The 111,991-nt window shown below is 65.8% G+C and carries 103 protein-coding genes and 1 tRNA gene (2 of these 104 running past the window's edge); 44 read left to right on the top strand and 60 right to left on the bottom strand.

All coding sequences use genetic code 11. The annotated features are described in order from the left end of the window. Positions 1-734, bottom strand: partial view of a calcium:proton antiporter gene (locus tag ACE191_RS16165; RefSeq protein WP_400193277.1) — the 5' portion only. The gene continues 343 nt to the left of window position 1, outside the view; the window shows 734 of its 1,077 coding nt (coding positions 1-734); it begins with the start codon at positions 732-734; the stop codon falls past the left edge of the window. Positions 735-979: 245 nt separating this feature from the next. Between ACE191_RS16165 and ACE191_RS16160 the strand changes: the two genes are divergently transcribed. Beyond that, positions 980-1,933 carry a VOC family protein gene (locus tag ACE191_RS16160; protein WP_400193276.1) on the top strand — a complete coding sequence of 318 codons (954 nt, stop codon included), beginning with the start codon at positions 980-982 and terminating at the stop codon, positions 1,931-1,933. Positions 1,934-1,972: 39 nt separating this feature from the next. Here ACE191_RS16160 and ACE191_RS16155 read toward each other — a convergent pair whose 3' ends face one another. The 9 genes from ACE191_RS16155 to galK all read right to left on the bottom strand — a co-directional run bounded on the left by ACE191_RS16155 (position 1,973) and on the right by galK (position 12,180). Beyond that, the gene (locus ACE191_RS16155) at positions 1,973-3,661 is read right to left on the bottom strand and encodes a PepSY-associated TM helix domain-containing protein (protein ID WP_400193275.1); all 1,689 of its coding nucleotides are present in this window, start codon (positions 3,659-3,661) and stop codon (positions 1,973-1,975) included. Between the two features lie 15 nt (positions 3,662-3,676). Next, positions 3,677-3,955, bottom strand: coding sequence for a hypothetical protein (locus ACE191_RS16150; RefSeq protein ID WP_400193274.1), 279 nt, complete (start codon positions 3,953-3,955; stop codon positions 3,677-3,679). Positions 3,956-3,960: 5 nt separating this feature from the next. Next, positions 3,961-4,284 (bottom strand): hypothetical protein, encoded by a 324-nt coding sequence (locus tag ACE191_RS16145; RefSeq protein WP_400193273.1) that lies wholly within the window; start codon positions 4,282-4,284, stop codon positions 3,961-3,963. A gap of 27 nt (positions 4,285-4,311) precedes the next feature. Continuing rightward, positions 4,312-5,025: a DUF4198 domain-containing protein gene (locus tag ACE191_RS16140; protein ID WP_400193272.1), complete on the bottom strand. Its 714-nt coding sequence runs from the start codon at positions 5,023-5,025 to the stop codon at positions 4,312-4,314. An 84-nt stretch (positions 5,026-5,109) separates the two neighbouring features. Further along, positions 5,110-6,336: a DUF4374 domain-containing protein gene (locus tag ACE191_RS16135; RefSeq protein WP_400193271.1), complete on the bottom strand. Its 1,227-nt coding sequence runs from the start codon at positions 6,334-6,336 to the stop codon at positions 5,110-5,112. An 8-nt stretch (positions 6,337-6,344) separates the two neighbouring features. Beyond that, positions 6,345-8,696 (bottom strand): TonB-dependent receptor domain-containing protein, encoded by a 2,352-nt coding sequence (locus ACE191_RS16130; RefSeq protein WP_400193270.1) that lies wholly within the window; start codon positions 8,694-8,696, stop codon positions 6,345-6,347. A 292-nt stretch (positions 8,697-8,988) separates the two neighbouring features. Continuing rightward, positions 8,989-9,798: a PA2169 family four-helix-bundle protein gene (locus tag ACE191_RS16125; protein WP_400193269.1), complete on the bottom strand. Its 810-nt coding sequence runs from the start codon at positions 9,796-9,798 to the stop codon at positions 8,989-8,991. Between the two features lie 110 nt (positions 9,799-9,908). After that, complete coding sequence (locus ACE191_RS16120; protein WP_400193268.1) at positions 9,909-10,970, bottom strand: UDP-glucose--hexose-1-phosphate uridylyltransferase; 1,062 nt, start codon at positions 10,968-10,970, stop codon at positions 9,909-9,911. A gap of 49 nt (positions 10,971-11,019) precedes the next feature. Continuing rightward, positions 11,020-12,180 (bottom strand): galactokinase, encoded by a 1,161-nt coding sequence (gene galK / locus ACE191_RS16115; protein WP_400193267.1) that lies wholly within the window; start codon positions 12,178-12,180, stop codon positions 11,020-11,022. Positions 12,181-12,810: 630 nt separating this feature from the next. On the opposite strand from galK, the gene ACE191_RS16110 reads away from it, so the two are divergent. The 7 genes from ACE191_RS16110 to ACE191_RS16080 all read left to right on the top strand — a co-directional run bounded on the left by ACE191_RS16110 (position 12,811) and on the right by ACE191_RS16080 (position 18,780). Beyond that, a complete protein-coding gene (locus tag ACE191_RS16110; protein WP_400193266.1) occupies positions 12,811-14,385 on the top strand; it encodes a family 43 glycosylhydrolase in 1,575 nt (524 codons plus the stop codon). Positions 14,386-14,506: 121 nt separating this feature from the next. Next, positions 14,507-15,580: an aldose epimerase family protein gene (locus tag ACE191_RS16105; RefSeq protein ID WP_400193265.1), complete on the top strand. Its 1,074-nt coding sequence runs from the start codon at positions 14,507-14,509 to the stop codon at positions 15,578-15,580. A gap of 116 nt (positions 15,581-15,696) precedes the next feature. Beyond that, positions 15,697-16,563, top strand: coding sequence for a hypothetical protein (locus ACE191_RS16100; protein WP_400193264.1), 867 nt, complete (start codon positions 15,697-15,699; stop codon positions 16,561-16,563). A 191-nt stretch (positions 16,564-16,754) separates the two neighbouring features. Continuing rightward, positions 16,755-16,967, top strand: coding sequence for a hypothetical protein (locus tag ACE191_RS16095; protein ID WP_400193263.1), 213 nt, complete (start codon positions 16,755-16,757; stop codon positions 16,965-16,967). Positions 16,968-17,147: 180 nt separating this feature from the next. Next, entirely contained in the window at positions 17,148-17,540 is a 393-nt protein-coding gene (locus ACE191_RS16090; protein ID WP_400193262.1) for a hypothetical protein, read from the top strand. A 175-nt stretch (positions 17,541-17,715) separates the two neighbouring features. Next, complete coding sequence (locus ACE191_RS16085) at positions 17,716-18,285, top strand: Crp/Fnr family transcriptional regulator (protein WP_400193261.1); 570 nt, start codon at positions 17,716-17,718, stop codon at positions 18,283-18,285. 48 nt (positions 18,286-18,333) lie between these two features. Then, the gene (locus tag ACE191_RS16080) at positions 18,334-18,780 is read left to right on the top strand and encodes a hypothetical protein (RefSeq protein WP_400193260.1); all 447 of its coding nucleotides are present in this window, start codon (positions 18,334-18,336) and stop codon (positions 18,778-18,780) included. On the opposite strand, the gene ACE191_RS16075 is transcribed toward ACE191_RS16080, so the two are convergent. From ACE191_RS16075 to ACE191_RS16045, 7 genes are all read right to left on the bottom strand, one after another. Beyond that, positions 18,777-20,096, bottom strand: coding sequence for a sensor histidine kinase (locus tag ACE191_RS16075; RefSeq protein WP_400193259.1), 1,320 nt, complete (start codon positions 20,094-20,096; stop codon positions 18,777-18,779). The two genes, ACE191_RS16080 and ACE191_RS16075, sit on opposite strands and share 4 nt — an antisense overlap. Positions 20,097-20,282: 186 nt before the next feature. After that, positions 20,283-21,665, bottom strand: a complete 1,383-nt coding sequence (locus tag ACE191_RS16070; RefSeq protein ID WP_400193258.1) for a sigma-54-dependent transcriptional regulator — start codon at positions 21,663-21,665, stop codon at positions 20,283-20,285. Positions 21,666-21,840: 175 nt separating this feature from the next. After that, the gene (locus ACE191_RS16065; RefSeq protein ID WP_400193257.1) at positions 21,841-23,034 is read right to left on the bottom strand and encodes an ABC transporter permease; all 1,194 of its coding nucleotides are present in this window, start codon (positions 23,032-23,034) and stop codon (positions 21,841-21,843) included. Then, a complete protein-coding gene (locus ACE191_RS16060; RefSeq protein WP_400193256.1) occupies positions 23,031-24,284 on the bottom strand; it encodes an ABC transporter permease in 1,254 nt (417 codons plus the stop codon). Before ACE191_RS16060 ends, ACE191_RS16065 begins: the two co-directional genes overlap by 4 nt. A gap of 97 nt (positions 24,285-24,381) precedes the next feature. Then, positions 24,382-25,755, bottom strand: a complete 1,374-nt coding sequence (locus ACE191_RS16055) for a serine hydrolase domain-containing protein (RefSeq protein WP_400193255.1) — start codon at positions 25,753-25,755, stop codon at positions 24,382-24,384. Positions 25,756-25,870: 115 nt separating this feature from the next. Further along, complete coding sequence (locus tag ACE191_RS16050) at positions 25,871-26,539, bottom strand: ABC transporter ATP-binding protein (RefSeq protein ID WP_400193420.1); 669 nt, start codon at positions 26,537-26,539, stop codon at positions 25,871-25,873. A gap of 367 nt (positions 26,540-26,906) precedes the next feature. After that, the gene (locus ACE191_RS16045) at positions 26,907-28,052 is read right to left on the bottom strand and encodes a hypothetical protein (RefSeq protein WP_400193254.1); all 1,146 of its coding nucleotides are present in this window, start codon (positions 28,050-28,052) and stop codon (positions 26,907-26,909) included. A 349-nt stretch (positions 28,053-28,401) separates the two neighbouring features. On the opposite strand from ACE191_RS16045, the gene ACE191_RS16040 reads away from it, so the two are divergent. Both ACE191_RS16040 and ACE191_RS16035 read left to right on the top strand, forming a co-directional pair. After that, positions 28,402-28,827: a BLUF domain-containing protein gene (locus tag ACE191_RS16040; RefSeq protein WP_400193253.1), complete on the top strand. Its 426-nt coding sequence runs from the start codon at positions 28,402-28,404 to the stop codon at positions 28,825-28,827. A 105-nt stretch (positions 28,828-28,932) separates the two neighbouring features. Continuing rightward, positions 28,933-31,971: a PAS domain-containing protein gene (locus ACE191_RS16035; protein ID WP_400193252.1), complete on the top strand. Its 3,039-nt coding sequence runs from the start codon at positions 28,933-28,935 to the stop codon at positions 31,969-31,971. Positions 31,972-32,095: 124 nt separating this feature from the next. On the opposite strand, the gene ACE191_RS16030 is transcribed toward ACE191_RS16035, so the two are convergent. Together ACE191_RS16030 and ACE191_RS16025 are read right to left on the bottom strand one after the other, a co-directional pair. Then, positions 32,096-33,619 carry a TolC family protein gene (locus ACE191_RS16030; protein ID WP_400193251.1) on the bottom strand — a complete coding sequence of 508 codons (1,524 nt, stop codon included), beginning with the start codon at positions 33,617-33,619 and terminating at the stop codon, positions 32,096-32,098. Positions 33,620-33,645: 26 nt separating this feature from the next. Beyond that, positions 33,646-34,893, bottom strand: coding sequence for an efflux RND transporter periplasmic adaptor subunit (locus tag ACE191_RS16025; protein WP_400193250.1), 1,248 nt, complete (start codon positions 34,891-34,893; stop codon positions 33,646-33,648). Positions 34,894-35,159: 266 nt separating this feature from the next. Between ACE191_RS16025 and ACE191_RS16020 the strand changes: the two genes are divergently transcribed. Then, complete coding sequence (locus ACE191_RS16020; RefSeq protein ID WP_400193249.1) at positions 35,160-35,555, top strand: hypothetical protein; 396 nt, start codon at positions 35,160-35,162, stop codon at positions 35,553-35,555. Between the two features lie 13 nt (positions 35,556-35,568). After that, positions 35,569-38,235 (top strand): DUF4132 domain-containing protein, encoded by a 2,667-nt coding sequence (locus tag ACE191_RS16015; protein ID WP_400193248.1) that lies wholly within the window; start codon positions 35,569-35,571, stop codon positions 38,233-38,235. 266 nt (positions 38,236-38,501) lie between these two features. Here ACE191_RS16015 and ACE191_RS16010 read toward each other — a convergent pair whose 3' ends face one another. The 4 genes from ACE191_RS16010 to ACE191_RS15995 form a co-directional block, all read right to left on the bottom strand. Then, positions 38,502-39,848 carry a M20/M25/M40 family metallo-hydrolase gene (locus tag ACE191_RS16010; RefSeq protein WP_400193247.1) on the bottom strand — a complete coding sequence of 449 codons (1,347 nt, stop codon included), beginning with the start codon at positions 39,846-39,848 and terminating at the stop codon, positions 38,502-38,504. A gap of 149 nt (positions 39,849-39,997) precedes the next feature. Continuing rightward, entirely contained in the window at positions 39,998-40,198 is a 201-nt protein-coding gene (locus ACE191_RS16005) for a PID-CTERM protein-sorting domain-containing protein (protein ID WP_400193246.1), read from the bottom strand. A 245-nt stretch (positions 40,199-40,443) separates the two neighbouring features. Beyond that, a complete protein-coding gene (locus ACE191_RS16000) occupies positions 40,444-40,620 on the bottom strand; it encodes a hypothetical protein (RefSeq protein ID WP_400193245.1) in 177 nt (58 codons plus the stop codon). Further along, positions 40,568-41,131: a class I SAM-dependent methyltransferase gene (locus tag ACE191_RS15995; RefSeq protein WP_400193244.1), complete on the bottom strand. Its 564-nt coding sequence runs from the start codon at positions 41,129-41,131 to the stop codon at positions 40,568-40,570. The genes ACE191_RS16000 and ACE191_RS15995 overlap by 53 nt, the downstream gene beginning before the upstream one ends. Before the next feature lie 166 nt (positions 41,132-41,297). Here ACE191_RS15995 and ACE191_RS15990 point away from each other — a divergent pair, with 166 nt between their 5' ends. Continuing rightward, positions 41,298-42,785 carry a nicotinate phosphoribosyltransferase gene (locus ACE191_RS15990; RefSeq protein WP_400193243.1) on the top strand — a complete coding sequence of 496 codons (1,488 nt, stop codon included), beginning with the start codon at positions 41,298-41,300 and terminating at the stop codon, positions 42,783-42,785. Between the two features lie 328 nt (positions 42,786-43,113). On the opposite strand, the gene ACE191_RS15985 is transcribed toward ACE191_RS15990, so the two are convergent. The 14 genes from ACE191_RS15985 to ACE191_RS15920 all read right to left on the bottom strand — a co-directional run bounded on the left by ACE191_RS15985 (position 43,114) and on the right by ACE191_RS15920 (position 59,012). After that, entirely contained in the window at positions 43,114-43,584 is a 471-nt protein-coding gene (locus ACE191_RS15985; protein ID WP_400193242.1) for a hypothetical protein, read from the bottom strand. A gap of 253 nt (positions 43,585-43,837) precedes the next feature. Next, positions 43,838-44,980 (bottom strand): AIR synthase-related protein, encoded by a 1,143-nt coding sequence (locus tag ACE191_RS15980; RefSeq protein WP_400193241.1) that lies wholly within the window; start codon positions 44,978-44,980, stop codon positions 43,838-43,840. 148 nt (positions 44,981-45,128) lie between these two features. After that, positions 45,129-46,634: an amidophosphoribosyltransferase gene (purF, locus tag ACE191_RS15975; protein WP_400193240.1), complete on the bottom strand. Its 1,506-nt coding sequence runs from the start codon at positions 46,632-46,634 to the stop codon at positions 45,129-45,131. 76 nt (positions 46,635-46,710) lie between these two features. Continuing rightward, positions 46,711-47,418, bottom strand: a complete 708-nt coding sequence (gene purN / locus ACE191_RS15970) for a phosphoribosylglycinamide formyltransferase (protein ID WP_400193239.1) — start codon at positions 47,416-47,418, stop codon at positions 46,711-46,713. Continuing rightward, positions 47,418-48,716, bottom strand: coding sequence for a phosphoribosylamine--glycine ligase (gene purD, locus ACE191_RS15965; RefSeq protein ID WP_400193238.1), 1,299 nt, complete (start codon positions 48,714-48,716; stop codon positions 47,418-47,420). Before purD ends, purN begins: the two co-directional genes overlap by 1 nt. 24 nt (positions 48,717-48,740) lie before the next feature. Beyond that, complete coding sequence (locus ACE191_RS15960) at positions 48,741-49,598, bottom strand: GNAT family N-acetyltransferase (protein WP_400193237.1); 858 nt, start codon at positions 49,596-49,598, stop codon at positions 48,741-48,743. Positions 49,599-49,716: 118 nt separating this feature from the next. Further along, entirely contained in the window at positions 49,717-51,144 is a 1,428-nt protein-coding gene (locus ACE191_RS15955) for a phosphoribosylaminoimidazolesuccinocarboxamide synthase (protein WP_400193236.1), read from the bottom strand. A 26-nt stretch (positions 51,145-51,170) separates the two neighbouring features. After that, complete coding sequence (locus tag ACE191_RS15950; RefSeq protein ID WP_400193235.1) at positions 51,171-52,103, bottom strand: phosphoribosylformylglycinamidine synthase subunit PurQ; 933 nt, start codon at positions 52,101-52,103, stop codon at positions 51,171-51,173. A 15-nt stretch (positions 52,104-52,118) separates the two neighbouring features. Continuing rightward, a complete protein-coding gene (locus ACE191_RS15945; RefSeq protein WP_400193234.1) occupies positions 52,119-55,160 on the bottom strand; it encodes an AIR synthase-related protein in 3,042 nt (1,013 codons plus the stop codon). Positions 55,161-55,163: 3 nt separating this feature from the next. Beyond that, the gene (locus ACE191_RS15940; RefSeq protein WP_400193233.1) at positions 55,164-55,613 is read right to left on the bottom strand and encodes a hypothetical protein; all 450 of its coding nucleotides are present in this window, start codon (positions 55,611-55,613) and stop codon (positions 55,164-55,166) included. Between the two features lie 41 nt (positions 55,614-55,654). Beyond that, the gene (pyrE, locus tag ACE191_RS15935; RefSeq protein WP_400193232.1) at positions 55,655-56,272 is read right to left on the bottom strand and encodes an orotate phosphoribosyltransferase; all 618 of its coding nucleotides are present in this window, start codon (positions 56,270-56,272) and stop codon (positions 55,655-55,657) included. Continuing rightward, positions 56,235-57,014 carry an orotidine-5'-phosphate decarboxylase gene (pyrF, locus tag ACE191_RS15930; RefSeq protein WP_400193231.1) on the bottom strand — a complete coding sequence of 260 codons (780 nt, stop codon included), beginning with the start codon at positions 57,012-57,014 and terminating at the stop codon, positions 56,235-56,237. Before pyrF ends, pyrE begins: the two co-directional genes overlap by 38 nt. Continuing rightward, on the bottom strand, positions 57,002-57,871 hold the full coding sequence (locus ACE191_RS15925) for a dihydroorotate dehydrogenase (RefSeq protein ID WP_400193230.1): 870 nt from the start codon (positions 57,869-57,871) through the stop codon (positions 57,002-57,004). Before ACE191_RS15925 ends, pyrF begins: the two co-directional genes overlap by 13 nt. 133 nt (positions 57,872-58,004) lie before the next feature. Then, positions 58,005-59,012, bottom strand: coding sequence for an amino acid--tRNA ligase-related protein (locus ACE191_RS15920; RefSeq protein ID WP_400193229.1), 1,008 nt, complete (start codon positions 59,010-59,012; stop codon positions 58,005-58,007). 674 nt (positions 59,013-59,686) lie between these two features. Here ACE191_RS15920 and ACE191_RS15915 point away from each other — a divergent pair. Then, positions 59,687-60,238 carry a hypothetical protein gene (locus ACE191_RS15915; RefSeq protein WP_400193228.1) on the top strand — a complete coding sequence of 184 codons (552 nt, stop codon included), beginning with the start codon at positions 59,687-59,689 and terminating at the stop codon, positions 60,236-60,238. Positions 60,239-60,314: 76 nt separating this feature from the next. Here ACE191_RS15915 and ACE191_RS15910 read toward each other — a convergent pair whose 3' ends face one another. Beyond that, the gene (locus ACE191_RS15910; RefSeq protein ID WP_400193227.1) at positions 60,315-62,066 is read right to left on the bottom strand and encodes a lysophospholipid acyltransferase family protein; all 1,752 of its coding nucleotides are present in this window, start codon (positions 62,064-62,066) and stop codon (positions 60,315-60,317) included. Positions 62,067-62,297: 231 nt separating this feature from the next. On the opposite strand from ACE191_RS15910, the gene ACE191_RS15905 reads away from it, so the two are divergent. After that, entirely contained in the window at positions 62,298-63,071 is a 774-nt protein-coding gene (locus ACE191_RS15905; RefSeq protein WP_400193226.1) for a porin family protein, read from the top strand. 186 nt (positions 63,072-63,257) lie between these two features. On the opposite strand, the gene ACE191_RS15900 is transcribed toward ACE191_RS15905, so the two are convergent. After that, on the bottom strand, positions 63,258-64,148 hold the full coding sequence (locus ACE191_RS15900) for a DNA/RNA non-specific endonuclease (protein ID WP_400193225.1): 891 nt from the start codon (positions 64,146-64,148) through the stop codon (positions 63,258-63,260). Between the two features lie 253 nt (positions 64,149-64,401). Here ACE191_RS15900 and ACE191_RS15895 point away from each other — a divergent pair, with 253 nt between their 5' ends. From ACE191_RS15895 to ACE191_RS15850, 10 genes are all read left to right on the top strand, one after another. After that, a complete protein-coding gene (locus ACE191_RS15895; RefSeq protein WP_400193224.1) occupies positions 64,402-64,821 on the top strand; it encodes a hypothetical protein in 420 nt (139 codons plus the stop codon). A gap of 115 nt (positions 64,822-64,936) precedes the next feature. After that, positions 64,937-65,662, top strand: a complete 726-nt coding sequence (locus ACE191_RS15890) for an ABC transporter ATP-binding protein (RefSeq protein ID WP_400193223.1) — start codon at positions 64,937-64,939, stop codon at positions 65,660-65,662. Next, positions 65,659-66,156: a hypothetical protein gene (locus ACE191_RS15885; protein ID WP_400193222.1), complete on the top strand. Its 498-nt coding sequence runs from the start codon at positions 65,659-65,661 to the stop codon at positions 66,154-66,156. Before ACE191_RS15890 ends, ACE191_RS15885 begins: the two co-directional genes overlap by 4 nt. A gap of 81 nt (positions 66,157-66,237) precedes the next feature. Next, positions 66,238-67,482 (top strand): ABC transporter permease, encoded by a 1,245-nt coding sequence (locus ACE191_RS15880; RefSeq protein ID WP_400193221.1) that lies wholly within the window; start codon positions 66,238-66,240, stop codon positions 67,480-67,482. A gap of 50 nt (positions 67,483-67,532) precedes the next feature. Beyond that, positions 67,533-68,774 (top strand): ABC transporter permease, encoded by a 1,242-nt coding sequence (locus tag ACE191_RS15875; protein ID WP_400193220.1) that lies wholly within the window; start codon positions 67,533-67,535, stop codon positions 68,772-68,774. 202 nt (positions 68,775-68,976) lie between these two features. Further along, positions 68,977-70,089: an efflux RND transporter periplasmic adaptor subunit gene (locus tag ACE191_RS15870; protein WP_400193219.1), complete on the top strand. Its 1,113-nt coding sequence runs from the start codon at positions 68,977-68,979 to the stop codon at positions 70,087-70,089. Between the two features lie 84 nt (positions 70,090-70,173). Continuing rightward, a complete protein-coding gene (locus tag ACE191_RS15865) occupies positions 70,174-70,665 on the top strand; it encodes a hypothetical protein (protein WP_400193218.1) in 492 nt (163 codons plus the stop codon). Further along, positions 70,614-71,861 (top strand): DUF3616 domain-containing protein, encoded by a 1,248-nt coding sequence (locus ACE191_RS15860; RefSeq protein ID WP_400193217.1) that lies wholly within the window; start codon positions 70,614-70,616, stop codon positions 71,859-71,861. Before ACE191_RS15865 ends, ACE191_RS15860 begins: the two co-directional genes overlap by 52 nt. A 45-nt stretch (positions 71,862-71,906) precedes the next feature. After that, positions 71,907-72,440 carry an acyl-CoA thioesterase gene (locus ACE191_RS15855; RefSeq protein WP_400193216.1) on the top strand — a complete coding sequence of 178 codons (534 nt, stop codon included), beginning with the start codon at positions 71,907-71,909 and terminating at the stop codon, positions 72,438-72,440. 138 nt (positions 72,441-72,578) lie between these two features. Next, positions 72,579-73,151: a type 1 glutamine amidotransferase domain-containing protein gene (locus ACE191_RS15850; RefSeq protein WP_400193215.1), complete on the top strand. Its 573-nt coding sequence runs from the start codon at positions 72,579-72,581 to the stop codon at positions 73,149-73,151. A gap of 81 nt (positions 73,152-73,232) precedes the next feature. Here ACE191_RS15850 and ACE191_RS15845 read toward each other — a convergent pair whose 3' ends face one another. After that, positions 73,233-73,916, bottom strand: coding sequence for a porin family protein (locus ACE191_RS15845; RefSeq protein WP_400193214.1), 684 nt, complete (start codon positions 73,914-73,916; stop codon positions 73,233-73,235). Between the two features lie 199 nt (positions 73,917-74,115). Between ACE191_RS15845 and ACE191_RS15840 the strand changes: the two genes are divergently transcribed. Together ACE191_RS15840 and ACE191_RS15835 are read left to right on the top strand one after the other, a co-directional pair. Then, positions 74,116-74,190: transfer RNA gene (locus ACE191_RS15840), tRNA-Val, on the top strand. A gap of 692 nt (positions 74,191-74,882) precedes the next feature. Then, positions 74,883-75,815, top strand: a complete 933-nt coding sequence (locus tag ACE191_RS15835) for a histone deacetylase (RefSeq protein WP_400193213.1) — start codon at positions 74,883-74,885, stop codon at positions 75,813-75,815. A 63-nt stretch (positions 75,816-75,878) separates the two neighbouring features. Here the strand turns inward: ACE191_RS15835 and ACE191_RS15830 are convergent, their stop codons facing one another. From ACE191_RS15830 to ACE191_RS15820, 3 genes are all read right to left on the bottom strand, one after another. After that, complete coding sequence (locus ACE191_RS15830) at positions 75,879-76,595, bottom strand: methyltransferase domain-containing protein (RefSeq protein WP_400193212.1); 717 nt, start codon at positions 76,593-76,595, stop codon at positions 75,879-75,881. Between the two features lie 40 nt (positions 76,596-76,635). Next, on the bottom strand, positions 76,636-77,751 hold the full coding sequence (locus ACE191_RS15825; protein ID WP_400193211.1) for a type III polyketide synthase: 1,116 nt from the start codon (positions 77,749-77,751) through the stop codon (positions 76,636-76,638). A 99-nt stretch (positions 77,752-77,850) separates the two neighbouring features. Then, positions 77,851-78,984, bottom strand: coding sequence for an NAD(P)/FAD-dependent oxidoreductase (locus tag ACE191_RS15820; RefSeq protein WP_400193210.1), 1,134 nt, complete (start codon positions 78,982-78,984; stop codon positions 77,851-77,853). A 184-nt stretch (positions 78,985-79,168) separates the two neighbouring features. Here ACE191_RS15820 and ACE191_RS15815 point away from each other — a divergent pair, with 184 nt between their 5' ends. Beyond that, positions 79,169-79,546 carry a T9SS type A sorting domain-containing protein gene (locus ACE191_RS15815; protein ID WP_400193209.1) on the top strand — a complete coding sequence of 126 codons (378 nt, stop codon included), beginning with the start codon at positions 79,169-79,171 and terminating at the stop codon, positions 79,544-79,546. A gap of 325 nt (positions 79,547-79,871) precedes the next feature. Here ACE191_RS15815 and ACE191_RS15810 read toward each other — a convergent pair whose 3' ends face one another. The 3 genes from ACE191_RS15810 to ACE191_RS15800 all read right to left on the bottom strand — a co-directional run bounded on the left by ACE191_RS15810 (position 79,872) and on the right by ACE191_RS15800 (position 84,826). Further along, complete coding sequence (locus ACE191_RS15810; protein ID WP_400193208.1) at positions 79,872-80,999, bottom strand: flavin-containing monooxygenase; 1,128 nt, start codon at positions 80,997-80,999, stop codon at positions 79,872-79,874. A gap of 71 nt (positions 81,000-81,070) precedes the next feature. Next, positions 81,071-83,131, bottom strand: coding sequence for an FAD-dependent oxidoreductase (locus ACE191_RS15805; protein ID WP_400193207.1), 2,061 nt, complete (start codon positions 83,129-83,131; stop codon positions 81,071-81,073). A gap of 258 nt (positions 83,132-83,389) precedes the next feature. Beyond that, positions 83,390-84,826 carry an aldehyde dehydrogenase family protein gene (locus tag ACE191_RS15800; RefSeq protein ID WP_400193206.1) on the bottom strand — a complete coding sequence of 479 codons (1,437 nt, stop codon included), beginning with the start codon at positions 84,824-84,826 and terminating at the stop codon, positions 83,390-83,392. 293 nt (positions 84,827-85,119) lie between these two features. Between ACE191_RS15800 and ACE191_RS15795 the strand changes: the two genes are divergently transcribed. Then, positions 85,120-86,457, top strand: a complete 1,338-nt coding sequence (locus ACE191_RS15795) for a PDZ domain-containing protein (RefSeq protein WP_400193205.1) — start codon at positions 85,120-85,122, stop codon at positions 86,455-86,457. A 17-nt stretch (positions 86,458-86,474) separates the two neighbouring features. Here ACE191_RS15795 and ACE191_RS15790 read toward each other — a convergent pair whose 3' ends face one another. Beyond that, complete coding sequence (locus ACE191_RS15790; protein ID WP_400193204.1) at positions 86,475-87,338, bottom strand: SDR family oxidoreductase; 864 nt, start codon at positions 87,336-87,338, stop codon at positions 86,475-86,477. 223 nt (positions 87,339-87,561) lie between these two features. Here ACE191_RS15790 and ACE191_RS15785 point away from each other — a divergent pair, with 223 nt between their 5' ends. Then, complete coding sequence (locus tag ACE191_RS15785; protein ID WP_400193203.1) at positions 87,562-88,371, top strand: FkbM family methyltransferase; 810 nt, start codon at positions 87,562-87,564, stop codon at positions 88,369-88,371. Between the two features lie 135 nt (positions 88,372-88,506). Next, positions 88,507-89,625, top strand: a complete 1,119-nt coding sequence (locus tag ACE191_RS15780) for a hypothetical protein (RefSeq protein WP_400193202.1) — start codon at positions 88,507-88,509, stop codon at positions 89,623-89,625. A gap of 122 nt (positions 89,626-89,747) precedes the next feature. Here ACE191_RS15780 and ACE191_RS15775 read toward each other — a convergent pair whose 3' ends face one another. Both ACE191_RS15775 and ACE191_RS15770 read right to left on the bottom strand, forming a co-directional pair. Next, the gene (locus ACE191_RS15775) at positions 89,748-90,401 is read right to left on the bottom strand and encodes a T-complex 10 C-terminal domain-containing protein (protein WP_400193201.1); all 654 of its coding nucleotides are present in this window, start codon (positions 90,399-90,401) and stop codon (positions 89,748-89,750) included. 134 nt (positions 90,402-90,535) lie between these two features. Next, the gene (locus ACE191_RS15770; RefSeq protein ID WP_400193200.1) at positions 90,536-91,609 is read right to left on the bottom strand and encodes a M23 family metallopeptidase; all 1,074 of its coding nucleotides are present in this window, start codon (positions 91,607-91,609) and stop codon (positions 90,536-90,538) included. Positions 91,610-91,919: 310 nt separating this feature from the next. Between ACE191_RS15770 and ACE191_RS15765 the strand changes: the two genes are divergently transcribed. The 5 genes from ACE191_RS15765 (at position 91,920) to ACE191_RS15745 (ending at position 95,827) form a co-directional block, all read left to right on the top strand. Continuing rightward, positions 91,920-92,396 carry a hypothetical protein gene (locus tag ACE191_RS15765; protein ID WP_400193199.1) on the top strand — a complete coding sequence of 159 codons (477 nt, stop codon included), beginning with the start codon at positions 91,920-91,922 and terminating at the stop codon, positions 92,394-92,396. An 81-nt stretch (positions 92,397-92,477) separates the two neighbouring features. Continuing rightward, positions 92,478-93,137, top strand: coding sequence for a pseudouridine synthase (locus ACE191_RS15760; RefSeq protein WP_400193198.1), 660 nt, complete (start codon positions 92,478-92,480; stop codon positions 93,135-93,137). A gap of 73 nt (positions 93,138-93,210) precedes the next feature. Beyond that, the gene (locus ACE191_RS15755; RefSeq protein WP_400193197.1) at positions 93,211-93,681 is read left to right on the top strand and encodes a cold-shock protein; all 471 of its coding nucleotides are present in this window, start codon (positions 93,211-93,213) and stop codon (positions 93,679-93,681) included. A gap of 242 nt (positions 93,682-93,923) precedes the next feature. Continuing rightward, positions 93,924-94,892, top strand: a complete 969-nt coding sequence (locus ACE191_RS15750; protein WP_400193196.1) for a phosphatidylglycerol lysyltransferase domain-containing protein — start codon at positions 93,924-93,926, stop codon at positions 94,890-94,892. 62 nt (positions 94,893-94,954) lie between these two features. Then, positions 94,955-95,827 carry a hypothetical protein gene (locus tag ACE191_RS15745; RefSeq protein WP_400193195.1) on the top strand — a complete coding sequence of 291 codons (873 nt, stop codon included), beginning with the start codon at positions 94,955-94,957 and terminating at the stop codon, positions 95,825-95,827. A 43-nt stretch (positions 95,828-95,870) separates the two neighbouring features. Here ACE191_RS15745 and ACE191_RS15740 read toward each other — a convergent pair whose 3' ends face one another. Further along, on the bottom strand, positions 95,871-96,995 hold the full coding sequence (locus ACE191_RS15740) for a putative sensor domain DACNV-containing protein (protein ID WP_400193194.1): 1,125 nt from the start codon (positions 96,993-96,995) through the stop codon (positions 95,871-95,873). 146 nt (positions 96,996-97,141) lie between these two features. Between ACE191_RS15740 and ACE191_RS15735 the strand changes: the two genes are divergently transcribed. Further along, positions 97,142-97,573 (top strand): VOC family protein, encoded by a 432-nt coding sequence (locus ACE191_RS15735; protein WP_400193193.1) that lies wholly within the window; start codon positions 97,142-97,144, stop codon positions 97,571-97,573. 190 nt (positions 97,574-97,763) lie between these two features. On the opposite strand, the gene ACE191_RS15730 is transcribed toward ACE191_RS15735, so the two are convergent. From ACE191_RS15730 to ACE191_RS15720, 3 genes are all read right to left on the bottom strand, one after another. Beyond that, complete coding sequence (locus tag ACE191_RS15730) at positions 97,764-97,976, bottom strand: hypothetical protein (protein WP_400193192.1); 213 nt, start codon at positions 97,974-97,976, stop codon at positions 97,764-97,766. Between the two features lie 166 nt (positions 97,977-98,142). Next, complete coding sequence (locus ACE191_RS15725; RefSeq protein ID WP_400193191.1) at positions 98,143-99,276, bottom strand: DUF692 family multinuclear iron-containing protein; 1,134 nt, start codon at positions 99,274-99,276, stop codon at positions 98,143-98,145. 15 nt (positions 99,277-99,291) lie between these two features. Beyond that, complete coding sequence (locus ACE191_RS15720) at positions 99,292-99,456, bottom strand: hypothetical protein (RefSeq protein WP_400193190.1); 165 nt, start codon at positions 99,454-99,456, stop codon at positions 99,292-99,294. A gap of 187 nt (positions 99,457-99,643) precedes the next feature. Between ACE191_RS15720 and ACE191_RS15715 the strand changes: the two genes are divergently transcribed. Next, positions 99,644-100,216, top strand: a complete 573-nt coding sequence (locus tag ACE191_RS15715) for a dihydrofolate reductase family protein (RefSeq protein WP_400193189.1) — start codon at positions 99,644-99,646, stop codon at positions 100,214-100,216. Between the two features lie 107 nt (positions 100,217-100,323). Continuing rightward, entirely contained in the window at positions 100,324-100,734 is a 411-nt protein-coding gene (gene uraH / locus ACE191_RS15710) for a hydroxyisourate hydrolase (protein ID WP_400193188.1), read from the top strand. 323 nt (positions 100,735-101,057) lie between these two features. Here the strand turns inward: uraH and ACE191_RS15705 are convergent, their stop codons facing one another. Then, a complete protein-coding gene (locus tag ACE191_RS15705; protein WP_400193187.1) occupies positions 101,058-101,267 on the bottom strand; it encodes a hypothetical protein in 210 nt (69 codons plus the stop codon). A gap of 469 nt (positions 101,268-101,736) precedes the next feature. Here ACE191_RS15705 and ACE191_RS15700 point away from each other — a divergent pair, with 469 nt between their 5' ends. Together ACE191_RS15700 and ACE191_RS15695 are read left to right on the top strand one after the other, a co-directional pair. After that, complete coding sequence (locus tag ACE191_RS15700) at positions 101,737-102,306, top strand: helix-turn-helix domain-containing protein (protein ID WP_400193186.1); 570 nt, start codon at positions 101,737-101,739, stop codon at positions 102,304-102,306. A gap of 79 nt (positions 102,307-102,385) precedes the next feature. After that, complete coding sequence (locus ACE191_RS15695; RefSeq protein WP_400193185.1) at positions 102,386-102,805, top strand: hypothetical protein; 420 nt, start codon at positions 102,386-102,388, stop codon at positions 102,803-102,805. Between the two features lie 438 nt (positions 102,806-103,243). Here the strand turns inward: ACE191_RS15695 and ACE191_RS15690 are convergent, their stop codons facing one another. Then, positions 103,244-103,783: a hypothetical protein gene (locus tag ACE191_RS15690; protein ID WP_400193184.1), complete on the bottom strand. Its 540-nt coding sequence runs from the start codon at positions 103,781-103,783 to the stop codon at positions 103,244-103,246. Positions 103,784-104,137: 354 nt separating this feature from the next. Between ACE191_RS15690 and ACE191_RS15685 the strand changes: the two genes are divergently transcribed. Then, complete coding sequence (locus ACE191_RS15685; RefSeq protein ID WP_400193183.1) at positions 104,138-104,986, top strand: DUF5694 domain-containing protein; 849 nt, start codon at positions 104,138-104,140, stop codon at positions 104,984-104,986. A gap of 132 nt (positions 104,987-105,118) precedes the next feature. Here ACE191_RS15685 and ACE191_RS15680 read toward each other — a convergent pair whose 3' ends face one another. Further along, positions 105,119-106,996: an IPT/TIG domain-containing protein gene (locus tag ACE191_RS15680; protein ID WP_400193182.1), complete on the bottom strand. Its 1,878-nt coding sequence runs from the start codon at positions 106,994-106,996 to the stop codon at positions 105,119-105,121. 141 nt (positions 106,997-107,137) lie between these two features. Continuing rightward, positions 107,138-108,544, bottom strand: a complete 1,407-nt coding sequence (lpdA, locus tag ACE191_RS15675; RefSeq protein WP_400193181.1) for a dihydrolipoyl dehydrogenase — start codon at positions 108,542-108,544, stop codon at positions 107,138-107,140. Positions 108,545-109,161: 617 nt separating this feature from the next. Here lpdA and ACE191_RS15670 point away from each other — a divergent pair. Continuing rightward, positions 109,162-110,142 carry an EamA family transporter gene (locus ACE191_RS15670; RefSeq protein ID WP_400193180.1) on the top strand — a complete coding sequence of 327 codons (981 nt, stop codon included), beginning with the start codon at positions 109,162-109,164 and terminating at the stop codon, positions 110,140-110,142. Positions 110,143-110,158: 16 nt separating this feature from the next. On the opposite strand, the gene ACE191_RS15665 is transcribed toward ACE191_RS15670, so the two are convergent. Then, positions 110,159-110,644: a DUF4126 family protein gene (locus tag ACE191_RS15665; protein ID WP_400193179.1), complete on the bottom strand. Its 486-nt coding sequence runs from the start codon at positions 110,642-110,644 to the stop codon at positions 110,159-110,161. Between the two features lie 168 nt (positions 110,645-110,812). Between ACE191_RS15665 and ACE191_RS15660 the strand changes: the two genes are divergently transcribed. Beyond that, positions 110,813-111,184: a group III truncated hemoglobin gene (locus tag ACE191_RS15660; protein ID WP_400193178.1), complete on the top strand. Its 372-nt coding sequence runs from the start codon at positions 110,813-110,815 to the stop codon at positions 111,182-111,184. 126 nt (positions 111,185-111,310) lie between these two features. Here the strand turns inward: ACE191_RS15660 and ACE191_RS15655 are convergent, their stop codons facing one another. Both ACE191_RS15655 and odhB read right to left on the bottom strand, forming a co-directional pair. Continuing rightward, positions 111,311-111,772, bottom strand: a complete 462-nt coding sequence (locus ACE191_RS15655; RefSeq protein WP_400193177.1) for a hypothetical protein — start codon at positions 111,770-111,772, stop codon at positions 111,311-111,313. A gap of 81 nt (positions 111,773-111,853) precedes the next feature. Next, positions 111,854-111,991: the 3' end of a 2-oxoglutarate dehydrogenase complex dihydrolipoyllysine-residue succinyltransferase gene (gene odhB, locus ACE191_RS15650; protein ID WP_400193176.1), read on the bottom strand. Its footprint extends 1,527 nt past the window's final position; 138 of the gene's 1,665 nt are visible here — the last part of the coding sequence; its start codon lies beyond the right edge, outside the window — the gene reads right to left on this strand; the stop codon is at positions 111,854-111,856.

The raw sequence follows: 111,991 nt of genomic DNA, 5'->3' as shown, positions 1-111,991 counted from the left end.
GCTCCCATGCTTACCACGCCCGCTTCGATGGCGGGCGACAGGGCTTTGGCCAGCACCACCACGATGCCCAGGCACGCCAGCAGCAGCCCGAAGCTGAGGCCGGCTACCTTGGCTGGGGGCGGCGCCGCGTGCGCGTCTTCGTCGGCAGCACCGTCGGGGGGCAGAAAAAAGTCGCGGTGCCGTACCGTCTGCACCAGCACGAACGTGCCGTAGAGAATCAGCGACACCACCGAGATAAACCCCAACTGCAGGTAGGTGTAAACGGGTCCGGCAATGCTGGTGGTGTAGTTGGGCAGGATCAGGGTCAGCACCAGGATGGCAGTGAGCGTAACCAGCGCCGCCGTGACGCCCTGCTGGCCGAACACCTGCTCCCGGTGGTGAAACCCACCCGCCAGCAAACACAGGCCGGTGATGCCCGTGAGCAGAATCATGACGGCGGCAAACACCGTGTCGCGGGCCAGCGCGGTGGTTTCGGGGCCACCCGCCAGCATCAGCGACACAATCAGCGAGACTTCGATGATGGTCACGGCCAGCGCCAGCACCAGGGTACCGAATGGCTCGCCCGCCCGGTGCGCCACTACCTCGGCGTGGTACACGGCCGCCAGCACCCCGCCGATCAGCGCCGCGGCCACCACCAGCAGGTAGCCGCTGCCCCAGCCCAGCGCGATGCCCGCGTACGAGAGCCAGGCAAGAACCGGCGCCAGAATGGTCCACAGGGGTAGCTTGAGCTTCATGCCAGCGAGGCTAAGAGTAGGTGATAAAACAGCGTCCGTCGAACGGTTTTTTCTGAGCTTGACCAGGGTGAAATACCCGGTTAAATCGCGTCCTTCCCCTGCGCTTCCGGCCGCTGCGCCCTTGCCCTTACGTACACGACCAAAGGCCGTTGCTGGCCACCGCCGCCAGTACCACCGCGGCTGGTTGCCCAGCGGTGGCCGCTGCCCCGCGTTTCATCTTTTCACCTTTTCTTCCTCGTCCTGCCATGGCCTTCAGCATGCGAAACGACCCGGCCTTTGCCTATTCCTCGCGTGGCGCCGCGCAGATTGGCCGGCCCCCGGCCGGCTTGCCGGCGCCTGCCACGGCGCGTATCGGCACCGTTACCCTGCAGGTGGCTGACCTGGCTAGGTCGCTGGCCTTCTACCAGGGCGTGATTGGCTTTCGGCTGCTGGCCGGGCCGGCGGTGGAGGCACTCCGCCAGGCCACGCTGGGCGCGCCCGGCAGCGAGCAGCCCCTGCTGGTGCTGGTGGAAAAGCCCGGCGTGCGGCCCGTGCCCCGGCGCGGACTGCTGGGCCTCTACCACCACGCCGTGCTGCTGCCCACCCGAGCCGACCTGGGCCGGCTGCTGCGCCACGCCCGCGCCCTGGGTATTCACGTGGGCGCCTCCGACCACCTCTACAGCGAGGCGCTCTACCTGGTCGACCCCGACGGCATCACCTTGGAGGTGCACCGCGACCGGCCCCGCAGCGAGTGGCGGGTGAATGCGGCGGGGGAAATTCTGAGTGCCATCGAGCCCTTGCAAGAGGCGCAGGTGCTGGCCGCGGCTGGCCCCGAGGCCTGGACCGGCTTGCCGGCGGGCACCACCATCGGCCACGTGCATTTTTACGTGGGCGACCTGGCCCGGGCGCAGGCCTTCTACCACGCCGGCCTGGGCCTGACGCAAACGCTGTGGAGCCTGCCCACGGCCAGCTTTCTGGGCGCGGGCGGCTACCACCACCACGTGGCAGTGAATACCTGGGCCGCCGGTGCCCCCGTGGCCACGCCCGCCGATGCCCGGCTGCTGAGCTGGGAGTGGCGCCTGCCCGATACCGCCAGCCTCGCGGCTACCGCCGAGCGCCTGCGCCAGGCCGGCTTCTCGGTTAGCCCCGCAGCCGACGGCAGTGCCCGGGCCACCGACCCCTGGGATATTAGCGTGCGGCTGCTGGTCGATGCCGCCTAAGCCGCCGTGCCGCCCGCCAGCCGGCGGGCCCGAGCTTGCTCAGGCGGCAACGGCCACTGGCCGGGGCGCGGCCACTACCCGGCGCTGCTTCATCTTCAGCAGCACCCCGGCACTGACGACGGCGAGGCTCAGGAACAGCAAATCCACGAACAGAATGTCGAACCGGCCGCTGGCGTAGGTGCTCCAGAACCAGTTGCCGCGCACCACGCCGTCGAGCAGCGGCAGCAGCAGGCACAGCACTGCGGAGAGGATGAGGCTTTGCTGGTTGGTCAGGGCAATGTTGCGGCGCAGGATGAAGTAGGCGCTCAGCGCCAGCCAGGAGTAGAAGTACCAGCTGTAGATGCCCGCCTGACCCGGCTCTCGGAGAAACAGCAGCGCAATCATGGTGAAGGCCGTAACGGGCAGCATGCTCAGGCACACGGCCAGGAACACGTTGGCCGTCCAGAAGTTGAATTGCCGCTCCCGGGCCGGGGTGCTGTTTTTGTCGCGCGCCACCAGCCAGATGAGGATGCCCGAGATGATGACCACGCAGCCCAGCAAACCGAGCACGAAGTACATCAGGCGCAGCGGGCGGCCGCCAAAGTCGCCGAAGTGCAGGTGGTAAATCAGCCCGCGCACCTTATCCACGTAGCTGGAGTGCTCGGCGGGCGCGGTTTCGTGCAGCACCCGCTGGTCGCGCACCCGGTACACCAGCTGGCCCGAGCCCGAAAAGCGGGTTTCGGGGCGCGGCGTGGCCAGCACGATGACGTGCATGTTGGCGTCCTGGTAATTGCGGATAAACACCCGGTTGAGCTGGCTGCCGTCCCACTTCTGCTCTACCCGCCGCAGCAGGCCATTCAGATCGAAACGGGTGGGCAGCGGCGCGTAGGTGTAGGCGTATTTGGTGGTGTCGAGGTGGTACAGGTCGCGGTCGACCTGCTCCTTGTTGCCCTGGTAGGCCAGCTGGGTGAAGGGCACCAGCAGCACCGAGTTGAGGATGAGCACTATGCCGGTGACGGCGAAGATAAATTGAAACGGGAACTGCAGCACGCCCAGGGCGGTGTGCAGGTCGGTCCACACGGTCTTCCACTTTGCCCAGGGCCGGAAGGTGAAGAAGTTCGACGCAATCTTATTCCAGTGCAGCAGCAGCCCGGTGATGAGGGCAAACAGGAACAGAAACGACACGATGCCGGCCAGCAGGTAGCCGAAGGGCGCGCCCAGGTTCACGGGCAGCCGGATGGCGTTGAGCGGGGCCAGAAAGTGCAGCCGGTACAGAAATTCGCCCATGTCGTAGCCCTGCTCGTAGTCGGCGGCCTGCTGCCGGGCAAAGTCGTAGGAGAAATAGGCTGCGTCGTCGCCCTGCCCCCGGCCGCGGCCGCGCTTTTTCTCTGCGCCGGCGGGCTGAGCTTTGGCCTTGGCCAAAGCCTGCGCCTGGGCCGCTTGCTTTACGATGCTGTCGTTGGAGCCCAGCATCGAGACGTAGGCCGTTACCCCGTTCTTGTTCAGGAAGAACTCAAAGTCGCGGCCTTGCAGCTGGTGGTGCCCGGCCAGCGAGTCGAGCACCGCGTTGAAGTTGCGCGGGGCGGTGGCGCGGCCGACCAGGTACGAGTGGTTTTTGTGCCAGGCGGCAATGTCGTCCTTAAAAAAGGAGAACGAGCCGGCAAAGAAAACCACGTACAGCAGCGCGCAGATGATGATGCCGCTGACCGTATGGGTGTGGAAGTAGATGTTGTACCGGCGGTTGTCCATGAGGCGGGGCGGCGACTACGAAATCAGGTAAGGCAGGCTGAACAGCAGCGTCAGGCCGGCGTAGCTCAGCCACACTTTCCACACGCTGCGGGCCACGAAGGCCCCCAGCAGCAGCAGCGCCCACAGGATGTAGCCGGTGAAAAAGGCCGTGGCCAGCACGTTTTCGCGGGGGAACACGGTGGTCAGCAGCAGGTGTAGGCTCAGCATCACCGCGTAGCCGCCCACGGTGCCCGCTAGAATCCTGGAAAAGCGCAGCCAGGGCGAGCGGGTGAGGTATTTGGGGTTGGCGGGCATCGTCGTCAGAATAGCAGTTCCAGCGCCAAGGCCAGCGTAAAGAGCAGCGCCACGGCGTACGCGTTCAGCAAGCGCAGCGGCGCCAGGGCTACCACCAAGCTGCCCACCCCCATCAGCCCCACCAGCCAGGCGCACAGGCCGGTCATCCAGCCCCAGTGCGCGGCCAGCAGTGCGGCGGTAGCGGCGGCCAGCAGCACGCCCACCGCCCGCACGCCCAGCGGGTTTTTCACCGCGTAGGCCGGGTAGCCCACGGGCTGCTTCACCTGGGGCGAGGTGCGGTACCAGAGCTGAAACGCGAGCAGCTGCAGCAGGAAAACGGTACTGATCATGGGACGGAAGGCGCGGGCCGGGCGGGGTTAGTTGATGAGGATGCGGGTGGTTGAGCCCTGCCAGAAGTGGGTGTACTTTTTCTGGTGCCACTCGCCGGCCTGCTCCTGGTAGTCGGAGGCTTCGAGCACGTAGCTGCCCTTGAGCTTGGGCGTAAACACCAGCTTACCGTTGGCGTCGGTCTGCACCGTTTTCACCCAGCCCTCGGGCGACATCAGCTCCACCTTGCCGTTTTTGAACACCTGACCCGCTTTCCACACCTGGGCTTCCACCGGCTCGTTGGCTTTGTACGCCCGGGGCGCTACCACAATGGCGAGCGGCTGCGCCGGCGGCGCCAGCGCCGCGGCCCCGCGGCCCACCAGCACCGGCGTCACCGACGAAAACTCGTACTTGGTGCTGCCGCCCAGCTCCCTGGTGGCGTGCACGGTGCTGAGGTAGTACAACCCGTCGGCCTCGGGCACGAAGGAGGCCACGAGGTGCGTGCCGGCGTCGGTCAGCGTCAGCCTGGTTTTCTGCTGGGCGGGGCCGGTTACCCACACTTCCAGCGTCTTCAGGTCGGAGTACCACTTGGCCGTGGGCTCCACCACGCCCTCGGCGTAGTCGCCGTAGACGATTTTCACTTCGTGGGCCTTGTGCTTGGTGGCCTTAGTCGGGCTTTCGATCCAGATGGCGTGGGCAGTGGCCGTGGAGGTGCCCACCAGGATAGCGGCCAGCCCGGCCAGGAAAAGGATTAGCGTTTTCATCGGTTGCATGCGGTTGATGGCTCGTTGCCGCCGGGGCCTCATCAGGCCCCGGCGCTGTCTTCGGTTGGGAGGGGCCGGGGCGGCTTACTCGCCGGCCAGGTACTGCACCGCCGTGATGGTGCCGCCTTCCACTTTCAGGCCACGGGTGGCCGTGCGGGTGCTGGCGTCTACTTTGTACACGTAGCTGCTGCCGTCCTTCAGGTTCACGCCGAGGTAACCGGTTTTGCCGTCCTTCGGGGTGTAGTTGTTGTAGGTAATGCTCTTGATGTCGGCCTTGGCGGGCAGCCCGGTAACCGGAGCAAAGGTCTGGTCGACCACGTTCAGAATGCCCACGTTCAGGCCATCGGCGTAGGCGCCTTTCTCGGCCGGGGTGGTGGCCTGCACGACGAACGTGTTGTTGCCCACGTACAGCCAGTTGGTGATGTTCATGCCGCCGCTCAGGGCCTCGAAGTTCAGGTAGTACGATTGGTCAAACTCCGTGGTCCCCGCTTTGATGCGGGTAATGGCCGAGGGCTTGGTGGAGCTGATGACGCTACCGCTGCCCGGGTTGTTGGTGGCTACCGAGGCCGAGAAGGCGTACACGTCGCCGTTTTCCACCACCGAAAGCCCATCCCGGAAGTAGCGGCCGATAAAGCTGGTGCGGCCGTCGCGGATGACTTTCTCCACGCGCATGTCGGCGTAGTTGAACACGGCAATCCACGCGCTGTCGGGGTAGTTGGTGTTGAACGAGGTGTTCTTGATGGTGAAGTAGGGGGCAAACACCTTGTCGCCCACCTGCTTCAGCCAGCTGAAGTGGGCCAGCTCGCCGTTGCGCGCCAGGCTGAGCGTGTTGGTCGAGCCGTCGGCGGTAATCAGCAGGTTGTTGGTGTTCACCTTGTACCACTGCGACAGGGGCGTGGTGGTGGCGTTGCGGGTAATCTTGAAGAGCAGTAAATCGTCCTTCACCGGCGCGAAGGACTGCACGGTCTCCGTCTGGAAGTTGGTCAGGCGGTTCAGCTTGCCTTCCTTCAGGTTGTAGGCCGTCACGGCGCCGGGGTTGCCCTGGCCGTAGAGCATGCTGAAGAATTTGTTGTTGTGGGTCACGTAGTAGCGGTAGGTCCCGTCCTGCTCTACCCCGTTGCCCTGCGTGGAGATGGTGCCCGCCTCCAGGCTGCCGGCGGTCAGCAGGTAGTCGGCCACGGCCGTGGCGGCCACCGGCGTCACCGTCAGAATGTAGTTGCCGGGGTTGTTCGGCGCCGCAGCCTTGTCGTCGTTGCAGGAAACAAGAGTGGCGGCAGCGAGCAGGGCGGCCAAGGTAGCTTTGAGTTTCATGGTACGGGTTACCGGTTGTTGATCTGGTTGAAGAAGCAGCGGAAGTTGACGTAGAAGGCCCGGCCGGGCTTCTGCAAACTGAAGTTGTCGTAGAGCAGGGCGTCGGCCAGGTTGCGGCCTTCCACGCCGAGGTTGTAGCGGCCGCTGCGGAGGCTGTACACCAGGTTCACGTCGTGGCTGAGCTGCGTCGGAATGTCTCCCTTGCGGCTTTCGGCGTCGCGCCCGCCGCGGCTGGGCCAGTACAGCCAGAAGCGGTACACGTACAGCAGGTTATAACCGATGGTGAGGTGGTTGCCCGGCGCGCCCAGGTCGGGCAGCCGCAGGGAGGCATCGGCGTTGCCGAACAGGTACGGGATGTTGGGCATCTGATCCAGGTACACCGGGCTGATGGCTTGCGGGTTCTCCGGGTCGTATTTCTGCCGGTTCTGCAGGTACTGGTAGGTGAGCGTGCCCCCCAGGGAAAAGCGGTTTTTGTGCGAGTAGCGCACTTCCGCGTCGCCGGCAAAGGTTTGCACGCCCTCGCGGTTGTCGGGTATCACCAGCCCCTGGTTCTGGTTGAAGCGGTCGAAGATGAAGTCCGACGCGTACCGGTACGCCGCGTTGGCATTGATCAGGAGCCGGTCGTTGGCGCTGAGCGGAAAGCTGTAGCTGCCGCCCAGGTTGAGGTTGTGGCTCTGCTCCGGCTTCAGCGCGGCGTTGCCTTCCCGGGTCACCACGTCGCCGAACAGGTCGCGCGCCTCGGGCATGCGGTTGGCCCGTTCGTAGGAGGCCTTCACCTGCAGGTCGGGCGTGAAGAAGTAGGTGCCCGCCACCCCGTAGCCGCTGCGCCGGGTCGTGGTGCGCCGGCCGGCCGTGGTCACGCCCTGGTCAATCAGCTTCCCGAACACCGAGGCGCTCCACCGGTCCTTGATGGTGTAAGTGTAGCCCAGCCCGAGCACGTTTTTCTGGGTTTTCTGCGGCCGGGCGTTGGTCGTCGCGTCGAAACGGTCGGTGCCCTGGCGGTCGAAGGTGTTGAACGCGTTGCTCAGCGCCAGGGCCTGGTGCTCGCCGATGCGGTAGTTGACCATGCCCGTTGCCAGGCCGTTGTTGTTCTGGTAGGTGTACAGCCGGCGCCGCTGTTCCCCGCCCGGGCCCGCGCCGATGCGGCGGGAGTTGCCGTACCAGTCGAAGCGCGCGTTAGTGGTATCAATGGCTTGCTCCTCGCCGAGGTTGAAGTTGGCGTTGAGCGTGACGTCCAGCCCCTTAATCAGGTTTTCCTTCTTGTATTTCAGGGTCGGCATCAGAATCGAGCCGCGGGTGTGCACGCCCCCAAACACCGCCACCATGCGGGCCCCGGTCTGGATTTCCTTGTAGTTTTTGCCCACGGTCACGCCCAGCAGCAGCTTGTCGGCGTAGCGCTTGCCCACCACGCCCACGTTGGCAATCAGCGTTTCGTTGTGGTAGGTATCGTTGAAGCGCCGCACCTGGGCGTTGGTGGTGTAGGCGCCGGTGTAGATGTCGGCGGCATCCACCCTGACTTGGTAGTTGTTGTCGGAGTAGTTCTGGAATGCACTGATCTGCGCCGTCAGCCCGCTTTTCGCCGTCACGGCCGCGTTGACCACCGTGCGGTGGGTGTTGAACGAGCCGAAGGAGTACGACGCGTCCACGTAGTTGCGCTGCCGGTCGCCGGTCACGATGTTGATGGCGCCGCCCAGCGCGTCGGAGCCGAGCCAGATGGGCACCACGCCTTTGTACACCTCCACCCGCTCGGCGACGTTGATCGGGATGTTGTTGATCTGGAACGAGGAGCCGAAGCCATCCATCGGGATGCCGTCGATGAAGTAGCGCACCTGGTTGCCCGAAAAGCCGTTCAGCGACAGGTTGAAGCTGGAGCCCACCCCGCCCGATTCGCGCACCCGCACCCCGGCCACGCGGTCCAGCGCGCCGGCCAGGTCCAGGGTGGTATTGTAGAGTTGCCGGGCGTCGACGGCCGTCACGTTATAGGCCTGCCGGTTGGTTTCCGTCACCACCGAGCGGCCCGTCACCGTCACTTCCCGCATGTCCACCGAAGCGGCTTCGACGGTGAGTGAAACCACAGTTTCCTGCCCCGCCGCCACCGAAACCGCCCGCCGCAGGGGCTGGTAGCCAATGCCGGTAACGACCAGGGTGTAGGCGCCCGGGGCTACGCTCAGGATGGCAAAATTTCCCGCATCGTCTGATGCCGCACCCAGCGAGGTATGCTCCAGTCTCACGGTAAGAGAAGGCAGTACCTCGCCGGATGGGTCCTTGAGGGTTCCTCGAACCGACCCAAGGTTCTGCGCACTGGATAGGAAACTGTAGAGACACAGTACTACCAGCAGCAAATTTTTCCCAATTTGCATTGCTTTTTAACGTCCCAGTTGAAAGCGACCCGGCTTGCCGGGTTGAGCCCCATAGTTGGCGCTATGGGGCTCTTATTTTGCCAAAGGTTGGGCTTATTTAGACTCTTTACAAATAATGACTGATTTTTTTCAAGACTGCTTTGCCGCCTCCGCTATAAAATCCTGATAACGTGAGCTAAACTTACCAGCTCGCCATAGTCCTACTGAAGCCAAAAAGCCCCAGTCACTACTAGTGACTGGGGCTTTCCACTACCTTCCTCGCCGCCAAACGGCGCCGGAACTGCAGGAAGCGCTACTGCTGGTTTTTCAGCTGCTGCAGCTTGTGGTGGGTTTTCTTCGACTGGTTGAACTGCCGCTGCACGGCCGTACGCAGCGTGCCCGTGAGACTGCCGTCGTTCAGGGCTTCTTCGTAGGCCTTCAGGGCCCACTCCTCGCCGTAGATGTTGGAGCCCAGGATGGCTTTTTCGTCGCGCCCGGTGAGGGCAGCTTTGGCGTCCATCCAGCCGCGGTAGAGCTTGCCTTTCAGAGTGGTGCCGGTTTCGCGGCCACCTGCCTGGTGGCGCAGGTACTCGTTCAGCTCGTTGGAAAACTGCTGGCTCTGGCTTACCAGCTGCTTGTAGTAGCCTTTCAGCTCGGAGTCCTTGCTTTCGTCCACGGCGCGCTGGTACCCCTCAATACGGTCGTTCACGAACAACAGCAGCTCGTGCAGGGTAGCGGCCTGGTCGCCGGCCGGGCGGCGCTTGGTAGCAGCGCCCTGCTCGGGGCGGCTCAGCAGGTACCAGCCGCCGGCGGCACCGGCAGCCAGTAGCGCGCCGCCCACCACTTTCTGGGTGGTCGACAGCCCACGCCAGCGGTCAGCCGTTTGGCCGGCCAGCCGCTTGAGGGGCTCCGGCACCTGCTCCAGGCTATCGGTCAGGCCGCTTTGCTGCAGCCAGCGCTGGGCCGGGGCCAGCCACGAGGCGCCGGTAGCGGACTGATCAGCAGGGCTGGTGGATGCGGTGGCCGAAGCGTCGGTGGGCGTCGGCGAGTCGGCGTCGGTGGCAGCAAGGGCACGGGAGGCGCCCGAGTTGGGGCTTACGCGGGGTTTCTGGGGGTGGCTCATGGTTGAAATCAATGGATGACGATGGCCAGGCCACTACGGCAGCTGGCAGCTACCACATTCGCACAAGCGTCCCGAAAGGTTACGTCCAACCTCACTTACCCGTTTGAAGCTCAACGGTTAGCTGCGCCTTCCGTGGCCTGCTTGTAGTGCCGGGCCGGCAGGTCGCGCAGGCGAGCCGCGGCGGCTTCGGGCGTGATGTCGCGCTGCGGGTCGCCCAGCATTTCGTAGCCTACCATGAACTTGCGCACCGTGGCCGAGCGCAGCAGCGGCGGGTAGAAGTGCAGGTGCAGGTGCCAGCCGGGGTGTTCCTGCCCGTCGGTGGGGCGCTGGTGCAGGCCGGCCGAGTAGGGAAACGACATCTGAAACAGGTTGTCGTAGCGGATGGTGAGCTGCTGCAGGATGTCGGCCAGGGCGTCTTTTTCAGTCTCGTCGAGCTGGGTGAGGTCCTGCACGTGGCGGCGCGGCAGCACCAGAGTTTCAAACGGCCACACGGCCCAGTAGGGCACCAGCACCACCCAGTGGTTATTCTGCACCAGCACGCGCTGCTGCTCGCGCAGCTCTACGGCAAGGTAGTCGGCCAGCAGGCTGCGGCCGTGGCGGGCGAAGTACTCGGCCTGCTGGTGCGTTTCCTGGGCCGGCTCGGCGGGCACGGTACGCTGGGCCCAGATCTGCCCGTGCGGGTGCGGGTTCGAGCAGCCCATAATCAGGCCCTTATTCTCGAAAATCTGCACGTAGTTGATGTCGGGCCGGGTGCCCAGCTCCCGGAACTGCTCGGTCCAGACGTCCACCACCCGGCGGATAGCGGGCAGCGGCATTTCGGGCAAGGTCAGGTCGTGGCGGGGCGAAAAGCAGATGACGCGGCAGATGCCCGACTCCGACTCGGCCCGCAGCAGCTCGTGCACGCTCGTCCCGCCCGCGGGCACGTCGGGGTGCAGGGCCCCGAAGTCGTTGTCGAACACGAAGGTGCTGGCGTAGTCGGGGTTCTGCACGCCGCCGGCGCGCTGGTTGCCGGGACAGAGGTAGCAGTCGGGGTCGTAGGCGGGGCGGGCCTCGGGCTCGGGCGGCTCCTGCTGGCCCTGCCAGGGGCGCTTCGAGCGGTGCGGCGACACCAGCACCCAGCTGCCCAGCAGCGGATTGTAGCGGCGGTGCGGGTGTTCGGTAGGGTCAAACATGGCTGGAACGAGTCGAAATGGAGGAATACGGGGTGAACGTGGCGGGCTCCTACTGCGCTGCCACCACGCCCACGCCGTCGGCAATGCGGGCCTGGTAGGTTTCCAACTCCCGGTTCAGCTGCTCGCGGTAGGCGGCCGTGGCGTGGGCCACGAAGGCGGCGGCGTGCTCGGCCGCCACCAGGTTGATGGTGCAGCCGCCGAAGCCGCCGCCCATCATGCGGGCGCCGTACACGCCCGGCACGCCGCGGCTGGCTTCCACCAGCACGTCCAGCTCGCGGCAGCTCACCTCGTACTGGTCGCGCAGGCCAGCGTGCGAGGCGTACATCAGCCGGCCCACTTCTGCCAGGTCGCCGGCTTGCAGGGCCTGGCCGGCGGCCGTCACGCGGGCGTTTTCCTCGGTTACGTACAGGCAGCGGCGGTGCAGCAGCGGCCCCAGCTCGTCGCGGTGGACATTTACCTGCTCGGGTGTCACGTCGCGCAGGCTGCCGATGCCGGGGTAATGGTGCCGCAGCAGCGCTACCCCCTGCTCGCATTCCTGCCGGCGCACGTTGTATTCAGAGCTGGCCAGGGAGTGCTTCACGCCGGTGTTGCAGAGCACCACGCGGCAATTCTCGGCGTCGAAGGGAAAGTAGCGGTAGGCGTGCGAGCGGCAGTCAAGCTCCACCACCTGCCCCGCGCGGCCAAACAGGCTGGCAAACTGGTCCATGAGGCCGCACTGCACCAGGGCAAACTCGTGCTCGGCTTTCTGGGCCATCAGCGCCAGCTCCAGCCGGTCGATGCCGGTGCCCAGCAACTGGTCGAGGGCGTAAATCAGCCCGCACTCCACCGCCGCCGACGACGACAAGCCCGCGCCGATGGGAATGTTGCCGCCGAACACGCAGTCGAAGCCCGGCACCGCCACGCCGCGGCGCTGCAGCTGGGCCACCACGCCCAGCAGGTAGTTGGCCCAGTCGGCCTGCTCGGTGCGGCGCACCGCCTCGGGGCTAACTTCGAAGGACTCGTTCAGGTCGAAGGAGCGCAGGCGGATGCGACCGACCTCGTTCAGGGCCACGGCAAACACCATTTCGCGGTCGATGGCGGCGGGCAGCACCAGGCCGTCGTTGTAGTCGGTATGCTCGCCGATGAGGTTGATGCGGCCGGGCGCCCGCACCAGCAGCGGCTCGGCGCCGAAGCGCTGGCGAAAGTCTTCGGCAATGGACGGAACTAGCATGGCAGATGGCAAAGGGTTCGGGGCCGGTACGCGGCCGGCCATCCACCTACAACGGCAAACCCGGTACCGCGCGTTGCCTGCCCCGGCACCGAACACCCAGGGTGGGCACCGGCGAAATTGAAAAAAATGGGGTTTGCCGCTCCCGGCCAGCAGCTACGTTTGAAGCAGATTTTTAATTTAAATAATACAATTATAAACGAAGCCTGATTGCTTTACCGAACCTGGCTAGTACGCCTTCCTGAACCTGGTTTTTGCCGCTCCTTGAAACCCAAACTCATCTTCCTCGGCCGCAGCCCGACTGGCTTCTACGCGTCGAGACGCAGGCTGCGTGTATAAAAAAAATCTACTTAAATGCGGAACCTTCGGCGGGAGTTGATTATTTTCAACCATCTCAGAAGCTGATCAGCCCCAGCCCTGAGCAAACGCCGGCGTCGCCCCCGCCGACTTTTCTTTTTCCACCGCCGCTAACTTCTTTCCGCAGGTCAGTCTTTTCCCGGCTCAAGCCCATTTGATTCGGTTTTCCGGTCTGAGTTTTGCCCTTTCCCCCGCGGCGGACGGCAGCACTCCGGGCCCCCGGCCCACGAATCAACCCGCGGAGTTTTCGTTTCGCCCACCCTTTCCCTTCTCGCCTTGTCTTTCGATCTGGAATCAGGAGCCTTCGCTTCGGAAGCTCCCTCGTTTATCGACCTGTCGGCCCCGCTGCTCGCGGCGTCGGCCCCGCCGCTGGCGCCGGCCCCCGTGCGCTACGACCGGCTGGTGCTGCCCGGCGACTTTCCCGACCCCACCATTGCCCGCATCGGCGACTCGTACTGGGCCAGTGCCACCTCGGCCGAGTGGGGCGCCGTGTTTCCGCTCTTCAAGTCCGATGATTTGATCAGCTGGGAGCTGGTGAGCCACGTGTTTCCCGGTCGCCTGCCCGAGTGGTGCGACTCCAACTTCTGGGCCCCGGAAATCTTCCACGAAAACGGCAAAACCTATCTCTACTACACCGCCCGGCGCAAGGGCGGCGTGCTGAGCGTGGCCGTGGCCTCGGCCGACCACCCCGCCGGCCCCTACACCGACCACGGCCCGCTGGTGGGCGAAGACGAAGGCTCCATCGACGGGTTTCCCATCCGCGACGAGCACGGCGTGCTGCATCTGGTGTGGAAAAACGACGGCAACAGCCAGGGCAAGGCCACGCCCATCTGGGCCCAGCGCATCGACGAAGAGCGGCTGGAGCTGGTGGGTCCGCGGGTAGAGCTGTTCCGCAACGATGCGCCCTGGGAAGGCACGCTAGTGGAAGGCTCGGCCATCGTGCGCTACCAGGACTACTTCTACATGTTCTACGCCGGCAACGCCTGCTGCGGCAAGTACTGCACCTACGCCGGCGGGGTAGCCCGCTCGCGCAGCCTGCTGGGCCCCTGGGAGAAATGCCCCCAAAACCCCATCCTGACCGATAACGCCACCTGGAAATGCCCCGGTCACGGCACGGTAGCCGAGAAGGACGGCCGCTGGTTTCTGCTGCACCACGCCTACCACGCCCACAGCCACGAGTTTGTGGGTCGCCAGGGCTTGCTGAGCGAGTTTCGCTGGAACGCCGAAGGCTGGCCCGAGTTTGAAAACAACAGCCCCCAGGCCGAGCCCCTGCACGACGTGGCGGTGCTGAACGTGGACGAGCACTTCGACGGCGAAACGCTGGACCTGGGCTGGCTCTGGCCGGTGGGCCACAAACCCGAAGCCGAGCTGCGCGACCAACAGCTGTACCTGGGCGCCAACGAGCAGCGCCTGGGCGCCATCGTGGCCCGGCGCACCTATGCCGCTACCTACAAGGCGGCCACCACCCTCGATGTGGCCGCGCTGGCCCCCGGCACCTTCGGCGGCATCGGCGCCATTGGCGACCCGTACAATGCCCTGGCCCTGGTAGCTGGCGACGGGATGCTGCAGCTCTGGCACGTGCAGTCGGGCAAGCGGCAGGTGGTCAGCCAGCTGTGGCTGGAAGACTGCACCACGGTTACGCTGCGCATCGAGGCCTGGGGCGGGCAGCGCTACCGCTTTGCCTACAGCACCGACGGCGCCACCTGGCAGCCCATGCCGCTCGACAGCTTCGCCCTCAACGGCACTTACCTGCCGCCCTGGGACCGGGGCATCCGCATCGGCCTGCTGGCTTTCGGCGCCGAAACCACCCGCGTGGCCTTCAGCCACTTTGCCCTGCGTAACCACCGCTAGGCCTGCCCTTCCGGCTGCTTCGGCCCCGGCTACCCGCGTGGTAGCCGGGGCTGCTTTTTTACCGCGGCCTGCGTATAGGCTCAGCGAATACCCTGCTTCCACCCCAGCTCGCTTCCTGCCTATGTCGACTTCGTTCCCACTCAGCCTCGCGCCCTTCGGGCGCACGCCCGAGGGCCAAGCCGTGGAGCTTTACACCCTGGGCGACCCGGCCGGGCCGCACGCCTGCATCAGCACCTACGGCGGCACCGTCACCCGCCTGCTGGTGCCCGATCAGCGCGGCCAGATGGGCGACGTGGTGCTGGGCTTCGACGCCCTCGACGACTACCTGAGCGAAGCCTACCGCCAGGCCAATCCCTACTTCGGCGCCCTCATCGGCCGCTACGCCAACCGCCTGGCGCGGGGCCGCTTCGCACTCGACGGCCAGCATTACCAATTGGCAACCAACAACGGTCCCAACCACCTGCACGGCGGCCACCGCGGGTTCGACCGCGTGGTGTGGCAGGCCGAGGCGCTGCCCGGCTCGGCTACCGAAGCCCGGCTGCGCCTGCGCTACCGCAGCCCCGATGGCGAAGAAGGCTACCCCGGCAACCTGCAGGTGGAAGTCACCTACCGCTTCGGCGCCGATTTGACGCTGCGCATCGAGTACCGCGCCAGCACCGACCGCACCACGCCGCTGAACCTGACCAACCACAGCTACTTCAATCTGGCGCCCGGCAGCCCCGACGTGCTGGGCCACGAGCTGCAGCTGCCCGCTGAACGCTACACCGTAGTCGACGACACGCTGATACCCACCGGGGAGTTACGCCCGGTGAACGGGACGCCCATGGATTTTCGCCGGCCGCACCCCATCGGCGCGCGCATCGGGCAGGTAGCGGGCGGCTACGACCACAACTGGGTGCTGCCCGACGAGCCGGGCCTGCGCCTGGCAGCCCGGGTGCAGGAGCCGGCTTCGGGCCGCCGGCTGGAGGTATACACCGATCAGCCGGGGGTGCAGTTTTACTCGGGCAACTTTCTCGACGGCAGTCTGCGGGGCAAGAATGGAGTCGTTTACGGCCGGCACACGGGCTTCTGCCTCGAAACCCAGCATTTCCCCGACTCGCCCAATCACCCGCAGTTTCCCGGCACCATTCTGCGGCCTGGCACCGAGTTCCACTCCGTCACCGAGTATCGATTCGGACTCATCCCGGGGCAGTAGCCGCGGAACCCCATTCGCAACCGGCCCCGCGCTACCCGGCGGCGCGGCCGCAACCTTCGGCCGCGCCGCCGGGTAGAACCGGTTTCAGCTTCACTACCCACAACCAACCCAAGCTTATGGCACAGCATAATCGCCACCGCGGCCCCGACCGCGACGACCGCGCTGACTTTTCGGGCCATTCTCGCCGCGAGCGGGACGATGACGACCACGGCGCTTCGGCCTCGCGCAATGCGCCCAACTCGCGACAGCGCCGCAACGAGTTCGGCGGGCAGTCGGACAACCGGCCGCGCGGCTACGAAGGCGACTTCCGCGGGGGACACGGCCGCGAGCAGGAGGCCGACAACTTCCGCGGCGGGGCCCGCTACTACGACTCGGTAGCCGATGAGCGGAGCCCGCGCTACGACCCGCGCTCCAACTACGACTACGACAACTCGCGCCGGGGCTACGCCAACTTCGGAATTGCCGGCCGCCCCGGCTCGGCCGCCCGCCGCCTCGACGACGATGACGCCGACCTGCTTCGCCGCCGCGAATCGGCCGCCGAGGCCGACCGCCGCTACCAGGAGTCGCGTGGCCGCTACGGCCGCCAGCGACGGGAAGACGAAGCAGACTACCGCCCCGAACGCGGGCAGTCCGGGCAGTGGATGGGGCGCTCCGCCGACGAGCCGCGCGGGGGCCGCTCCTACGATACCCGCGGCGGGCAGGAATCCTACGCTTCGTACTCCGACGGCCGCGGCGACGCCCGCCGCTACGACGAGAACGACCGCGACGCCCGGGACCACCGCCGCAGCCGGCGCGACGACGAGGACCGCCGCTACCAGGAGCCGCGCTACGACGGCAGCAACCGCGACGGGCGCCGTTCGGATTACGGGTACGGCAACGACTATTCCAGCAGCCTGTACCGCGACGAAGACCGCAACCGCACCAACCGCTACCGCGACGAGGACGACCGCCCCGATTACCGCGACTCCGGGCGGCGGCGCTAGTCCCGTCCATCGACTCCGTACATCTTCCGCCCGATCTGGCCCTGTGCCGGCATCGGGCGGATTTTTTTTGCGGCTTCGGTTGGCATTCAGGGCTATTTATCAGGCTACTATCACCCCGTCAGCCTTCCACTTCCGCCCAAAATGTCGCAACTTAAAGGAGGCACTTTGTTTCACACCTTGCCCCCTACCCCATGGAAACTCCGGAAGAAAAACAGGCCGCGGCCCTGGTTGACGCCTGGCTGGCCGCCCACCCCGACCGCATTGCCGAGCGGCGGCAGTTCCCCGACCACTTTGCCGGGTGGAAGCGCGCCGCCGTGGAGCGTTTGCTGCACGGCAACCCTTACGATGCGCCGCAGATCCTGGACCGCTTCGCTACCAAAGTAGAGGGCCCGGTGATGCACTAGCCCCGCCGTCGCCTGAAAGCCGCCCCAAAAAAACAGCTGTTCCGGGTTGCTGAGGCCCGATTTCAGCTTTATGGGGCGGCTCAACAGGCTGGCCGCCGGCACCTTTAAGCCGGACTTACGTACAAAGGCCTTGTTCTAGGGAAGCCACTGGCTTCTGATCCACAACCAACTCCTGCCTTTATGCTTAAGCCCCTGCTTTCGACCTTTGCCCTTGCCCTGCTGCTGGGCACCGCCGCTCAGGCCCAAACCAACCCGCAATCCACCCCGCCCACGCCCACCGGCAACCGCACTTCCGGCACCACCAACGCCCCCGTTGACCCCACCAGCGAAAAGGGCAGCCAGATCAGCGGCGCCACCGGCACCACGTCGGGTAGCCAGACCATCGACACCCCGCCCGCTACCACCAGCGGCGCGGCCAACTCCACCCCGCGCACGCCCACCGGCAACCGCACCGCCGGCACCACCGCCTACCCGGTAGACCCCACGAGCGAAAACTCGCCCAACCCCACCTACCGCGGCGACAAGAAAATGAAGAACAAGGCCACCAAGAGCAAAACCAAGTCGAACCCGTAACGGCTGTGCTCTTGCTCCCGTACCGGCTTCCGTACCCAGCGTGCGGGAGCCGGTATTTTTTGCCCCCTACCGGTACTGTCGAGCAGTAGACGCAGGCCGGCTTGCCGGCCGCAGGTAGCATTTTAGGGGTAAACTTGCAGCGGCGCCGGTTTCACTTCGCCCGCCGCCGCTGCCCGTGTCCCGCGTCCTGTACAGCATCGAGCGCATTATTGGTCCGAGCCCGGCCGAAATGGCGGCGCTGCAGGCCGTGCTCACCCCGCGCACCCTGCAAAAGGGTGAGATGTTTCTGCGCGAGGGCCAGGTCTGCGCCACGGTCGCCTTCATCGAGCAGGGCAGCGCCCGCCTGTACTACGCCGCCGACGGCCGCGAAATCAGCAAGGAGTTTTTGTTTGAAAACGCCCTGCTTGGTTCGTTCGCCAGCTTTTTTGCCCGGCAGCCCTCGTTGGTGAACGTGGCGGCCCTGGAAGAAACCGCGCTGCTGGAAATGCACTACCCCGACGTGCAGCAGCTCTGCGCCGAGCACCCGGCCTGGCAGCGGCTGGCCCTGCTGCTGATTCAGGACCAGGTGGTGCGGGCCGAGCGACGGGAGGCTTCGCTGCTGCGCGACGCGCCCGAGCAGCGCTTCCGCAACCTCATCGAGGAGCACCCCAAGGTGTTCAAGCGCGTGCCGCTGCAGTACATTGCCTCCTACCTGGGCATCACGCCCGAAACTCTGAGCCGCTACCGCAGCAAGCTGAAACCGTAGCCGCCGGGGTATCGGTTGCCCATCTCGCCCGCCCCAAGCCCCACCACCGTGATTATCCTCGAACGCCTGGCCGACGACGCCAATGAGGTCTACGCCGTTCTCAGCTACGAGCCCGCGCTGAACTATCTGCTGATGAAGTGGATCGGCTACTGCTCCGAAGACAAGGTGAAAGCCGGCTCGCTGCGCATGCTGGACTGGCAGCGCCGTGAGGGCCTGGCCCGCGGCTGCCGCGTGCACGTGCACCACACCAAGGAAATGGAAGGCGCCTGGGCCGGACTGGTCGAGTGGATTCACGGCGAGTTTTTCCCGCGCTGCTACGAGGCCGGTCTGCGCTACAACATCAGCGTACTCTCGCCCGACTTATTTACCAAGCTCTCGTCGGAGGCCTTGTTTCAGCGGCCCAACGCCCTGGTGCCCACCTTGCTCTGCGAAACCCTGCCCCAGGCCGAACGCTGGCTGAGCGAGAAATACCGCGAGCTGAACGGCGGCCGCTAGCGGCGGCCCGCCGGCTGCAGCTCGATGGTAAAGGCCGTGCGCGCCGGCTCGGGCCGGCTCACCAGGCTGAAGGCAAAGCCGTGCTGCAGCAGAATGTCGCGGATCATGGTCAGGCCGATGCCCTGCCCGTCGCGCTTGGTGCTGAAGAAGGGTGTGAACAGGCGCGACTGCACGTCGGCGGGAATGCCCGGGCCGTCGTTTTCGATGACAACCACCGGTGGCCGGGCCGTGGTGCGCACCCACACGTTGCCGTCGTGGTCGATGGCTTCGAGGGCATTTTTGCAGATGTTGAGCAGGGCCTGCTCCAGCTGCTGGGCGTCGAGGCTCACGAACAGCGGGCCGGGGGCCAGCTCCCAGTGCCAGCGAATGCCGCGCTTCTCGCTTTGCACCTGCAGCAGGCGGCAGGTCGAGCGCAGCAGCTCGTGCACGTCGGTGGGCCGGGGCGAGGGCTCGGGCAGGCGCACCAGGTTGGCAAAGTTGGCAATGAAGTTGGCCAGGTGCGTGCTGCGGTTCACCGACACCTCCAGCGCCTCGGTGAAGTCGGCGCGGTCGTCGTCGCGCAGCTGCGGGGCGTAGTGGTGGAAGCTCTGCAGAATGGAGTTGACGGCGCCGATGGAGTTGTTGATTTCGTGCGACATCATCCGGATCAGCTTTTCGTAGGCCTGCTTTTCCTGGCGAATCAGCTCCTGGGTGAGTTCCTCCAGCAAAATAAAGTAGCGGGTAAAGCCGCGGTCGAGGAAGTGGGAGGCGCTGGCCCGGTAGGTTTGCACGCCCGAGAGCTGTACCACCTGCGGCTGCCCCGGCTGCAAGGCGCCCAGCACGCGGCCCCACTCGCCGGGCAGCGCGGCCGGCGGCTGGCCCAGCAGCTGCGCGCCCGGCAGGTGCAGGTAGCGCTCGGCCGCCGGGTTCACGGCCTCGATGTGGCCGTCGAAGTTCAGCAGCAGAATGCCCGCGGGCGAGGCAGCAATGAGCCGCTCGAGCAGGAAGCTTTTCTCCTGCTGACTTATCCGCTCCTGCCGCAGCTCGTCGATCATGTGGTTGTAGGTGTCAATCAGCTGGTCCATTTCATCCTGCCCCACGGGCAAAAACTTCATGGTGAAGTCCCGGGCGCGAATGGCCTCGGTGCCGGCCGCAATCAGGTTGAGCGGGCGCACGAATCCCTGGTAGAGCTGCACGCTGAGCACGGCCGTGACGATGAGCAGCAGCTCGGTGGTCAGAAACAGCATCGTGTTGGCCGCGCGGAACTGCCAGGCCAGCGCGGCAATGGCCAGGTGCACGAACACGACGAACAGGATGTACTTGGTGCGAAGACTCATGCGGTGGCACTGGGCGTAGGGGCGCGTGACACGCGCCCGTCGTTGAACAGCCATTCCCGGCTAGCCGGACAACGAAAGCCGGAAGGTACAGCTCATCGCCGGGCCGCTGCAGCAACGGCAGCCGTACCCCGACGGGTGTGGGCAACAACGGTAACCGGCCCACGTGCGGGCGCGTGCCACGCGCCCCTACTCGGTGAACGGAATGTTGAACTTCTCGAGGCGGCGGTACAGGGCGCCGCGGCTCAGTCCCAGGGCCTTGGCCACGCGCGAGAGGTTGCCGGCGTAGAAGTCCACGGTTTTGCGAATCATCTGGGCTTCCAGCTCGTCCAGGGTCATCACGCCCACCGGCGGCAGCTCGCCCTCGGCGGCTTTCACCACCACGCGCTGGGTCTGGGCCTGGAAGTCCTCGGGGCCCAGCTCGTCCTTGCCGCTCACCAGCACGGCCCGCTCCACCAGGTTTTTCAGCTCCCGGATATTGCCCGGCAGTGGCTGCTCGCGCAGCCAGTGCAGGGCGCGGGTACCCACCTTCAGGGCCGGGCGGTTGTAGGTGCTGCGCAGGTTGCCCACGAAGTGGTTTACCAGCAGGGGCACGTCGTCGGGCCGCTCGCGCAGGGCGGGCAGGCGCACGGTTATCAGGTTGATGCGGTAGAACAGGTCTTCGCGGAAGCGGCCCTCGCGCACCATTTCGGCCAGGTTGCGGTTGGTGGCGCAAATCACCCGGATGTCGAGCGAGCGGCTGCGCGAGTCGCCCAGCACCTCGTAGGTGCGGTCCTGCAGCACGCGCAGCAGCTTCACCTGGCTGCCCAAATCCAGCTCGCCGATTTCGTCGAGGAAGATGGTGCCGCCGTTGGCCATTTCGAAGCGGCCCACGCGGTCGGTTTTGGCGTCGGTGAAGGCGCCGCGGCGGTGGCCGAACATCTCGCTCTCGAACAAGGAGGCCGAGATGCCGCCCAGGTTCACTTTCACGAACGGCGCCTTGCGGCGGTGCGAGTTCAGGTGCACGGCTTCGGCAATGAGCTCCTTGCCCGTGCCTGACTCGCCCTCAATCAGCACCGAGGCGTCGGTGGCGGCTACCTGGCCCACGCTGCGCAGCACCTGCAGCAGCTGCGCGTCCTGGCCCACGATGCGCTGGAAGTTGTACTGCCGGTCGAGCTGCCGGCGGGTGGGGTTCAGCTCGTCGTCCTGGTGGGCAGCCGAGGTTTCGGCCAGGCTGATGATGGTGCGAATGGTTTGCAGCAGCGAGTCGTTGTTCCAGGGCTTGGTTACGAACTCGGCGGCGCCGGCCTTCATGCCCTCCACGGCCAGCGTGATGGAGCCCCAGCCGGTGATGAGAATCACCGGCACCTGCGGGGCCACGGCCTTCACCTGCCCCAGCAGCTGCAGGCCGTCCTGCCCGGTGGTGTCGAGCGAGTAGTTCATGTCCATGAGCACCAGCTGCGGCGGCGTCTCGCGCACCACGCGCAGCGCGTCCTCGGGCGTGGCCGCGGCCTTGGTGGCGTAGCCGGCCTGCTTGAGCAGCAGCCCCAGCGAGGTGCGCACGGCTATATCGTCGTCGACAATGAGAATCATGAAAGTAGGATGAGTAACGAAGGACGGAATTTGGCGCCGAAGCCGCAACCACTCGCAGTCTGCTTCAGCAGCTTGCGTTAGCCGATCGGGCAACGGCGGGCGCCCGGGTGCCGGCGCGGAATCGGGCCGCTGCGGTTCGGGGTTGAACCGCGGCGGCCCGATGAGCCGGGGCCGGCTACTCCTCGCGCAGCGACACGGCGGGCTGCACGGCGGCGGCCATGCGACTGGGCTGGAAGGCGCACACGGCCGTGAGGGCGAAGATGAGGACCGTGGCCATGAGCATGGCCAGCAGGTACACCGGCGCGGCTACGTCGAATACGCCCAGCAGCGGAAACTGGGCTGCCAGCAGTCCTCCCAGCAGTACGCCCAGGGTCGTGACGACCAGCATCTCGCCCAGAAACTGGGCGCCAATGCCCGGCCCGGTAGCGCCCAGGGCGCGGCGCAGCCCGATTTCGGCCCGGCGCTGGCTGATGTTGTACCACAGCACCCCGAACAAGCCCAGCGCCACGTTGATGATCAGGAACACGCAGATGAGCCCCAGGGCGTACATGGGCGTGAGCACGAACTTGAGCTTTTCCTGGCGCAGCTTGCCGAGCGTATCCACGGTGGTAATCCAGGTTTTGGTCACGCCCTTGATTTCCTTGATGAGCTGCTGCTCGAGCACCGCGCCGCTGCCGGGCTGCACCCGGATGAGCAGCAGGGGCGACTCGGTGGGCCGGATGCGGCCCGAGCTATCCTGCAGCACGTGGCGCTCGAAGAAAGCCGGCGAGTCCTCGAAAAAGTCGCTGCCCGAGCGGTACTTGTCGATAACGCCCACCACCTGGTAGCGGCGGGTGGCCTTCTCGTCGGTTACCACCTTGCCCAGCGGGCTTTCCTGGCCGAACACGGCCTCGGCGAAGGCGCGGTTTACCACCATGGGCGGGTGGGTGCCGGCGTCGTCGCGGCGGTCGAACCAGCGGCCTTCCACCACGTCGAGGCGCAGGGTTTTGGCGAAGTCGTCGTCGGCCTCGTAGCGCTCCGACACGGGGCTGCGCTGCTGCTGGTACCACCGCTCGGTGTTCATGGTGCTGAACGAGAACGGCGAGTTGGGGCTGGAAGTCGTTACGCTAACCACGCCCGGCAAAGACTTCAGGCGCTGCATCAGCCGCTGCATGGTGGCGGTGCGGTCGGTGCTGTCCTGGCCGGGGTTGACCTGCACCTGCCACACGTTCTGGTAGTCGAAGCCCAGGGGCTGGCGGTAGTTGCGGTAGTTGTACACCAGCAGGCTGCACACCACGAACAGCACGAAGAACGACAGCACGATTTCGCCGATGAGCAGGAAGTTGGACCGCTTGCGGTTCCAGATGAGGGTGAACAGGTGGCGTATCATTTGCCGCTGCCCTTCAGGGCTTGTACAGGTTGGAGACGGGACATTTTAAAGGCCGGGTACACGCCCGAGAGCACGCCGAAGAACAGGGTCACCAGCAGGGCCCAGCCGAAGATGCGCAGGTTGAGGCCGAACTGCGCGTAGGCAATCAGCTCGGAGCCGCTCAGCAGCTGCAGGGCCACGTAGGCCAGCCCCAGCCCCAGCAAACCGCCGATGAGCGTCAGGAAGATGTTCTCGATCAGAAACTGCCCGATGAGGGTGAAGCCGGTGGCACCGAAGGCCTTGCGCACCCCGATTTCGGAGGAGCGCTCCATGATGCGGGCCACGTTGATGTTGACCAGATTCAGGGCCGGCAGCGTCATGAACAGCAGCGCCAGGCCGCCCAGAATGGTGGCAAACAAGGCCACGCCGTTGCTTTCGGGCCCGGCCAGGGGGCCCATCAGCTGGCGGGTATAGGAGGCCACCAGCGGATCGGCGTACACCTGCAGGCGCTTCATGGCGCGGGGGTCGGGCAGCGGCACGCGCTTCACCACCTGGCTGAACTCGGCCTGCACGGCGGGCACCTCGGCCTCGCTCTTGGCCAGCACAATGGCCAGGAAGCCGCCGTTCAGCCCCGGTTCGCGCAAATCGAACGAGCCGGTGGTGATGGGCACCCATACGTCGGAGTAGGAGTTGAAGCGCGAGGCCGCCACGTCGGCCACCACCCCGCTCACGCGGTAGCGGCGCTGGTCGACTTCGATGGTGCGCCCTACCACGCCGCGGGCCGCACCGAAGTAGCTTTTGGCGGTGCTTTCGTTGATGACGGCCACACGCTCGGCGCGGTCCACGTCGGCCACGCTGTAGGGCTTGCCCTCAAGGAAAGTGAAGTCGAGCACCTGCCAGAACGCGCCATCGGTGAACTTCAAATCCAGGTCGATCTTGCGGTTGCCCACGTAGGTGGGCGAGGAGTTGAACATGGTGCAGATGGTCACCGCCTCGGGCGTCTTGAGCGTGCGCACGTACTTGTCGAGGAAGCTGTAGCTGGGCAGCGTGTTCATGCGGCCCCCGTCCTTGTAGTATAGGTGAATGAAGTTGACGAACACGGTGCGGTTCAGCCGCTTTTCGGGGCCGTGGGGCCCTACGGAGTGGTCGAAGAAGGCCACCACCACCAGCAGCACCATCAGGGTGAAGGAAATGCCGAAGAGGCTGATGAAGGTGAAGAGCTTACGCCGCAGGAGCACCTTCCAGGCGATTTTCAGATAGCTAAGCAGCATGGCTACGGCTGTTGAGGGGAGAGAAGATTTAGAGCTTAGAACTGAGAGCGTAGAGAGAGTCCGGGGGACCTGACAACTGACAGCTGACAACTGGCAGCTAAATGGCCAGCACCGCGGGCGGGGCGGCCACCGCGCGCCGCTGCCCGGCCAGTTGGGCGCGCAGCTGGCGCCGGGCGGCCAGGCTCTGGCCGCTGGTGGCGGCGTACACGGCCAGCACCGCCTCCGCATCGGCGGGGCGCTGCCGGGCCTGCAGCGCGCGGCTCAACTGCTCGAACTCGGCCTGGCTGGCGTAGTAGCGGCTGGTATCGGTGTGCACCGAGGCGTAGTGCAGCACAGCGGCCTCGAGACCCTGCGAGGCCAGCAGTCGGCCCATTTCGCGGGCGGCCGAGCGTTTGGCCGGGGCTACGGCGCGCTGGCCGCTCAGGGCCTGCTGCATCACCGCGGCCGTGGCCAGGGCGCCGCGGGTTTCGGGCGTGTTGTCGAGCAGTATCACGATGCGGTCGGCGCTCAGGTCGAAACCCAGGTAGGCGAAGTAGCCCTGCTGGCTGGCCGCGTGCCAGGCCACGGTGTGGCCGGCGCGGCGGCCCGGCCCGGTGCCCAGAAACCAGCCCATTCCGAAGGTGGCCGGCCGGCCCGGCTGCCCGGCCTGGGCAAACGAGCCGTCCTGCAGCCGGGCCGGGGTGAAGAGCTCCTGCACCGAAGCCGGGGCCAGCAACTGCCCGCTGCGCAAACCCTGCACCCAGGCGTGCAGGTCATTGAGAGTAGAATAGATGCGCGACTCGGCCAGGTTGCCCTCCGCGTCGCGCCCGGCTGCCAGCACCCGGGTGTCGCGCATGTTCAGGGGCCCGAACACGGCCTGGCTCAGGTAATCGGCGAAGGCCAGCCCGCTCACGCGCTCCACCACTTTGCGCAGCAGCGCATCGTTGACGGCGGCGTAGGCCCAGCGGCTGCCCGGGGCGAAGGCCGCAGCGGGGCGCTGGTAGTACAGCTCGGCGGCCACGTCGTTGCCCGACTCACGCACGTCGACCTCGGGCAGGCCGGAGGTGTGGGTGAGCAGGTGGCGCAGCGTCACGCCGGGGTAGGGCAGGTTGGGCACGTACGCGCTCAGCGCGTCGTCGAGGCGCAACTCACCCTGGTCGCGCAAAGCCAGCACGGCGGCGGCCGTAAAGGTGGGCGCCAGGGCCGTCACGTCGAAGCGGGCATCGGCGCGCAGTTCCTGGCCCGCGGCTGCCTCGCGGGCAAAGCCGAAGGCCTGCTGGTACACCACCCGCCCCTTGTCGGCTACGAGGGCGGCTCCGCTGAACTCGCCGCGCTGGTTGAGCTGGCCCAGCGCCACGTTGATGGCCTGCACCGGCGTGGGAGTGGCCGCGGCCGGGCCGGCCGACTGCGCCTGCGGGCGGCCACAGGCGCCGGCCAGTAGCAGCAGGGCCCCGGCAACCAGCGAGCAAGCAGAGTGGAAAGTCGTTTTCATAGCGGTAGGGCGTTGGGTGGCTGGTTTTTCGTTTTTGGTTGTTGGTTTTTCGTTGCTCGTTTTTGGTTGTTCGGGGCCGGAAATTCCTGGCAACTCGCAACTGGCAACTGGCAACTCAACTAACCTGGCTGCCGTCGAAGAAGCGGATCAGGCGCTCGGTTTTGTGGGCCATGTTTTCGTCGTGGGTCACCATCACGATGGTGGTACCCTCGTGGCGGTGCAGGCCCAGCAGCAGGTCCATGATTTCCTCGCCCATCACCGAGTCGAGGTTGCCGGTAGGTTCGTCGGCCAGGATGATGCTAGGGTTGCCGGCCAGGGCGCGGGCAATGGCCACGCGCTGGCGCTGCCCACCCGAGAGCTGCGAGGGAAAGTGGCGGGTGCGGGCGTTGAGGCCCACCTTTTCCAGCGCCGCCTGGGCCAGCTGCCGCCGCTCCTTGCCCGACACGCCGGCGCGGTAGAGCAGGGGCAGCTCCACGTTGTCGAGCACCGAGAGGTCGTTGATGAGGTGGAAGCTCTGGAAGATGAAGCCGATCTTGTGGTTGCGCAGCCGGGCCAGCTCCTTGTCGGAGTAGCTGGTGACGGCGCGGCCGCCGATTTCGATGGTGCCGCCGGTGGGCTCGTCGAGCAGGCCCATGAGGCTCAGCAGCGTGGATTTGCCGCAGCCCGAGGGCCCCATCACCGACACGAATTCACCCTGGTTGATGGTCAGGTTCACCCGGTTCAGCGCCACGGTTTCGATGGTGTCGGTCTGGTACACCTTCTCGATGTCGACGAGGCGAATCATGGGCGTGTTTTTCAGCGAGGAAGCGGCCGGGGCGTCGGTCAGCGGGCGGGCCAGGGTGAGCGGGGTTTCCATAGGGTGAAGAGCGTTGAGAGGCGTTGCGGAAGAATCAGGCGGTGGTGTCCGTTTTTGCAGTGGTGGGCTACGGCCCCTGCTCTAGGTAGCCAAGCCGCGTGCCACAATTATAAGTTTTTGACAATCAGTTTTTTAATCAAAAACACACCACAAGAGCGTCCGAAAATATTGTCCGAAAACGGACACGGTGTTCGATAATGACCCGCGCGGCCGGACAGTCGCTGAGCCGACCGCGGCGGGCGTAAAAAAGCCGGGCCCGAATTGCTTCGGGCCCGGCGCCAGGATGCTCGCTCACTTACTGGCAGTGCCGCGGGCCGCTGCGGCCGTTGTTGTAGTCGTCGAGCAGGCCAACCAGCGTGCTGGTAGAACTGGTCGAGGCGCTCGGCTGCGGCGACGTGCGCAGGTCTTTGCCAATAAACATGTTGTCCGCCAGGGTAATGGAGGCCGCAATGGGCGTTGGGTCGGTGCCTTTGATGACGTTCAGCTTGGCGGCAATCAGCTGGTAGGCCAGGGCAATGAGCCCGTTGCTCCGTACCGGGGTCTTCAGAATGGTGATAAGCTCGGCTTTGGAGTAGGAGATACCGCCCAGGGTAAGCGAGCTGACCGGCCAGGCGTCGGGGTGGTTTTTCCAGTAGCCCTGGGTGCGGGTGCACTGCCCGCTGGGCGGCGTGGGCCGGCAGAAGCGCAGGTTGTCGATGCCGATGGAGCCCACCAGGCTCACCACAATGTAGCCCACGCCGGGCGTGTTGCCCAAACTCAGTACCTGCACGCCGTTGGGGCCGGTATCGGCAAAGCGGTACGGCAGACCAATCTGGGTGCCGCCCGTGGCGGGGTTGCTGGTGTAGAGCGTCACGAAGCCCGATTCGCCTTCGCCGTTGTAGGCAAACTCCACATCGATAGCCGTGAGCGAGGTGGCCGTGATGGTGCCGGTGCCCACGCCGCTGAAGTCAAAGGCAATGGTGCCGGGGGCCTCAAACTCCGAGAAGTCGTCGTCGTTGGGCTCCACGGCGGGGTTGGGATAGTCCTTGAAGTTGTGCAGCACCAGGATGTTGCCCAGCGGCACGGTGTTTTCGAAGCCCGGGTTGGGCTCGGTTTCGTTCTCGGCGTAGGGCGCGCCGGGGCTGCGCAAATCCAGGTCTTCGGTGGAAGAAACCGGCGCTGGGCTGCTGCGGAACACCACAGCCACGTCGGTGGGGTACGGCGCGCCCACGTAATGGGGATTGGTGCTGCTCACGTCCACCGAGGCCCCGCCGTCGCTGCTTACCTGCGTCAGCAAGGTACCGGGGGCGACGCCGTTGAAGCTGATGACATCTTCGGTGCACGCTACCACGTCCGAGCTGAGCGTGGTGGAGGGCGCCTCCAGGGGCGTAACATCGGTTTTCTGACAGCCGACAATCCAGAGGACGCCGGTGGTCAGGGCAATAAAGGTTGACTTGCGCATGGTTGAAGGGGTAAGGGTAAAAGCGTGCGGTGCAAACGGCAGGTATTACCACGGTGGAACCAGGCGACGGACAGCCTGAGCGGGGGAGCGGCAAGCGGAGGCTATTACTTAAAGGTAGCTTTAATATTCAGTATCTTATATTAAATATTGCTTTACATATAATGCCAATTCCACCATCGCCTGCCCGAGGTTCTTCCGGACTGCCGGTGAGCCCGCGGTGGATTTTCGCCGCACGGCTTGCTGCGCCGCAACCCTTACTTTTGTTTAGCCACCTTCGCCGCGGCGCCTCGCCCGGCGGTTTTTGCCTTGATTCAGTGCCCGGCCGGTGGCCCCGGCGCTGCGCCGCCGCATGCTACACCACATCATCTACATGAGCCGGGCTGTGCAGCCCCTCTCTGACCCGGAGCTGGCCGACCTGCTGCGGCAGTGCCGCCGCGACAACGCCCGCCTGCAGATTACGGGCATTCTGTTCTACAGCCACGGCGACATTGCCCAGCTCATCGAAGGACCGGCCGCCGAGCTGGAAGCCCTGTACCAGCGCATTGCCCGCGACGCGCGCCACTCCCACGTGCGCAAGCTGGTCGACAAGCCCGTTGCCGCCCGCAGCTTTCAGGACTGGTCCATGGCCTTCCACCGCCTCGAGCCCGGCGGCTTCGATGAGCTGGCCGGCTACCTCGAGCCCCGCCGCACCCCGCGCGCCCCGGCTACCCTCGACGCCCCCGATGCGCTGCTGCTTGACCTGGTGAAACAAGCCGTGCTGCAACCCCGGAGCTAGTTTCCGGCAGCTTTCACCCGCCGAACCATCCTTTCGATACCGGTGTTGGCTACCGACTGAATTCGCCTTCAGTGCCTGGGAAGTTCCTGCCTTTGCCGCCGCGTTATGCACCCCGACCGCACAGATTTCACCTTCCTGTTTGCCGCTCAGCCCTTGCCCGCCCTGGCCCTGAGCGCCGACGGGCGCATCCTGGCCGCCTCTGAAGCCCTGCTCACGCTCACCGGCCTGGCTGCCCCTGAGCTGGTGGGCCAGCCGCTGGCCGGGGTGCCGGCCTTGGCGGCCCTGGGTGCGGGCTGGGTTAGCGGCGCCCGCGAAGCCCGGCAAAGCTACCCCGCCGCACCGCCCGCCACCCGGCCCGTGTACTTCCCCGTGCCCGCTGGCTACGCGCCCACCACTCTGCCCTGGTGGCAGCTGCACTGCCGCCTGGCTCCCTCGGGCGAATGGGCGCTGTGCACGGCCCAGCCGGTGCTGGCCGAGGCGGCAGCCTCCCCCCTGGTGTCGCCGCTGGCGCCGCGCCTGGCGCAGCTGCAGTTTCTGCTCGACCAGCTGCCGGGCTACCTCACGGCTTTATCGGGCCCCAACCACGTGCACGCCTACGTGAGCCCCACGCTGGCGCAGCTGCTCGATGGCCGCCCGCGCATGGGCCTGCCGGTGGCCGAGGCCCTGCCCGAGCTGGTGGCCACCGGCCTGCTGCACCGCATCGACGAGGTGTACCGCACCGGGGAGCCGTTCGTCGTCACCGACTTTCCCATGCCCTTTCAGCCGGCGGGCACCGACGGCTCGGCGCGCTATTTCGACCTGTACTACGGGCCGCTGCGCGAGGGCGACGGTCCGCCGGTGGGCGTGCTCATGTACGCGGCCGACGTGACCGAGCGCATGCGCGTGCGCCAGCAGGTGCAGGCCCTCGACGGCGCCGTGCGCCACCGCGACCAGCAGGTGCGCGTGATGACCGAGGCGCTGCCGCTCATCACCTTCAGCAGCGACGCCGACCGCCAGGCCACCTACTTCTCGCCCCAGTGGTACGCCTATACCGGCCAGGCCCGGGCCGAGGCCCTGGGCAAGGGCTACCTGCGTGCCCTGCACCCCGACGACCGTCCCGCCGTGGTGGCCGCTCTGGCCTCGCCCGACGAGTGGGAGCGGGAAGTGCGCTTCCGCCGCCACGACGGGGCCTACCGCCGCCACCTGGTGCGCGTGGTGCCCATCCGCGACGAGGCCGGCCAGTTGCTGCAGTGGTACGGCTCGGCCACCGACGTGCACGCGGCCTGGCTGGTGGACGAGCAGCTGCGGGCCACCGACCGCGAGCTGCAGGAAATTCTGAAGGAAGTGCCCGCCGGCATTGCCACCTTGCTGGGCCCCGAGCTGCGCTACGGCTTCGTCAACGAGCCCATGCGGGCACTGCTGGGCGGCCGCGTGCGCGAGGGCGAGTCGGTAGCCGACGACCTGAGTGCGTTTGCCGGGGATTTGCTGGGCGTGATGCGGCAGGTGTACCACTCGGGCCAGCCCTTCGTGGCCAAGGCCTACCACCTGCTGGTGCCCAACCCCACCGCCCAGGAAGTTAGCCGCCGCTACTTCGACTGTACCCTGCAGCCCCTGCGCGACGCCGACGACCGGGTGCGCGGCCTGCTGGTGTTTGCCGTGGACGTGACCCTGCAGGAGGAAGCCCGCCAGCGCGCCGACCGCCTGGCCGTGGATGCGCGCCGCCAGGATGCCCGCCTGCGCGTGCTCACCGAAACCGCCCCGCAGATAACCTATACCACCGACGCCGCCGGCGTGGTGGAGTACGTAAGCCCGCAGTGGTACCACTTCACCGGCCAGCCGCCCACCGCCGACGTGGGCCTGATGTGGCCCCGGCTCATTCACCCCGATGACCGGCTGCGCATCCAGGCCCAGTCGGCGGCGGCGCGGGCCTCGGGCGTGAGCTGGAGCTACGAGTACCGCCTGCGCCGCTACGACGGCCAGTACCGCTGGCTGCTGAGCCGCGGCGTGCCCGAGTTCGACGTAGCCGGCCAGCCCCTCCACTGGCACGGCGCCATCACCGACGTGCACGACCAGCGCGAGCTGGCCGAAACCCTGCGCCGCGGCGAGGCCGAGCTGCGCTTCCTGGCCGAAAGCATTCCGCAGCTGATCTGGACCGCCAACGCCGCCGGCTTTATCGACTACTACAACGAGCGGGCCGCCGAGTACACCGGCCTGGGCGTGGCCGAGCTGGGCCCCACCGGCTGGATTGCCCTGCTCGACCCGGCCGAGCAGCCCGCCGCCTCGCGCCGCTGGCTGCACTGCGTGCGCACCGGCGACAGCTACGACGGCACCTTCCGGCTGCGCCGCTACGACGGCCAGTACCGCTGGCACCTGATTCGGGCCCGCCAGCTGTCTGACGGCCGCGGCGGGCTGCGCTGGTTTGGCTCGTGCACCGACGTGGACGACCAGACCCGCCTGCAACAGGTGCTGCAGGGCCAGTACGAGGAGCTGGCCAGCACCAACCGGGACCTGGACAACTTCGTGTACACGGCCTCGCACGACTTGCGCCAGCCTCTGCACAACCTCACCGGCCTCTTCGACGAGCTGCGCCGCAGCGCCACCTTCCACGACCCCGAGCAGGAAGCCCTCTTGGGCATGGTCGACCAGGCCCTGAGCCAGCTCGACACCACCCTGCACGACCTGACCAGCACCGTGCAGGCCCAGCGCCACGCCGGCGGCACGGCCCCGCTCTCGCTGCAAGGCGTAACCGACGAGGTGCTGCTGGGCCTGCGTCAGCAGCTGGCCGAGGCCCAGGTCAGCACTGACTTTGCCGGCGCGCCTACCCTGGTGTACAGCCGCGCCAACCTGCGCTCGGTGCTGCACAACCTCATCGGCAACGCCCTCAAATACGCCCACCCCGAGCGCCCCGCCCACCTGCGCCTGCGCAGCGAGCTGTCGGCCGCCGGCCACCCCGTGCTGGTGGTAACCGACAACGGCCTGGGCATGCGCCTGCCCAAGGGCCGGCAGGCGGGCTTCCGCCTGTTCGAGCGGCAGCACCCCCACATCGAGGGCACGGGCCTGGGTTTGCACTTGGTGCAGCGCATCGTGAGCAGCCACGGCGGCCACCTGGCCGTGGACAGCACCGTGGGCCAGGGCACCACCTTCACAGTGTACTGGTTTGAGTAGCCACTAGTGACGGCAGAAAAAAAGCCGGACGCAGTGCGCCCGGCTTTCCGCCCCGTTCTGCCGAAAGAGAAAAGTGGGCCTACCCTTTCTTCCCGAAAAAATGGTCTGATGAGTTGCTGCTCCCCTACCCCGCCGTGAGCAGCGGCTCCTGGCGCTCGAAGTCGAACAGGGTGAGGGTGCGCAGCTGGTAGTAGGCCACCCAGCAGGCGCGCAGGGCGGCGATGTAGGCGCGCTTGGCGCGGTCCTTATCCTGCTGGGCGATGTTCAGGTCGGTGAGCGAGAGGCGGCCCACCTGGTAGGTAGCGCGGGTGATGGCGTAGCGGCGCTGGGCCAGCGAGTCGGCGCGGGAAGCCAAAGTCAGCTGCTGCTCCAGGGCGTCGAGCTGGGCTACCTGGCTGAGCACCTGCTGCTCGAAGGTGAGCTGCTCCTGCTCCACGGTGTGCTGCACCTGCTGGCGGCTCAGCTCGGCCGTTTTCACCACGGCCCGAGTCTTGCCCCAGTCGACCAGCGGCATCGAGAAGCCCAGGCGCACCTGCTGCTGGTTGTTGGGGTTCTGGTAGCTGGTGGGCAGGCTTTCGGCGCTGCTGGTGAGGCCAAACGAAGCCGTGAGGCTGGCCTGCAAACCCGTGGTGCCCTTGGCCTGGGCCACGCCGCGGTCGGCCTCGAGCAGGCGGCGCTGGAAGCTCAGCGGCTCGCGCCGGTACTGGCGGGCGTAGCGCAGGGCCTCGTCGGGGTTCACGCGCCGGGCCGCGGTGGCGGCGGGCACGGCCAGCGGCTGGGCCGGGTCCACGCTCAGGCCGGTGTAGCCCTTCAGGGCCAGGGCCGCGTTCTGCTCGTCGACCACGGCCTGTACCTCGGCCTGCCGGGCGTTGAGCAGGTTTTGCTCGAGCAGCAGCAAGTCGTTTTCGGAGATGCGCCCCAGCTTGTCTTTCTCGCGGCCCATGCGCAGCATGTCCTCGCTGACTTCGCGGTTCTGGCGGGCCACGGCGGCGTTTACCTGCTGCTGCAGCACGTCGAAGTACAGCTCCGTTACGCGGCGGGCAATGGTTTCGCGCTCCTCGGCAAACTGCCGCTGCGACTCCTGAAAGCGCAGCGGCTCAATGCGCTTGGCCCAGACGAGGGTGTTGAACTGCCCGATGGGCTGGGTGAGGCCCAGGGAAATTGGGTTGCTGTTGTAGAGCCGCTGGTTGCCCTCGAAGTTGTCGAAGCGCTGCAGGTACGAGCCCACCGTCACGCGTCCGCCGGTCAGGCCGATGTTCTGGCTGACCACCGTGCCCAGGTAGCTGTTGTTGATGCGCACGTAGCGAAAGGCCGTGGTGCCGTCCTGCTGGGTCACGGGCGTGATGGTGCGGCTGTAATCGGGCAGGGTGCCTTCGAGGCTGAGCTGGGGCTTGTAGTCGGCCCGGAACGAGCGGTACTGCCACAAACTGGTTTCGCGGTTAGTCACCGCCTGCCGCGCCACCGCCGACTGGGCCAGGGTCAGCTCAATGACCTGCGGCAGCGACAGCGCCGCCGGCTGACCCGCCCGCCCGGGGCCGGCGTCCTGGGCCGCGGCCGACAGCGCGGCAATCAGCACCACCAGCATGGTGCCCAAACCCAGCAGCAGGGCAATCAGCAGGGAGTAGAGCAGGTAAGAAACGCGTTTCATGGCTCAGAAAGGCAGTAGATGGGAATTCAGCGCTTGATGGTCAGCTCCTCGGCCTGCTCGTAGCTCTTGGTGTCGCTGAGCACGATTTGCTCGCCCGGCCGCAGTCCGCCGAGCACCTGCACGTAGTCGAAGTTGGACTCGCCGAAGCGCACCGCGCGGCGCACGGCCCGGCCGTCCTGTACCACAAACACCGGCTGCTCGTGGCCGCCCTGGTAGAAGGGGCCGTTTTTCACCCGCAGCACCTCGCGGTGGGCGCGGGTCACCACGAACACGTCGGTGCGCAGGTTGGCCCGCAGCGCGGGGTGGCTGCTTTGCTCGAGCTGGGCGTAGAACGTCACCACCCCCTTATCCACGGCCGGGCTGATGGTGCTCACGGTGCCGCGCAGGTCGGTGCCGTTGAGGCGCACCACCACCACGTCGCCCAGGTGCAGGGAGTCGGCGTAGGTGTCGGCAATGGTGCCGCGCACCCGGAACGAGGAAAGGTCGGCCACGCGGGCAATGACCTGGCCCTGGTTCACGGTCGAGCCGATGTCCTCGTTGACCCAGGTCAGCACCCCGGCCTGCTCGGCGCTGATGTTGGCCTGGCGCAGCTTCTGGGCCAGCTCGGCGATGTTGCGCTCCTGAATCTGCATGGTGTAGCTCAGCTCCCGCTCGTCGGCCACGTTGGTCTGGCGCTGGTTGCGGATCTGGTCGCCGAGGCGGCGCAGTTCCAGCTGGGCAATCTTCAGGTTCAGCTCGGCCTGGCGCACGCTTTCCTGGGTGCCGCTGCCGATTTTGAGCAGGTGCTGCTCGTCGCGCAGCGCCGACTGCAGGCTGCGCACCTTTTCCTGCTGCACCAGTTCCTGGGAGCGGAGGTCGGTGAGGCCGTACTCCAGCTTGAGCTGCAGCTGGGTCGACTTGTTGCGGTTCTGCAGCTGCTCGTCCTGCAGCTTGGCCAGGGCGCTGCCGGTCAGCTCGCGGTCCAGCTCCAGAATGGTCTGCCCCGGCTGCACGCGGGCGCCAGCCGCGAGGTTTACCCGCCGGATGGTGCTTTGAATGGGGCTGGTGATGACCGCCTCGCGGGCCGGAATGATGATGCCGGTAGCCGTAATGGCGGCTTCCACGTCGCCGGTTTCCACCGTGGCCAGCAGCAGGCTGTCGGCTTCGATGCTGGGGCGCAGGGCCCCGCGGAAGGCCCACAGCCCGGTGCCCACCAGCAGCAGGGCGGCCACAATCAGCAGCCAGCGTTGCCGACGGCGCCGGGCCTGGGTAGCGGGGGATATAGCTCTGTCCATTTTCGTTCGGATTGGGGTCGGGTTCTACCAAAAGCAGCCAATCCCAATGCCAAACACTTAACTAATTAATAATTAGTAATTTATAATTATTAATTACCCAGACGCGGGGGCAAAAACTGTCCGGTTATGGACAGGGTGTTCGGTTCTGCCGGGGCCGCACCACGCCCCGGTTCAGCTCGTCCTGCTTAACTAGCAACGCCCGATGACGGCCGTTTCGGCCAAACGTCGTACATTAGCAAAAAGCTAAATAAATTAGCAAGCACACCATGACCAATACCCTGCTGATTCAGGACGAAACGGCCACCGGGGCCGTTCTGCACCGCCTGGCGCTGGAGCTGAGCCAGGAAACCATCACCGTGCGCGAGCTGATTGAGCAGCGCGTGCGCCGGGAAGTGGAAGCCTACAACCAGCGCAACGACGACGTATTCAGCGGGCTGGTGCAACCCACCGACTCGGAGCGGGTGCTCAACGGCTACCGGCTGAAAACGCGCCACTCAATCGACGCCGAAAAGCAGCTGTACCGGGCGCTTGAGGCCTTTCAGCAAAACGGCTACTTCATTCTGGTGAACGACCGGCAGGTGGAAAGCCTCGACGAGCAAATCTGGCTAGGGCCTGGGGCTACGGCCAGTTTCGTGAAGCTCACTCCGCTGGTCGGCGGCTGATTCGGTACCTGCGATGAGTGCCTGGTCTGAGCTGTGGCAGCGCGCGCAGGACGCGGCGGCCCGGCTGTTTGCCGACGTTACCTCCCCTTCCCCCATGCCCGCGACCCAGAAACAAGCCCGCCAGTTCGAAAAAGCCCTGACCAGCAGCAGCCCCGAAGCCCGGGAAATGCAGCCGGTGCTCCGCCAGCTGCTCACCGAAATCGAGGAGCGCGACATGAGCTACTACAACCTGAAGCTGCTGGACGTGCCGGCCTACGCCCAGGGCATCCGCGCGCAGGACGCGGCCTACAAGGGCCGCCTGGCCCTGGCCGCTGCCGAGGCCAGCCGTTACTGCCGCAGCAACTACGGGCAGGTAGATTACCAGGTCCGCTACCTGCTCGAAGGCCTGCTGCAGCAGCTGCTGCGCTCTACCCTGGAGTTGAGCCCCGCCGACTGGCAACGGCTGCTACGGAGCTACGGGCTGGAGTTTGACAAGCCGGGCGACATCGGCGACGCGCTGCGCAGCATGCCGGTACTGCTGACGCTGAACCAGCTGGAAAAGCACCTGAAAAAGCACGGCGCCGACGAGCAGCTGGGCCGCTACCTGCACCAGATTCTGGACGCCACCGCCGACCAGAATAGCGGCTACGGCAGCGGGCAGGCCGTCAAGATTCGGCTGAAGCTGCAGGAGCTGCTGGGCACCCAGGACGATACCAGCCTGCCCACCGTGCGCTTTCCCGACGGCGACGCCTTCGGGCGGGCGCTCAACGAATTTGTGGCCGCGCTGCCCATCCAGAACGCCCATACCCGCCCGTGGCTGCAGCTGCTCCAGACCTGGCAGAAAGCCAGCGGCGGCCAGCCCTCGGCCAAGTATATGAAGGAAGTAGACGCCGCCGTGGCCGCCATCGGCCCCGATGCGGTGCGCCGGCAGGCCGCCGAATGGCTGCAGCTGCTGGCCTCGATACCGGTGGAGGAGCGGCAGCACACGCACACCTACAACGACAACCAGACCTACACCTACTCGTCCTGGGACTTTCTGCAGGAACCCAGCCTGAACGTGGGCAAGGCCCTGGCCTGGACCGCGGGGCCGCTGGCCGATACGGCCGTGCTGTTGCACCTGGCCGCCCTCACCGAGAAGTGCTACCGCAAGATTCCGGGCCGCGGCCCCCTGGCCGTGGGCTTGGGCAACGCCTGCCTGCTGGCCCTCTCGCAGGGCGGGCTGCCGGGCGTGGCCCAACTCTCGCGCCTGCGCCCCAAAGTGCGGCAGGCCAACACCCAAGAACTGATCGGCCGCTACATCGAGAAGGGCGCCGAGAAGCTGGGCGTCACGCCGGCCGAAATCGAGGATATGGCCGTGCCCACGGCCGGCCTCACCCACGGCCGCGCCGACTATGACTACGGCGACTACCACGTGGTGCTGCAGCTCGCTGACGGCAAGGCCGAGGTGAGCTGGCACAAGGGCGACAAAACCCTGAAATCGGCCCCGGCGGCGCTCAAGCAAAGCCACGCCGCGGAGCTGAAAGAGCTGAAAGCCGCCCAAACCCAGGCCCAGCAAACCTACACCACCCAGCGCGACCGGCTCGACCGCAGCTTCGTGGAGGGCCGCCGCCTGCCCTACCCCTGGTTTCGGCAGTACTACCTGGAGCACGGCCTCGTGAGCCAGCTGGCCGAGCGGCTGATCTGGCGCTTCTACCTGCCCGACGGCACGCACCAGGACGCGCTCTGGCTCGACGGCCACTGGCACGACGCCCAGGAAAAGCTCATTGCCCCGCCCGCCGACGAGGCCCAGGTGCAGCTCTGGCACCCCGTACTATCGACCACTGACGAGGTGCTGGCCTGGCGGGCGTTGCTGGAGCGTCGGGAGCTGCGCCAGCCGCTCAAGCAGGCCTTCCGCGAGGTATACTTGCTCACGCCGCCCGAGGAGCGCACCCGCACCTACTCCAACCGCATGGCCGCCCACATCCTCAAGCAGCACCAGTTCAACTCCCTGGCCAAGCTGCGCGGCTGGCGCTACTCCCTCATGGGCGCCTACGACAAGGGCTACGAGTCGGACGCGGCCCAGCTGAGTTTGCCGGCCCACGACTTGCGGGCCGAGTTCTGGGTGAGCGAGGTCAACGCCGACGGCGCCTGGAACGACACCGGCATCTGGCACTACGTCAGCACCGACCAGCTGCGCTTCACCCGCCTGGCCGGCGACGAAGCCCTGCCGCTGACCGACGTTGCGCCGCTGGTTTTCTCGGAAGTGATGCGCGACGTGGATTTGTTCGTGGGCGTGGCCTCGGTGGGCAACGACCCGCTCTGGCGCGACGGCGGCGGGCTGGTGCAGTACCGCAACTACTGGGAAAGCTACAGCTTCGGCGAGCTGAGCGAAGTGGCCAAAAACCGCAAGCTGGCCCTGCAGCGCCTGGTGCCGCGGCTGCGCATTGCCAAAGTCAGCGAAATCCAGGACCGGTTCCTCGTCGTGCGGGGCAAGCTGCGCACCTACAAGATTCACCTGGGCTCGGGCAACATCCTGATGGAGCCCAACGACCAGTACCTGTGCATCGTGCCCGACCGCAGCCCTCGGCAGGCCGCCGCTACCGACGTGTTCCTGCCCTTCGAGGGCGACGCCATCCTGAGCATCATCCTCAGCAAAGCCCTGCTGCTGGCCGACGACGATAAAATCACCGACGAGACGATTACGCGGCAAATTGTTGGGTGACAATAGGTAACACGTGACACGTGACAAGTTGTTTGTCGTTCTGAGCAACGCGCAGGACCTTCCTCAGCCCCTGCACTGCCGCTACCAACCAAGAACCTACGCTACGCTGCTGGAACGACAAAAGCGCAGCCACCGACGCCCTGGCATTGGTGGCTGCGCTTTTTAGTTGTGCGTAGCGCAAGGAAGGTTCTTTGCTTGGGCTCAGGATGACAAACAACTTGTCACGTGTTACCTGTCACGTGTCACTCTTCACCTGTCGCCCAAAACTACTTGCGCGTGCCGGCCTCGGCGATGCGCGTGGGCGTGTCTTGGCCGCTGACGATGCTCTGGGAGCTGCGGGCAATGGCCTCAATCACGGCCGTCATGTTTTTCAGGTCGAGGCTTTCGATTTCGTCGTCGACCGAGTGGTAAAGCTTGTCGGTGGGAATGGGCGCGGTGCTGATGCTGTGGGCGGGCACGCCCTGCCGGGCCAGGGTGGCGTTGTCGGAGCGGTAAAACAGCTGCTGCTCGGGGTAGGGGTCGGGCTCGAACTTGAACTCGGTGCCCTGCAGGTTGCGCTGCAGAATGGGGCCGAAGTCCGACTTATCGAAGCCCGTGATGAAGGCCGACTTGGGCCCGAACTTCGACACCTTGCCGATCATTTCGATGTTGAACATGGCCATAACTTTGGCCGGGTCCATCTGCTGGGAGAAGTGCCGGGAGCCGAAGCCGCCGATTTCCTCGGCCGTAAACGCCACGAACACCAGGGTGCGGGCGTTTTTCTTGGCTTTCTTGAAGTGCTCGGCCAGGGCCACCACGGCCGTGGTGCCCGAGGCGTCGTCGTCGGCCCCGTTGGCAATGGAGTCGCCGGCCACGGCGGGCAGAATGCCGATGTGGTCGTAGTGGGCCGAGAAGATGACCTGCTCGGCGGCGCGGGCCTTGTCGCGGCCGGGCAGCACGCCCACCACGTTGCGGATTTCCAGGGGGCGGATAACCGTGGTGCCCGTCACCTGGTAAGGCATCGTTTCCGAGGGGGTGCCGGCCGCCAGCACAATGGCCAGGGTGGTGCCGCCGGGTTTCTCCATCTGAAACTGGCTGCCGTGGCCGAAGTGCTGGGCCATGGGCTTGAACCGCTCGGCGTGGACCGGGTCGAGCAGCACCAGCACGTTTTCCTGGGCGCGCATCAGCGGCCCGATGGCCCGGCGGTAATCGTCCTGCGGCCCTACTACCACTACGCGCGGGGCACCGGCCTGCCCGCTGGTCCAACTCACGCGCTCCTGCCCCGAGAGCAGCACCACGTTTTCGGCGGGTACGGGCGCGCCGTTGAGGCTCACCTGCACGCTGGTGTTCTTGATTTCGTGCACCGGGAAAGCCTGCTCAAACGAGCTCAGCCCCGGCAGCGGCTGCAGCCCGATGCGCTTGAACTCGGCGGCCAGGAACTGCGCCGCTGCCGGTGCGCCGGTGTTCAGCGCCCGGCCGCGCAGCTTGTCGTCGGCCAGCACTTTCTCCACGCGCTCCACGGTGGCGGCCGAAACGTGAATCTTGGCGGGTTTGGCGGGCTTGGCCGCTTGCTGCCCAACGGCCGCTGACGAGGCGGCGCCCATGAGCGCCAGGCCTAGGAGAAATTGTTTCATGCGGCAAAGTAGCACAAGCCACCCGGCGCGCTGCACGACGCGCCGCAAAATTTCACCCGCGGCAGCTGCCGGTTGCCAGGCCCGCCGGCCATAAAAATGCCCGCCCGGCGCAAAGCCAGGCGGGCAGTAAGTAAGCAGTACCACGCAGCCTAGCGGCGGCGCAGGCGCGAGAGGGCGTAGGCCGCGCCGCCGGCCAGCAGCAGGGAGGCACCACCGTCGATGGGTACGGCCGTGGGCTGGCCGGGCTGCGGACCGCCCGAGCCGGGGTTGCCCTGGGCCGCGGCCGTCAGGTGCAGGCCGAACGCGAAAACCACTAAAGCTGCAAAACGAAAGAGGGTTGAGTTTTTCATAAAGTATTAGTGAAGAATGAGTTTTCGGGTGATGGTACCGGCGCGGCGCACCGGCAAGGTGCCTACACCGGCCGCGGCTTTTATAGGCACTGCGGAGCACAGTAGCGCGGCAGTCTGGGCTCCCCGAGTGCAATAATACTAGCTCAATAGTTCAAAAACAGTCAATCATCCGATTTAATTGCAATCGGTGCTGGCTATTGTCTAGCCAGGCTTCGGGGTGGCCCCCCGGGCCGGGTTTGGCCCCGCTAGCGTTTCTGCACCACGCAGTACACCAGCTTCTGGGGCTGGAAGGTTTTGTTGGTCCCACCGCCGAAGTCGGGCACGCCCATTTTTTCCTCGTAGCGCAGCAGCGTAAACCGCTTATCCTGCTCAAACAGCGCCCGCACCGCGCCCGCCTCGCAGCCGAAATCGGGGCGTTGCATGGCTTGGCCGGCTTCGCGGTGAAAGAACTCGAATACCAGCAGTCCGCCCGGCTTCAGGGCCTGCTTGATGCCGGCCAGTACCTCGGGATGGTCCTCGAAGACAGCCTTCGTAGACGTAGACCACCAGGTTGTAGCGGTTGGTGCCGAAGTCGAAGGTTTCCATGGCCGCCACCCGCGCATCGAGCGGCAGCTTTTCGCGCCGCGCCTGCTCCCGGGCCGCGGCCACGGCTTCGTCGGCCACGTCGATGCCCGTTACCTGCCAGCCCTGCCGGGCCAGAAACAAGCTATTGCGCCCCTGGCCCATGCCCACGTCCAGGGCCTTGCCGGGCGGCTGGCCTTTCACCGTGGCTACCAGCAGGGCGTTGGGCCGCCGGTTGAACTTGTAGGCCGTGTCGTGCACCAGGCTGCGGTTCCAGCGCAGCCGCTCCCGCTCCAGCTGCGGGTCGGGGGCCGAGGTGGCGGGACGGCTCTGCGCGCCGGCTACGCCGCCCTGCAGCAGTAACCAAAGCAAAGGCAGGAGCAGGCGAAGGGTCATGGCTTGGTTGGGGAGTTCTGGTGGCCGCGGCGGGGCAGAAATGTAGCATCTTCCTCAGGCCGCAGCAAGGCGGGTGCCGTTTTGCCTACCCGTCTCGAGCCGGCAGCCGTACATTGCCCCGTTCGCTTTATTCATTTTGCCCATGACTGCCGCCTCCCTCGCCGACCTCTACCGCCCTTCGCTGACTTTGCTCACCGACCTTTACCAGCTCACCATGGCCTACGGCTACTGGCGCAAGGGCTTGCAGGACCGGCCGGCCGTGTTTCACTTGTACTTTCGCCGGCCGCCGTTCGGGGGCGGCTACGCCGTGGCCGCGGGCCTGGCCGACGCCGTGACCTGGCTCGAGCAGCTGCGCTTCACCGCCGACGACCTGGCGTACCTAGGCAGTTTGCGCAGCCGCAACAGCGGGCGCCTCTTCGATGCGGGCTTCCTGGAATACCTGCGCGAGCTGCGCTTCAGCTGCGACGTGGACGCCATTGCCGAGGGCACCGCCGTGTTTGCCAACGAGCCGCTGATTCGGGTGCAGGGGCCGCTGCTGCAGGCCCAGCTGGTAGAAACGGCCCTGCTTACCCTGGTCAACTTCCAGACGCTGGTGGCCACCAAAGCCGCCCGCATCCGCGAGGCCGTGGGCCCCACCGACCAGATTCTGGAGTTCGGCCTGCGCCGCGCCCAGGGCTTCGACGGCGGCCTCTCGGCCACGCGCGCGGCCTACCTGGGCGGCATCGACGGCACCAGCAACCTGCTGGCCGGGCAGCGCCTGGGCATTCCGGTGCGCGGCACCCACGCCCACAGCTGGGTTATGGCCTTCGAGAGCGAGCTGTCGGCCTTCGAAGCCTACGCCGACGCCTTCCCCGACGACTCGGTGTTTCTGGTGGATACCTACGACACCCTGGAAGGCGTGCGCAACGCCATCCGGGTGGCGCGGCACCTGCGCGCCACCGGCCACGAGCTGGGCGGCATCCGCCTCGACTCGGGCGATTTGGCCTACCTCAGCATTCAGGCCCGGCAGCTGCTCGACGAGGCCGGCTTCCCGCAGGTGCGCATCGTAGCTAGCAACGACCTCGACGAGCAGCTCGTGACCAGCCTCAAGCTGCAGGGCGCCCGCATCGATACCTGGGGCATCGGCACCAAGCTCGTGACGGCCTACGACCAGCCCGCGCTGGGCGGCGTCTACAAGCTGGCCGCCCTGCAGCGCGCCGATGGCTCGGGCTGGGACTACACCGTGAAAATCTCCGAGCAGCTGGCCAAAACCAGCATCCCCGGGGTGCTGCAGGTGCGCCGCTTTCTGGGCGACGACGGCCGGCCCGTGGCCGACATGCTCTACAACGCGGCCGAGCCCCTGCCCGAGAGCCTGATCATCGTGGACCCGCTCGACCCCACCCGCCGCCGCCCGGTGAAAACCACCCAGTACCGCGAGCTGCTCGAGCCGGTGTTCCGCCAGGGCCGGCGCGTGCTCGATTTGCCTACGCTGGCAGAAAGCCGCGCCAAAGCCCGCCAGGAAGTAGCCAGCCTCGACCCCAGCATCCGCCGCTTCCTGAACCCGCACACCTACCCCGTGGGCCTGGAAAAAAGCCTGCACGACTTCCGCACCCAGCTCATTCTCGACAAGCGCGCCGTGCGGCCGGCGTAGCCGCTCCGGAGCCGTGGTACCGGCATCCGGGCCAGTGCGCGGCGGTTCCGGGTGGTCCACCAGCGCGTCCGGGGCCGTCGATAGTAGTTCCGGGTGGCTGGCTGCCGCGTCCGGATACGTGCGCGGCGGCTCCGGGCCCGTGCGCACGGCTTCCGGGTGGTCGACTTCGGCTTCCGGGTCCGTGGCCCGCACTTCCCGCTAGTCAACCGAGCTTCCGGGTGGTCAACCGAATACGATAGCCTTGGCGGGCACTGGCTGGGTTTGAAAACGCCAGCGGCCCGGCAGCAATCCGCCGGGCCGCTGGGGCTGTCCAAAGTTGAATAGGTGGTTATTGGGCAACCGTTTCCACGGGCTGTTCCACCATTGTTTCGGCCGTGGCGGGGGCCACTTCCTTACGCGGCATGCTCAGAATAGCAAAGTCGAGGGTAAACAGCACGAAGGCCGCCGTGAGAAACTGCCGCGAGGCCCCGATTTTGCTTTTCGACAAGAGCAGCATCACCGTCAGCAGCAGCATCAGCACTACGGAGAGCAGCCCCATCATGCCGCCGCCTTCCCAGTGCATCACCTTGAATACCGAGGCAATGGCGCCTACGGCCAGGGTAGCCACCATCAGGTAGTTGATGGCACCGTTGACGCCGGCTTCGTTGTTGTCGCTCACGGTGAAGGCCACGATGGATATCAGCAACAGCGCGAAGCCCGTGAGCATGAGGATATCGGCCCCGGCCCAATAGTTGGCTTTGAAGAAGATGCCGGTGAGGCCAATGAGGAGCGCGGCGGCGTTGAGTAGCGTTTTAATCATGCAACAGGTGGAAAAGGAAGTATGGGTTCCTACTCGTAAGGCTTTTCGGTACCGCCCCGTTTGTGCTGGTTTCTGAGCTCCAGATGCGCCCCGACCAGCTCGCAGTTGTGGCCGGGCGCATCTGGTAAAGCTATCGGCCTGCCCAGGCCTCCGCAATACCCGAAAGCAGGTATTTTCCGGCCGCCCTGTTCCCGGTAAACAGCTCGGGCCCGCGTTGCCGCGGGCCCGAGCCAGTTAACCAGGGCAGTGCGCCCTACACCTCGTAGCGCAGCTCGCCCGCACCCACCTTCAGCGTAATCGTGGGTTCGGGTATGATACGGCCGGCTACCTGAGCGGCGTAGCCCTTGGCGGTCAGCGCGGCGGCCACGGCCTCGGCCTGGTCGGCATCGGTGACCAGCAGCATGCCGTTGCCCATGTTCCAGTACAGGTAGGCGTCGGCGGGGCTGATGCCGCCCAGCTCGGCCAGCTGGCGCATGGCGGGCAGCGGCGCAAACAGGTTGTCCAGCTCGGCCCCTACCCCGCTTTTCAGCACGCGCTTGAAGTTGTCGGCCACGCCGCCGCCGGTGATATGCGCGGCCGCGTGCAGGGGCAGGCCCGCGTCGAGCACGGCCGTGACGCCCGGGGCGAAGATGAGCGAGGGCGCCAGCATCACCTCCCCCCAGGTTTTCGCGTTTTCCGTTGTTGGTTTTTCGTTTTTCGATTCCGCCGTTTCGACTTCCTGGTAAGGCGCGTTGTGCCACTCTTCGCCAAAGGCTTTGGTGAGGATGCGGCGGGCCAGGGAGTAGCCGTTGGAGCGGAACGAGGGCGAGCGGAGCGCCACCACGGCCTGACCGGCGCGCACGTTGGCGCCGCTTAAAGGGCGCGCTAGGCTGGGGTGCAGTACGCCCACGGCGGTAGAGCACCAGTTGAAATTCATGCGGGCGCCGGGATAACCGCCGATGCGGTTGCCCAGCTCGGCAATTTCCCCGCCCGTCACGGCAATCGAGCTGAACTGCGCCGCGTCGTGCAGGCCGCGCATCAGCTCGTCCACTACCTCGTAGTTCAGCGTGTTCACGTCGATGATGTTCGAGAGGTTGGTGGGTACGAAGCCGGCCACCACCAAATCGTCGGCCACCATAGCTATGAGGTCGTAGCCCAGCGTGTCGTAGCGGTCCACGCGCTCGGCCACCTCGATTTTGGTGCCGATGCCGTCGGAGCCGATGCCCAGTCGCTCGGCCCCGAAGCGGATTTCGTTGGAAAAGCCGCCCGCCAGGTCCTGGGCCGGCTCGCCGGGCTTGCCCGCGCGGGTAGCGAAGGTTTTCTGGGCCCAGTGGTAAGCGTTGCGCGAGGCAGCGTTGCCTTCTTCGATGGAGTAGCCGGCGGTTTCTTTGAGGCTGGCGGCGGTAGTCTGGCTCATGGCAAGGGAAAATTCGTCTGTCATCCTGAGCGCAGCGAAGGACCTCTTTCCGTCAGATAGTAACTCTCTGGCGTTGGTCCTTCCTGCGTGGCAAGGTCCTTCGCTCTGCTCAGGATGACAGACGCGAGGCTGGTATTCCAGGCCGGTTCTAGTGCTCCGTGGGAGCCGGGGCCTTGGCGCTGACCGACGTTTCGGTCGGCCGCTCTTCTTTCTTTTCGCGGTGACTGGTGCGCTCTTCCTGGATGTGGCGCAGGTACTTGGTCACGTCGCCAGTGGGGTACTGGCCCGAAAAGCAGGCGAAGCAGCTGCCGCCGTGGCCCTTATCCTCCGAAAACAGGGCCTGCAAATCTTCCAGCGACTGGTAAATCACCTTGTCGGCCTCGATGTAGCGGCAGATTTCCTCCTCGGTGTAGTTGGCCGCAATCAGCTCGGTGCTCATGGCCATATCGATGCCGTAGATGCAGGGCGAGATGATGGGCGGGGCCGAGGAAATAAAGTACACCTCCGTAGCGCCGGCCTCGCGCAGAATGCGCACGATGCGCCGCGAGGTGGTACCCCGCACGATGCTGTCGTCGACCACGGCAATCTTCTTGCCCTCCACAAACTCGCGGATGGGATTCAGCTTCTTCTTCACCACGTCTTCGCGCCCCGCCTGGCTGCTCACGATAAAGGAGCGGCCCATGTGGTTGTTCTTGACTAGTGCCCGGCGGTAGGGCACCCCAATGGCCTCGGCCAGCCCCGAGGCGGCGAAGTAGCCCGATGACGGCACGTCGATGACCATATCCGGCTGAATGCCCGACTCGATGACTTTGCGGGCCAGCATCTTGCCCAGGCGTACCCGCTCGCGGGCCACCAGGCGGCCGTGAATTACGGAGTCTTCGCGGGCGAAGTAGATGTGCTCGAACACGCAGAATGCCTTGGTTTTGGCCGGCAGGTTCTTGAAGTGCACGTTGAAATCCTGGTCGATAAACACCGCCTGGCCGGGGCCGATGTCCTTGATCAGCTCGAAGTCGAGGTAGTCGAAGCAGGTCGATTCGGAAGCGAAGGCGAAAACCGGCCCGTCGGGCGTGTCGCGGCGGCCCATCACCAGGGGCCGGATGCCCAGCGGGTCGTTGAAGGCCAGCAGGCCGTGGCCGGCAATGACGGTGATGGTGGCGTAGGCGCCCTTCACCAGCTCCTGGGTCGTCTCCACCGCATCGAAAATATCCACCACCGACAGGGCGTCCAGGTTTTTCAGGCGCAGCTCCGAGGCGAAGGTGTACATGATCAGCTCCAGGTCATTGCTGGTCTTGGGCAGCACGTGGTACTTCTGGTGCAGGCGCTTGGCGGCCGAGCGGAAGTTGATGACGTTGCCGTTGTGCACCATGGCCAGCCCGAAGGGGTAGCTGGTGGTGAAGGGCTGGGCCAGCTCGGCGTCGCCGGAGCCCTGGGTGGTGTAGCGCACGTGCCCGATGCCGAGGTTGCCGGTCAGCTTTTTCAGGTGCTTGGGCTTGAACACGTCGTTGATCAGCCCGTTGCCCTTGTGCAGGTGGAAGTTGCCGTCGAAGGAGGCAATGCCGGCGGCATCCTGCCCGCGGTGCTGCAGGGCCGTGAGGCCGATGACAATGTCGCCAACGACGTCATCCGGGCCGAAAAAACCAACGATTCCGCACATATCAAGTTGTCAGTTGTCAGTTGCCGGTTCTGAGGCCGGGTATGCTGGGGTGAGCTGGGAAAAGAGAAAAACGGGCTTACTGCGGGGCGGCCGGCGCAGGTGTTGCGGCGCTCAGCTCGCCGCGGATGAGGCGGGCCAGGGTGTCGGCGTAGAAGCGGTGCTCCACGGCCAGGCCGCGGCGCTCCACTTCGGCTAGGGAATCGGCGCCGCGCAAATCCACGGGGGCCTGGGCCAGCACGGGACCGGTGTCGAGGCCCTCGTCAACAAGGTGCACGGTGATTTTCGTTTCGAGCAGGCTGTTTTCCCAGGCCCACTCGTAGGCGTGCAGGCCCTGGTGCTGGTGGGTGTCGGCGGGGTGAATGTTGAGGATGCGGCCCGCAAACGCCCGGATGAACCCCGGCGACAAAATGCGCATGTAGCCGGCCAGCACGATGTAATCGGGCCGGAACTGCTGCAGCGCGGCTACTACTTCGGCGTCGAACTCGGCCCGCTTGCGCCCGCGCGAGGCTATGCTGGCGGTGGCAAAGCCCAGCTCGGCGGCGGCCTGCAGGCCGGCGGCTTCGGGCAGGTTGCTGAACACCACGGCTACTTCGGCCAGCCCCTGCAGCACGCCTTCGCGCACCTCGCGGGCCAGGGCCAGCATGTTGGAGCCGCGGCCCGAGAGCAGGATGGCCAGCCGGACCTTGCCAGCCGACGCGGGGCCCGGGCCAGGGTTTCCACCCTGGCCTACGGCGGCTCCGACAGCCTTATTGAGTGGTTCGCGCTGAGCGGCGTTGGTCATCATCAGTAAGCCTGGTCGATTAGCGCCGGCGCGGGGCGCTGGCCGATGTCGGAGCGGTAGTAAGCGCCCTCGAACGTGATTTTCCGCACCTCGGCGTAGGTTTTTTCCACCGCCGTTTCCAGGTCGGGGCCGGCCGCCACCACCGTCAGCACGCGGCCCCCGCCGGTCACCAATAACCCAGCGGGCCCCGGCCGCGTGCCCCCCTGAAACACCAAGGTGCACGGGGATACGGTGTCGATTCCGTCGATAACAAACCCGGTCGGAAACTCCGCCGCCGGATAACCGCCCGAAGCCAACACCACTCCCACAAACGCCCCGGGCTTCTGGCGCACGCCCACCTCGGCCAGACGGCCAGCCAGCGCGGCGGTAATCAATTCCAGCAAACTGCTTTCCATGGCGGCCAGCAGCACCTGCGCTTCGGGGTCGCCCAGGCGCACGTTGTATTCCAGCAGCTTGGGGCCCGCGGGCGTGAGCATGATGCCGAAGTACAGGAAGCCCATAAACGGCAGCTCCTGGGCGCGCAGCCCCCGCAAGGTCGGCTCGATGATAACCTCGCGCACTAGGGCCAGCACGTTGTCGTCGGCGAAGGGCACCGGGCAGTAGGCGCCCATACCGCCAGTATTGGGCCCCTGGTCGCCGGCCAGCAGCTGCTTGTGGTCCTGCGAGGGCGCCAGCAGCCGCATGGTCTGCCCGTCGGTCAGGCCGATGATGCTGATTTCGGGGCCGGTGAGCTTTTCCTCAACCAGAAAGGAGTACCACTGGTGGCCGGCCGGGGCCAGCGCCTGCATTTCCGTCAGGGCCGCGTCGAACTCGGCTTCCGAGGAGCACACCCACACGCCCTTGCCGGCGGCCAGTCCGTCGTACTTCAGCACGGCCTGGCCCCGCAGCTCGGCGGCGGCGGCGCGGGCCTGGTCGAGTTGGTCGGAACGGAACGTCCAGGCGCGGGCAGTGGCCACGCCGTGGCGGCGCATAAAGTTTTTCGACCACACCTTGGAGCTTTCCAGCACCGCGGCAGCCTTGCGCGGGCCAAACACGCGGATATCGGTAGCGGCAAAGTAGTCGGCTACGCCGGCCGCCAGCGGGGCTTCGGGACCAACGACAATCAGCTGTACCCCGTGCTCCTGGCAGAACCGCTGAATGGCCGGGAAATCGGTGGCGCTGATGGTGGGCACCGAGCCAGGGATGCCGGCGTTGCCGGGCAGCACGTGCACGTGGGCGCCATCCTGGGTTAGTTTCCAGGCTAGGGCATGTTCGCGGGCGCCGCTGCCGAGCAGCACAATTGGGGTTTTAGGAGTTGCCACGGGGTCGAAGGGTTTGGGTATGGGCTAGCTGATATCGTCGATAGAAATGATCTGCCCGTTGGTGATTCCGAAAACGGACTTGCCCTGCAGGTTCAGCACGTCGCCTGGTTGCAGTCCGTTCGGCAGCCCGACGGCCAGGGTAGCGGTATAGTCGATAGTGACTTTCACTTGGTCCGCGGTTACTTCCCAGCCGGTGACGCGTTGCTCCCGCTCGGTGAAGTACTGCGTGGCCTGTTCGGCCTGTTGCCGAAAAGCCTCTTTGCCGGTGGTCGTCAGGTCGACTTCGCCGCCGGCAATGTTGCGGAACACCACGTCCGGGTGCAGCGGCCGCAGCATGCCGGCCACATCGAAGCGGTTGTAGGCGTCGAGGTAGCCCTGCACGATTTGCTTCGGGTTGGTCATAACGGTGTAGCTGGCTGCCCCGGCCGCCCCGAGCTGCTTGCCGAAGCAGGCGGCGTTGTCGCGGCCGGCGTACTTGCCGTAGTTGTCGATGCGCTGGTAGCCGCGCTGCTCATAAAAGCGACAGGCGGCCACGTTGGTCACGCGGGTTTCCAGCCACAGCTCGGCGTAGCCCGCCTGCCAGGCCGCCGCCTCCAGCCCCGCCAGCACGGCCCGGCCGATGCCCTGGCCGGGGTACTTGGCGTACATGCGCTTCACCTCCCCTACCGACTCCTGTAGCGGCCGCACGGCGCCGCAGCCCACGAATTCCTTACCGGCCAGGGCCAGCAGGAAAATGTGCCGCTCGTCCTCCGCCCAGCTCTGAAACGAGTCGCGCCCGTCGCCGCCGAAGCGCGTCCCGAGCTGGGCCGACAGCTCATCGAGCAGCGGCCGGGCCTGCGGGGCGTCGGGGTGCGAGGCAACGAGGTACAGGGGCTGAGGCATGAGTTCGGGCGTTGGGGCGGCGGGGTCGTTCAGGCAGCGCGGGCGCCGTTCAACCACCCCGGCTTTGGCTGAAGCCCAAGCCTCCCCTCCTCAGATGAGGAGGAGAGCTGGTCATTTTCTAGGCGTGAATGGGCTTCTGAGCGGCTTCCAGCGGCAGCTGGCGCAGCTCGGCGTCGGCGGCGCGCAGCTTGGCTTTGGTCGACTGAATGTCGCGGCTCAGCTGCTCGCGGATGCGCGGCACGTTTAGGGCGCGCAATGCCGCCTGGGCGGCGTTGTCGGGGCGCACCACCGTGAGGTTGGGCGTGGCCGAGGGCATAATCACCGAGGAGTTCAGGTTGGCCGACAGCTCGGCAAAATCCTTCCAGGGCGGGCAGCTGATGACGGGCACGTTCACGTTGGCGGCCAGTGCCCCACCGAGGCCGTTCGAGAGGCCGGCCACGGCGATGATGACGCCGGGCTCGGAGGAGTTGTTCCACACCTCGGCCATGCCCACGATTTCCTCGCCGTTTTTGTGGGCCGAGGTCACGCGCAGCTGGGTGAAGACGTTGTAACCGGCGAAGTGCTTGCGGATGTTCTGGCAGTGCTCCTTGTCGGCTGGGCTGCCCATCACGATGTTCACCCAGGCGTCCTGCATGTAGCCTTCCTTCACCAGGTTTTTCACCAGACGGGCCGGCACGTTCACGCCGTCGGCATTGGCGCCGGGTAGCTGCTCGCCCGTGATGCGCTGGTAGATGTCGAGGTAGCGGCGGCTGGCTTCGGCGGTTACTTCGTCGGTGAGCTTGGTGGGGTAGCCGGCTTCGGTTTTGCCCGCAATCAGCCACTGGCGCACGTACTCCTTGTCCATCTGGGCGGCGCCTTCGGGGTTCTGGGCGTAGTCGGCCGCGTCCCAGAAGCGCGAGGAGTCGGGCGTGTGAATTTCGTCGATGAGAATCAGCTCCCCATTGAGCAAACCGAACTCGTACTTGGTGTCGACCAGGATGATGCCGCGCTCAGCCATCCACTCCGAGGCGAAGGTGAACAGCCGCAGCGAAATCACGCGCATCTGCTCGTACAGCTCGGCCGACACCCAGCCTTCCGAAACCAGGTTTTCGGGGGTGATTTCGCGGTCGGTTTCTTCCTTGGTGGTCGGCGTCACGATGGGCTCGGGGAAGCGCTGGTGCTTGCTCAGCCCGTCGGGCACCGACACGCCCGAGAAGGTGCGCTGGCCTTTCTGGTAGCCGCGCAGCATGGAGCCGGTGATGTAGCCGCGCACGATCATCTCAACGCGAATCGGCTCGGCTTCCTTTACCAGCATGGCGTTGGGGTCGACCATGCGGATGACGTGGTTGGGCACGATGTCCTGGGTCTTGTCAAACCAGAAGTTGGCCAGGCCGTTGAGCACGGCGCCTTTGTAGGGAATGGCGGTTTCCAGCACCGAGTCGAAGGCCGAGAGGCGGTCCGTCACGACGATAAGCCGCTCGCCCGAGGGGGCGCGGTACGAGTCGCGGACTTTGCCGCGGTGCAGCAGCTGGAGTTGGGGCGTGGTAAAGTGCGGGAGCGTGTTCATGGCGCGGATCTAGCGGCTATGTTTGGCTAAAGAGAAACTTCGGTTGAGGCAGCCTCAGCGGGCTGCGCGGCGCGGCTTTGGCTGATGTGCTCCACGATGTTGCGGAACAGCTTCAGCCCGTCGCCTTCCTCCGACAGCGTGGGGTCGAGGCGCTTGCGCCGGGCCCAGTCGGGGTGGTTGTAGAGCGACAAGAAAGCCTCGGGGTGCGGCATCAGGCCGAAGACGTGGCCGGTGATGTCGGTGAGGCCGGCGCAGTTCAGCTCGGCGCCGTTGGGGTTCAGCGGGTACAGCTCGGTTTCGCAGCCGGTGGCGTCGCAGTAGGTCAGGCAGTTCAGCCCCTCGGCCAGGATGCGGCTGCGGATGGCCTCGTCGCGGATAACCAGGCGGCCTTCGCCGTGGCGCACGGGCACTTCCAGCGAGGTCAGGCCCTTGAGGAAGGGGGAGCGGTTGTTGGGGTTCACCGCTAGGCGCACCCACCGGTCTTCGTAGCGACCCGAGGCATTGTGGGTCAGCGTCACTTCGCGCTCCTGCTGGCCGGCGAAATCGGGCAAGAGGCCCATTTTCACCAGCATCTGGAAGCCGTTGCAGATGCCCACCACGTAGCCGCCGGCCTGGATAAAGGCGCCGATTTCCTCGAGCAGCGTGCGGCCCGCGGGCAGCTTGCGGAAGCGCACCTTGTTGGCCATGACCACGCCCGAGCCCAGGTCGTCGCCGAAGGAAAAGCCCCCGGGGAAGTTGAGCACGTCGTAGTCGTGGATGCTGGTCTGCCCGTTGAGCACCTCATTAAAGTGCACGATGGTGGCCGCGCCGCCCGCCAGCCGGTAAGCGGCGGCCAGCTCTTCTTCGCAGTTGATGCCAAAGCCCGTCAGGACCAGGGCGTGAACTGGTTGTTGGTTATTGGTTCTTGGTTCTTGGCCCGAAACCATCTGCGTCGTCAGGTTTTCTGCTTGATTGCTCATCGTCGCCACTCCTCTCTAAGCTTGCAGGGTTAGTTCTTCGCCGGCCATGACGCGGTTCACCGGGCCATTGGTCCAGGCTTCGCGCAGGTCAGCCGTGGCGGCATCTACCACCGTTTTATCGTGGTGACGAATCACCAAACGGCCACCGTCCGTCACCACGCCGAGGCGGGTAGCGCGGCCGGCCAGCAGGGCTTCGAAGGCTACCACGTCTTCCGGGGCCACGGTGGCCACGAAGCGCGAGTGGCTTTCCGAGAACAGCTCCGTGAGGGTCGGCAGCTCGCCTTCCAGGGTCAGCTCGGCGCCGAGGTTGTCGTCGCCGAACAGGCTTTCGGCCACGGCTACGGCCAGGCCGCCGTCGGACAGGTCGTGGCACGACAGAATGAGGCTCTGCTCGTGGGCCGCCCCTACTTTCTGGTAGAGGTCCTTGGCTTCGGCGGGGCGCACGCGGGGCACGTTCTGGCCCATTTCCCCGAAGAGGTGATACAGCTCCGAGCCGCCCAGCTCGTCGTAGGTGTCGCCGAGCAGGTAGACCACGTCGCCGGGGGCTTTGAAGTCCGACGTTACGGCGCGGCGCACGTCGGGCATCAGGGCAGTCATCGAATACAGCACCGTGGGCGGCACCGAAATCTTCTGCCCGTCGGCCTTGAAGTCGTTTTTCATCGAGTCCTTGCCCGAGGTCAGCGGAATGTGGTAGGCCACGCACATGTCGCGCAGGGCCTCGCAGAGCTGCACCAGGGCGGCCAGCTTCTGCTTGCCGTCGGGGTTGGTGACGGGGTCGTACACCGAGTCGGGCACGCAGAAGTTGTCGTTCACCGACCAGAAAATTCCGTCGCCGGGCGTCAGGTTGGGCAGCTTGCCGCCCACCGAAATAATCTGGCGCACGGCCTCGTCAAAGGCGCCGGCCGACATCTGGTAGGGGTCGATGTCGCCGTAGCGCGGCAGAATGCCGTTGCTCACCGCCACGCCTTCCCACGACTCGAAGTTGAACTGCACCACGGCCGCGTCCTGCGGCGCCTGCCCGGTGCGGCCCATCAGTGGCTTCACCACCGTGCGGCCTTTCACCTCGTGGTCGTACTGCCGAATCACCGCCTCGCGGGAGCAGATGTTCAGCGCGCCCAGCAGCTTGATCAGCAGCTCCGTCGCGTCGAGCGAAGCCGGCAGCTTGGGCTCGTGCAAGGTCGGCAGCTGCCATTCGGCGTCGAGCACTTTGCGCGGCACGCCTTCGTGCAGGAATTCCAGCGAGAGCGAAGCCACCGGCTGCCCGTCGAAGGTCACGTCGAGGCGGCCGTTATCGGTGAACTGCCCGATGTCGGATAGCTCCACTTCCATGTCGGCGGCCAGCGCGTTCAGCTCGGCCAGCTTGCTCGACTCCACCACCAGCGTAAACCGCTCCTGCGACTCCGAGAGGAAAATCTCCCAGGGGCGCAGGCCGGGGTATTTCAGGGGCACTTTTTCCAACTGCACCGTGGCGCCGCCGCTGATGCCGGCCAGCTCGCCCACCGAGGAGGACAAGCCGCCCGCGCCGTTGTCGGTGCTGCACTTGATCAGGCCGCGGCGGGTCGCCAGCAGCAGAAAGTCCATAGCCAGCTTCTGCGTGATGGGCGAACCAATCTGCACGGCCGTGGCCGGCGCGGCTTCGTCCAGCTCGATGCTGCTGAACGTGGCGCCGTGGATGCCGTCCTTGCCCACCCGGCCCCCGGCCATAATGATCCGGTCGCCGGCATCGATTTTCTTCTCCCAGGCGTCTTGGCCCGCTAGCTGCATGGGCAGCACGGCGCCGGTGCCGCAGTATACCAGCGGCTTGCCGCGGTAGCGCTCATCGAACACGATGGCGCCGTTCACCGTCGGTACGCCCGACTTGTTGCCGCCGTCCTCGATGCCCTTGCGCACACCCTCGAACACCCGGCGCGGGTGCAGTTGGCCCGTCAGCAGCGGCCCGGCCCAGTTCGGCGGCCCGAAGCAGAGCACGTTGGTATTAAAGAGCAGCCGCGCGCCGCCGATGCCGGTAGCCAGCGGGTCGCGGTTGTTGCCCAGGATGCCCGTAATGGCTCCGCCGTAGGGGTCGATGGCCGAGGGCGAGTTGTGAGTTTCGACCTTCCAGACAAACAACGACTCCTTATTAATGCGCACCGCGCCGGCGTTGTCCGAAAACACCTTAATCAGCCAGTCGTTGCCGTTGGCGCGCAGCAGCCGGTCGACTTCGGAAGTCGCTCCTTTGATATAGGTTTTGAACAGTCCGTCGATTTCGGTTGACTCGCCCGTGACGGCGTTGCGGTAGCGGATGAGGGCCGCAAACTCCTTGTGCTTGCAGTGCTCCGACCAGGTCTGGGCCAGGATTTCCAGCTCACAGTCCGTGGGGTCGGGCGTCAGGCCGGCATCGGCGCGGCTGATCTGCGTTTCGGGCGAGTAGAAGTAATCCCGAATGGCCTGCATTTCCGCCAGGTTCAGCGCGTACACGTTCTCCTTCGACAGCTGCACCAATTCCTCGTCGGTCAGGTGCTCCAGCCGGATGGTGTGCGTGGTGGAGTCGGCGCCGCCGCCGGGCTGGGGCGTGAAGTCGCGGATGCCCTGGGCGGTGTGGCCCGCCACGAAGCGGTTGATGAGCTTGTTGCCCAGCAGCTCCTCGGCCAGGCGGCGCAGGTCGGCTTCCGGCAGCTCCCTTTCCAGCAAATACAGCCGCTTGCTGAAGATGTGCTGGGTGCGGATGTCCAGTTCCAACCCGAGGAAATCCTGCAGCGCGTTCTGGGCCGAGGTGCCTTCGTCGTCGGTCACGCCGGGGCCTTTGGCTACGAGGATGTAGCTCCTGAACTCCGGTCCGATGGCCCACTGGTCCAGCGCGGCGTCGTTCAGCAGCGGGTCCTGCAGGCACTGGGCGGCGAAACTCTGGAGCTGCTCCGCGGTCAGCGGGTAGCGCACGGTGTACACGGCGCTGGTTTGCACGCGGCCGGTGAGCAGGTGCAGGTGGCGCCGGGCGGCTTCGGCCACGCGGGCGCCTTCGCCGTCGTGCTGGCCGGGGCGCGGAATCAGTTGGATGGTATGCGAAGCGGTGTTTTCCAAAGCTCAGAAGGCGGGAGGCGAACAGAATGAGAACGACGCAGCGCCAGCAGCGCCAGCCGAACCGGATTGGGCTGCAGCGGCAACCCCCAAGAAAGCGGTAAGCCGCCCCGCGCCCGTCGAACGGGCCGCGAGGCGGCTTACCATGTGGTGCGAAGCAAAATGCTTAGCGGCAGATATTTCGGCAGAATCGGCGGCAGCTTGCGGCGCGGCCAATTCCAGAAACGTTCGGTGTTCGGCTAAGTCGGCGGTGCCGTTGCGGCTGCCGGATTGCGACCAAGTCCGGAGGCGTTGTTGCCGTTCGGCCAGCACTTCTTCGATTTCGACCCGCTGTGCGTCCAACCGGTGCCCCTCGGCCACGCTCAGCAGCATGTCGAGGCGCCACATACTGTCGAACTTGGCCTGGGGGCGAAGCCGAATCAGCTTGGGGGAGGAATGGAGAATTCTTCGTTGCACAGGGTCGCGAAGGAGATACAAAGGAACGACAGCCGCCGCCCTTACGCAAGCGCCGGCACTGCGTCGGGCCGACTTCCGGGCTTCACCGCGGGCAGGCCCTTGGCGCACAGCGGACAAGTTTCGGGCTGGTACGTGGCCGCCTGAACCGGTAACAACGCAAACAGCGGGAAGTCTAGTTCGTGGCGGCCGCCGGTGCGGTCGATGAGGCAGGCTACGCCCAGCACCTCTACTCCCAGCTGGCGCAATACGGCGGCCACTTCCAGGGTCGATTTGCCGGTGGTTACCACGTCTTCGGCGATGATGACCTTCTGCCCCGGCTCCAGCGTGAAGCCGCGGCGCAGCACCATTCGCGTGTCGGCGTCGCGCTCGGTGAACAGGGAGGGCGTGCCTAGCTGCCGGGCCAGCTCGTAGCTCACCACCACGCCGCCCATGGCCGGGCCCACTACCACATCGGGCTGCAGGTCGGCTTGCTGAATCAGCCGGGCCAGCTCGGCCAGGGCCGGGGCGGCCAGCTCGGGTCGGCGCAGAAACCGGGCGCACTGCACGTAGGTATCGGAGTGCAGGCCGGAGGACAAACGGAAGTGGCCGCTGAGCAGGGCGTCTTCGCCGCGCAGCTGTTGCTCAAACTGCGTCTGAAACGCGCTCGGTGCGTAGGGCATGGATTTGCTGGGTTAGGTCGCGGGCGGCGGCGCCGGGGTCGGCAGCCTGCCAGATGCTGCGGGAAGCGTTGATGAGCAGACCGAGGCCGTCGGTGGGGCGGCCGCCGCTGCGTACGGTAGCGGCCAGGTCGCCACCCTGGGCGCCCACGCCGGGCACCAGAAACCACAGCGCGGGACAGCGCCGGCGCAGGTGAGCCAGGGCTTCGGAGTTAGTGGCACCTACAACCAGGCCCAGGCCCGGGTAGTCGCGGCTGAGCGTCTGCACCACGTCGGCGGAAAAATCGCTGACCGTCCCGCCGCGCACCAGCTTCTCGTCCTGCCAGGAGTGGGCGGGCTGGTTCGACGTTTTGGCCAGTACGAACACCGCCTTGCCGGGCCGGACGAAGGGCAGAATGGCGTCGTCGCCCATGTAGGGGTTCACCGTCACGCCGTCGGCGCCAACGATGTCGTAGGCGAAGGCGGCGTAGCGGTCGGCGGTGTTGGCAATGTCGCCGAACTTGCCGTCCAGGATCATCGGCACGTCGCTCGGAATCCACTCGCGCAGGCGCTGCAGCAGGGTTACGCCGTCGGGGCGGGCCAGGAAGAAGGCCAGGTTGGGCTTAAAGGCGGCGGCAAATTCGGCGGTTTGCTGCACCACGCCGTGCAGGCGGGCGGCTACTTCGGTGTCGGAAGTGCCCACCGGGTCGAGGCCCACGCAAAGCAGGGAATGGGCCGTCTGGGCGCGGCGGGTTAGTTGTTGCATGCGGCAGCGCGGCTGGTGGTGAACGAGGCAGTTGCTTCCCACTCGGCGGCGAGGCGGGCGGTGAGGCCGGGTTCCAGGAACTCGCCGGTGGCCACCTGTACGGCCGACGCGCCGCAGCGCAGGTAGTCGCTCACGTGCCGGGCGGTGAAAATGCCGCCGGTGCCCACAACCGGCAAGCTGAGCTTTTCGTCGTGGGCCAGCTCGTAGACGCAACGCAAAGCCATGGGCCGCAGCGCCTCGCCCGAGAGGCCCCCGAGCAGCGGCTCGCCGTGGGCCGGAATGTGCAGGGCTTTGAGAGTGTTGCTGGCCGCCAGGGCCGAGGCGCCGCCTTCCTGCGCGCCCAAAGCCAGGGCCCGCACGTGGTCGGGCCAGGGCGGCAGCTTCACGACCAGGGCAGCCTCGGCACCGAGTTCGGTGCGCACGGCCTCGGTGGCTTCGCGCACGAAGCGCGGCGTCAGCTCGAAGCCGCTCAGGGTGGTGGGACTGCTGATGTATACTTCTACTCCGGCAATCTGACCAGCGGCTTCGCGGGCCAGAAAGCGGGCGATTTTTCGAAATCCGGGAATGCCGGGAGCGGTGATGCTCACCAGCACGGGCACCCCGTGGCGGCACAGGTGGGGCAGTTGTTCCTGCACCAGCTGTTCGGCGCCGTCGGTGCGGCGGTCGGTGGTGTTCAGCAGGGAGGCATCGGCCACGCGAATGACGCCGTGGCCGCGCCCGCCGGGGCGGGGCTCCATGATAACCGTTTTGGTAAAGATGGCCCCGAGCCGCTCGTAGCCCAGGTCGTCGGGCAGCTGCCACGGCGCGGCGGCCAAGCACACGGGGTTTTGCAGGGTAAGGGAGGGTCCGAGTTGCATGGGAAAGGGAGTGGTTTCGGGTCCTCGTGGGGGTGAGCCCGGTCAGCGGCCCGGCGGCTTACTAGCGCGCGGTGCCGGCCCGGAAAAAGCAAAAGGCCCGGCAGTAACACCGGGCCTTTTGGGGGCAGCAAGCTTAGATAGCGTTGTCGCGGTTGATCAGGAACGGTACGCAGTTGCGGATGTCCGTCTGGCCGAGGATGAACTGGGCCACGCGAGCCAGGCCGATGCCGGCGCCCGAGTGCAGCTTCACCTCGTGGTCTTTGTGGAAGTCCAGGTACCAGTCGAAGTCTTCGCGCTTCATGCCCTGGCGCAGCAGGCCTTCCAGCATGGAGGACTTGTCGAGCTTCTCGCGCAGCTTGTCGCCGTCGAATTCGCGCTCGGCCGAGCCGGCCGACTCACCGGCCAGCGGCAGCAGCAGGTCGGAGGAGTTTACCACGCGCGGGTCTTCGTCGTTGTTGCGCATGTTGAAGAACTTGATTTCCTCGGGGTAGTGGGTCACGAACATCGGGCCCATCAGCTCGGTCAGGCGGCCTTCGTGGCGGGCTTCTAGGTCGTCGCCCCACTGCAGCTCGGGGAATTTGTCGCCTTGCAGCACTTCCACGGCTTCGGTGTAGGTGATGCGCTTGAAGGTCAGGTCCACCAGGTCTTTGGCGTCGCGGCCGAACAGGGCCAGCTCGGCGGCGCACTCTTCGGCTACTTTGTTGGCGGCCGAGCGAACTACGCCACCGATGTGACCGAGCAGCTCGTCCAGGTCGCCCAGGTGCTCGATTTCGAACAGCTGGAACTGGGCCAGGCGGCGGTTGTCCGCCTTGGCTTCTTTGCGGAAGCTCATCATCTCGCCGTACACGCGGCCCGAGGGAATGGCCTGGGTCAGCATCTCGATGTAGAGCTGGTTGGACTGGGGCAGGAACATCTTCTCGCCGTCGTACCAGTCGAGGGTGAACAGGGTGTCGGTGTTTTCGCAGGCACCAGTTACCCCGACGATGTGCGGCATGTTGTGCACGCCCATGAAACCGTTGGCTTCCACGTACTGACGAGCGCCACGCAGCATGGCGTCCCAAACTTTAATCACGGCCACGCGCTGGGGCGTCACAGTCAGGTTGTAGTTCTGAACCTTGGCGGGTGCGAGGGTTTGTTCCATTGTGTGGATGAAGTGTGGGTTATGTGGGTGTGAAGGGTTAGCGCCGGCAGCTGTTTTCCCTGGCATCCGAACCGAGCGGACACAAAAAAACCGCTCCGGTAACAACCGGGCGGCGAACGAGGGAAAAGCAGAAAAACGAAACGAAATCAACGGAGGGGAACGGGTTTCGACCCCGTTGCAGAACCGGCGGGTGAGCCGTTCTGCGCTTCATCCGATGTTGATTATTCAGAAGCACGTCGCAAAAGTATCCAACTTCTTTCAACATGCAAGTACTGTCGCCACGATTTTTTTTATTGTCCTAATCCGGCAGCCTCGCCACGCTTATATTATTAAGGTATCCATTGCGCCCCTAGCCAACACGCAGCTATCAAATTGTTTCCCAACTACATGTGCCGAATTAAAACAACCAGACCGCAATCCATCGGCCAGGGTTTTGCAGCTGCGAACCGGCTATCCAGGCAAGCCTGATGCCCGTTAGCCGCCCGGCCCGCAAAATCACCTCAATTAATAAAGTGCAAAATCTCTAACTTTGCAGCGCCGTCCCCGGCCTGCTGCGCGGGTTGGGGCGGCGCAAAAGTTCATGTTTTCACAATCCTGAGGTAGCCCACCGATGGCGGTTCGGCCGGAACTTTGCCGCCGCTTTCAGCCTCAGGAGAAACCCGCCGCTGCGCCTTATGAAACACGTCTTCTTTGCCTTGATTTTGTTGCTGAGCCTGCGCCCCGGGCCAACCCAGGCGCAGTCAGAAGCGCCCGTTGAAAAAAGTGAGCGGGTCATTACCGAAAACCTCAGCCGCCAGGTGCTGCACGCCCGCGCCGTCGAGTGGGCCAAGCAGCACTTCAGCTTCGGCCCGGCCAGCGGTTTGCAAAGCGACCCGGCCGCCGGCTCGGTGCGCATTCCGGGCCAGATGGTGCTGAAGCTGGTAGCCGGCAACGGCAAGGAGTTCGAGCGCAAAGCCCAGTTCGAGTTCGTGTTCCAGGCCACCGACCAGGGCTACAGCTACAGCGTGGGGGCGTTCCGCGTGGCGGCCGACCCAGAAAACCCCAATGCCCTGGTATCCTTCGACGATTACCTGACCCAGCTGCGGGCCGAGCGCTCGGTTGAGCGCACCAAAAACGACCGGCGCATTACGGCGCAGGCCGTTTCCCGGGCCAGCGAGGTGGCCCTGAGCTTCCGCTCGTACATGAACAGCCGCCCGGAAACCGAAGACGGCGAAGTGGGCCTGTAACGGCGCTTTGCTTACCTGCTTACCAAAAGCCGAAAGCCGCTTGCAGAAGCGGCTTTCGGCTTTTTAATGCTTTGGCTTAGGCTACGTCGGAGCCGTACCGGTCGAGCAGCCGCCGGGTGCGCTCGGGCAGCTGGTGGGCGTCGAGCACCAGGAAGCCATCGAGCACGTTGCTGAAGGCCGGGTCGATGTTGAAGCCGATAAAGCGGGCGTTCTGGCGCAGGTACTGCCGCAGCATCACCGGCACGCCCGCCCCACCGGGCTCGATGCCCCCAATCAGCCGGTCGAGGGTTTCCACGCTACCCAGCCCCGCCTGCAGCACCTCGGTGGGGTCGGCGCCATCGAGGGGGCGGTAGCGGAAAGGCTTGCGCGGGCGCACGTGGGCGGCCAGGTGCTCGTCGAAGCAGTGCCGGCGGATGTAGGCCGTGATAATGGACTTGGATACCTCCGAAAACCGGCTGCTGATGCTCACCGGCCCGATAAGGTAGCGGTAGCCGGGGTGGGCGTCGAGGTAGGCGGCAATGCCCTTCCACAGCAGCGCCAGCGGCAGCGGCTGGCGTTGGTACTCCGCCCGAACGAAGGAGCGCCCCAGCTCTACCGACTGCAGCAGCAGGGGGCGCAGCTCCTTGCCCAGCCGAAACAACGAATGCAGGTAGAAGCCGCGCTTGCCGTGATGGTGCAGAATGCCGCGCCCCGGCCCCAGCCGGTAGGCCCCCACCAGCCGGCGGGCGGCGCGGTCGTACAGAAACAGGTGCCGGTAATAATCGTCGTAGCGGTCCAGGTCGAGGGCCTGGCCGCTGCCCTCCCCTTCGCGGCGGAACGTAACCTCGCGCAGGCGTCCGATTTCGCGCAGCACCTGGGGAATTTCACGGCTTTTGGCCACGTACACCTCCCAGTGCCGGTGCCGCAGCAGGCAGCGGCCGGGGCGCAGCGCGGCCAGGTCGGCCTCAATCAGCACCGCCGCCGTTTCGGCCACCACCGGCGCGGTGGCCGGCGTCAGGGCCGCCAGGGTAGCCGCGTCGCCGGCAGCAGGCGAGGCCAAAGCGTGGACCCGCGCCCGCAGGTAGGCCAGGCGTGCCAGCGCGGGCACGCCGTGCAGCTCGGCGGCCGTCACGGGCTGGCCAATGCGCACCTGCACCGTCTGGCCGCGCTTGTTGAGCAGCTCGGCCGGCAGCCGAATGGTGCGCAGCAGCGGGTGCACTAGGCCCAGCCAGCTGAAGGCCGGGCCGTTGCGGCTGCTGAGCCAGATGGGCAGCACCGGCAGGCGGGCCGCTTCCATGAGGCGCCCGGCCGTGGGGTGCCAGGGCGCATCGGTGGCGGGCTGAAAGGGGCGAGTGGAGTGGGCGACCTCGCCGGCGGGAAACAGCAGCAGGGGCACGTCGTTGTGCAAATAGCGTAGCAGCTGCCGCACGCCGGGCACGTTGCGCGGGCTCGGCCCCGCCTGCGGCTGCACCAGCACCAGCTGCGCCCGCAACTGCGGCAGCAGCGGCGCCAGCAGCTCGTTGGCCACGGCGCGAATCTCGGGGCGCACCTGTGCCAGCACGTGCAGCAGCACCAGCCCGTCGAGCATGCCGCTGGGGTGGTTGGCCACGGCAATAAAAGCCCCCCCGGCGGGCACCCGCCGCAGCTCGGCCGGGTCGCAATCGACGCGTATGCCCAGCTGCTGCAGAATGGCCGCCACGCACTCGAGGCCGCTCAGGTGCTGCACCTGCTCGTAGAGCTGCCGCAGCTCGCGCAACCGGGCCAGCTGCTGCACCCAAGGTTGCAGCACGGCGCGCGAGCGGGCCCCGAGGGCGGCGGGCAGCGGCAGGGAAGAAGAAAGCAAGTCCATAGCTTGGGGAGATAAGCCGGGTACCGACGCGGATCCGGCTCGAGCCAAACTTCTGAACCCAGGATTAATCGGCTATTATCAGGTAGTTACAAAAACGTTATATCTCCAGTAGCAAGGCCCGGGCACGGCTTGGCACGGTTTTGTATTCAGACCTGTACAACCGGCCTGCTCCGAGCTCGAAACGCAGCAGCGGCCTTCCTTTTTCTTCTTCCTCTCTACTTCCCCGTGGTCATGCAAACGAACCGCGCTACCCGCCTATTGGCCTTATCCGCCGCTCTGCTCGTCGGCGCTTCCACCGCTGCCCTGGCCCAGGTGCGGCCCCACGTAGTACCGCGCACCGCGTCGGCCCCGGTTCGCAGCACGTACTCCTCGCCCGCCAACGCGGCCAACAAAGCCGACGGCGTGCACTTCGGCATCCGCGCCGGCCTGAACGTGGCCGACTGGTCGGGCGACGCGGTATCGACCGTAATGGATCTGGCGGAGCTGACCAATGGCGCCGTCAGCAAGGAGCAGCGCACGGGCTTCCACGCCGGGGCCTACGTCACGCTGCCGGTGGGCGCGCGCTTCACCATCGAGCCGGGCCTGCAGTACTCGGAGAAAGGCATGGCCCTGGTGGGCCGCGTGCCGCTCGAGCAGTTCGACTTCCTGAACGCCCGCGTCACGGCCACCTCGCGCATGGCCTATCTCGACGTGCCGGTACTGGCCAAGGCTTATATCACGCCGGGCCTGTACGTGTACGCCGGTCCGCAGGCTTCTTACCTGCTCAGCAACAAGGTGCGCGTGGAAGCCGGGGCCCTGGGCTTTGAGGCCTACCAGCAGGACTTCGACGTGCGCAACCAGTTCCGCGAGCTGGACTTCAGTTTGACCGGCGGCGCCGGCTACCAGTTCGGCAACGGCCTGGGTTTAAGCGCCGGCTACGACTACGGCCTCAGTTCCCTCGACAAAAACAACCGCTTCGATGCCCAGAACCGCGTCATCAAAGCCTCGGTGAACTTCTCTTTTTAACGCGTAGTTCTGGCGGTTCTAATCGGACCGCAACCCAATTTCATAACTCTGCTTCCCGCTCCTTATTGGCTCACATAAACAAGTAAAAAGGCTGCCAGCACTGCTGGCAGCCTTTTTTGTGGGCGGGCAAATCGGCGTCGCACCCTGGCTCGGGGCCGACCCGCCCGCTTATTGGGGTGCGGGCGCTTAGCTGGTCGGGCCGCTGTCGACGCGGGCTTCCACCACGCTCTGCACGCTCGACGAGACGCTGGAAAGGATGTTGTAGCCCGTGGCCGACTCGATGGCGTCGACGCTGGTGCGGTAGCTGCCCCAGCTGGTGCCGATGGCGTTGTCGTTGGGCGTGTCGATGGCAATGACGCGGGTGCTGCTGCTCACCCGGGCAGCGTCGCTGCTGCCCTCGGGCAGTACCACAATCACCTTCCACACGCGCCGCGGCACGGTGATGCGCCCCGCGTCGATGGTGGTTTTGTAGCCGCTCGAGCCCGTGCCGCCGCTGCCGTAGCTACCGCTGATGATGTACAGCTCGTTGCCGGCGTTGACCAGCGTGCGGCAGTAGTTTTCGAGGTTGGCCCAGGCGCGCTGGTTGTTGTTGGGGGCCTGGGGCACCATGTTGGTCATCAGGAAGGTCGCCGAGTTATCGGTCACCGAGCCGGTGCGGTCGGCCGAGGGGCACATGTGGCCGCGGTCGAAGCCCGAGCCGGAGTAGGAGCTGCCGCCGGGGCGGTACCAGCCCGAGGGCAGGGTGGCGTCGGCGCGGAAATCGTCTTGGCGGGCGGCCGAGCCCAGCCAGGCCTTGCTCAGGTGCCAGCTCACCCAGTTCGGAATGCCCCGGTTGCGGTGGTACGACATGGCAAACTGGGACTTGCTCATGAGGTAATTGGTGGGGTACGCGCTGTTGGCTACGGCGCCGCTGGGGTTGCCCATGGCCAGGTGACTGTCGCGGGTGGCGTCGTCGGCCTGGCTGGCGGCTACCTCCTGCTCGGCCTGGGGCGCCACGTCGTCGTGCTTGGCGCAGGAAACGGCCAGCAGGGCGAGCAGCGCCAGACCACTCAGGCGGGTAAAGGGGTACTTCATCATGAAACGGTGGTGTTGGTTGGGAAATGGAAAGGGTGCGACAAAATTCGGGCGGCGGCCGTTGCCGGACATAGCCGGTACGTTACCGTAATGTTATGATTTTACGGTGGTTATTTCCCGCCCCACGGTCCGGGTGCTACTGCCAGGCGGCGCGTATGCTGCGGCCCGGAAACGGCCCCTGCCGCGGGCAAGGCGGCCGCAGTAGCCGCCGCCGCGCTTTTCGCGTATGCAGGGCATACGTCAACTCTTTCCTTCCATGCCTTTCCGTAACTGCCTGCTGGCGCTGCTGCTGCTCACCATGCTGCTGGGCAGCTGTGCCCGGCGCAACCGCAACAAAGCCGCCGAAGCCAGCACCGCCGTAGAGGCCCGCAAGCCCGAGGAAATCCGCCGCGAAAACGCCCGCGACCTGGCCTCGGTAATGGCCGAGGAGCTGCAGCTGCGCGACGACCAGGTACTGCGCGTGCGCCAGATTCTGGCCAACACCGTGGAGCAGGTCAACGCCGCCCAGACCAAGTTTGCGGGCAACAAAGCCGGCCTGATGACCGCCCTCAAGCAAATCAACGCCGCCTCCGAGGGCCAGCTCAAGCAGGCCATGACGCCGGCCCAGTACAAGCTCTACCAGCAGCGCAAGCCCCAGATTCAGCAGAAGCTGCGCGAGCAGCAGGCCCAGAAATAAGTCGCTGCCCCGGGCAACCCTTGCCCTGCACCCCGCATCTGACGTCGGTGTCGGCCCGCCAATAGCGGGGCTGGCACCGACGTTTTTTCTACCTTAAGGGCAAAGCGGACGGGCCATGATCCAACTAAAGGGCATCGAGAAAAGCTACGTCATGGGCCACAACCGGCTGCAGGTGCTCAAGGGCATCGACGTAGACGTGCAGGCCGGTGAGCTGGTGAGCATCATGGGCTCGTCGGGCTCGGGCAAGAGCACCCTGCTCAACATCCTGGGCATTCTGGACGACTACGACGCGGGCGAATACTGGCTAGCGGGCACGCGCATCGGGCGGGGCCTCTCGCAGCGGCAGGCCGCGCAGCTGCGCAACCGCTTTTTGGGCTTCGTGTTCCAGTCGTTCAACCTGCTGAACTTCAAGTCGGCCCTGGAAAACGTGGCCCTGCCGCTGTACTACCAGCAGGTGAGCCGCCGCGAGCGAAACCGCTTGGCCCTGGAGTACCTCGACCGCGTGGGCCTGGCCGACCGGGCCGAGCACCTGCCCGGCGAGCTGAGCGGCGGGCAGCGGCAGCGCGTGGCTTTGGCCCGCGCCCTCATTCACCAGCCCAAGCTCATTCTGGCCGACGAGCCCACCGGCGCCCTCGACACGCACACCACGCAGGAGGTGATGGACATCTTCAAGCAGGTGAATGCCGAGGGCATGACCGTCATCATCGTGACCCACGAGCACGACATTGCTGCCCAAACCCAGCGCGTGATTCGCCTGCGCGACGGGCTCATCGTGGGCGACGAAGCCGAAGAAGCCCGCCCACTTCCCCTCACTCCCAACGCCTCTTCCCTACCCGCATGAAAACCGTGCTTCTTACCGTCGCCGCGGCACTGCTGCTGAGCGTGCCTGCCGCCCGCGCCCAAACCTCCGCCGCCGAAGCCAAGGCCCTGATGCAGCAAGTCAACAAGCTGATGCGTGACCCGACCAAGCCCAAGCAGGAAATCCGGCTGGACCTCAACGGCTGCCACGCCAGCCAGACCATCCGCGACCACGACGCCGACACCAAGTCGAGCGCGCCGATTTCGGTGAGCTACAACAAGGGTGGCGAGGCCGGCTGGGCGGCCAAAGTCGCCGACGGCAAGTTCGAACTGGTGCTCGACTTCGAGTGGCGCGAGGTGGAGCCGCTGAGCTACGAGCGCAACCGCGACCAAGACGACGCGCCCTTCGAAGTCAAGATCAGGCGCGTGCGCAAGGGCAGCAGCACCAAGCTGGAGCTGCCGCTCTACACCACCGACGAGCGGGTAGTGCGCGACGTGGTAGCCCGCCTGGAGCGCCTGCGCAAAAGCTGCCGCTAGCCCGCGCCCGGGCAGCTCCGCCCTGCTGGGCGCCTCAGTCTGACGGCTGATAAATGATCAATGTTAAATGATCAATGCCCCATGTTCGACCTCGATAAGTGGCAGGAAATCCTGGGCACCATGAGCCGCAACAAACTGCGCACGGGGCTCACGGCCTTCGGCGTGTTCTGGGGCATCTTCATGCTGGTGCTGTTGCTGGGCGCGGGCAAGGGCATGGAGAACGGCATCTTCAAGGAATTCGGCGCCGGTGCCCAGAACAGCTTGTTTATCTACGGCGGCAAAACTTCCCTGCCCTGGCAGGGCCTGAAGCCGGGCCGCGAAATCAAGTTCACCAACGACGATCTGCAGGCCCTGCGCCAGCGCATTGAGGGCGTGGAGCTGCTGGCCACGCGCAACCGCCTCTCGGGCGAGTACACCATCGTGCGGGGCACCAAGAACGGCTCGTTTCCGGTGTTCGGGGCCAACGGCGAGTTTTTCACCATCAACGGCGAGCAGCTCAAGGCCGGGCGCCTGCTCAGCCCGCTCGACGTGGCCGAGCGCCGCAAGATCATGGTCATCGGCGAGCGGGTGCGCAAGGTGCTGTTCAAGGACGACGAAAACCCCATCGGCCAGTACGTGCAGGTGAAGGGCGTCTTCTTCCAGATCGTGGGCGTGTTCTGGACCAACGACAACCAGGGCCGCAACGAGGAGCGCGCCTACGTGCCGTTCAGCACCTTCCAGACCACTTTCAACCAGTACAACACCGTGCAGCTCATCGGGCTGACCACGCGGGCGGGCACGCCGGTGGCCGAGCTGGAAGCCCAGGTGCGCCAGCTGCTGGCCAGCCGCCACCAGTTCGACCCCGCCGACAAGCAGGCCCTGGAGCTGAACAACAACGAGGAAGAGGTGGCGCGCTTCAACGGTCTGTTCAACGGCATCAAGCTGTTCGTGTCCGTCATCGGCGTGCTCACCCTCATTGCGGGCGTGGTGGGCGTGAGCAACATCATGCTCATTATCGTGCAGGAGCGCACCAAGGAAATCGGGGTGCGCAAGGCCATTGGGGCCACGCCCTGGAGCATCGTGGGCATGATCGTGCAGGAAAGCATCGTCATCACCGGCCTCTCGGGCTACCTGGGTTTGCTGGCCGGCGTGGCTTTGCTCGACGGACTGCGCTACGCCATCGAGCAGTCGGGCGCTGAGCTGCCGTACTTCAGCCGGCCCGAGGTGAACGTGAGCGTGGCCCTCGGCGCCACCCTGCTGCTGGTGGTGGCCGGCGCCTTCGCCGGCTTCGTGCCCGCCCTGAAAGCGGCCAACATCAAACCCATCGACGCCCTGCGCGCGGAGTAGACATTTAGCGAATACCGCGGCCGCTACGGCAGTCGATAAAGCATCCGACGATGATCGATGTAGACAAATGGGCCGAAATCTGGAGCACGGTGCGGCGGCACAAGCTGCGCACAGGGCTCACCGCCTTTGGCGTGTTCTGGGGCATCTTCATGCTGGCGGTGCTGCTGGGCGCGGGCAAGGGCTTCCGCAACGGCGTGGAAAAGGAGTTCGACGTGGCCAAGAATGCCATATTCGTGTGGTCGCAGCGCACCAGTGAGCCGTACCTGGGCATGAAGCCGGGGCGCTCGGTGCAGTTCACCAACGACGACGTGCTGGCTTTGCAGCGGCAGGTGCCCGAGGCCGCGCTGGTGCTGCCGCGCACTTCGCTGCACGGCACCTTCACGGTGCAGTACGGCCCCAAGAGCTCGTCGTTCCGCGTCAACGGGGAGTACCCGGGCTACCCGCAGGTGCGGCCGGTGGCCCTCACCAGTGGGCGCTTTGTGAACGAGCCCGACGTACGCGAGCGGCGCAAGGTGGCCATCATCGGGGCGCGGGTGGCTGAGGTGTTGTTCGGCGACCAGAATCCGATGGGCCAGTACATCCGCATCAAGGGCACCTTCTTCCAGGTCATCGGCACGTTCCGGGGCACCGGCCGGCAGGAAGAAGCGCAGGAAGACGCCCAGACCATCTTTATTCCGCTCACCACCCTGCAGATTGCCTTCAACCAGGCCAACAAGGTGGATTACTTCGCCTTTCTGCCCCGGCCCGGCGTGCCGGCCAAGGTGGTCGAAACCAAGGTGAAGGAGGTGCTGGCCCGGCAGCACAAGGTGGCCCCCACCGACGTGCGGGCCTTCGGCTCGGCCAACGTGGAGGAAGAGTACGCCCGCGTGCAGGGCCTGTTCCTGGGCATTGCCGGCTTCAGCTGGTGGGTGAGCCTGGGCACCATTGTGGCGGGCATCATTGGGGTGAGCAACATCATGCTCATCGTGGTGAAGGAGCGCACCAAGGAAATCGGTATCCGCAAGGCCATGGGCGCCACGCCCGGGAGCATCGTGAGCATGATTGTGCAGGAAAGCATCGTGATTACGGCCGCGGCCGGGCTGCTGGGCCTCCTTGGCGGCACGGCCCTGATGGCCGGTATCAGTCACCTGATCGAGGGCCAGGACATCAACTTCTTCTACAACCCGCAGGTGGACGTGCAGGTGGCCCTCACGGCCGTGCTCATGCTGGTAGTGTGCGGCGCGCTGGCCGGCCTGGTGCCCGCCACCATCGCCGCCCGCGTGCAGCCCGTGGTGGCCCTGCGCGACGAATGATTGGCCAGTTGCCAGTTGCCAGTTGCCAGTTGCCAGTTGCCAGTTGCCAGTTGCCAGTTGCCAGTTGCCAGTTGCCAGTTGCCAGAATATACTTTCCCCGCTCCCGAAAGGCCAAGAAACCACCAACCAAAAACGAAAAACCAACAACTTTCTCCGGCCCCGAAAAGCGAAAAACGAATAACCAAAAACGACCAACCAAGCTATGAAACGCGTCTTTCTCGTGCTCCTGCTGGCGCTGCTGCTGGGGGGCTTCGGCTGGCTGGGCCGCTACTTCTATTTGCAGGCCCACGCCGACCCCATCACCTACCAAACGGAAAAGCCCTTCGTGGCCGACATCACCAAGAAAACCGTGGCCACGGGCAGCATTGTGCCGCGGCGCGAGGTGCAGATCAAGCCCCAGGTGTCGGGCATTGTGGAGGAGCTGTACGTGGAGGCGGGCCAGCCCGTGAAGGAGGGCCAGCTCCTGGCCCGCATCCGCACCGTGGCCAATGCCGGCAGCGTCAACAGCGCCCAGAACCAGATTCAGCAGGCCCGGGTAGCCCTCGAAACCAGCCGGCAGGAGCTGGAGCGCCAGCGCCCGCTCTACGAGCAGAAGGTCATTGCCCAGCAGGAGTTCAACCGCCTGCTGGCCGACGTGCGCGCCAAGCAGCAGGCCCTGACCGCCGCCGAAAACGATTTGCAGATTGCCCAGCGCGGCTCGTCGCGCAACACCGGCGGGGCCACCAACCTGGTGCGCTCCACCATCACGGGCATGCTGCTCGACGTGCCCATCAAGGTGGGCTCGTCGGTGGTCGAGCGCAACAACTTCAACGAGGGCACCACCATTGCCACCGTGGCCGACATGAACAGCCTCGTGTTTGAGGGCAAGATCGACGAGAGCGAGGCCGGCAAGGTGCGCGAGGGCATGCCCATCACGCTCACCGTGGGTGCCATCGAGGGCAAGACCTTTCCCGCCACCCTCGAATACATTGCCCCCAAGGGCGTGACCGAGGAAGGCGCCATCAAGTTTCAGGTGCGCGCCCAGGTGCGGCTGCAGCGCGGCGAGTTTCTCCGGGCCGGCTACTCGGCCAACGGCGACATCGTGCTCGACCAGAAAAAGCAGGTGCTGGCCATCAAGGAAAGTTTGCTGCAGTTCGGCAAGCTCAACAAAGACAGCGTGTTCGTGGAGGTGGAAACCGCCCCGCAGCAGTTTCAGAAGCGCCTGGTCAAAACCGGCATCAGCGACGGCATCAACGTGGAAGTGGTGTCGGGCCTGAGCAAGGCCGACAAGCTGAAAGTGCTCGGTCCCACCGATGACAAGGAGAAGAAAGACTGATAGCGCGCCGGCACGGCCCGGAGCACAAGCGGCCGCGGCCGGACCAAACTTCCCGGGGATTGGATCAAACTTCAGCGTTTCGGGATGGAAACTGCCAATGGGTCGGCAGAAACCCGGAACGGTACAACCAAAACCCGGGGTGTCGCACTGAAAAGCGGTTATGGCGCAACGAAAACCCGCGCCCCCGCAACGGAAAACCACTTCGGCGCAACAAAAAGCCGGAATGCCGCAACAGAAAGTCGCGTGGGCGCGATGAAAAGCCGCGACCGACCGGTTCGGAACCGCGGTGCCGCGGCTCGGAACCGCGATGTTGCGGCTTTTTACCGCGACCTCGCGGCTCAAAACCGCAATGCCGCGGCTCGGAACCGGGAAGTCGCGGCTCAGAACCGCAATGTCGCGGCTGGGAACCGCAATGTCGCGGCTTTTTACCGCAATGGCGCGGTAAAAACCCCCGATGCCGCGCCAGCGGGCCGCAACCCCGGCCGGGTTGCGCCGTTGCAACAGCACCCCTATTTCCTTCCGCCATGCCCGCTGCCGAGCCCACCTCCTTTTTACTGCAATTCGACTCCGAGCTGAGCCTGAACGCCGACGGCAAGCACGTGCGCGACGGGCTTTCCTCGGCCCTGCGCACCGGCGACAACCTGTGGATGGCCTGCGACGAGCGCGCCAGCGTGGAGCGCCTGCGCCTGACCGGGCCGCGCACCTTCGCCCAGCACCGCTCCTTCCGCCTGGCCGACCTGCTGGATTTGCCCGACCCCACCGCGCCCGACGGCGAAGTCGACATTGAGGGGCTGGCCGAGGGCGGCGGCTTCCTCTGGCTGGTGGGCTCGCACAGCCTCAAGCGCAAAGACCCCAAGCCCGACAAAGACCCCGGCGCCAAGGGCATTGCCAAGCTGGCCAAAGTGCAGGCCGAGCCCAACCGCTACCTGCTGGCCCGCATTCCGCTGGTGCGCGACGCCGACACCCAGGACTACGAGCTGCGCGCCAGTGCCCCCCACCCCACCAAAAAAGGCCGCAAGCTGCGCGCCGCCCGCCTGGGCCACCACGTGCTGGTGCGCCTGCTGCGCCGCGACCCGCACATCGGTCCCTTCGTGCCCCTGCCCGGCAAAGACAACGGCTTCGACATCGAAGGGCTGGCCCTGGCCGACGACGGGCGCCTGTTTGTGGGCCTGCGCGGCCCGGTGCTGCGCGGCTGGGCCGTGGTGCTGGAGCTGCACCCCGAGGAAGGCAGCCACCGCGGCCGCCTCCGGCTGGGCAAGATTCCCGGCGCCGAGTTCAAGTACTACCGCAAGCACTTCCTCGACCTGGGCGGCATGGGTCTGCGCGAGCTGCGCGTGCTGGGCAACGACCTGTACCTGCTGGCCGGTCCCACCATGGACCTCGACGGCACCATTGCCGTGTACCGCTGGCCCGACGCGCTGCGCCACGAGGGCGACACGCTGGTGCCGCCCCAGCAGCTCGAGCGCCTCTTCGACGTGCCCCACGGCCACGGCCGCACCGCCGGGCAGGACAAGGCCGAGGGCATGGCCCTGCTCAACGAGCACCACGTGCTCATCCTCTTCGACGGCCCCACCCGCGCCCGCCGCCAGGCCGACAACGACGTGCTGGCCGATGCCTACCGCCTCGAAGCCGAGTCGTGGGACGACGAGGCCCCCGACGACGGTAGTGCCCTGCCCGAGCCGGCCGCGGTAGAACCCGCCGCCGCCGATGCCGCCGTAGACGCGCCCCCGGCCGCCGACACGGCCACTGAGGAAGCCGCCGGGGGCCAGTAGCGGCCGGGCGGCGTACTTTGCGGGCCCGTATTTTCTCTTCTGCTTATGTCTGCCACGCCGCTGCCGCAAACGCCCGAAAGCCTGCACCGCATCTACTTCCAGGACTGCGACCAGCTGGGCCACCTCAACAACGCCCGCTACCTCGACTACTTCCTCAACGCCCGCGAAGACCACACCACCCGGCACTACGCCCTGAATTTGGGCGAGCTGGCCCGGGAGCAGCGCTCCGCCTGGGTTATCACCAAGCACCACATCAGCTACCTGCGCCCGGCCAATCACGCGGAGCAGGTGCTCATTCGCACCCAGCTCATTCACTTCGACAACACCACGCTGGTAGTGGAAATGCAGATGCTCGACCAGGACGGCCTGCGCCTGAAGGCGCTGCTGTGGTCGAAAATGGCCTTCGTGAGCCTCGTTACCGGCAAGCGCACCGACCACGCCGACGCCCTGATGGACATGCTGCACCAGCTCGACGTGGAGGCCGTGGCCTACGAGCCCGACGGCTTCGACGAGCGCGTGCACCAGCTGCGGCGCCAGCTGAAAGCCCAGCGCAAAGCCGCCGGCTACTCCGAGGAATAAGCGGCCTACGGCCTCGCCGCGCCAATCCGCCCGCATAACCCCTGCCCATGCCCCTGCGTTAGCCAGTAGCCGGAGCCCTTCGCCACGTGGCGCAAGGCTCCGGCTCGTTGTTTCTCACCCACAACCACCCTTTCTACCATGAGCATATTTGGCAGTGACAAGCTGAAAGGCAAGAAAGTCGCCATCGTGGCCACCGACGGCTTCGAGCAGTCGGAGCTGGAAAAGCCCAAGAAGCACCTCGAAGACCAGGGCGCCGAAACCCACGTGGTGTCGCTCAAGTCCGGCTCCATCAAGGGCTGGCAGCACACCGACTGGGGCGACTCGGTGAAAGTCGACAAGACCATCGACCAGGTAAGCGCCGCCGACTACGACGCCGTGGTGCTGCCCGGCGGGCAGATCAATCCCGACAAGCTGCGCACCGAGGCAAAGGTGGTGAGCTTTGTGGGCGACTTCCTGCGCGCGGGCAAGGTGGTAGCCGCCATCTGCCACGGCCCCTGGACGCTCATCGAAACCGGCCTGGTGCAGGGCAAGCAGATGACCAGTTGGCCCAGCCTGAAAACCGACCTCCAAAACGCCGGCGCCACCTGGATCGACCAGGAAGTGGTGGTTGATAAAGGGCTCATCACCAGCCGCAACCCCGACGACATTCCCGCCTTCAACCAGAAGCTGACCGAGGAAATACTCGAAGGCCGGCACGCCCCGCGCAGCTAATTCTACCTGGCTAACCGGCACAAAAAAGGCCCGCTGCACTGCTGCAGCGGGCCTTTTTGCGGGTATTAGTTTCGAGCGGGGCTACTGCGAGAAGCCGATGCCCACGTACAGTTGGATGGTACCGTTCTTGATGTTGTCGAAGTTTGTTCCGGGTAGTTCCACGCCGTTCTCGGTTTTCGAGTCGTTGTAGATGTCGGCCAAACCCAGCACGTAGCGGCCGCCCACGCGGGCCGGGCCCACGCGGCCTTCCAGCCCGAACACGGCGCCGTAGTCGAGCGAGTTGTAGTTGCGGTTGGCAATGTTCACCGTCTGGTTGCCTTCCTTGGCGTTGATGAGCAGCGACACCTGCGGACCGGCGTGAATACTCACGTTATCCACCACGTTGTACACAACCATCACCGGCACCTGCAGGTAGTCGAGGCTGGTGGTGTACTTGTTGGGGTTCAGCGCGCCGGGGCGCGAGGCCACGAAACCCTGCCGGCTGTAGAGCAGCTCGGTTTGCAGCGAAACCTTGGGCGTGAAGCCGAACTGGGCGTAGAAACCGGCGTGGAAAGCCTGGCGGTTGGCGTCGTTGTCGTAGTTTTTCTTGTCGTCGCCGCGGAAGTCCGAGGAGTTCCAGCCGCCCTTGATGCCGAAGCCGTTGTTGCGCGACTCGGGCGTGGTCTGGTAGTCGGTGGATTTGCGGACGCCTTCGACGCCGCGCTGGGCCTGAGCACCTACGCTCAGTAGCAAGCCCAGAGAAAACAGGAGTGCAATTTTTTTCATGATGGAGTTGAAGTTCAAGGTGGTAACTACCCGACGGAAAGCAGGCGCGCCGGGCGGCATTCGCAAGCTGCTATACTTGCGCCGGGCAGCCCAGGTTGCACCCAGTGGCGGGAGGATGCAAAATTTTCCGGCCCGGCGCTTGGCCGATGCGGCTGCCCGGGCGTATGTTTGCAGCTTCCGGCCCGTATCAGCCGCGTCCGGAGCGTTAGCTCAGTTGGTTCAGAGCGCCACCCTGACACGGTGGAGGTCACTGGTTCGAGTCCAGTACGCTTCACAAAACGCTCCTATGATTATCGTAGGAGCGTTTTTTTGTTACCGGACCATGAACAAATGCATGGCTCTATTCCTGAAATCATTAATCGTTGCTTTATCAGTATTTGCGACGGCGACTTCGTGCGCAAATGAAAATGAGCTGCCTACAAGCATACAATCAAGTAACGCAGTAGATATAACCTAACTCTCACTTAAAGAAATGCCTCAGTCCTATGTGGTATTTTTTAAGCTTGGTGATAACGTTGCACGAACGCCTTCCACAGCATTATACAGGTATTACCTCCACGAACCAACCCAGTGCAAAAGCTACGAGGAATTTGAGTATAAAGTAATAAATGAAGAATTCCGCATCGATACGGCAAGCAAGTATCTTTATGGAAGGAGTATTTTTACCGCAGACAAATTCATTTACAATCATTACAGGAAAGATATCAATAGCCTACTAGGCAAATACTGTACTAAAGAGAAGATCGACAAGTATTACATAGACAACGCAGCAGTTAATCACATCGAGCTTAACACAATTTTATACCTGCTATTTTTGAACAATCATGAAATTACGTTTGACTGTTATTCAGGCACGCATTTTATAAGTAAACCGAAATCACAAACAGACTAAGATCAGTGATTTTACGGCTCATCTAATAATACCTAAGCCGTAACCCATTGCGGCATTTTCCGGTTGTAGCCCGCGTGAACTCTCCCGCCGCTTCCGCGCCGCGCCACTTGCCCGTGGCCTGGGCCCCGCTCTACGCCCACCCGTTGCCGGCCGGCCACCGCTTTCCCATGCTCAAGTACGAGCTGCTGCCCGAGCAGCTGATTCGGGAGGGCACCATCGCCGAGGAATGTCTGTTCGAGCCGCCGCCCCTGCCCGAGAAGTACCTGCTCGGAACCCACGACGCCGCCTACTGGCAGCGCCTGCGCCAGGGCCAGCTCACGCGCCACGAAGAGCGCGCCACCGGCTTTCCGTGGTCGGAAGCGTTGGTGCAGCGCGAAATCACCATTCTGGGCGGCACCGTGCAGTGCGCCCGCCTGGCCCGCCACACCGGCGTGGCGCTGAACGTGGCCGGCGGCACCCACCACGCCTTCCGCGACCGGGGCGAGGGGTTCTGCCTGCTCAACGACCAGGCCGTGGCCGCCCGCTACCTGCTCGACCACGAAGGCATCGGGCAGGTGCTCATCGTCGACCTCGACGTGCACCAGGGCAACGGCACGGCCCGCATCTTCCAAGACGAGCCGCGGGTGTTCACCTTCTCCATGCACGGCGCCCGCAACTACCCCGCCCGCAAGGAGCAATCCGACCTCGACCTGCCCCTGCCCGACGGCACCGACGACGCAGCCTACCTGCGCCTGCTGGGCGACACGCTGCCGCGCCTGCTCGACCAGGTGCAGCCCGAATTCGTGTTTTACCTGAGCGGCGTCGACGTGCTGGCCACCGATAAGCTCGGCCACCTGGCACTCAGCCGCGAAGGCTGCCGGCAGCGCGACCGGCTGGTGCTGGAGCTCTGCCACCGTTACCATTTGCCGGTGGTGGTGTGCATGGGAGGCGGCTATTCCGAGCGCGTGGCCGACATTGTGGAAGCCCACGCCAACACGTTCCGCCTGGCCCGGGAGCTGTGGTTTTAACCTGATTGAGGCTTGCTCAATACCGCACCTTCAACTCCCACTACTCTCGAATAGCCAGCACGTTCATGCTCCCTGGCCCTCGATGATGAGTTGCCAGCGGAAGGCCCACTGCCAGCGCAGCTGGTAGTGCCCGATGCCGGCCAACTGTAGCAGCCGCTGCCAGTCGCTGCGGCGGAAGGCACGGGCCACCGAGAGCGGGGCGTCGTGCTGCACCAGGTGGGAGCCGCGCAGCACCCGCGTGAGCAGGCGGATGCTGTGGTAGGCCAATGGGTGGCGGTGCAGGTCGTTGATGACCACGGCCACCCGTGCCTGTTGCTGCCACTGGCGCAGCAGCGTCACCAGCTGCTCGTCGGCGAAGTGGTGACAAAACAAACTACAGGTAATGATATCGAACCGGTGGCGGGCAAAATCCGGCGCAAAGATGTCCTGCTGCCAGAACCGGATTTCGGGGTAGGCCGTGCTGCGCTGCGTGGCATAGTCGACCATAAAGGCATTAGCGTCAACGCCGGTCAGACCTACGGCGTGCCCGCGGCGACGGGCCCACCGGGCCACGTGCCGCAGCGTGTCGCCCCCGCCGCTGCCCAGGTCGGCCAGCTCCAGGGGCCGCCCGGCCGGAAAGCGCGGCTGCAGGCGCTCCAGCGCGTCGGCCACCACGCGGTACCCCCCCAGGCGGGTGTTGATGACTTCCAGCTCGTCGAGGTTCTGGTGCAGGGCGTCGGAAGCCAGCGTGAGGTCGTCCATTAGCTCGGCCCGGGACGAGCGGCGCGAGAAATCGGGCATGGCAGGCAACGGTTAGGAGCGGGCGGAATCAGGCAAACGTTTACTGAAACTTCACGCGCAGCAGCATGGCTTCCAGCGTCAGGCCGGGGCCGAAGGCAAAGCTGAGCACCGGCGCCCCGTCTTCCTCGGCCTGCAGGCTGCGCTGCATCTCGCGCAGCACGAACAGCACCGTGGCCGACGACAGGTTGCCGACCTCGCGCAGCACCTGGTAGGCGTGGCGGTTGTCGGCCGGACTGAGGCCCAATTCCTGCTCAATGGCTTCCAGAATGCGCCGGCCGCCGGGGTGAATGGCGAAGTGCTGCACGTCGGCCAGGCGCACGGGCAAGTGGCGCAGCAGCCCCTCGGTGAGCTGCCGGATGCCCTGGCGCACCAGCCGCGGCACGTACGACGACAAGGTCATTTCGAAGCCGAAGTCGTTGACGTGCCAAGCCATGTCGGCCATGCCGTCGGGCTCCAGGCCGCAGTGAAAGGCGGCCAGCTCCAGGTTGGGCCGGCCGGGTGCCGGCTCGCCCAGCACCAGGGCTGCCGCCGCGCCGTCGCCGAACAGGGCGTTGGCCAGCAGGTGGTCTTCCTCGGCGCGTTTCTGAAAGTGCAGCGTACAGAGTTCGGTGCTCACGATGAGCACCCGGGAGCGAGGATTAGCCCGGCAGATGGCGTCGGCCAGCTTCAGGGCGTTGAAGGCCGCGTAGCAGCCCATGAAGTTGACGCAGGTGCGCTGCACGTCGGGCCGCAGCCCCAGGTGCTGCACCAGCTCGATGTCGAGGCCCGGCGCGTACATGCCGGTGCAGCTCACCGAAATCAGGTGGGTAATGGTGTTCAGCGCCACCTCGGGCGCCTGGCGCAGGCAGTCCAGTGCAGCCTCGGCGGCCAGCGGCAGGGCCTCGCGCCTGTATACCCGCATGCGGGCGCCCACGGTGGGGAAGGGCTCCAGGTCGGGCGTATTGGGAAAGAACGTGAAAGCGCCGGGCTGGCGGCCGTAGTCGGGCAGCACGGAGTGGCGGTAGCCGATACCCGAAAGGCGGTACAGGGCCCGCAGCTTGCGCGCTTCGCCCTCCTCCATTCCGTGGGCCCGGGCCATGAAATCAGCAATCTGCGGTTGCGGAAGGCGGTGCACGGGCAGGGCCGTGCCAATGGCGCTCAGGTAGCTGGTGGTCATCGGGGGCAGTATACGGAAAACCCGTCAGCCCGACCCATTCCAACCAACTTTGAAAGATTCAGTCCGATTTGACCGCCAGCCCGGTCGCGCCCCGCCGGCTTAGAACGGTTGCCCGTGGGTTTGCCGCACCAGCGTCCGCACCAGCCCCGGCGCGTAGCGCAACGAGCCCACCACGGCATCGGTCAGGCGGGGGCCGCCGAAGAGCTGCTGCACCCAGCGCCCCACGCGCAACCGGCCGGCAAAGGTGCGCTGCCAGTCGCGGGAATACGCGGCTTCCAGGGCCGCCCGGTTCAGCTCGCCGCGCAGAAAAGCGTGGGTATGCGCCGCCGCCAGCGCGGCGCCGTGAATGGCCATGGCCATGCCGTTGCCGCACAGGGGCGTGATGAGCCCCGCCGAGTCGCCGCACATCAGCACGTGCTGCTCCACGCAGGCCTTGGGCGCAAAGGAAATTTCGTTGATGACCTCGGGCTGCGCGTACAGCCGCTCGGCCTCGCTGAGCACCCGGCGCAAATGCGGGTTGCGGGCCAGCACCTGCTCTTCCAGGGCCGGAATGCTGCCGTGGCGGCGCAGCTGCTCGCGGGTGGTCAGGTAGCAGAAGCAGTAGCGCCCGCCTTCGATGGCCGACAGGCCGGCGTAGCCATCGGCGAAATTGTGCAGGGCAATTAGGTCGGGGGGGAAGTCGAGGCGCAGGTGATACTTGACGCCCACGTAGGGCGAGCGTTGCCGGAAAAAGGGCCGGTTCAGCTGCCGGTCGAGGGTGGCGCGCTTGCCGTAGGCCCCCAGCACCACCCGGGCCCGCAGTTCCTGGCCATCGGCCAAAGCCACGCGAAAATGCTCATCCGCCCCCAGCTGTACCTCGGCCACGGTGGCCGGCAGCAGGCCCTGCACCCCACGTTCCACGGCGCGCTCGTACAGAAACTCGTCGAGCGCGTAGCGGCTCAGCCCGAAGCCGCCCAAATCGAGCCGGGCCGAGAGCGTGCGCCCGCCCGGAGCCGACACCAGCAGCCGCCCGATGCGGGCCGGGTCCAGGGCCGCCGGGTCGGCGCCGAGGCGTTGCAGGTAGGGCCGCACCTCGTTCGACACGTACTCGCCGCACACCCGGTGGAAGGGGTACTGCCGCTTTTCCACCAGCACCACGCTATGCCCGCGGGCCGCCAGATCAAGGGCCGCGGTGAGGCCCGCCAGCCCGCCGCCGATGATCAGCACGTCGGATTCCAGGGCGGATTTGGTCACGCAGCAGAGAGCATAAAAGGACGAGAAACGCGGGCCGGCAGGATATTATTGCGCAATTATCGAAAAGCTAACATAAGCTCCCTATATTTTGATAACCTATTTCAAAATAGCGCGTTACTTTTGTGGTCGGTTTGCACGGCAAGCCCGCCCGCTAATTTGGTTGGGCACTTTTCCCCGCTTCTCTATGTCCAAACAACTACTTTATCTGGTTCTGGTGGCCGTTTTCAGCGTGTGCTGTCTGCAAAGCAGCCTGCCCGCCGCCGCCCAGGCTTCCGCTCCTGCCGCCGTTCGGCCGGCCAGCAGCGGCGAAGAAAAAAGCATTCTGGTTTACCCCAACCCCAGTACCGGCATCGTGCACGTGGCCGTGTCGGGCTTCGAAGGCCGCCGCACCGAGCTGCGCGTGCTGAACGTCATTGGCACGGTGGTGTACCGCGAAACCATTACCGAGCTGGACAACCGCTTTACCCGCACGCTGGATTTGAGCCGGTTCGCCAACGGCCTCTACTACGTAAAAATTGACGCCGACAACACCAGCGTAATGCGCAAGCTGGTTATCCGCTAGCGCCTTTCAATACTTTTTGCTTAAAAGCCGCGGCCCAAAGAGCCGCGGCTTTTTTGTGCCCGCTCGTCCTCGGTACGGGCTGAGCGGCCGCTAAACGGCCTCACGGAAAAGCCATAAAAAAAGCCCTTCCGGACAGGAAGGGCAGTCAAGGTTCGGGTTCGGGGGAAATCAGCGCTGTACCCGAACGGGTACGGGCTGCAGCTGGGGGGTGCGTCCGCCCAGCAAACGGTCGAGCAGCGCGGCCAGCTGCTCGGCAAGGGAAGCGAGAATCATCATCGGCGAATCGGGAGAAGACGAGAAAAACCTCTACGGTAAAGGTAGCCTTCTAACGCGGGACTACCGAGGTTGGGTTCAATTTTTCGACCGGTGCCATCTGGCCCGCCACCAACGCCCGCATTACCCGACGAGCGTCGCGTCCTACACCGGCCAGCAGGGCCGAGTCGCGGCTGTTGAGCCAGGGCAAACCCAGAAACGCCAGGCCCGGCAGGGCCGTCAGACCCCGGTGGTGCACGGGGTAGCCGCGCTCGTCCAGCACGGGCAGCTCCATCCATCCAAAGTCGGGGCCGAAGCCGGTGGCCCACACCACCGCTTCCAGCGGCGAGGTGATGAGCCGCTGCCCCTGCAGGCGCCGCTCGTCGACGGCCGCCTCGGCCCGGCCCATCCACTGCACATTGGGCAGGCGGCGCAGCTGCCGCAAATCCTGGCTTACCACCGGCTCGGGGCGTTGGTGCAGGCGCGCGCCGATGCGGCCGTGCCGCGAAGCCCGCATCAGCCCCGACACCCGCAGCATAATCCACAGCAGGGTGTTGTTGGCCAGAGCAGGGGTCCGCTCGTCGAAGGCCAGGAACACCGGGCGGTTGGTGCGGGCCAGGTCGGCGGCAATCTGCAGGGCCGAGTTGCCGCTGCCCACCACCGCCACCGGGCCCTGGCCGGGCAGCTGGCTTGGGCGGCGGTAGTCGCGGCTGTGCAGCTGGGTTACGGCGGCGCCGAGCTGGCGAGCCATCGGCGGCACTTTGGGCGCCTGAAACCCGCCGGTGCACACCACCACGTAACGAGCAATGTAGCAGCTGCCGGTCTGGGAAAACGCCTCATAGCCGCTACGGGCAATAGCGCGCAGGTGCACGATGCGCTGCCGGGCGTGCACGTCGAAGCCGAAGCGGGCGGCGTAGCGGCGCAGGTATTCGGCGGCTTCGTCCTTGGTGGGGTAGCGCAGTGGGTCGCCCGGCCACGGCCACCCCGGCAGGCTACTGGCCCAGGCCGGCGAAAACAGCTGCAGCGAGTCGTAGCGCTCGGCCCAGGCCGCTCCTACCGCCGCCTGTTCATCCACCAGCAGGCATTTCAGCCCCAGCTGCCGGGCGTAGTAGGCCGCGGCCAGCCCAGCCTGCCCGGCCCCAATGATGAGGACGTCGGTGCGGAAGCAGGGCTGGGCAGCATCGGAGTAGCGTTCAGACATAACAGGTGCGGAAGGCGCAGGCGGAGCTATCGGGAAGGGGGGGCGCACCCGGACGGATGCATCATCGAGGGTCAGGCCGTGGGCAGCGGTACTGGCAGCGGCCGCTGTTGCGTGCGGCCCGAGGCGGGCAGTACGGCTTTCAGCTGCTGGGCGGTGTGGTGGGCCAGGGCCATGATGGTGAGCATGGGGTTGACGCCGCTGCAGGCCGGGAAGGCCGAGCCGTCGGCCACGTACAGCCCGGGCACCTCGTAGGTTTCGCCGCTGGGGCTGGTGGGGTGCGTGGCCCGGTTGCCGCCCATGCGGCAGGTGCTCATCTGGTGGGCGCTGTAGAGATTGAAGCGGTTGGGCTGCCAGCTCAGCCGCGGCAGCCCGTCGAGCACCTCGCGGTTCTGAATCCGGCCGTCGCGCACCTGCAAAGTGGGCAGGGTGCCGTGGGGCAGGTACACCGTATGGGCACCCGCCGCCGCGTGAATTTCGGCCGCCGTGGCCACGGCCCGCAGCATGTTGGCCCGGTCGAAGGCGCTGAGTTGGTAGTCGATGAGCGGGGCGCCCTGCCGGTCGGTGCGCACGCGGCCGCCGTCCCGGTCCCGGGTCAGCACGATGAAGGAACCCAGGTTCGGCGCCTGCTGCATCAGGCGTTTGTGCTGCTCGCCCGACAACCAGGGCAGGGTCATGGCCATGAGGCCGGCGTGGGCCGGGGGCGTTTCAATCTTGGCGCCGAAGTTGGTGCCGCCCAGCCGGGCGCAGCTGTCGTTAACCACCGACATGCTCGGGCCGTACCAAGCCTCGATAGGCCAGGGATACACGCCCGAAACGGCCACGGTAGGGTGCAGGTGCAGGTGGCGGCCCAGGTGCGGATGCCGCAGGCCGCTGCGCAGCAGCAGCGCGGGCGTTTGAATGGCCCCGCCGGCCGCCACCACGCAACGCGCGCGCACCGTCACGCGGAAGCATTGGCCATCGGCGGCCGTGTACACGGCTTCGGCTCCGCTGGCCCGTCCGGCTTCGAGGCTGATGCGCTCGACGCGGGTGTTGGGCAGCAGCCGGGCCCCGTGGGCGGCGGCGGTTTTCAGGTAGGTATTCAGCGTGCCTTGTTTGATACCGTACCGGTCGCCAAAGGTGCTGAAGCCCAGGCCGCGGAAGTGCGCGTCGGAGTCGTCCAGGCCCTTCTCGTTGCGCGGAATCAGGCGTACCTCGTGGCCCAGCTTGCGCGAGCCGTCGAGCAGGGCCTGGTTCTGGCCGTTGTGGCGGGTGTAGTCGGTGTTCACGCTCAGCGCTTCAGTCACGGCGTCGAGGCTGGCTTTGAAGGACGCCTGGGTGAAGTGCGGCGCCTCATGCTCGCGGGCCCACTCCTCCAGCACGTAGTCGGGCGTGCGAAACGAGCCGGCCCAGTTCACAGTAGTGCCCCCGCCCAGGCAGCTACCGGCCAGCAGCGTCACGCCGCCATCGGTGGTGCTCAGGGTGCCGCGGGCGTCGTAGAGGTGCCCGATCATGTCGGCCTCGCGCTGGGTAAAGTCGCAGCCGTGGCAGTAAGGACCTTTGTCGAGCACCAGCACGTCGTGGCCGGCCGCAGCCAGCTCGCCGGCCACCACCCCCCCGCCCGCGCCGCTGCCAATCACCAGCACCTCGCAGTCGTAGTTAACATCAGCGGCAGGCTGCAGGGTAGGCAGAGGACGCGGCGTGTCCACCACGCCGTCGGTCAGGGCCAGCGGGCCGGGGTAGCCGATATCGGTCCAGTTGGGGTTCAGCTCCTGCGCGGCCGCCCCGCCGTAGTACAGAAAGGTGCAAAGCTTGCGCAGGGCCTGAAAGCCCTGGCGCAGCGGGGGCAGCAGGCTGCCGGCCCAGGTCTGCAGCAGCTGCTCGCGCTGCGCCTCATTCAGCTGCCCGAACGATTTGAGCGGCCCCCACCACGTGAGCCCCAGCAGCGGGCTGCCCAGCAGGTCGAGCAGCTGGGCGAACTGTCGCTGCGCGGCTACGGGCTGGGCGGCAATGGCGGCCAGCAGCTGCTCCTGGTTGATGCCCTCGGAGCCGCGGCGCAGCCAGAACCCGCCGGCCGCAGCCTGCGCCGGAACGGCCGGAACGAAGGCATCGGCCAACAGAGCCAGGGTAAGCCGCTGTTCAGGAGAAAAAAGCATGGCCACGAGGGTAAAAAAGTAAACCGGGCGGCTACCGCCTGTGTGCTAAATACAACATTCCCGCAAGAACTCGGCAAGCCGAACAATTTGGCCCTAAAGTCCGGTATCCACCCGGGAGAATCCCCCGTAGCAAGACGCAAAATACCGCTTGCTCAACGCCTGTGAAATACCCACTAGCGGGTATTTTTCATGCTACCACCTTTAAATAAGGCAGCTCACAACTCCTTTCCGTGCAATTTCAGCCGCACGGCATCCCGGCTACAGATAGCGCAGCAGCCAGTCGATGAGCTTGCGCACCTGCGGGGTGTAGGGCGGGTAGAAGGCCTTGAGCGCGGTGCGGCCCACGCGCTGGCGTAGCACGGCCTTTTCGTTGGAGAACTGCAAAAAGCCGTAGCGCCCGTGGGTTTTGCCCAGCCCGCTGTTGCCCACGCCGCCGAAGGGCAATTCGGGGTGGCCCAGGTGCAGGATGGTTTCGTTGACGCAAGCCCCGCCGGCCGGAATGTGCTCGAGCAGGTACTGCTGCTGGGCCGTGCTGCGGCTGAACACATACAGGGCCAGCGGCCGGGGCCGCTGGTTCACGAAGTCGGCGGCCTGCATCAGGCTGCCGAAGGACAGTACCGGCAGCAGCGGCCCGAAGATTTCCTCCTGCATCAGCCGGCTGTCGGGTGCTACCTGGCTGAGCACGGTGGGCTCGATAAAGCACTGGCTCTGGTCGACGCTGCCGCCCAGCTCGACCACGGCACCCTGGCGCTGGGCATCTTCGAGCAGCCCCGCCAGGCGCTGGAAGTGGTGGCCGTTGACGATGCGCGCAAACGAGTCGGAAGCGGCCACGCCCCGCCCGTCGGCGTTGTAGAAGCGCTGCACCACAGCCCGGATTTCCCCGATCAGCGCGGCCTGTACGCGCTCGTGCACCAGCACGTAGTCGGGCGCCACGCAGGTCTGGCCGGCGTTGATGCTTTTGCCCCACACGATTTTCTCGGCCGCGTCGCGCAGGTCGGCCGTTTCGTCGACGATGACCGGCGACTTGCCGCCCAGTTCCAGCGTGACGCTGGTCAGGTGCTCGGCGGCGGCGCGCATCACCACCTTGCCCACCTGCGGCGAGCCGGTAAAAAAGGTGTGGTTGAAGGGCAGGCTCAGCAATTCAGTGGCCACTTCCCGGTCGCCCTCGACTACGGCTACTTCGGCCGGGTCGAACACCTCGCGGGCCATGCGCGCCAGCAGGGCCGAGACCTGGGGCGTCATCTCGGAGGGCTTGATGATGCAGCAGTTGCCGGCGGCCAAAGCCGAGATGAGCGGGTCGACGGCCAGGTAAAACGGGTAGTTCCAGGGGGCAATGATCAGGCACACGCCCTTGGACTCGACCTGCACCCAGGAAGTAGTGCCCAGCAAGGCCAGCGGCGTGCCCACCCGGCGCGGGCGCATCCACTGGCGCAGGTGCTTGAGGGTGTGGCGCAGCTCGGTTTGCGCGGCCCAGATTTCGGTGACGTCGGTTTCTTCGGCGGGCTTGCGGAAATCGGCGTACAGGGCCTGCTGAATGGCGGCGCGGTTGGCCGTCATCCACTGGCCCAGGCGGCGCAGGCGGGCGGCACGGGCCTCGGCCGGCTCGCGCCGCAGCACTTCGCTGCGGGCCTGCTGCCGGGCAAACAGCCGGGGAATGTCGAGGGCGTTGGCAACGGGGGCTTCGGGCAGCGGCATGCGGGCAACGGGAAACGAGGTGAGCAACTCCAAGATAAGCGAAATAGCCCCGCCGAAGTTGCCGCATTCCGAAAGTAGCCGCCGGCCGCGCCGGCCCGCTGGGGCTTGGTTTCCGGTGGTGCCGGCCTGGCATTCAAGTGAGCCGGTACGGTTTGCGGGCCTGGCGGGCGGCCACGCACCGAAGCCGGAAGCAACTTTTGCCAGGCCCCGGTTTCTATGTACGGCGCGCCGGCCGGGGCCGAAAATGGTTCCGTTGGGCGCGGCGCTTCGTTCCGTTTGCTTCCTTTTTCCGCATGAAAACAACGCGTATTCTCACTTTGGCCGCCACCTTGCTGGCCGGCCCCGCCGCCCTGGCCCAGGAACTACCCCGCCGTGCCTTCGTGGGCATCAACCTGCGCGGCATCAACGACAGCATTCAGCAGCGCCACCGCCTGCCCAACCAGCAGGGCATTCTGGTGACGGGCGTGCGCGCGGCATCGTCGGCCCAGGCCGCCGGGCTGCAGGGCGGCGACGTGGTGGTGAAAGTGGGCGACGCCGCGGTGCAGGACGTACCGCAGTTCGTGGGCCTGCTCAAGCAGTATCCCACCGGCGCCACGGCCACCTTCACTTTGCTGCGCAACGGCAAAACCATCCGCCGCAAAGTGGCCTTCAAGCCCTACCCGGCCGAAACCAGTGCCTTTCACGAGGTGCAGTACTCGTCGGTGCAGTTTGGGCCCAACCAGCTGCGCACCATCATCACCCGGCCCCGGGGCAGCGCCCAGCAGCGGCATCCCATGGTGCTGTTCATTCAGGGCGTGAGCTGCCACTCCGTCGACAACCCGCTGGCGCCCGCCAGCACCGAGCGGCGCATCATCGACTCGCTGAGCCGCCACGGCTACGCCACCATGCGGGTGGAGAAAACCGGCATGGGCGACAGCCGCGGCACGCCCTGCATGGAGTCGGACTTCGAGATGGAAACCGGGGGCTACAAGGCCGGGCTGGCCGCCATTCGCCAGCTGCCCTGGGTCGACCAGGACAACATCTTCCTGACCGGCTTCAGCATCGGCGGGGTGATGGCGCCGCTGGTGGCCCAGGGGCAGCCTATTAAGGGCATCGTCACCTGGGGCACGGCCAGCCGCAGCTTCATCGAGTACCTGCTGGCAAACAAGCGCAACCAGAGCACCCTGCAGGGCATGCCCTACGACCAGATCAACGAGCAGCAGCAGCTCTACGCGGCCGTGCTGCACCTGCTGCTCACCGAAAAGCAGACGCCCGAGCAGGTGCTGGCCCGCTACCCCAATGCCGGCGAGCTGTTGCGCTTTCCGCAGCACTACCGCTACATGCAGCAGTGGCAGCACACCAACCTGGCCGCGGCCTGGCAGCAGCTGAACACCCACGTGCTGGCCCTGCGCGGCGCGGCCGACTACATTTCCTACGACGAAGACCAGCAGCTCATTGCCGACATCGTGAACCGCGCCCACCCCGGCAAGGCCCGCTACCAGCGCCTACCCGATGTGGATCATGGCTTCGTCCGCGCCCGCGACATGAGCGAGAGCCTGAAGCTGAGCGAGGCCGCCGCGCCCGCGCAGAACTTCGAGTTCATGACCGTTATCGTGCGCTGGCTCGACGAGGTGCGCAAGCAGAAAGCCTGACCTCCACTGGCCCAACATCAGGTATTGAGGATTTCGCCGCCATTGGGGTGCAGGGCCTGCCCGGTGATGTAGGACGAGTCGGGGCAGGCCAGGAACACGTAGCAGGGCCCTACTTCCGAGGGCTGGCCGGGGCGCTTCATGGTGGTGTCTTTGCCGAAGGAGGCGACTTTTTCAGGCGGGAAGCTGGCTGGGATGAGCGGCGTCCAGATCGGGCCCGGCGCCACGGCGTTGACGCGGATCTGCTTTTCGGCCAGTTGCTGGGCCATGGAGCGGGTGAAGGCCGTAATGGCACCTTTGGTGGAGGTGTAGTCGACCAGCTGCTGGTTGCCGCGGTAGGCGTTGATGCTGGAGGTGTTGATAATGGAGTCGCCCGCCTGCAGGTGGGCCAGGGCGGCCCGCGTCACGCGCACGAAGGAAAAGAAGTTGACCTCGAAGGTGTCGCGCCACTGCGCGTCGTCGACCTGCTGCAGGTCCTCGCTCACGAACTGCTCGGCGGCGTTGTTCACCAGCACGTTCAGCCGGCCCAGTTCCTGCACGGTCTGATCGACGATGGACTTGCAGAAGCCCGCGTCGCGCAGGTCGCCGGGCAAGGTCAGACAGCGGCGGCCTTCCTGTTCCACCAGCTGGCGGGTGGCGTAGGCGTCCTGCTCCTCGCTGGGCAGGTAGGTGAAGGCCACGTCGGCGCCCTCGCGGGCAAAGTGCACGGCCACCGAGCGGCCAATGCCCGAGTCGCCGCCGGTAATAAGGGCCACCTTGCCCTCGAGCTTGCCGCTGCCGCGGTAGCCGGGCCGGATGTACTCGGGCTGCGGGGTCATTTCCTGCTCGATGCCGGGCTGCTGGTCTTGCTGCTGCGGGGGCAGCGTGGTGGGTTTGTTTTCCATGAGGCGTACGGGAATAAGCACGGAAGTGGAGCCCCGAAAAACGGCGTGCCCGGTCCGGGGGTTATTGTTCAGATTGCGCCCCGGCCCCGGGCGCGGGCTGACGCGGAGACATTCCTGGTTTTCTATATTTAAGCCGGCCCCGGCTGCTACGGCCGTCGCCCCGCTCCTCGCTTCGTTGTTTCACCCGGCCGGCAGTTGCCGCTGCGCTTTCCCCCAAGTGCCCATGAACATTGCCAAAGTCGTCAAGAACCGGCACCTGCTGTATCTGATCTGCAAGCTGGGCTATCGGCGCAACCACCGCAACCTGCAAGACCTGAAAATCTTTCACCAGGGGCGCTTCTACCTCTACAACGTCGAGGGCTTCGGCATTGCGTCGGAGGGCTTCAACTGGTACCTGACGCGGGAACACCTCGAGCAGGCCCTCTACGCCGTGGGCTGCAAGTACTACGTGCCCCGGCCCGGCGACACGGTAGTCGACATCGGGGCGGGGCTGGGCGAAGAGTCGTCCATCATTGCCCGGCTGGTGGGCCCGCAGGGGCGGGTTTTCGCCATCGAGGCCAACCCGGTGGTGTACGACGTGCTGCGGCAGGTGCTGGCCGACAACCAGCTCGGCAACGTTTCGGTCTACAACCTGGCGCTGAGCCCGGTGCGCGAGAAAGTGGTTATCGAAGACAACCCCGCCAACTACCTCGGCTCGACGCTGGACCAAGCCAGCACCGAAAACCTGCACGAGGTGGAGGGCTGGCCGCTGCAGGACTTTTGCCGGCAGCAGGGACTGCGGCGCATCGACTTTCTGAAGGTCAACATCGAGGGAGCCGAGCGGTTTCTGAGCGACTTTTTCGCTACCACCGACGTAGTGGTGCCCCACGTGGCCATTGCCTGCCACGATTTCCGCTTCCGCAAAGAGCACAACGAGTTTTTTCGCACCAAGGAGCTGGTGGCCGACTACCTGGCCGCCAACGGCTACCAGCTGCAGTTTCAGCACACCGGCATCGACTACATCGACGACTGGGTGTACGGCACCAAGCTCTAGCCGACCGCGGAGCGGGGTTTTCGCCGGCAAAGAAACTGCGCGACGCCGGCCGGTGTTGGCTGCCCGTGCCCCGGCCAAGCTGCCTCGGACCGGGCGCGGCCCGCTATGCCCCGGTTTGCCCTTCTTCATTTGCTGATGCCCGCCGTGCTGGGCCGCTGGCTGCTGGCCGGCCTGCTGGGGCTGCCCGCCGCGCTGGGGGCCCGGTCTGCCCCACCCCTGCCGCCGCTGGTGCTGCGGGCCGCGCCGCTGCCGTTCACGCCCACCGAGTTCTACGTGGCCGCGGTGCTCGACGAGCGGGCCGACCGCAGCGCCGTAGCCTGGCTGCTGCCCCCGCCGGCGGCCGGCGGCAAGCAGCAGCCCGCACAACCCGTCGATTTGCAGGGCGGGGCGCAGCGGGCCCTGCAGGACTACGTGCGGCAGAGCCTGGCGCGCAATCCTGCCCTGCGCCCGGTCACCATTCGGCTGCGCGAGTGCCAGGTGCGGGAAGCCCCGGCCGCCGGTGCCCCGGGCCGGGTGGAGGGCCGCGTAACGCTGAGCATGGCCTTTGACTGGGAGCGAAATGGCCGCCGCATTCACCTGACCGACTACCGCGGGGCAGCCCGCTACCTGCGGCCCGCGGCCCAGCCGGGAGGCGCCGAACCCGCCCTGCGCCAGGCCCTGGCCGAAAGCCTGGGCTACCTCCACCACTGGATCAACCGCGAGGTAAACGGCAACGCCAAGCTCGCCACCAGTCTGCGCGTGCAGGCCACCGACGTCACCGGCCCCGCCGCCGACACCCTGTACTACTCGCCCGCGCGGCCGCTGCAGCTGAGCGACTTTCGGGCCGCACCCCGGCCGGCGGGGCGCTACGCGGCTTCGGTGTTTCCCAGCTTTGCCTACACGGCCCAGGCCCGCACCGTGGGCGGGGTGCTGCAGCTGCAGCTGCGCGTGCAGGTGTTCGTGGTGCGCAGCATGTCGTGGGTAGCCGATGATGCGCGCACGGCCCACACCCTCAGCCACGAGCAGCGCCACTTCGACCTGGTGAAGCTGGTGGCCGAGCGTTTCAAGCGCAAGGTGGTGCCCGACAGCCTCACGCTCGACAACTACGACGCCCGCATGCAGTACCAGTTTCTGCAGTCGTGGTGGGAGATGAACCGCCTGCAGGAGCAGTACGACGGCGAAACCCAGGGCGGGCAAAACGAGGCGGCCCAGGCCCGCTGGAACCAGCGCGTAGCCGCCGAGCTGCGCGCCTTCGGCCTCAGCCCTGCTCCGTAGCATTTGCTTGCCTCCAGGCCAGCAAAAAAGGCCCGCGCTACAATAGCGCGGGCCTTTTTTGCTGGCGAACCAGTCTTCGTGAACTGTCCGGCTGATCGGGATCTAGTGCGGGTTCAAACTGACTAGTCTTTCACTTTGCGCTGGCCGTCGTCGGCGTCGCGCTTCACCTTGGTGCCGTTGGGGTACTCGATTTTCCGGTCGCCGTCCTTGTCTACTTTCACCACGGTGCCGTTGGCGTACTCCACCTTGGTGCCGCTGCCGTCTTTTTTGTACTTGACGATGGCCGGGCCGCGACGGCGGGGCGTGGTGCCGTTGGCCGTGGCGCGGGCGTCGGCCTCGGAGGCTTCCTCGGCGTCGGCGTAGCCGTAGTAGCGGGCCCGGTTGGTTTCGTAGGTGCGGTAGCGGGTGTCGTCGTTGATGACGGTGCGCACCTCGCGGTCGGTGTCGGCGTCTACCTGTCGGATGGCGGCGTAGCGGCCGGTGGTGTCGGTGGTGTACTGGCTTTCCAGTTCGCCCACGCGGCGGGCGCGGGTGTAGTACACGGTGCGCAGGCGGCGGGTCTGGGTGGTGTCGGTCAGGCTGAGGTCGGTGGCCACCATATCGGCGGTGCGGTTGGCCTCATCCTGGTACACGGTCATATCCGCGTCGTCGTCGATGACCACGGCCGTGTCGGCCGCGGGCGTGGTGGCCGCGTCCACGGCCGCCGATTTGTCCTGCTGGCACGAAGCCAGGGCCAGGGCGGCCGCTACGGGCAGGAACAGCAGCTTATTTTTCATGGGAAGGAGTAGCAAGGGGTGCAACATAGCGCGCGGCGAATACCGCGCCGTTGGCCGCTTTACGGCGGAGCTTGCGGCGTGGTTGCCGCCCCCGGCCGCCGTAATGCCCACTCCAAACCCACGGCCGGCACTACTTAGCGGCGCGGCGGCACCACGATGATGTCGCCGCTGTCGACGGCGCCCTGGCCCACGGCGCGGGAACGGTGGCCGCGCAGCAGCTGGAAGCGGCGGAAGTAGGCCGGCAGGCCCTCGGCGTTGAGCTCGGCGGCGGTGCGCAGCTCGTAGTGCAGGTGCGGAAAGTAGGAGCTGCCCGACGAGCCCACGCGGGCCAACGGCTGGTCGGCGCGCACTTGGTCGCCCACCTTCACCAGCAGGCTATTTTGGCGCAGGTGGCCCAGCACGCTGAACTCGCCCTGGCCGTGGTCGAGCACCAGGTAGTTGCCGTAGAGCAGCAGCGGGTCCTTGCCGACCAGGTCGCGGGGGTCGAAGTAGTCCTGGCCGTTGTCGTTGTCGGGCTGCCGGGCGTAGGCGGCCACTACGCGGCCGGCGGCGGGAGCGTACACCGGCTGCTCGTAGCCGGGGTACTGGGCGTTCTGCTTTCCGTCGCCGCGGTGCATTTCGCCCTGCTCGTTTACCACCACGAAGTCGTGGGCGTAGCGCATGAAGTTGCGGCGGATGCCCACCTGCTGGGCCACGGGGTGGTAGTAGTCGAGGCGGCGGTGGTGGGCGTTTTCGTCGTGGCCGTCCCACACCAGCAGGCGGCCGCTCAGGGGCACGCGCAGGGCGGCCCGGGGCTGGTAGCGCCGGGGCTGCACCTCCACGGTGTGGCTGACGGTAGTGCGGCGGGCGTCGCGAAACTCGAACGCGTAGCGCAGCCGGCCCACTGCCACGTCGGGCGGGAAGTAGTCGAAGGGATTGAAGACCAGGGCCGGCTGGCCGGGCGCGAATACCCGGTGCGAGACGATGCTGATGGAGGGACTGAAGCCGTTGTTGTCGATGAACTTGCGCAGCACCAGCGCCCCGCCGGGGTCGAATACCGACACCTCCACCTTTTGCAGCCAGAGCGAGTCGGCCCCGGCCTGCACGGCGAAGTCGAAGTTGAGGTGGGAGCCCGCGCGCTCTTCCAGCCACACCTGGGCCGGGGCAACGGTAATGGTAACGGCCGGCGGCGCGGCGGCCAGTTGCAGGGCCAGAAGCAGGGACAGCATGGCAAGGCGGGTTGAGGGTTGTGCAGGGTCAGATGCCCACCGCGCCCGCGGCGTTGCCTGCCCGGCCGTTCGGCGCGCTACTTCTGCGTTTCGTCCAGTTTCTTGCTCCGGCGTTCCGCGCCCGGGCAGGTGGCTTCCCGTATACCCACCGTATAGGCACTGTATAGGCCGGCCGAAAGGGGTGCCGCGGAATAGTGCCAAATCCCGGAGCCACTTCCGTCCCGCTTCCCTGCCGCCGTACGGCGGGCGTCCTTGCCCCACCGGCCGGCCTTCGTAGCTTCGCCGGCGCTTTTCTGCCCGCCGCGCCGCCATGAAATACCTGCTCCCGAGTTTGCTGCTGGGCCTGCTGGCCTGCTCGTCCGACCCCAGACCCGAGGCGGCTACCGCGCCCGCGCTACCCGTCCCCAGTGCTCCGCCGGCAGCTTCCGCCGCCGAGCCGGCCGCTAACTTCCCCGAGCTGGTGCCGGGCGTCTACGAGGTGTCGGATTCGACCGTGTGCGCGCTGGCCATTACCATCGAGCGGCAGGGCCGGGGCTACACTTTCGCCAGCGGCGAGGTGCGCGGCCGGCTCCGGGTAGAGCGGGAAGCCGAGCGGGTGCTGCTCACCTTCGAGGGCTGGCAGGCCGCCGAGCCGGGCCGGCGGGCCCACGCGGCCGACAGCGGCTACATCGGGGGCGAGTACGAGCCGGAGCGCATCCTGCTGCAGAACTACGGCAACTCGATGAACGAGTACACCCTGCTGCCGAACTGCGACGCCAAGTTTCTGACCCTGGAAAAAGTGCGCTAGGCCCGCGGCCTTACGCCCGCGCCCTGTGGGCGTACCTTTGTGCGGGGCCGCCGGGCGGTGGCCCGCTTACCCCGCTCGCGCATGGCTCACCGGCACTTTCTTCTGCATAAGCCCTACGGCTACCTTAGTCAGTTCGTGAGCGACGACGCGCGGGAAAGCCGCAAAAAGCGCTTCCTGGGCGAGCTGTACGATTTTCCAGCCGGCACCATGGCCGTGGGTCGCCTCGACGAGGCCAGCGAGGGGCTGCTGCTGCTGACCACCGACGGGGTGCTGAGCGAGCGGGTGCGCAGCCGCGGCGTGGAAAAGCAGTACTACGCCCAGGTCGACGGTCGGCTCACCGACGAGGCCCTGGTCCGGCTGCGCGAGGGCGTGGAAATTGGCCTGCGCGACGTGAAGTACACCACCGCCCCCTGCCAGGCGCAGCGGCTGGCCGCGGCCCCCGATTTGCCCCCGCGCAGCCGCCCCATCCGCGACGAGCGGCATGGGCCCACCAGCTGGGTTTCCATTACCCTCACCGAGGGCAAGTTCCGCCAGATCCGCAAGATGACGGCGGCGGTGGGCTTTCCCACCCTGCGCCTTGTGCGCGTGCGCGTGGGCAGCCTGCAGCTGCTCGACCTGCCCCCGGGTGCGGTGCGCGAGGTGGCCGGCTTCGGGCTGTCCGCCCCCGGCAACGCGGCGGCTCCCGAATTCGTTGATAATGCGGCAGCCGGCGCCGCCGAAGTTCTCGTACCTTCGCCGTAATCCAACCATCGGTTCAGAACGCTTAACTTCACGTAGCACCGACCGACGTAACGATTAAGCACACCCGAACACTATGGCAAGATCACAGGGCACCTTTGGCAAAAAGGAGAACGAGAAGAAACGACTAAAGAAGCGCAACGACAAAGCCGACAAGAAGGAGGAGCGCCAGGCCAATGCCAAGAAAGGGCAGAGCCTGGAGGATATGCTCGCCTACGTCGACGAGAACGGCAACATTTCGGCCACCCCGCCCGACCCCACCAAGAAAAAGGAAATCAACGCCGAGGAAATCCAGATCAACATTCTGCGGCGCGAGGACATGGAGGAAGAGGACGCCGTGCGCCGCGGCACCGTTACGTTCTTCAACGACTCGAAGGGCTACGGCTTCATCAAGGACGCGCAAACCCAGGAAAGCATTTTCGTGCACGCCAACGGGCTCATCGACAAGATTACCGAAAACGACAAGGTGACTTTCGAGGTGGAGATGGGCCACAAGGGCCCCACCGCCGTGAGCGTCCGCATCGAGAAGGCGCCGCCCGTCGCTTAAGCGCCGCGTCGTCTGCTTCGCTTAACCAGGCGCCGCTCCTTTCGGGGCGGCGCTTTTTTGCGTGGCTGCTTGTTGATTGTTCATCCTTGCGGCTTGGAACGGACAACTATCAACTGACAACTGATAGCTTATCACTCACATCATTGGGCGGTTGCGCGGCCGGGCAGCGCGGAGTTAAATTTGTAGCAGTAGCCCCCTGGTAGTCAGCGGCTCCGCCCCTCTTCCTTCTGCTTTTCCCGCCCATGATTGCCGCCGACCGGTTTGCCAGGCTGCGCCAGTGCGCCTCCGACCCCAACGCCTACGCCGCCCTGCAGCCCGGTCTGCGCTACTTCGACCACCCCGCGGGCTTCGTGGCCTACCGCCGCACCCTGGCCGGCAACGTGGTGCTGGGCGACCCCGTGGCCGAGCCCGCGCAGGCGTCCGTGCTGCTGAGCGCCTTTCTGCAGGCCCACCCCGGCAGCGTGTTCGGTTACCTGAGCGAAACCGGCGCCGCGGCCCTGGCCCAGGCCAGCGGCCGGCGCATGCGCTTCGTGCGCATCGGCACCGAGCGCTGCCTCGATTTAACCCAGCCGCTGAGCTTCTCGGCCTCGACCCAGGGGGCGCTGAAAAAAGCCCGCAAGGCCCGCCTGCAGGTGACCGAGCGCAACCTGAGCGAGCTGGGTGCCGCCGACCTGGCCCAGCTGCGCGCCATCAACGCGGAGTTTATCCGCCTTTCGCCCTCCAAAAAGGAAATCGGCTTTATCTCGCGGCTGCTGCAGCTGGCGCCCGAGCCCGACGTGCGCTTCTTCGTAATTGAAGCCGCCGCCACGCCCATCGGCTTCTGCGTGCTCGACCCCTGGTACGAGGGCGCCCAGCTTAAGGGCTACCAGCTGCACCAGTTCCGGCTGCTGCCCACCAAAATCTGGGGCGTATTTCTCTCGGTGGTGGCCTTGCTGGCCGAACAGCTGCGGGCCGAGGGCTACCGCTGCCTCTCGCTGGGCGGCTGCATCGGCCCCATCAGCCCCGGCGAGCAGGCCCTGCCGGTTTCGGGGGTGTACGACTACTGCCGCGACCTGACTTTCCGGCTGATCGACCGCTACCACCCGCTCACCAACCTGTCGAAAAACAAGTTCGAGTTTGCCGGCACCGACCTGAACCGCTACCTGGCCGCCCCGCACCGCCTGCCGCTGATTCCGCTGGCGCGCCTGGCTCGGGCCAACAACATTCTGTAGCGGCCGCATTATCGGCAACCGGCCGTTAATTTTGGGTTTGCTTCACCCAAACTTTCGGCTTGATGCCTGCTTTTCACTTGCTGCGGCTGTTCCTGCGGCCTCTCTTCCTAGGTGTGTTCGGGGCAGTAGCCCTTGCGGCCTGCGCCCCGGCCGTCAAGCTGCAGTCAACCCAGCGCCTGCCGCCCATTGCGGCTCAGGAAGCCTTTCTGGTCCTGAAAGAGGGCGAAGTATTCGACGTGCAGGGGCAGGAGTTGGGCGACATCCGCATCAAGGATACCGGCTTCACGCTGAGCTGCAACTACGATAAAGTGGTAGCCCTGGCCGTGACGCGGGCCCGGCAAATGGGCGCCAACGTACTCTGGATCTACGAGCACCGCCTGCCTAGCACCCGCAGCACCTGCCACCAGATCCGGGCCAAGGCCATGCGCGTGCCCGATGTGACGGTGTACGAAAAGGAAATCGTGTGGACCCCTGAACGGCGGCTGAAGCAGTCCGACTTCAAAGCCAGCACCAAGAACCGGCCCTTCGCCGCGGCCACCAACTCCAGCATGCGCTACCGCTACGACGCCACACTTTTCGGCCCGGTAAACGTGCGCATTGAAACCTACTTTGACTGCGGGACTTCCTATTTTAAACCCTCGGAGCAGGCCCGCACCTTGCTGGCCCACGAGCAGTTGCACTTCGACATCACCGAACTCTTTGCCCGTCGCCTGGCCAGGCAGCTTCAGCAGGAAGTAAGCACCGTGCAGGAGTTTGAGCAAAAGCACGAGGCCATTATGCGCCAGGTTTCCCTGGAGTGGCACGCCATGCAGGACCAGTACGACAGCGAGGTGTACGCCGACCCGAATAAGCAGCCGGGCTGGCAGCAGCGCGTTGCCCAGGACATGAACGCCCTGCAGGACTACGCCCACAAGTCGCTTCAACTCAGCCGCTAGCTCGCAGGAGAGTTTCCTCGACCACTCAGCTAAGCTCAGCCGGTTACAGCAGCAGCACGTCGATGCGGTGGGCGTGCACCATCTGCTGGGTTTCCGACCAGGCGAAAACGGTGAAAAAGCCATCCTGCGAGGCCACCAGGGCCAGGGCGTCGCGCTGATCGTGCACGAACTGGGCGGCGGCCAGGTGGCGGGTGCCGCCGTTCTGGGCCGGGTGCAGGTAGCGCGCCACGCTGTCGACCACCGGCTCGGTTACCACCAGCTGATCGACGGGCACGCTGTGGGCGGCGCGGGCCACCTTTACCCCAAAGGCCAGCAGGTGGTAGTCGTGGGTGATGACGGTGGCGCCGTCGACCGCCGTGAAGCCGCCCACGATGCCAATGGCGCGCTGAATTTCCTCGCGCCACTGCCAGCGGGCCTGGGCCAGCTGCCGGCCCTCGGCAATGCCGGTGTAGGCCGGCTGCACGGGGTAGGTCATGGGCTGCACGACGGAGGCCAGCCACTGCGTGGAGTTGGGAGGTACCAGCAGCACCAGCCCGCCGCGGCCGTGGGCACGCATGGCGGCGGCCAAATCGACCAGCACGTTGTCGGCCTCGCCCCGCGCATCCACGCGCCCGGGCAGAAAGCGCTGCAGCCCGGGGCAGTCAACCACGGCCGCGTTATCGGCATCGACCAGCTGCAGCTGGTCGCCGCGCAGAATGGCCACGTTCACGAACTTGCCGAAGCCGTCGGCGCGACGGTGCTTGGCCACCAGCAAACCGGGCTCGACCACCTCCAGCACCAGGCACAGGGGCGGAATGCCGGTGGCCGTGCCCCACACGTAGAGGCCCTCGTCGTCGTGCCACACGCCCAGGTGAATGCCGGGCTGCACCACGGCCGGGGCCAGCTTGAGCAGGTTGTAGGGCATGAGGCGGCGTTTCCCGAACAGCACCGGCTGGGTGGCCTGCCCGGGCGGCAGCCAGGCCAGGGAAATGCGCGGGGCCTGGCCCTCCTCGCGGCGCAGGCTGGCCCAGAACGCGGCGTCAATCATCACCTCGACTACCGCCGCGGGCGGGGCCGGCGCCAGCTGACTGAGCGCCTCGGCCGGGGCAGCCAGCCGCTGCCCGGCCAGGTGCTTTTCGATCATGGGCGCCACCATGCGGGCCGCCAGGTAGGTGGGTTCGGAGAGCATAGCGGAAAAGTACGCAGTAAGCGTTTCCGAAGATGGTGGAGCCACGCCGGCGCTGTCGCAAATGCCCCGCGAATTGTCGCATTCAGCCACCTTGGGGCCGGCCATATGCTAATATATTTGGCATACACTTTCCAACCATACTAGTCATGGCAACCAACATCTTCGTCAACCTGCCGGTGCAGGACCTGAACGCTTCCGTGGCGTTTTTCACCCAGCTGGGCTTCCGCTTCAACCAGCAGTTTACCGATGAAAACGCGGCCTGCATGGTGGTCAGCGACACCATCTACGTGATGCTGCTGGTGAAGCCCTTCTTCCAGAACTTCACCGACAAGCAACTGGCCGACGCGCGCACCAGCACCGAGGTGATTGTGTGCCTCTCGGCCGACAGCCGCGAGGAAGTGGACCGGCTGGCCGACGCCGCGCTGGCCGCCGGCGCCCGGCCCTCCAAGCCCCTGCAGGAGCATGAGTGCATGCACGCCCGCAACTTCCAGGACCTCGACGGCCACCTCTGGGAAGTGATGTACATGGACATGAGCGCCGTGCCCCAGCCAGAGCCGGCAGCCGCCAGCGCGGAGTAGCCGGGGTTGCGGCAACGCCGGGGCCGAATGCCCCTCCTACCGGCTTTCGGAGGGCAATCAGGCAGCGCCCAAAACACCCGTGCCCGCCCGGCACCCAGCCAGCTGGCTGGGTGCCGGGCGGGCACGGCAATGCCGCCACCGGACAGAAAAATACCCGGGGCGGCGGCAACTGGATAGACTGCTCAGGCGGTTAGCGCACTACGAAGCCTTTTTCTTCCCAGGCTTTCACGTTCTGGGTACGCACGAAGCGGGTTTCGATGTGGCCCCAGGCATCTTGCTTGTACATCACGGTCTTGCCCTGCTCACGTACTTGCAGGGCCTGCATGTGCTCGGCGTGCGAGAGGGTAACGGTGGGTGCCGATTCGGCTTTGCTCGCGCGGGGGCGTCTGGAAGGAGTTGACATAGTGCTCTAACCGCTGAGCGGCCTAAAAGGGTCGGATTTGGGGCAATTAAGGTCGGCTTTTTTTTCCGGGCACCATTTTCGGGCCGGGACCGCGTAGCTCGGGCGGCGCGAAGGCCGCGCCACAATCACCGTTCAGCGCCGGGAATCGAGGTTTTGCGGGCCGGGGTTACTGTTTCCACTTGCGGGCGATGTTGCGGGCGGTTTCCAGCATGTGCGGCTCCCAGTGCTCGATCTGCCAGTCGGAGCAAGCCAGCGGGGAGGCCTGCAGCTGCTGCCAGGCAGCCGCGTAGGACGGGGCCGTTTCCAGGATGCGGGCGAGCTGCCGCTGCTGCTCGTGCAGGCCGGCATCTTCGGCGGCGGGGCCGCTGGGGCCGGCCGCGGGCGGCTGAAAGGCGCCGGGCTGGTGGGCGGGCCGGCCGGCGCGGTGCTGCTCGACCAGCGTGCGCATGCGCTGGAAGTCGTGGCGGAACCGGGCCTGGCTTTCGGCGGTGGCCAGGCCGCTGCCCAGCTGCTCGAGCACCACGTACTTCAGCCGGGGACAGCGGGGCAGGGTTTGCACCAATAGCTCAAACACTTCTTCGGGCACGGCCTCGTCGTGGGTGTCGCGGCGGATGCGGCGGGTGGGCAGCAGGGGCGAATCGTCCCAGCTGCCGCCGGAAATGTGGATTTCGCGCACCCGATCGAGGGGGTAGCGGGCAATCAGCTCGTCGTAGGGGACGGCGAAGTTGTGGAGCTGGCAGTAGAGGTTGTGCAGGTCGAGGATGAGGAAGCCGTTGACGGGCCGCAGCAGCTCGTCGAGGAACTCGCCGTGGCGCTGCACTTCGTCGAGGGAATAGGCAAAGGCCAGGTTTTCGAGGCCCACGGGGCAGCGGGCGGCGTCGGCCAGGCGCCGGAGCCGGTCTTGCCCGATGCGCAGGGCGCGGGCGGAGTAGGGCACCGGCAGCGGGGCGCCGTGGTGAAAGTTCTGCCCGGTGAAAAAGCCGAAGTGCTCGGTCACGTGGTCGAAGCGAAACTTGGTGGCGGCCCGCCGCAGCTGCCCCAGCCACTGCTGCTGCTCGGCGCTCCAGCGGCCCGACAGCAACGAGAAGAACACGCCGTGGCCCACCAGCCGGCCGGCCTCGCCGTAGGCGTGCAGCAGGTTGGTGAACCAGGCGGGCACTTGCTCGTGCGCGTACAGGGCGTCGAACGACCACTCCAGGGCTTCTACCTGCCCGGCTTCGAGCAGCGGGTAGGTGGCGGCCAGGATGTGGGCGTCGAGGTTGCAGGCGACGGTGGCGCAGATGGTGGGGGCAGCTTCCATGCCGGGGCGCGGGGCTTAGCCCATGCCGCAGGCGGGGCAGCCCTCGGGGCCTTTGCTGCTGCCTTTGCCCTGGTCGCCCTGCTCGCCTTTGGGGGCGGGGGCGTCTTTCTTGTCGCAGCTGGTGGTGTGCACGGTGAGGCCGATGAGCACGGCGCCGAGCACGGCTTTGGGCAGTTTCATAGCGGGGAAATGGTTTGGGTACGGGAGGAAATTTCAGCTAAGCGAGTCCCGGACGGGCGCCGGGGTTGCATGGGCGGTTTCAACTTCGGTGCCAGACGGTCGCAAAACGCCCGCTGATTGTCGCAGGGGGCCTGCGGCGGGTGGGGGCGGCGCCGCTATCTTGGCCCACTGACAACTTCCCCTGATTATGCGCAAACTCAAGCTTCAGATGCAGATGACCGCCGACGGATTTGTGGCGGGCCCCAACGGTGAACTGGACTGGATGGCTTGTCCCTGGACCGCCGACCTGGAACAATACGTGACGGCCCTCACCGAGCCGGTGGATACCATTGTGCTGGGCCGGCAGCTGGCCGAGGGCTTTATTCCGCACTGGGCCGCGGTGGCGGCCGACCCGGCCCACGAGGAGCACTGGGCCGGCCGCACGTTCACCGACACGCCCAAGGTGGTGTTCAGCCGCCGCCTGACGGCCTCGCCCTGGCCCAATACGGTGCTGGCAAAGGGCGATTTGGTGACGGAAATCACGGAGCTGAAAAGCCAGCCGGGCCAGGACCTCATCACCTACGGCGGCGTGAGCCTGGCGGCCTCGCTGGTGCAACACGGCCTGGTCGACGAGCTGCACCTGTTCGTGAACCCGACGGCCATCGGCCGGGGAAGGTCCATTTTTGCGGAGCTGACGGCCCACCAGCCCCTGACGCTGGTGCAGGCCACCGCGTTCGACTGCGGCATAGTGGGGCTGCACTACGCACCCCGGCGCGGGTAGCCGGGCCGGGGGGGGTGGGGCAACATTCGCCGCCGCCGGTGGTTGTGCTGACGGCTGGCCCGGGCCTGGGCCCGGCCAGCCGTTTCCCCTTACCCGTTCCTACTGCCTTGAAACTTCTGCTCACCTGCCTGCTGGCGCTGCTGCCCTTGTTGGGCCGGGCCCAGTCCTCTGCGTACCAGCTCAGCACCCACATTCTCAACATCAGCACCGGCGCGCCGGCCCCCGGCGTGACGGTGCGCCTCGCCAAGCTTGACCCCGCCAAGCAAACCTGGGCCACCGTGGGCGAGAAACAGACCGACGCCGCCGGCCGGGTGGGCGATTTTCTGCCCGCCCGCGGCCCGGCCGGCAGCCCGGGCATCTACAAGCTCACTTTCCTGACGCAGCCCTACTTCGCGGCCCAGCAACAGCCCTCGTTTTATCCCTACATCGAGGTGGTGTTTGAGATAAAAGACGGCGCCCACTACCACGTGCCCATCACGCTTTCGCCCTTCGGTTACTCCACCTACCGGGGCAGCTGAGGCGCGGCTACCGGCCCCGCAGCATGTGGGGCTGGGACGTTGCGGGTCGCCGGGAGGCGACAGCGCCGTACGCCGTCAGGAAGCTGGTTGCTGCGGCCCCGGCTCGTTGTTTAAACCGTCGTCCTGAGCAACGCGAAGGACCTTACCACGTCAGAACGACTCGTTCACGCGGGGTAAGGTCCTTCGCGTTGCTCAGGATGACAGATAACATTGTCGCGTCACCTATGTCTCAGGATGACGGGCAAGTTTGGCGGGCGCATCAGTTATGCCGCTCACCATGACATACGAGCTGGGCGCATCGACCACGGCGCGGGGCGGGGCTTTTACAGCTGCGACTTCACCACTACCTGGCTGCGCAGCCAGATGCGGGCTTCGGCCTCGGTGCTGAAGTGGTGGAAAGTGGGGGCGCGGGGCCAGTCGAGCAGCTGCGGGTCGAGGCGGTTCAGCCAGGCCATAGTTTCGGGGGGGCTGATGAGGGCGGCGTAGCGGTAGTTGCCCTGCATGACGGCGCGGGGCAGCCAGTGGGTGGCCACCCAGTGCTGCTCGTCGGGGCCTGATGGGGTTGATGCGCAGGTGGTCGACCAGGGCCTTGCCGGTGCCCAGGGCGCGGATGACGCGCAGCAGGGCGTTCATGGCTTCCTGGTAGTCGGCGAGGCGGCGCGGACCGGGAAACCAGCGCATGTAGGCGAAGCCCTCGGGGTCGGCCCACACTTCGGCCACGGCGTTGGCGAAGCGCGGGGAGTCGGGAGCGGCGGGCATAGGCAAGCGGCGGTGCGGTAGGTTGGGCGCGGGCAACGGGGACGTGTACGGGTGGAAGCGGCGCGGGGGTGGCCGACGCCGGGACGGTGGGGACAAGGGACAGCCGCCCATTTTTACCTCAACGGGCCTTCGAACCGGGTTGGCTGTTTGTTGTATATTTTTTCATTTCAAAAAAATATACAACAAAGGTGACGCAGATTTTGTTGTATATTTTTTCGTTTTCCCAAAATATACAACAAGCCCATGCCCCGCCGCGCCCTGCCTTCTCCCCACCTCCTGGCTCGCATCCGCACCTGGTTTGGCTTGCGGCAAAGCGACCTGGCCCTGTACCTGGGCATCACTCAGCAGCTGGCGCAGGGCATCGAGGCCGGCCGGCGCCGCCTCACCACGGCCGTGGGCGAGGCCCTGCTGCCCCTGGCCCGGCAGCTGCCTCCATCGGCCGACCTGCTCGAAGCGCCCCTACCCACCACCCTGCCCGCGGGTACCCCACCACCCGATGCAGCCGAGCTGGATTTTCGCCGCCGCGTGTGCCAGCAGCGGGCCGGCCGGCTGCGGGCCGAGGCCGACGGGCTGCGGCGCCAGGCCCACTACGCCCACCGCTGGGCCCAGGCCCAACCGGCCCTGCAGCCGCCCCCCGACGCGGCCGACCCCGAGCGGGCCGCCTGGCTTACCGGCTGGCTTGAGCGCCGCGCCCGTCCGCTGTCGGTGCCCGATGCTACGCGCTACCACTTGCTGCTGGCCCAGGCCCGCGCCCTCGAAGCCGAAGCCGCTGCCCTGGCCGAGCTGCGGCCCGCTGCCCAGCCTGCTATATAAAAATATTATAGTCTTTTATTTGTTTATTCATAACAAAGGAGATATTAGGGTACACTTTAACCTTCAAACCCTTACCACAATGCCTCCCAAGTATTCCGCCCTCACCGACCATGGGCTGTGTGACAAGGCTACGGCCGAAATCGACTTTGTACTGCTTACCCACTCGGCCCGCGACGTGAACAGCGACCTGGCCGACCAGCGCACCGAGCGCAGCCAGACCAGCACGGCGCGGCAGCTGGCCGAAGTCGACGGCAAAATTGCCCGCGTCGACAAACTGCTGGAAATGCCCGACCTCGACCCGCAGATCCTCGAAGACTACACCGACGAGCGGGCGGCGCTGCTGGTGCAGCGCAAGAAGCTGGTGAAGCGCGCCCGCCAGGCCGCCGGCCTCAACGAGTTTATGGCCGACGTGGAAGACGAGCAAACCGCCGCCAACGTGGCCCTGCTCACCGCCATCAAAGCCGGCATTGCCGCCCACCGCGCTACCCTGCCGTCCTAGGCCCGCGCCGAAGCCGGAACCCGGAGCCGCCCGCCACCTTGTGGCGGGCGGCTTTTTTGGTGGTCATTGCCAGGGCGGCGTACACCTAACCGGGCGTTATTTTGCGCCACAGTACACCAACCGGCTTCCCCATGCGGCTGCAACAGNGGTAGTAAATGAGGGTGGTTTATATGCTGCTTACAATCACAAGGAGATTAATGCATCTGGGTATCATATTCAATACAGAGGTTTATACGACAAAGCAGTATTTATTAGCGCGGAATATTATCAGTATTAAGAGTGTATTTGGGTTTTGTCGAAGTTCCTCTAGAACGTCATGCTGAGCTTGTCGAAGCATCTCTACCGCTTCGTTGAAGTCTACCAGACAAAGCGGTAGAGATGCTTCGACAAGCTCAGCATGACGTTCTAGAGGAACTTCGACAAAACCCAAATACACTCTTAATACTGATAATATTCCGCGCTAATAAATACTGCTTTGTCGTATAAACCTCTGTATTGAATATGATACCCAGATGCATTAATCTCCTTGTGATTGTAAGCAGCATATAAACCACCCTCATTTACTACCGAATGAAGCAAGTTGCTGAATATAAAATCTAATCTCATCAACACCGGTATTGACTGAGTGGAGGAAATTTTGATAAACCGATTACTATTCTTTATCAAAGTCGAAAGATCATTTCGAGAATCTTTGTAGTAGCTAACAAGAATGCTCGTTGTGTCATCTCGATGGGAAATAATGCAGTATGCGGGTAATTTATGTTTGACATTTCCTGCTTTTACATATTTAATAATATACTCCTTTACAAAAGCCGGAACAAAATAATAGATTGAATCTTGACTTTGAGCAAATGAATTACTGTTCGACAACAGTAAAAAGAACACGATGCTTAATATTTTACGCCATTTATTCAACAATCCCGATTCTTGTTTCAAGCGCATGCCGAAGGATTTGGGTATTTCAGAATGCTTTGCCATTTTGGTCAACTTTGGGTATATTCTCAGAATCTCCTACGTTTGAGCAGCGGCTTAAACATTGGACCTTCTACACTCAGAAAGGTACCACCAACATGCAAATGGCTGGCCCGAGGTCGAGCTGGCCGTTGGGCTGGTTGCCTTGCGGGCGGTCTTTGAATGGCCCGGTTCTCGGTCGCGGCCAGGCCAGCGCGCTTCGTGGCTTCGGCATAGGTGGGGCGGCTTAGCTCATGCGGGCAGTGCAGAGGCCGGGCGTACCGGCGGTACTGCCCCGCGGCCTACATCATTATGTGGGCTACTGGCAGGCAGACAGATGCCGGAGCGGCTTTACCTTGCGGCGGTCATTTGCTCCACGTCATGAAAAACCTTCTGCTGCTGCTTGGCGGCCTGCTGCTGAGCCTCGGGGCCGCGGCCCAAGCCAAGCCCGCCGAGCTGCTGCTGCTGGGCACCTTCCACTTTCACAACCCCGGCGCCGACATCGTCAAGACCAAAAGCTTCGACGTGCTGGCGCCCAAGGCCCAGGCCGAGCTGGAGACGATGACCGGCCGCCTGGGCAAGTGGCGCCCCGACAAGGTGTTTGTGGAATGGGACTGGAACAACCAGGCCGAGCTCGACGCGCTCTACCAGCTCTACCTGGGCGGGCAGTACGAGCAGGCCATCGGGGCCAAGTACCCCAAGCCCGGGCAGCGCGACTTCTACCTGAAAAACGAGATTATCCAGCTGGCTTTCCGCACCGCCAAAAAGGCCGGCCTGAAGCGCGTGTACGCCTTCGACTACACCAGGACCACTTTTCCCTTCGACAGCGTGCAAAAGGCCATGCAGCAGGCGCGCCAGGATGCCCTGATGCAGCGCGTAGGCGAAACCCTGAAAAAAGTCGAGGCCGAGCAGAACCGCAAGCTCAGCACCCTCACCCTGACCCAGCTGCTGCTCGACTTCAACGCGCCGGGCAGCATCCGCGAGGACAAGGCCGTGTACCTGGATTTGCTCAACAAGGCCGGCAGCATCGGCAGCTTCGCCGGGCCCTGGCTGGTGTCGGAGTGGTACCGGCGCAACCTGTACATGTACTCGGTAGTGCAGAAAACCGTGGAGCCTGCCGACCAGCGCGTGCTGGTGCTGGCGGGCGCGGCCCACACGGCCATGCTGCGCGAGTTTGCCCAGTTTGACTCGCGCTTCCGGCTCAAGGAGCTGAAGGACGTGATTCAGTAGCGGGGCGCGGGACGGGCGCGGCAGCCGGGCAACCGCGGCTTCCAGCCAAACGGGCACCTGGTTCAGAAACGCCGCGGCGGCTGAGGCACGAGTTTCTTCAGCCGCCGCGGTTTTTCAAGGGCCGGGGACTACTTATGGCTGAATGAGCACGCGGCAGTGCTGGGCGCCGGCGCGAAGCAGGTAGAGGCCGGCAGGCAGCCCCGCCACGGAAAGCGTGACGCCGTCGGGGTGGGTGCTGAGCGCGGGGAGCGCGCAGACGCGGCCCCGCGCATCGAGCAGCAATACGGTGTGGCCGCGGGTGCCGGCTACGCGCAGTTGCTGGCGCGCGGGATTGGGATAGGCATGCAGCTGCAGGCCGGCCGCCGGGGCCAGCGCGGCCGTTACGGTGCTCACGGTGAAGGCGGCGGAGGAGAGCGGGCCGTTGGGGGTGCTGAGCACGAAGGGCGCCGCCCCCAACGGAACGCCGGCGGGCACGGTCACCGTCAGTTGATCGGGCGAATTGAGGGTGAAGGCGGCCGGGCGCCCGGCCAGCGTAACCTGGCTGACGGCTTCGAAGCGGCTGCCGCGCAGCACCACGCGGGTGCCCACGGGGCCGCGGGCGGGGGCGGGCGCCTGCACGGTGGAAGGCAGGGTGAGCTTGCCCACGTACACGTCGGCCCGGCCGGGGGCGCTGTAGGACGCGGCTCCCAGCGTGATGGTGCCGGAGAAGAGGCCGCCCAGGTACAGCGTGCCGGCGGGCGTTGCGGTGAGGGCGGTCTGGTCGGAGTTGCCGACATCGGCGGGCAGTGGGTGGGCCCGCTGCCACTGCCGGCTGGTGACGTCCAGCTCGGCCCAGTAGGCTTTTTCGGTGGCGGTGGGCGCGAGGCTACGGGTGCCGAAAGTGGTGGGGCCGCGCATTTCGCCGGCCACGTAGAGGCGGCCGGCGCCGTCCAGCGCCGCGCTTCGGACGCCGTTTTCGGTGCCGGTGGGGCGCAGGGCCCACTGCCATTGCCAGCCGGGGGCGCTGAGTCGGGCTACTACGCCGTACTCGCCCCCCACGCTAGGAAAGGCCGTGGTGCCCACCGTGGCCGCACCGCGGCAGGAGCCCACCACGTACACGCCGCCGCGGTTGTCAGCCACCAGGGCCGAGGCGTAGTCGTGGCTGCTGCCGCCGAAGCGCAGCGCGCCCTGCCAGGCGCCGGTGGGGCTGAGGCCCGCCACGAACCCATCGTAGCCGCCCTGGCTGGTGAGGGTGGTAGCACCAAACTGCACGCTGCCCTGGAAGTAGCCGCTCAGGTAGGAATTGCCGGCAGCGTCGAGGGCAAAGCCCCAGGCCATGCCGGGGGTGGGGGCGACGGCGGCGGTAATCCACCGGGGTTGCCCCGTGGCGGAAAAGCGGGCCGCAAACAAGCTGCGGTCGGGCAGGGTACCGGGCACAGTGGCGGCGCCCAGCTTGAAATTGGTGCCTTTGCAGTAGCCGCCCACCGTCAGGCTGCCATCGGCCCCTACGGCCAGGCCCTTAATGCCCGAGCCGTTGTTGGCGCCCTGGGCCCACTCCCACGCCCCCGTGGCGGCCGACAGCGAGCCAAACACGGCACCGTGGGTACACACCACTGGGGGGATGGTGACGGTGCTGCTGCCCAGCACGTAGGTGCCGCTGCTGAGCGTGCCGGCCACGTACACGTGGGTGCCGGTGGCGTCGACGGCCAAGCCGGTTACTTCCTCGAAGATACCGTTGCCGGTGGTTCGGACCCAGAGCCACTGCCCGGTGGGCGAGACTTTGGCCACGAACATGCTCCAGCGGCTGGGGGCCGGCACCACGATGCTGCCCGCGTGCACGGCGCCGGTGTGGCGCCCGGCCAGGTAGACGTTGCCGGCCGCGTCGGTGGTCATCTTCAGCACCGAGTAGTTGGTGCCGATGCCCTCGGTGCGGGCCGTCCACTGCCAGGTTTGCGCGGCGGCGGGGCGAGCGTTGAGCAGCGCCAGCAGGACCAGCAGCGGGTAAGCAAGACGAGTAAACAGGTGCGGCATACCGGAAAGAGATTAAACAATTGTCGGACAGCGGCTAAACTTAGGCATTTGCCCGCGGGCCGCAACGCGGCCCCCGCCAAAAACCAAACGGCCAGCCCCGGGGTGGAGCTGGCCGTTGGGCTGAGTGCCTTGCGGGCGGTATTACATGTGGATGGCCCGGTTCTCGGTGGCGGCGAGGCAGGCTTCCTTCATGGCTTCGGCGTAGGTGGGGTGGGCGTGGCTCATGCGGGCCACGTCCTCGGCGGAGGCGCGGAACTCCATGGCCGTTACGGCTTCGGCAATGAGGTCGGCGATGCGCGGGCCGATCATGTGCACGCCCAGGATTTCGTCGGTTTCCTTGTCGGCCAGCACCTTCACGAAGCCGTCGAGGTCCATGGAGGCGCGGGCGCGGCCCGAGGCGCGGAAGGGGAAGGAGCCGGTTTTGTAGGCGCGGCCGGCTTCCTTGAGCTGCTCTTCGGTGTAGCCCACGCCGGCCACTTCCGGCCAGGTGTACACCACGCCGGGAATCAGCAGGTAGTTAACGTGCGGCTTCTGGCCGGCGAGGCGCTCGGCCACGTACACGCCTTCTTCCTCGGCCTTGTGGGCCAGCATGGCGCCGCGAATCACGTCGCCGATGGCGTAGATGCCGGGCGTGCTGGTTTCGAGGTGGTCGTTGACTTTGATGCGGCCGCGCTCTTCGAGCTGCACGCCGGCGGCTTCCAGGTTCAGGCCCGCGGTGTAGGGCGAGCGGCCCACGGCCACCAGGCAGTAGTCACCCTCGAACTTCACTTCCTCGCCCTTGGGGTTGGTAGCGGTTACCGTCACGGTGTCGCCCGCGCGGGTGGCACCGGTGACTTTGTGCGAGAGGAAGAACTGAATACCGATTTTGCCGAGCACGCGCTTGAGCTCCTTGCCCAGCGCGCCGTCCATGGTGGGAATAATGCTGTCGGTGTATTCCACCACCGACACCTTGGCGCCGAGGCGGGCGTACACCGAGGCCATTTCCAGGCCGATAACGCCGCCGCCAATCACGATCAGGTGCTTGGGCACTTCGCGGATGTTGAGGGCCTCGGTGCTGGTGATGATGCGCTCCTTGTCCTGAGCAATGAAGGGCAGCACGGTGGGCTTGGAGCCGGTGGCAATGATGACGTGCTTGGTTTCGATCTGCTGGGCCTCGCCGCCCTCGGTGGGCGTGATGCTGATGTGGTTTTTGTCGATGAACGAGCCCACGCCGCGCAGCACCTCGATCTTGTTCTTCTTCATGAGGAACTGAATGCCGTCGGTGTTGGCCTTCACCACCCCGTTTTTGCGGTCGATGAGCTGGTTCATGTTGATGCGCAGCTCGCTCAGCTCGATGCCATGCTCCTTGAAGGTGTGGCCGGCGTTGTGGAAGTGCTCGGTCGAGTCAAGCAGCGCCTTCGAGGGGATGCAGCCCACGTTGAGGCAGGTGCCGCCGAGGGTGGGGTATTTCTCGATGAGGGCTGTTTTGAAGCCGAGCTGGGCGCAGCGGATGGCCGCCACGTAGCCGCCGGGGCCGGAGCCGATGACGGTAACGTCGTATTGGTTCATGCTGAAGTCAGTTGGGGTGATGCGCTGCGGGCAAAGGTAAGGCAGAATGCCCAGCGCCGGATGCTGACGTTGTTTAGCCGGTTAGCCCTTTAGGTGGTTAGCCCGCAGAAGGAGCAGAGGTTACCACAGAGGGCGCTGAGTTGTTCCGGCGGCATTGTTTCAACGCCGGCAACCAAAGGTCAACGGAGCTAACACCCGAACGGCTGAAGCCATGACATGCCCTTCTCGGCTACGCTGATCTGCGATTCACAAAGAGGAAAGTTGCCTTGTCCAACGCTCAGTCCACCGACGCTGGAGGCTTGCGGGCCTTGCAAAATGGCAAGGCCTGTTTAACGCCATTGCACATTAATAACCCCGGTTACTAACAAGTAAGTAAGCAAGTTTACTACAAGGCAAATGGGCCAATGGGGTACTCCGCTTAGCAAATATGGCTTTGGGGTCACACATTTCCGCTACCGATTTACCGGCGCTGTAGCGGCCGGCTAACCGGCGGCAACGGCGGGGCGGAAGTCGTGGGAAGTACCAGGGTTAGGATGCCGCCGGGGTGGCCGCTAGGTTTGCGGGACCGTAGAAGGCTGCGCTGCGTTTTTGCCGCCGCCGATTTTGCGCTGTTGACTATGCCTGCTGTTGCTTCTGCTGCCCCTCGCCCTTCCGCCCTGCTGGTAGGCGCGGCGCTGGCCGCTTTGTATTTGATCTGGGGCTCTACCTACCTGGCCTCCAAGGTGGCGCTGACGGCCTGGCCGCCGTTTCTGCTGTCGGCCACGCGCTACCTGCTGGCGGGCGGCGCGCAATACATAGTGATGCGCCTGAGCGGGGCAGCCGCTCCCAGCCGGCAGGACTGGCTGCGGGCGGCCGTGGTGGGGCTGTGTCTGCCCTTGTTTGGCAACGGCGGCACCACCTTCGCTCAGCAGTACATTCCCTCGGGGCTGGCCGCGCTGCTGGTGGCCTCGGTGCCCATGTTCCTGGCGGTGTTGGGCTGGTGGAGCGACCTCACGCCCCGGCCCAACGGCAAGGTGCTGCTGGGTTTGGGGCTGGGGCTCGGCGGCATGTACCTGCTGGCCAGCACCCGCAGCGCGGCGCCGGTGCTCATTCCGGGCCAGCCCGCGCTGGGCATTGCCGCCGTGCTGCTGGCCTCGTTTATGTGGTCGGTCGGCTCGCTGTACTCCAAGCAGAAACCCATCGGCGGCTCGCCCTTCCTGGGCGTAGGCATGCAGATGCTGTGCGGGGGCTTTTTCCTGCTGCTGGCGGGCCTCGTGCACGGCGAGGCGCCACGCTTTCACCTCACGGGCATCGGCCTGAAGCCCTGGCTGGCCTTTGCCTATCTGGTGTCGTTCGGCTCGTGGGTGGCGTTTTCGGCCTACATCTGGCTGCTGCGCGTAACCCAGCCGACGCTGGCCGGCACCTACGCCTTCGTGAACCCGGTGGTGGCGGTGTTGTTGGGCTGGGCCTTTGCCGGCGAGGCGCTGAACCTGCAGATGACCGGCGGGGCGGCGCTCATTGTGCTGGCCGTGATGCTGGTAGTGCTGGGCGGAGCCCGGCCGGCCCGCAGCAACCCGGCCCAGCCCGCGGGGGCCGAGCTAGGCAGCGTAGAGGATTAAAGTCGGCCCGGCCGAACTACGACCGGCCCAGCAAGAGCTTGCCGCCGCTAAATACCAGCGCGTCTTCCACGAAGCCCGTCCAGGGTTCCTGCAGATCGGTTTGCTGATCGGCCAGCCGGCGCAGGTGAAAGGCCGCGAAGGTGCCCGCCGCCGCCGCGGTGCCGCCCACCAGGGCGCCGCGCAGCAGCTTTTGGCGGTTGAGCTTGTAGAGTACCGCCCCGGCCAGGGCCCCCGACAGGGTGCGGCCCGCTACGCTGACGGGGGCGGTGCGGGCGGGCATGGCGGGTAGCTTGTCGCCCAGCATCTCGGCGCCGGCCAGCAGCTTCAGGCCGTGGGCTACCAGTGGGGTTTGCAGCCAGCGCAGCGGCGCTTGGGTGAAGCCGCCCGCGGGCCGGTGGCGCAGGTGGTGGCTCACAAAGGCCAGGGCCGACATGCTGCGCATGCCCGCCAGAAAGCCCAGGCCCACGGCCTGCCAGAAAACAGTTGAACGGATTAGGCGCATGGCGGGGGGATACGGGATGGAGTAGCCTTAAACGGGCGCCGGGCAGCAAAAGATCAGCCCACGACCGGGGCCTGAGCGGCTGATGAGTACATTGGCAGCGGTGCTGCTGCCTGGCCGGCCGCGCCGCTTGCCAACCCACTCTCCTACCCTTTCCCCAACCCTCTTCCCATGCTTGCCAACTCTGCTGCCCCGCCCGACATTGTTTCCGAAGTCGACATCAAAGCCCTGGTGAACGGCTTCTACGACAATGTGCGCACCGACGCGCTGCTGGGCCCGGTGTTCAACGCCATTGCCCAGGTATACTGGCCCCAGCACCTGCTGACCATGTACGCTTTCTGGAATTCGGTGCTGCTGGGTGCGCCCCGCGCCGAGCCGCCGGCCTTTCCCCGGCACCTGGCCCTGCCCACCGATGCCCGCCACTGCCAGCGCTGGCTAGAGGTTTTCCACCAAACCGTCGACGGCCTGTTTGCCGGCACGCGGGCCGAGGCCGCCAAAGCCCGCGCCCGACAAATCAGCCAGCTGCAGCAGGCTCCGCAGTAACTCCGGCCCGCTTTTCGGGGGCATATGCAAACGGCGGCTTCCTGGGCAGGAAGCCGCCGTTTGCATATGGTATTGGGCCGATTCTTATATGCCCAACAGTAGGCGGGTCGGGTCTACCCTGCTGACTCAGTGGCTGGAGGCTTTTTGTTTTTGCGGGTAATGCCGCTGCAGAAACTCCTCCAGTCGCTGCATATTCGGGTACTCCAGGCTGTCGATGCACACCGGGTCGCCCAGCCGAAAATGCAGGCTCAGCACCTTGAGCGAATTATATGGCCGCCGGGTGGGCTGCCGAACGCTCCAGCGCAGCAAGTGCGCCATGGGCTGTTCGGCCACCAGAATATCCGGCAGTTGCTCGAGGCGGCATACCTCCCGGGTGAGCGTCAGGCGGAAGCGCTTGAGCGACGCCGCGTACCACAGCAGCGGCACTATCCCGCCCAGCACCAGTACCAACAATATGCCCCAGCCAGTGGCGGGCTGCTGCTGCAAGTCGGTGTTGCGCACGGCCAGCAGGCCCAGCAGCCAGCACATGGCGGCCAATAGGTAGCACCCGCCCTTGGAAAACCCGTTGGTTGACTCGATCTGGACCACGCGCAAAAAGGTCAGAAGGATACACGCAAAAGCCGCACCCCTGACCCGGAGCGCGGCTTTTGCCTATGGTGATGCCGACCCTTACACGCCCAGCAGCAGGCGGGTTGGGTCTTCGAGCAGCTCCTTCACGCGCACCAGGAACGACACCGACTCGCGGCCGTCGATGATGCGGTGGTCGTAGCTCAGGGCCAGGTACATCATGGGGCGAATCACCACCTG

Source organism: Hymenobacter sp. B81 (assembly GCF_044628455.1).
GTDB lineage: Bacteria > Bacteroidota > Bacteroidia > Cytophagales > Hymenobacteraceae > Solirubrum.
This window is presented reverse-complemented; position numbering and strand designations above follow the sequence as displayed.

Bases quoted from the DNA above. Each gene is read 5' to 3' on its own strand.
- ACE191_RS16160 (WP_400193276.1), top strand. From the start codon at position 980: ATGGCCTTCAGCATGCGAAACGACCCGGCCTTTGCCTATTCCTCGCGT.
- ACE191_RS16010 (WP_400193247.1), bottom strand. From the start codon at position 39,848: ATGAAACAATTTCTCCTAGGCCTGGCGCTCATGGGCGCCGCCTCGTCA.
- ACE191_RS15890 (WP_400193223.1), top strand. From the start codon at position 64,937: ATGATCCAACTAAAGGGCATCGAGAAAAGCTACGTCATGGGCCACAAC.
- ACE191_RS15950 (WP_400193235.1), bottom strand. From the start codon at position 52,103: ATGAGCAATCAAGCAGAAAACCTGACGACGCAGATGGTTTCGGGCCAA.
- ACE191_RS15780 (WP_400193202.1), top strand. From the start codon at position 88,507: ATGCCCGCCGTGCTGGGCCGCTGGCTGCTGGCCGGCCTGCTGGGGCTG.
- ACE191_RS15870 (WP_400193219.1), top strand. From the start codon at position 68,977: ATGAAACGCGTCTTTCTCGTGCTCCTGCTGGCGCTGCTGCTGGGGGGC.
- ACE191_RS16070 (WP_400193258.1), bottom strand. From the start codon at position 21,665: ATGATTCTCATTGTCGACGACGATATAGCCGTGCGCACCTCGCTGGGG.
- ACE191_RS16000 (WP_400193245.1), bottom strand. From the start codon at position 40,620: ATGCAACGCCCCGATTTCGGCTGCGAGGCGGGCGCGGTGCGGGCGCTG.
- ACE191_RS15955 (WP_400193236.1), bottom strand. From the start codon at position 51,144: ATGAACACGCTCCCGCACTTTACCACGCCCCAACTCCAGCTGCTGCAC.
- ACE191_RS16120 (WP_400193268.1), bottom strand. From the start codon at position 10,970: ATGTTTGACCCTACCGAACACCCGCACCGCCGCTACAATCCGCTGCTG.
- purN (WP_400193239.1), bottom strand. From the start codon at position 47,418: ATGATGACCAACGCCGCTCAGCGCGAACCACTCAATAAGGCTGTCGGA.
- ACE191_RS15885 (WP_400193222.1), top strand. From the start codon at position 65,659: ATGAAAACCGTGCTTCTTACCGTCGCCGCGGCACTGCTGCTGAGCGTG.
- ACE191_RS15770 (WP_400193200.1), bottom strand. From the start codon at position 91,609: ATGCTGTCCCTGCTTCTGGCCCTGCAACTGGCCGCCGCGCCGCCGGCC.
- ACE191_RS15700 (WP_400193186.1), top strand. From the start codon at position 101,737: ATGCCCCGCCGCGCCCTGCCTTCTCCCCACCTCCTGGCTCGCATCCGC.
- ACE191_RS15665 (WP_400193179.1), bottom strand. From the start codon at position 110,644: ATGCGCCTAATCCGTTCAACTGTTTTCTGGCAGGCCGTGGGCCTGGGC.
- pyrF (WP_400193231.1), bottom strand. From the start codon at position 57,014: ATGCAACAACTAACCCGCCGCGCCCAGACGGCCCATTCCCTGCTTTGC.
- ACE191_RS16155 (WP_400193275.1), bottom strand. From the start codon at position 3,661: ATGGACAACCGCCGGTACAACATCTACTTCCACACCCATACGGTCAGC.
- pyrE (WP_400193232.1), bottom strand. From the start codon at position 56,272: ATGCCCTACGCACCGAGCGCGTTTCAGACGCAGTTTGAGCAACAGCTG.
- ACE191_RS16045 (WP_400193254.1), bottom strand. From the start codon at position 28,052: ATGCGCAAGTCAACCTTTATTGCCCTGACCACCGGCGTCCTCTGGATT.
- ACE191_RS15670 (WP_400193180.1), top strand. From the start codon at position 109,162: ATGCCTGCTGTTGCTTCTGCTGCCCCTCGCCCTTCCGCCCTGCTGGTA.
- ACE191_RS15720 (WP_400193190.1), bottom strand. From the start codon at position 99,456: ATGAAACTGCCCAAAGCCGTGCTCGGCGCCGTGCTCATCGGCCTCACC.
- ACE191_RS16020 (WP_400193249.1), top strand. From the start codon at position 35,160: ATGACCAATACCCTGCTGATTCAGGACGAAACGGCCACCGGGGCCGTT.
- ACE191_RS15815 (WP_400193209.1), top strand. From the start codon at position 79,169: ATGTCCAAACAACTACTTTATCTGGTTCTGGTGGCCGTTTTCAGCGTG.
- ACE191_RS15875 (WP_400193220.1), top strand. From the start codon at position 67,533: ATGATCGATGTAGACAAATGGGCCGAAATCTGGAGCACGGTGCGGCGG.
- ACE191_RS16050 (WP_400193420.1), bottom strand. From the start codon at position 26,539: ATGATTCGCCTCGTCGACATCGAGAAGGTGTACCAGACCGACACCATC.
- ACE191_RS15865 (WP_400193218.1), top strand. From the start codon at position 70,174: ATGGAAACTGCCAATGGGTCGGCAGAAACCCGGAACGGTACAACCAAA.
- ACE191_RS15910 (WP_400193227.1), bottom strand. From the start codon at position 62,066: ATGGACTTGCTTTCTTCTTCCCTGCCGCTGCCCGCCGCCCTCGGGGCC.
- ACE191_RS15725 (WP_400193191.1), bottom strand. From the start codon at position 99,276: ATGGAAGCTGCCCCCACCATCTGCGCCACCGTCGCCTGCAACCTCGAC.
- ACE191_RS15925 (WP_400193230.1), bottom strand. From the start codon at position 57,871: ATGCAACTCGGACCCTCCCTTACCCTGCAAAACCCCGTGTGCTTGGCC.
- ACE191_RS16005 (WP_400193246.1), bottom strand. From the start codon at position 40,198: ATGAAAAACTCAACCCTCTTTCGTTTTGCAGCTTTAGTGGTTTTCGCG.
- ACE191_RS15900 (WP_400193225.1), bottom strand. From the start codon at position 64,148: ATGATGAAGTACCCCTTTACCCGCCTGAGTGGTCTGGCGCTGCTCGCC.
- ACE191_RS15795 (WP_400193205.1), top strand. From the start codon at position 85,120: ATGAAAACAACGCGTATTCTCACTTTGGCCGCCACCTTGCTGGCCGGC.
- ACE191_RS15960 (WP_400193237.1), bottom strand. From the start codon at position 49,598: ATGCCTCAGCCCCTGTACCTCGTTGCCTCGCACCCCGACGCCCCGCAG.
- ACE191_RS15920 (WP_400193229.1), bottom strand. From the start codon at position 59,012: ATGGAACAAACCCTCGCACCCGCCAAGGTTCAGAACTACAACCTGACT.
- ACE191_RS15855 (WP_400193216.1), top strand. From the start codon at position 71,907: ATGTCTGCCACGCCGCTGCCGCAAACGCCCGAAAGCCTGCACCGCATC.
- ACE191_RS16125 (WP_400193269.1), bottom strand. From the start codon at position 9,798: ATGAGCCACCCCCAGAAACCCCGCGTAAGCCCCAACTCGGGCGCCTCC.
- ACE191_RS15740 (WP_400193194.1), bottom strand. From the start codon at position 96,995: ATGCTCTCCGAACCCACCTACCTGGCGGCCCGCATGGTGGCGCCCATG.
- ACE191_RS16095 (WP_400193263.1), top strand. From the start codon at position 16,755: ATGGAAACTCCGGAAGAAAAACAGGCCGCGGCCCTGGTTGACGCCTGG.
- ACE191_RS15860 (WP_400193217.1), top strand. From the start codon at position 70,614: ATGCCCGCTGCCGAGCCCACCTCCTTTTTACTGCAATTCGACTCCGAG.
- ACE191_RS15850 (WP_400193215.1), top strand. From the start codon at position 72,579: ATGAGCATATTTGGCAGTGACAAGCTGAAAGGCAAGAAAGTCGCCATC.
- ACE191_RS15785 (WP_400193203.1), top strand. From the start codon at position 87,562: ATGAACATTGCCAAAGTCGTCAAGAACCGGCACCTGCTGTATCTGATC.
- ACE191_RS16140 (WP_400193272.1), bottom strand. From the start codon at position 5,025: ATGAAAACGCTAATCCTTTTCCTGGCCGGGCTGGCCGCTATCCTGGTG.
- ACE191_RS16090 (WP_400193262.1), top strand. From the start codon at position 17,148: ATGCTTAAGCCCCTGCTTTCGACCTTTGCCCTTGCCCTGCTGCTGGGC.
- ACE191_RS16145 (WP_400193273.1), bottom strand. From the start codon at position 4,284: ATGATCAGTACCGTTTTCCTGCTGCAGCTGCTCGCGTTTCAGCTCTGG.
- ACE191_RS15980 (WP_400193241.1), bottom strand. From the start codon at position 44,980: ATGAGCCAGACTACCGCCGCCAGCCTCAAAGAAACCGCCGGCTACTCC.
- ACE191_RS15845 (WP_400193214.1), bottom strand. From the start codon at position 73,916: ATGAAAAAAATTGCACTCCTGTTTTCTCTGGGCTTGCTACTGAGCGTA.
- ACE191_RS15810 (WP_400193208.1), bottom strand. From the start codon at position 80,999: ATGTCTGAACGCTACTCCGATGCTGCCCAGCCCTGCTTCCGCACCGAC.
- ACE191_RS15685 (WP_400193183.1), top strand. From the start codon at position 104,138: ATGAAAAACCTTCTGCTGCTGCTTGGCGGCCTGCTGCTGAGCCTCGGG.
- ACE191_RS16130 (WP_400193270.1), bottom strand. From the start codon at position 8,696: ATGCAAATTGGGAAAAATTTGCTGCTGGTAGTACTGTGTCTCTACAGT.
- ACE191_RS15895 (WP_400193224.1), top strand. From the start codon at position 64,402: ATGCCTTTCCGTAACTGCCTGCTGGCGCTGCTGCTGCTCACCATGCTG.
- ACE191_RS15985 (WP_400193242.1), bottom strand. From the start codon at position 43,584: ATGATTAAAACGCTACTCAACGCCGCCGCGCTCCTCATTGGCCTCACC.
- ACE191_RS15775 (WP_400193201.1), bottom strand. From the start codon at position 90,401: ATGAAAAATAAGCTGCTGTTCCTGCCCGTAGCGGCCGCCCTGGCCCTG.
- ACE191_RS16075 (WP_400193259.1), bottom strand. From the start codon at position 20,096: ATGAGTCTTCGCACCAAGTACATCCTGTTCGTCGTGTTCGTGCACCTG.
- ACE191_RS15790 (WP_400193204.1), bottom strand. From the start codon at position 87,338: ATGGAAAACAAACCCACCACGCTGCCCCCGCAGCAGCAAGACCAGCAG.
- ACE191_RS16040 (WP_400193253.1), top strand. From the start codon at position 28,402: ATGCTACACCACATCATCTACATGAGCCGGGCTGTGCAGCCCCTCTCT.
- ACE191_RS15830 (WP_400193212.1), bottom strand. From the start codon at position 76,595: ATGCCCGATTTCTCGCGCCGCTCGTCCCGGGCCGAGCTAATGGACGAC.
- ACE191_RS15695 (WP_400193185.1), top strand. From the start codon at position 102,386: ATGCCTCCCAAGTATTCCGCCCTCACCGACCATGGGCTGTGTGACAAG.
- ACE191_RS16065 (WP_400193257.1), bottom strand. From the start codon at position 23,034: ATGATACGCCACCTGTTCACCCTCATCTGGAACCGCAAGCGGTCCAAC.
- ACE191_RS15680 (WP_400193182.1), bottom strand. From the start codon at position 106,996: ATGCCGCACCTGTTTACTCGTCTTGCTTACCCGCTGCTGGTCCTGCTG.
- ACE191_RS16060 (WP_400193256.1), bottom strand. From the start codon at position 24,284: ATGCTGCTTAGCTATCTGAAAATCGCCTGGAAGGTGCTCCTGCGGCGT.
- ACE191_RS15730 (WP_400193192.1), bottom strand. From the start codon at position 97,976: ATGTCAACTCCTTCCAGACGCCCCCGCGCGAGCAAAGCCGAATCGGCA.
- ACE191_RS16055 (WP_400193255.1), bottom strand. From the start codon at position 25,755: ATGAAAACGACTTTCCACTCTGCTTGCTCGCTGGTTGCCGGGGCCCTG.
- ACE191_RS15660 (WP_400193178.1), top strand. From the start codon at position 110,813: ATGCTTGCCAACTCTGCTGCCCCGCCCGACATTGTTTCCGAAGTCGAC.
- ACE191_RS16150 (WP_400193274.1), bottom strand. From the start codon at position 3,955: ATGCCCGCCAACCCCAAATACCTCACCCGCTCGCCCTGGCTGCGCTTT.
- ACE191_RS16135 (WP_400193271.1), bottom strand. From the start codon at position 6,336: ATGAAACTCAAAGCTACCTTGGCCGCCCTGCTCGCTGCCGCCACTCTT.
- ACE191_RS15825 (WP_400193211.1), bottom strand. From the start codon at position 77,751: ATGACCACCAGCTACCTGAGCGCCATTGGCACGGCCCTGCCCGTGCAC.
- lpdA (WP_400193181.1), bottom strand. From the start codon at position 108,544: ATGAACCAATACGACGTTACCGTCATCGGCTCCGGCCCCGGCGGCTAC.
- ACE191_RS16015 (WP_400193248.1), top strand. From the start codon at position 35,569: ATGAGTGCCTGGTCTGAGCTGTGGCAGCGCGCGCAGGACGCGGCGGCC.
- ACE191_RS15715 (WP_400193189.1), top strand. From the start codon at position 99,644: ATGCGCAAACTCAAGCTTCAGATGCAGATGACCGCCGACGGATTTGTG.
- ACE191_RS16030 (WP_400193251.1), bottom strand. From the start codon at position 33,619: ATGAAACGCGTTTCTTACCTGCTCTACTCCCTGCTGATTGCCCTGCTG.
- ACE191_RS16100 (WP_400193264.1), top strand. From the start codon at position 15,697: ATGGCACAGCATAATCGCCACCGCGGCCCCGACCGCGACGACCGCGCT.
- purF (WP_400193240.1), bottom strand. From the start codon at position 46,634: ATGTGCGGAATCGTTGGTTTTTTCGGCCCGGATGACGTCGTTGGCGAC.
- ACE191_RS15745 (WP_400193195.1), top strand. From the start codon at position 94,955: ATGCCTGCTTTTCACTTGCTGCGGCTGTTCCTGCGGCCTCTCTTCCTA.
- galK (WP_400193267.1), bottom strand. From the start codon at position 12,180: ATGCTAGTTCCGTCCATTGCCGAAGACTTTCGCCAGCGCTTCGGCGCC.
- ACE191_RS15880 (WP_400193221.1), top strand. From the start codon at position 66,238: ATGTTCGACCTCGATAAGTGGCAGGAAATCCTGGGCACCATGAGCCGC.
- ACE191_RS15750 (WP_400193196.1), top strand. From the start codon at position 93,924: ATGATTGCCGCCGACCGGTTTGCCAGGCTGCGCCAGTGCGCCTCCGAC.
- ACE191_RS15735 (WP_400193193.1), top strand. From the start codon at position 97,142: ATGGCAACCAACATCTTCGTCAACCTGCCGGTGCAGGACCTGAACGCT.
- ACE191_RS15990 (WP_400193243.1), top strand. From the start codon at position 41,298: ATGACTGCCGCCTCCCTCGCCGACCTCTACCGCCCTTCGCTGACTTTG.
- ACE191_RS16025 (WP_400193250.1), bottom strand. From the start codon at position 34,893: ATGGACAGAGCTATATCCCCCGCTACCCAGGCCCGGCGCCGTCGGCAA.
- ACE191_RS16105 (WP_400193265.1), top strand. From the start codon at position 14,507: ATGTCGACTTCGTTCCCACTCAGCCTCGCGCCCTTCGGGCGCACGCCC.
- ACE191_RS16035 (WP_400193252.1), top strand. From the start codon at position 28,933: ATGCACCCCGACCGCACAGATTTCACCTTCCTGTTTGCCGCTCAGCCC.
- ACE191_RS15800 (WP_400193206.1), bottom strand. From the start codon at position 84,826: ATGCCGCTGCCCGAAGCCCCCGTTGCCAACGCCCTCGACATTCCCCGG.
- ACE191_RS15755 (WP_400193197.1), top strand. From the start codon at position 93,211: ATGGCAAGATCACAGGGCACCTTTGGCAAAAAGGAGAACGAGAAGAAA.
- ACE191_RS15760 (WP_400193198.1), top strand. From the start codon at position 92,478: ATGGCTCACCGGCACTTTCTTCTGCATAAGCCCTACGGCTACCTTAGT.
- ACE191_RS15805 (WP_400193207.1), bottom strand. From the start codon at position 83,131: ATGCTTTTTTCTCCTGAACAGCGGCTTACCCTGGCTCTGTTGGCCGAT.
- ACE191_RS15690 (WP_400193184.1), bottom strand. From the start codon at position 103,783: ATGGCAAAGCATTCTGAAATACCCAAATCCTTCGGCATGCGCTTGAAA.
- ACE191_RS15765 (WP_400193199.1), top strand. From the start codon at position 91,920: ATGAAATACCTGCTCCCGAGTTTGCTGCTGGGCCTGCTGGCCTGCTCG.
- ACE191_RS15905 (WP_400193226.1), top strand. From the start codon at position 62,298: ATGCAAACGAACCGCGCTACCCGCCTATTGGCCTTATCCGCCGCTCTG.
- ACE191_RS15915 (WP_400193228.1), top strand. From the start codon at position 59,687: ATGAAACACGTCTTCTTTGCCTTGATTTTGTTGCTGAGCCTGCGCCCC.